Origin of the sequence: Chitinimonas viridis, from assembly GCF_030409555.1 — a bacterium.
Lineage (GTDB): Bacteria > Pseudomonadota > Gammaproteobacteria > Burkholderiales > Chitinimonadaceae > Chitinimonas > Chitinimonas viridis.
In genome coordinates, this window is record NZ_JAUFPU010000001.1 from 1 (window position 1) to 112,653 (window position 112,653).

The 112,653-nt window shown below is 61.6% G+C and carries 109 protein-coding genes, 2 tRNA genes and 1 pseudogene (1 of these 112 only partly in view); 49 read left to right on the top strand and 63 right to left on the bottom strand.

The features are described from left to right. The coding region (locus tag QWZ03_RS00005; protein WP_290330847.1) for a hypothetical protein at positions 1 to 275 on the top strand (275 nt) is incomplete at its 5' end. A gap of 43 nt (positions 276 to 318) precedes the next feature. Here QWZ03_RS00005 and QWZ03_RS00010 read toward each other — a convergent pair. Beyond that, positions 319 to 975 carry a DUF8198 family protein gene (locus QWZ03_RS00010; protein WP_290330848.1) on the bottom strand — a complete coding sequence of 219 codons (657 nt, stop codon included), beginning with the start codon at positions 973 to 975 and terminating at the stop codon, positions 319 to 321. A gap of 350 nt (positions 976 to 1,325) precedes the next feature. On the opposite strand from QWZ03_RS00010, the gene QWZ03_RS00015 reads away from it, so the two are divergent. Both QWZ03_RS00015 and QWZ03_RS00020 read left to right on the top strand, forming a co-directional pair. Further along, on the top strand, positions 1,326 to 1,766 hold the full coding sequence (locus QWZ03_RS00015; protein ID WP_284197654.1) for a phasin family protein: 441 nt from the start codon (positions 1,326 to 1,328) through the stop codon (positions 1,764 to 1,766). A 198-nt stretch (positions 1,767 to 1,964) separates the two neighbouring features. Then, positions 1,965 to 3,206: a patatin-like phospholipase family protein gene (locus QWZ03_RS00020; RefSeq protein ID WP_284197655.1), complete on the top strand. Its 1,242-nt coding sequence runs from the start codon at positions 1,965 to 1,967 to the stop codon at positions 3,204 to 3,206. 63 nt (positions 3,207 to 3,269) lie between these two features. Here the strand turns inward: QWZ03_RS00020 and QWZ03_RS00025 are convergent, their stop codons facing one another. Then, on the bottom strand, positions 3,270 to 3,905 hold the full coding sequence (locus QWZ03_RS00025) for a GntR family transcriptional regulator (protein WP_284197656.1): 636 nt from the start codon (positions 3,903 to 3,905) through the stop codon (positions 3,270 to 3,272). Between the two features lie 632 nt (positions 3,906 to 4,537). Here QWZ03_RS00025 and QWZ03_RS00030 point away from each other — a divergent pair. After that, entirely contained in the window at positions 4,538 to 4,846 is a 309-nt protein-coding gene (locus QWZ03_RS00030) for a helix-turn-helix domain-containing protein (RefSeq protein WP_290330849.1), read from the top strand. Between the two features lie 68 nt (positions 4,847 to 4,914). On the opposite strand, the gene QWZ03_RS00035 is transcribed toward QWZ03_RS00030, so the two are convergent. Further along, the gene (locus QWZ03_RS00035; RefSeq protein ID WP_290330850.1) at positions 4,915 to 5,787 is read right to left on the bottom strand and encodes a radical SAM protein; all 873 of its coding nucleotides are present in this window, start codon (positions 5,785 to 5,787) and stop codon (positions 4,915 to 4,917) included. Further along, on the bottom strand, positions 5,788 to 6,240 hold the full coding sequence (locus tag QWZ03_RS00040; protein ID WP_290330851.1) for a universal stress protein: 453 nt from the start codon (positions 6,238 to 6,240) through the stop codon (positions 5,788 to 5,790). It lies immediately after the preceding gene. Positions 6,241 to 6,362: 122 nt separating this feature from the next. On the opposite strand from QWZ03_RS00040, the gene QWZ03_RS00045 reads away from it, so the two are divergent. The 9 genes from QWZ03_RS00045 (at position 6,363) to QWZ03_RS00085 (ending at position 13,378) form a co-directional block, all read left to right on the top strand. Then, positions 6,363 to 6,803: an acyl-CoA thioesterase gene (locus QWZ03_RS00045; protein WP_290330852.1), complete on the top strand. Its 441-nt coding sequence runs from the start codon at positions 6,363 to 6,365 to the stop codon at positions 6,801 to 6,803. 39 nt (positions 6,804 to 6,842) lie between these two features. Continuing rightward, on the top strand, positions 6,843 to 7,259 hold the full coding sequence (locus QWZ03_RS00050) for a tellurite resistance TerB family protein (protein ID WP_284197661.1): 417 nt from the start codon (positions 6,843 to 6,845) through the stop codon (positions 7,257 to 7,259). 117 nt (positions 7,260 to 7,376) lie between these two features. Next, on the top strand, positions 7,377 to 8,228 hold the full coding sequence (locus QWZ03_RS00055; protein ID WP_290330853.1) for an AAA family ATPase: 852 nt from the start codon (positions 7,377 to 7,379) through the stop codon (positions 8,226 to 8,228). A 4-nt stretch (positions 8,229 to 8,232) separates the two neighbouring features. Then, positions 8,233 to 8,946 carry a substrate-binding periplasmic protein gene (locus QWZ03_RS00060; protein WP_290330854.1) on the top strand — a complete coding sequence of 238 codons (714 nt, stop codon included), beginning with the start codon at positions 8,233 to 8,235 and terminating at the stop codon, positions 8,944 to 8,946. Positions 8,947 to 9,071: 125 nt separating this feature from the next. After that, positions 9,072 to 10,145: a DNA polymerase IV gene (gene dinB, locus QWZ03_RS00065; RefSeq protein WP_290330855.1), complete on the top strand. Its 1,074-nt coding sequence runs from the start codon at positions 9,072 to 9,074 to the stop codon at positions 10,143 to 10,145. Continuing rightward, positions 10,142 to 10,660: a DNA-deoxyinosine glycosylase gene (locus tag QWZ03_RS00070; protein ID WP_290330856.1), complete on the top strand. Its 519-nt coding sequence runs from the start codon at positions 10,142 to 10,144 to the stop codon at positions 10,658 to 10,660. Before dinB ends, QWZ03_RS00070 begins: the two co-directional genes overlap by 4 nt. 2 nt (positions 10,661 to 10,662) lie before the next feature. After that, the gene (locus QWZ03_RS00075) at positions 10,663 to 11,316 is read left to right on the top strand and encodes a YdcF family protein (protein WP_290330857.1); all 654 of its coding nucleotides are present in this window, start codon (positions 10,663 to 10,665) and stop codon (positions 11,314 to 11,316) included. Between the two features lie 391 nt (positions 11,317 to 11,707). Then, complete coding sequence (locus tag QWZ03_RS00080; protein ID WP_290330858.1) at positions 11,708 to 13,144, top strand: aminotransferase-like domain-containing protein; 1,437 nt, start codon at positions 11,708 to 11,710, stop codon at positions 13,142 to 13,144. Between the two features lie 72 nt (positions 13,145 to 13,216). Beyond that, entirely contained in the window at positions 13,217 to 13,378 is a 162-nt protein-coding gene (locus QWZ03_RS00085; RefSeq protein ID WP_284197668.1) for a DUF3149 domain-containing protein, read from the top strand. 93 nt (positions 13,379 to 13,471) lie between these two features. Here the strand turns inward: QWZ03_RS00085 and ccoS are convergent, their stop codons facing one another. Together ccoS and QWZ03_RS00095 are read right to left on the bottom strand one after the other, a co-directional pair. After that, complete coding sequence (gene ccoS / locus QWZ03_RS00090) at positions 13,472 to 13,651, bottom strand: cbb3-type cytochrome oxidase assembly protein CcoS (RefSeq protein WP_284197669.1); 180 nt, start codon at positions 13,649 to 13,651, stop codon at positions 13,472 to 13,474. 3 nt (positions 13,652 to 13,654) lie between these two features. Beyond that, entirely contained in the window at positions 13,655 to 16,129 is a 2,475-nt protein-coding gene (locus QWZ03_RS00095; protein ID WP_290330859.1) for a heavy metal translocating P-type ATPase, read from the bottom strand. Positions 16,130 to 16,209: 80 nt separating this feature from the next. Between QWZ03_RS00095 and QWZ03_RS00100 the strand changes: the two genes are divergently transcribed. Further along, positions 16,210 to 17,379 (top strand): HD-GYP domain-containing protein, encoded by a 1,170-nt coding sequence (locus QWZ03_RS00100; RefSeq protein ID WP_290330860.1) that lies wholly within the window; start codon positions 16,210 to 16,212, stop codon positions 17,377 to 17,379. Between the two features lie 141 nt (positions 17,380 to 17,520). On the opposite strand, the gene lysA is transcribed toward QWZ03_RS00100, so the two are convergent. Next, the gene (gene lysA, locus QWZ03_RS00105; RefSeq protein ID WP_290330861.1) at positions 17,521 to 18,759 is read right to left on the bottom strand and encodes a diaminopimelate decarboxylase; all 1,239 of its coding nucleotides are present in this window, start codon (positions 18,757 to 18,759) and stop codon (positions 17,521 to 17,523) included. A 91-nt stretch (positions 18,760 to 18,850) separates the two neighbouring features. Between lysA and QWZ03_RS00110 the strand changes: the two genes are divergently transcribed. Beyond that, complete coding sequence (locus QWZ03_RS00110) at positions 18,851 to 19,780, top strand: LysR family transcriptional regulator (protein WP_290330862.1); 930 nt, start codon at positions 18,851 to 18,853, stop codon at positions 19,778 to 19,780. Positions 19,781 to 19,803: 23 nt separating this feature from the next. Here the strand turns inward: QWZ03_RS00110 and QWZ03_RS00115 are convergent, their stop codons facing one another. From QWZ03_RS00115 to mltF, 3 genes are all read right to left on the bottom strand, one after another. Then, positions 19,804 to 20,700 (bottom strand): transporter substrate-binding domain-containing protein, encoded by an 897-nt coding sequence (locus tag QWZ03_RS00115; RefSeq protein ID WP_290330863.1) that lies wholly within the window; start codon positions 20,698 to 20,700, stop codon positions 19,804 to 19,806. A gap of 329 nt (positions 20,701 to 21,029) precedes the next feature. After that, complete coding sequence (locus QWZ03_RS00120; protein ID WP_290330864.1) at positions 21,030 to 22,943, bottom strand: phosphoinositide-specific phospholipase C-related protein; 1,914 nt, start codon at positions 22,941 to 22,943, stop codon at positions 21,030 to 21,032. A 344-nt stretch (positions 22,944 to 23,287) separates the two neighbouring features. Then, the gene (gene mltF, locus QWZ03_RS00125) at positions 23,288 to 24,715 is read right to left on the bottom strand and encodes a membrane-bound lytic murein transglycosylase MltF (protein ID WP_290330865.1); all 1,428 of its coding nucleotides are present in this window, start codon (positions 24,713 to 24,715) and stop codon (positions 23,288 to 23,290) included. Between the two features lie 105 nt (positions 24,716 to 24,820). Between mltF and QWZ03_RS00130 the strand changes: the two genes are divergently transcribed. Then, a tRNA-Ser gene (locus tag QWZ03_RS00130) sits at positions 24,821 to 24,910 on the top strand. Positions 24,911 to 25,277: 367 nt separating this feature from the next. After that, positions 25,278 to 25,352: transfer RNA gene (locus tag QWZ03_RS00135), tRNA-Arg, on the top strand. Between the two features lie 306 nt (positions 25,353 to 25,658). Here the strand turns inward: QWZ03_RS00135 and QWZ03_RS00140 are convergent. Together QWZ03_RS00140 and QWZ03_RS00145 are read right to left on the bottom strand one after the other, a co-directional pair. Beyond that, on the bottom strand, positions 25,659 to 26,003 hold the full coding sequence (locus QWZ03_RS00140) for a hypothetical protein (RefSeq protein WP_290330866.1): 345 nt from the start codon (positions 26,001 to 26,003) through the stop codon (positions 25,659 to 25,661). A gap of 79 nt (positions 26,004 to 26,082) precedes the next feature. Further along, entirely contained in the window at positions 26,083 to 27,012 is a 930-nt protein-coding gene (locus QWZ03_RS00145) for a DUF808 domain-containing protein (protein WP_290330867.1), read from the bottom strand. A gap of 438 nt (positions 27,013 to 27,450) precedes the next feature. Here QWZ03_RS00145 and QWZ03_RS00150 point away from each other — a divergent pair, with 438 nt between their 5' ends. Continuing rightward, positions 27,451 to 29,547 carry an ATP-binding protein gene (locus QWZ03_RS00150; protein ID WP_290330868.1) on the top strand — a complete coding sequence of 699 codons (2,097 nt, stop codon included), beginning with the start codon at positions 27,451 to 27,453 and terminating at the stop codon, positions 29,545 to 29,547. 99 nt (positions 29,548 to 29,646) lie between these two features. After that, on the top strand, positions 29,647 to 30,324 hold the full coding sequence (locus QWZ03_RS00155; RefSeq protein WP_290330869.1) for a hypothetical protein: 678 nt from the start codon (positions 29,647 to 29,649) through the stop codon (positions 30,322 to 30,324). 55 nt (positions 30,325 to 30,379) lie between these two features. On the opposite strand, the gene QWZ03_RS00160 is transcribed toward QWZ03_RS00155, so the two are convergent. From QWZ03_RS00160 to QWZ03_RS00230, 15 genes and pseudogenes are all read right to left on the bottom strand, one after another. Further along, positions 30,380 to 31,393, bottom strand: a complete 1,014-nt coding sequence (locus QWZ03_RS00160) for an alpha/beta hydrolase family protein (protein WP_290330870.1) — start codon at positions 31,391 to 31,393, stop codon at positions 30,380 to 30,382. Positions 31,394 to 31,499: 106 nt separating this feature from the next. Beyond that, complete coding sequence (locus tag QWZ03_RS00165; RefSeq protein ID WP_290330871.1) at positions 31,500 to 32,342, bottom strand: hypothetical protein; 843 nt, start codon at positions 32,340 to 32,342, stop codon at positions 31,500 to 31,502. Positions 32,343 to 32,407: 65 nt separating this feature from the next. Next, complete coding sequence (locus QWZ03_RS00170; protein ID WP_290330872.1) at positions 32,408 to 33,583, bottom strand: vWA domain-containing protein; 1,176 nt, start codon at positions 33,581 to 33,583, stop codon at positions 32,408 to 32,410. After that, on the bottom strand, positions 33,580 to 35,817 hold the full coding sequence (locus QWZ03_RS00175; protein ID WP_290330874.1) for a DUF5682 family protein: 2,238 nt from the start codon (positions 35,815 to 35,817) through the stop codon (positions 33,580 to 33,582). The genes QWZ03_RS00170 and QWZ03_RS00175 overlap by 4 nt, the downstream gene beginning before the upstream one ends. Beyond that, positions 35,817 to 36,542, bottom strand: coding sequence for a DUF4241 domain-containing protein (locus QWZ03_RS00180; protein ID WP_290330875.1), 726 nt, complete (start codon positions 36,540 to 36,542; stop codon positions 35,817 to 35,819). The genes QWZ03_RS00175 and QWZ03_RS00180 overlap by 1 nt, the downstream gene beginning before the upstream one ends. Positions 36,543 to 36,552: 10 nt before the next feature. Next, entirely contained in the window at positions 36,553 to 37,656 is a 1,104-nt protein-coding gene (locus QWZ03_RS00185) for an ATP-binding protein (protein ID WP_308447494.1), read from the bottom strand. Then, positions 37,653 to 39,164: a DUF5691 domain-containing protein gene (locus QWZ03_RS00190; protein WP_290330876.1), complete on the bottom strand. Its 1,512-nt coding sequence runs from the start codon at positions 39,162 to 39,164 to the stop codon at positions 37,653 to 37,655. The genes QWZ03_RS00185 and QWZ03_RS00190 overlap by 4 nt, the downstream gene beginning before the upstream one ends. After that, positions 39,161 to 40,486, bottom strand: coding sequence for an SWIM zinc finger family protein (locus QWZ03_RS00195; protein ID WP_290330877.1), 1,326 nt, complete (start codon positions 40,484 to 40,486; stop codon positions 39,161 to 39,163). Before QWZ03_RS00195 ends, QWZ03_RS00190 begins: the two co-directional genes overlap by 4 nt. Positions 40,487 to 40,604: 118 nt before the next feature. Continuing rightward, a pseudogene (locus QWZ03_RS00200) lies at positions 40,605 to 41,330 on the bottom strand (YoaK family protein); the annotation flags it as partial. A 268-nt stretch (positions 41,331 to 41,598) separates the two neighbouring features. After that, a complete protein-coding gene (gene rtcA, locus QWZ03_RS00205; RefSeq protein WP_290330880.1) occupies positions 41,599 to 42,624 on the bottom strand; it encodes an RNA 3'-terminal phosphate cyclase in 1,026 nt (341 codons plus the stop codon). A 328-nt stretch (positions 42,625 to 42,952) separates the two neighbouring features. Continuing rightward, positions 42,953 to 43,744, bottom strand: a complete 792-nt coding sequence (locus QWZ03_RS00210) for a nucleotidyltransferase domain-containing protein (protein ID WP_290330881.1) — start codon at positions 43,742 to 43,744, stop codon at positions 42,953 to 42,955. A 71-nt stretch (positions 43,745 to 43,815) separates the two neighbouring features. Then, a complete protein-coding gene (locus QWZ03_RS00215; protein WP_290330882.1) occupies positions 43,816 to 45,027 on the bottom strand; it encodes an RtcB family protein in 1,212 nt (403 codons plus the stop codon). A gap of 91 nt (positions 45,028 to 45,118) precedes the next feature. Next, positions 45,119 to 45,466: a zinc-ribbon domain containing protein gene (locus QWZ03_RS00220; protein ID WP_284197692.1), complete on the bottom strand. Its 348-nt coding sequence runs from the start codon at positions 45,464 to 45,466 to the stop codon at positions 45,119 to 45,121. A gap of 11 nt (positions 45,467 to 45,477) precedes the next feature. After that, positions 45,478 to 45,909 carry a hypothetical protein gene (locus tag QWZ03_RS00225; protein WP_290330883.1) on the bottom strand — a complete coding sequence of 144 codons (432 nt, stop codon included), beginning with the start codon at positions 45,907 to 45,909 and terminating at the stop codon, positions 45,478 to 45,480. 849 nt (positions 45,910 to 46,758) lie between these two features. Then, positions 46,759 to 48,309, bottom strand: a complete 1,551-nt coding sequence (locus QWZ03_RS00230) for a vWA domain-containing protein (protein WP_290330884.1) — start codon at positions 48,307 to 48,309, stop codon at positions 46,759 to 46,761. A gap of 202 nt (positions 48,310 to 48,511) precedes the next feature. Between QWZ03_RS00230 and rtcR the strand changes: the two genes are divergently transcribed. Further along, the gene (gene rtcR / locus QWZ03_RS00235; RefSeq protein WP_290330885.1) at positions 48,512 to 50,104 is read left to right on the top strand and encodes an RNA repair transcriptional activator RtcR; all 1,593 of its coding nucleotides are present in this window, start codon (positions 48,512 to 48,514) and stop codon (positions 50,102 to 50,104) included. 102 nt (positions 50,105 to 50,206) lie between these two features. Next, the gene (locus tag QWZ03_RS00240; protein ID WP_290330886.1) at positions 50,207 to 51,091 is read left to right on the top strand and encodes a hypothetical protein; all 885 of its coding nucleotides are present in this window, start codon (positions 50,207 to 50,209) and stop codon (positions 51,089 to 51,091) included. Positions 51,092 to 51,280: 189 nt separating this feature from the next. Here QWZ03_RS00240 and QWZ03_RS00245 read toward each other — a convergent pair whose 3' ends face one another. The 4 genes from QWZ03_RS00245 to QWZ03_RS00260 are packed head-to-tail and all read right to left on the bottom strand — an operon-like array spanning position 51,281 to position 54,584. Continuing rightward, the gene (locus QWZ03_RS00245) at positions 51,281 to 52,333 is read right to left on the bottom strand and encodes an AAA family ATPase (RefSeq protein ID WP_290330887.1); all 1,053 of its coding nucleotides are present in this window, start codon (positions 52,331 to 52,333) and stop codon (positions 51,281 to 51,283) included. After that, positions 52,333 to 52,938, bottom strand: coding sequence for a nicotinamide riboside transporter PnuC (gene pnuC / locus QWZ03_RS00250; protein ID WP_290330888.1), 606 nt, complete (start codon positions 52,936 to 52,938; stop codon positions 52,333 to 52,335). The genes QWZ03_RS00245 and pnuC overlap by 1 nt, the downstream gene beginning before the upstream one ends. Continuing rightward, positions 52,935 to 53,891, bottom strand: coding sequence for an ADP-ribosylglycohydrolase family protein (locus QWZ03_RS00255; RefSeq protein WP_290330889.1), 957 nt, complete (start codon positions 53,889 to 53,891; stop codon positions 52,935 to 52,937). The genes pnuC and QWZ03_RS00255 overlap by 4 nt, the downstream gene beginning before the upstream one ends. Positions 53,892 to 53,900: 9 nt before the next feature. After that, complete coding sequence (locus QWZ03_RS00260; RefSeq protein WP_290330890.1) at positions 53,901 to 54,584, bottom strand: NUDIX hydrolase; 684 nt, start codon at positions 54,582 to 54,584, stop codon at positions 53,901 to 53,903. A gap of 181 nt (positions 54,585 to 54,765) precedes the next feature. Here QWZ03_RS00260 and QWZ03_RS00265 point away from each other — a divergent pair, with 181 nt between their 5' ends. The 7 genes from QWZ03_RS00265 to QWZ03_RS00295 all read left to right on the top strand — a co-directional run bounded on the left by QWZ03_RS00265 (position 54,766) and on the right by QWZ03_RS00295 (position 61,316). Then, positions 54,766 to 55,575 carry a cysteine hydrolase family protein gene (locus tag QWZ03_RS00265; protein WP_290330891.1) on the top strand — a complete coding sequence of 270 codons (810 nt, stop codon included), beginning with the start codon at positions 54,766 to 54,768 and terminating at the stop codon, positions 55,573 to 55,575. A gap of 115 nt (positions 55,576 to 55,690) precedes the next feature. Further along, a complete protein-coding gene (gene pncB, locus QWZ03_RS00270; protein WP_290331088.1) occupies positions 55,691 to 56,896 on the top strand; it encodes a nicotinate phosphoribosyltransferase in 1,206 nt (401 codons plus the stop codon). A 4-nt stretch (positions 56,897 to 56,900) separates the two neighbouring features. After that, on the top strand, positions 56,901 to 58,583 hold the full coding sequence (locus tag QWZ03_RS00275) for an NAD+ synthase (protein WP_290330892.1): 1,683 nt from the start codon (positions 56,901 to 56,903) through the stop codon (positions 58,581 to 58,583). Between the two features lie 21 nt (positions 58,584 to 58,604). After that, positions 58,605 to 59,117: an O-acetyl-ADP-ribose deacetylase gene (locus tag QWZ03_RS00280; protein WP_290330893.1), complete on the top strand. Its 513-nt coding sequence runs from the start codon at positions 58,605 to 58,607 to the stop codon at positions 59,115 to 59,117. Positions 59,118 to 59,125: 8 nt separating this feature from the next. Beyond that, the gene (locus QWZ03_RS00285) at positions 59,126 to 60,163 is read left to right on the top strand and encodes a bifunctional nicotinamide-nucleotide adenylyltransferase/Nudix hydroxylase (RefSeq protein WP_290330894.1); all 1,038 of its coding nucleotides are present in this window, start codon (positions 59,126 to 59,128) and stop codon (positions 60,161 to 60,163) included. A gap of 65 nt (positions 60,164 to 60,228) precedes the next feature. Next, entirely contained in the window at positions 60,229 to 60,774 is a 546-nt protein-coding gene (locus QWZ03_RS00290) for an RNA 2'-phosphotransferase (protein ID WP_290330895.1), read from the top strand. After that, on the top strand, positions 60,771 to 61,316 hold the full coding sequence (locus tag QWZ03_RS00295) for a protein-tyrosine phosphatase family protein (protein ID WP_290330896.1): 546 nt from the start codon (positions 60,771 to 60,773) through the stop codon (positions 61,314 to 61,316). The genes QWZ03_RS00290 and QWZ03_RS00295 overlap by 4 nt, the downstream gene beginning before the upstream one ends. Here QWZ03_RS00295 and QWZ03_RS00300 read toward each other — a convergent pair. Beyond that, positions 61,289 to 61,801 carry a hypothetical protein gene (locus tag QWZ03_RS00300; RefSeq protein WP_290330897.1) on the bottom strand — a complete coding sequence of 171 codons (513 nt, stop codon included), beginning with the start codon at positions 61,799 to 61,801 and terminating at the stop codon, positions 61,289 to 61,291. The genes QWZ03_RS00295 and QWZ03_RS00300 overlap by 28 nt on opposite strands. 233 nt (positions 61,802 to 62,034) lie before the next feature. Between QWZ03_RS00300 and aspS the strand changes: the two genes are divergently transcribed. After that, a complete protein-coding gene (aspS, locus tag QWZ03_RS00305; RefSeq protein WP_290330898.1) occupies positions 62,035 to 63,795 on the top strand; it encodes an aspartate--tRNA ligase in 1,761 nt (586 codons plus the stop codon). An 89-nt stretch (positions 63,796 to 63,884) separates the two neighbouring features. Here aspS and QWZ03_RS00310 read toward each other — a convergent pair whose 3' ends face one another. The 3 genes from QWZ03_RS00310 to QWZ03_RS00320 are packed head-to-tail and all read right to left on the bottom strand — an operon-like array spanning position 63,885 to position 67,790. Continuing rightward, entirely contained in the window at positions 63,885 to 64,415 is a 531-nt protein-coding gene (locus tag QWZ03_RS00310; RefSeq protein ID WP_290330899.1) for a c-type cytochrome, read from the bottom strand. Between the two features lie 11 nt (positions 64,416 to 64,426). Further along, on the bottom strand, positions 64,427 to 65,788 hold the full coding sequence (locus QWZ03_RS00315) for a DUF1501 domain-containing protein (RefSeq protein WP_290330900.1): 1,362 nt from the start codon (positions 65,786 to 65,788) through the stop codon (positions 64,427 to 64,429). A 1-nt stretch (position 65,789) separates the two neighbouring features. Next, positions 65,790 to 67,790: a DUF1800 domain-containing protein gene (locus QWZ03_RS00320; protein ID WP_290330901.1), complete on the bottom strand. Its 2,001-nt coding sequence runs from the start codon at positions 67,788 to 67,790 to the stop codon at positions 65,790 to 65,792. Between the two features lie 288 nt (positions 67,791 to 68,078). Here QWZ03_RS00320 and QWZ03_RS00325 point away from each other — a divergent pair, with 288 nt between their 5' ends. Continuing rightward, entirely contained in the window at positions 68,079 to 68,948 is an 870-nt protein-coding gene (locus tag QWZ03_RS00325; RefSeq protein ID WP_290330902.1) for a ParA family protein, read from the top strand. Positions 68,949 to 68,964: 16 nt separating this feature from the next. On the opposite strand, the gene QWZ03_RS00330 is transcribed toward QWZ03_RS00325, so the two are convergent. The 5 genes from QWZ03_RS00330 to QWZ03_RS00350 form a co-directional block, all read right to left on the bottom strand. Next, entirely contained in the window at positions 68,965 to 69,186 is a 222-nt protein-coding gene (locus QWZ03_RS00330) for a hypothetical protein (RefSeq protein ID WP_290330903.1), read from the bottom strand. A gap of 55 nt (positions 69,187 to 69,241) precedes the next feature. After that, a complete protein-coding gene (locus QWZ03_RS00335) occupies positions 69,242 to 69,967 on the bottom strand; it encodes a 3'-5' exonuclease (protein WP_290330904.1) in 726 nt (241 codons plus the stop codon). Between the two features lie 19 nt (positions 69,968 to 69,986). Further along, complete coding sequence (locus QWZ03_RS00340; protein WP_290330905.1) at positions 69,987 to 71,135, bottom strand: hypothetical protein; 1,149 nt, start codon at positions 71,133 to 71,135, stop codon at positions 69,987 to 69,989. 186 nt (positions 71,136 to 71,321) lie between these two features. Then, positions 71,322 to 72,530, bottom strand: a complete 1,209-nt coding sequence (locus tag QWZ03_RS00345) for a Yip1 family protein (RefSeq protein WP_290330906.1) — start codon at positions 72,528 to 72,530, stop codon at positions 71,322 to 71,324. 231 nt (positions 72,531 to 72,761) lie between these two features. Further along, positions 72,762 to 73,121 carry a hypothetical protein gene (locus tag QWZ03_RS00350; protein ID WP_290330907.1) on the bottom strand — a complete coding sequence of 120 codons (360 nt, stop codon included), beginning with the start codon at positions 73,119 to 73,121 and terminating at the stop codon, positions 72,762 to 72,764. A 297-nt stretch (positions 73,122 to 73,418) separates the two neighbouring features. Between QWZ03_RS00350 and QWZ03_RS00355 the strand changes: the two genes are divergently transcribed. The 8 genes from QWZ03_RS00355 (at position 73,419) to QWZ03_RS00390 (ending at position 80,703) form a co-directional block, all read left to right on the top strand. Beyond that, complete coding sequence (locus tag QWZ03_RS00355; RefSeq protein WP_505538572.1) at positions 73,419 to 73,724, top strand: HU family DNA-binding protein; 306 nt, start codon at positions 73,419 to 73,421, stop codon at positions 73,722 to 73,724. 12 nt (positions 73,725 to 73,736) lie between these two features. Next, positions 73,737 to 74,390, top strand: coding sequence for an SOS response-associated peptidase (locus tag QWZ03_RS00360; RefSeq protein ID WP_290330908.1), 654 nt, complete (start codon positions 73,737 to 73,739; stop codon positions 74,388 to 74,390). Between the two features lie 302 nt (positions 74,391 to 74,692). Beyond that, complete coding sequence (locus QWZ03_RS00365; RefSeq protein ID WP_290330909.1) at positions 74,693 to 75,430, top strand: DUF6585 family protein; 738 nt, start codon at positions 74,693 to 74,695, stop codon at positions 75,428 to 75,430. Between the two features lie 61 nt (positions 75,431 to 75,491). Next, positions 75,492 to 75,968, top strand: a complete 477-nt coding sequence (locus QWZ03_RS00370) for a GNAT family N-acetyltransferase (RefSeq protein ID WP_290330910.1) — start codon at positions 75,492 to 75,494, stop codon at positions 75,966 to 75,968. A gap of 564 nt (positions 75,969 to 76,532) precedes the next feature. Continuing rightward, positions 76,533 to 76,946, top strand: coding sequence for a Csu type fimbrial protein (locus tag QWZ03_RS00375; protein WP_290330911.1), 414 nt, complete (start codon positions 76,533 to 76,535; stop codon positions 76,944 to 76,946). 9 nt (positions 76,947 to 76,955) lie between these two features. After that, on the top strand, positions 76,956 to 77,747 hold the full coding sequence (locus QWZ03_RS00380) for a fimbrial biogenesis chaperone (protein ID WP_290330913.1): 792 nt from the start codon (positions 76,956 to 76,958) through the stop codon (positions 77,745 to 77,747). Between the two features lie 188 nt (positions 77,748 to 77,935). After that, positions 77,936 to 80,254 carry a fimbria/pilus outer membrane usher protein gene (locus tag QWZ03_RS00385; protein WP_290330915.1) on the top strand — a complete coding sequence of 773 codons (2,319 nt, stop codon included), beginning with the start codon at positions 77,936 to 77,938 and terminating at the stop codon, positions 80,252 to 80,254. Then, the gene (locus QWZ03_RS00390; protein ID WP_290330916.1) at positions 80,236 to 80,703 is read left to right on the top strand and encodes a Csu type fimbrial protein; all 468 of its coding nucleotides are present in this window, start codon (positions 80,236 to 80,238) and stop codon (positions 80,701 to 80,703) included. Before QWZ03_RS00385 ends, QWZ03_RS00390 begins: the two co-directional genes overlap by 19 nt. Positions 80,704 to 81,307: 604 nt before the next feature. Here QWZ03_RS00390 and QWZ03_RS00395 read toward each other — a convergent pair. The 7 genes from QWZ03_RS00395 to QWZ03_RS00425 form a co-directional block, all read right to left on the bottom strand. Beyond that, positions 81,308 to 81,916, bottom strand: a complete 609-nt coding sequence (locus QWZ03_RS00395; protein ID WP_290330918.1) for a tetratricopeptide repeat protein — start codon at positions 81,914 to 81,916, stop codon at positions 81,308 to 81,310. Further along, positions 81,913 to 82,695, bottom strand: coding sequence for an SDR family oxidoreductase (locus QWZ03_RS00400; protein ID WP_290330919.1), 783 nt, complete (start codon positions 82,693 to 82,695; stop codon positions 81,913 to 81,915). Before QWZ03_RS00400 ends, QWZ03_RS00395 begins: the two co-directional genes overlap by 4 nt. Beyond that, positions 82,692 to 83,381 (bottom strand): iron-containing redox enzyme family protein, encoded by a 690-nt coding sequence (locus tag QWZ03_RS00405; RefSeq protein ID WP_290330920.1) that lies wholly within the window; start codon positions 83,379 to 83,381, stop codon positions 82,692 to 82,694. The genes QWZ03_RS00400 and QWZ03_RS00405 overlap by 4 nt, the downstream gene beginning before the upstream one ends. Continuing rightward, positions 83,378 to 84,805 carry an AMP-binding protein gene (locus QWZ03_RS00410; protein ID WP_290330921.1) on the bottom strand — a complete coding sequence of 476 codons (1,428 nt, stop codon included), beginning with the start codon at positions 84,803 to 84,805 and terminating at the stop codon, positions 83,378 to 83,380. The genes QWZ03_RS00405 and QWZ03_RS00410 overlap by 4 nt, the downstream gene beginning before the upstream one ends. Then, positions 84,790 to 85,437, bottom strand: a complete 648-nt coding sequence (locus QWZ03_RS00415; RefSeq protein WP_290330922.1) for a thermostable hemolysin — start codon at positions 85,435 to 85,437, stop codon at positions 84,790 to 84,792. The genes QWZ03_RS00410 and QWZ03_RS00415 overlap by 16 nt, the downstream gene beginning before the upstream one ends. A gap of 228 nt (positions 85,438 to 85,665) precedes the next feature. After that, positions 85,666 to 86,148, bottom strand: a complete 483-nt coding sequence (locus QWZ03_RS00420) for an RDD family protein (RefSeq protein ID WP_290330923.1) — start codon at positions 86,146 to 86,148, stop codon at positions 85,666 to 85,668. Next, a complete protein-coding gene (locus QWZ03_RS00425) occupies positions 86,145 to 87,212 on the bottom strand; it encodes an RNA methyltransferase (RefSeq protein WP_284197729.1) in 1,068 nt (355 codons plus the stop codon). The genes QWZ03_RS00420 and QWZ03_RS00425 overlap by 4 nt, the downstream gene beginning before the upstream one ends. Before the next feature lie 223 nt (positions 87,213 to 87,435). Here QWZ03_RS00425 and QWZ03_RS00430 point away from each other — a divergent pair, with 223 nt between their 5' ends. Next, the gene (locus tag QWZ03_RS00430; protein ID WP_290330924.1) at positions 87,436 to 89,259 is read left to right on the top strand and encodes a TonB family protein; all 1,824 of its coding nucleotides are present in this window, start codon (positions 87,436 to 87,438) and stop codon (positions 89,257 to 89,259) included. 149 nt (positions 89,260 to 89,408) lie between these two features. Here QWZ03_RS00430 and QWZ03_RS00435 read toward each other — a convergent pair whose 3' ends face one another. From QWZ03_RS00435 to QWZ03_RS00465, 7 genes are all read right to left on the bottom strand, one after another. Beyond that, positions 89,409 to 90,077, bottom strand: a complete 669-nt coding sequence (locus tag QWZ03_RS00435; protein ID WP_290330925.1) for an OmpA family protein — start codon at positions 90,075 to 90,077, stop codon at positions 89,409 to 89,411. A gap of 218 nt (positions 90,078 to 90,295) precedes the next feature. Then, the gene (locus tag QWZ03_RS00440) at positions 90,296 to 90,577 is read right to left on the bottom strand and encodes a DUF167 domain-containing protein (RefSeq protein ID WP_284197732.1); all 282 of its coding nucleotides are present in this window, start codon (positions 90,575 to 90,577) and stop codon (positions 90,296 to 90,298) included. Continuing rightward, positions 90,574 to 91,161, bottom strand: coding sequence for a YggT family protein (locus QWZ03_RS00445; RefSeq protein ID WP_284197733.1), 588 nt, complete (start codon positions 91,159 to 91,161; stop codon positions 90,574 to 90,576). The genes QWZ03_RS00440 and QWZ03_RS00445 overlap by 4 nt, the downstream gene beginning before the upstream one ends. A gap of 3 nt (positions 91,162 to 91,164) precedes the next feature. Beyond that, entirely contained in the window at positions 91,165 to 91,722 is a 558-nt protein-coding gene (locus tag QWZ03_RS00450) for an AAA family ATPase (RefSeq protein WP_290330926.1), read from the bottom strand. Next, on the bottom strand, positions 91,722 to 92,531 hold the full coding sequence (gene proC, locus QWZ03_RS00455) for a pyrroline-5-carboxylate reductase (RefSeq protein ID WP_290330927.1): 810 nt from the start codon (positions 92,529 to 92,531) through the stop codon (positions 91,722 to 91,724). Before proC ends, QWZ03_RS00450 begins: the two co-directional genes overlap by 1 nt. Further along, on the bottom strand, positions 92,528 to 93,100 hold the full coding sequence (locus tag QWZ03_RS00460; RefSeq protein WP_290330928.1) for a hypothetical protein: 573 nt from the start codon (positions 93,098 to 93,100) through the stop codon (positions 92,528 to 92,530). The genes proC and QWZ03_RS00460 overlap by 4 nt, the downstream gene beginning before the upstream one ends. A gap of 1 nt (position 93,101) precedes the next feature. Continuing rightward, positions 93,102 to 93,812, bottom strand: coding sequence for a YggS family pyridoxal phosphate-dependent enzyme (locus QWZ03_RS00465; RefSeq protein ID WP_290330929.1), 711 nt, complete (start codon positions 93,810 to 93,812; stop codon positions 93,102 to 93,104). Between the two features lie 65 nt (positions 93,813 to 93,877). Between QWZ03_RS00465 and QWZ03_RS00470 the strand changes: the two genes are divergently transcribed. The 8 genes from QWZ03_RS00470 to QWZ03_RS00505 all read left to right on the top strand — a co-directional run bounded on the left by QWZ03_RS00470 (position 93,878) and on the right by QWZ03_RS00505 (position 99,926). After that, the gene (locus tag QWZ03_RS00470; RefSeq protein ID WP_290330930.1) at positions 93,878 to 94,918 is read left to right on the top strand and encodes a type IV pilus twitching motility protein PilT; all 1,041 of its coding nucleotides are present in this window, start codon (positions 93,878 to 93,880) and stop codon (positions 94,916 to 94,918) included. Between the two features lie 51 nt (positions 94,919 to 94,969). Continuing rightward, entirely contained in the window at positions 94,970 to 96,106 is a 1,137-nt protein-coding gene (locus QWZ03_RS00475) for a PilT/PilU family type 4a pilus ATPase (RefSeq protein WP_284197739.1), read from the top strand. A 152-nt stretch (positions 96,107 to 96,258) separates the two neighbouring features. Then, positions 96,259 to 96,627: a VOC family protein gene (locus QWZ03_RS00480; protein WP_290330931.1), complete on the top strand. Its 369-nt coding sequence runs from the start codon at positions 96,259 to 96,261 to the stop codon at positions 96,625 to 96,627. Positions 96,628 to 96,929: 302 nt separating this feature from the next. Further along, complete coding sequence (locus QWZ03_RS00485; protein WP_290330932.1) at positions 96,930 to 97,610, top strand: helix-turn-helix transcriptional regulator; 681 nt, start codon at positions 96,930 to 96,932, stop codon at positions 97,608 to 97,610. 224 nt (positions 97,611 to 97,834) lie between these two features. Further along, positions 97,835 to 98,542: a hypothetical protein gene (locus tag QWZ03_RS00490; protein WP_290330933.1), complete on the top strand. Its 708-nt coding sequence runs from the start codon at positions 97,835 to 97,837 to the stop codon at positions 98,540 to 98,542. 16 nt (positions 98,543 to 98,558) lie between these two features. Next, positions 98,559 to 98,972 carry a hypothetical protein gene (locus QWZ03_RS00495; RefSeq protein ID WP_290330934.1) on the top strand — a complete coding sequence of 138 codons (414 nt, stop codon included), beginning with the start codon at positions 98,559 to 98,561 and terminating at the stop codon, positions 98,970 to 98,972. A gap of 88 nt (positions 98,973 to 99,060) precedes the next feature. Further along, positions 99,061 to 99,426, top strand: a complete 366-nt coding sequence (locus tag QWZ03_RS00500; RefSeq protein ID WP_290330935.1) for a hypothetical protein — start codon at positions 99,061 to 99,063, stop codon at positions 99,424 to 99,426. Positions 99,427 to 99,437: 11 nt separating this feature from the next. Next, a complete protein-coding gene (locus QWZ03_RS00505) occupies positions 99,438 to 99,926 on the top strand; it encodes a type II secretion system protein GspG (protein ID WP_284197744.1) in 489 nt (162 codons plus the stop codon). Between the two features lie 36 nt (positions 99,927 to 99,962). Here QWZ03_RS00505 and QWZ03_RS00510 read toward each other — a convergent pair whose 3' ends face one another. Then, on the bottom strand, positions 99,963 to 100,535 hold the full coding sequence (locus QWZ03_RS00510; protein ID WP_290330936.1) for a TetR/AcrR family transcriptional regulator: 573 nt from the start codon (positions 100,533 to 100,535) through the stop codon (positions 99,963 to 99,965). A 272-nt stretch (positions 100,536 to 100,807) separates the two neighbouring features. On the opposite strand from QWZ03_RS00510, the gene QWZ03_RS00515 reads away from it, so the two are divergent. Further along, a complete protein-coding gene (locus QWZ03_RS00515) occupies positions 100,808 to 101,320 on the top strand; it encodes an isochorismatase family protein (RefSeq protein WP_290330937.1) in 513 nt (170 codons plus the stop codon). A gap of 40 nt (positions 101,321 to 101,360) precedes the next feature. Here QWZ03_RS00515 and QWZ03_RS00520 read toward each other — a convergent pair whose 3' ends face one another. The 8 genes from QWZ03_RS00520 to QWZ03_RS00555 all read right to left on the bottom strand — a co-directional run bounded on the left by QWZ03_RS00520 (position 101,361) and on the right by QWZ03_RS00555 (position 110,339). Further along, positions 101,361 to 101,903, bottom strand: coding sequence for an adenine phosphoribosyltransferase (locus QWZ03_RS00520; RefSeq protein WP_284197747.1), 543 nt, complete (start codon positions 101,901 to 101,903; stop codon positions 101,361 to 101,363). A gap of 11 nt (positions 101,904 to 101,914) precedes the next feature. Continuing rightward, positions 101,915 to 103,204 carry an NCS2 family permease gene (locus tag QWZ03_RS00525; protein ID WP_290330938.1) on the bottom strand — a complete coding sequence of 430 codons (1,290 nt, stop codon included), beginning with the start codon at positions 103,202 to 103,204 and terminating at the stop codon, positions 101,915 to 101,917. Between the two features lie 124 nt (positions 103,205 to 103,328). Then, positions 103,329 to 103,811 (bottom strand): low molecular weight protein-tyrosine-phosphatase, encoded by a 483-nt coding sequence (locus QWZ03_RS00530; protein ID WP_290330939.1) that lies wholly within the window; start codon positions 103,809 to 103,811, stop codon positions 103,329 to 103,331. Positions 103,812 to 104,038: 227 nt separating this feature from the next. After that, complete coding sequence (locus QWZ03_RS00535; RefSeq protein ID WP_290330941.1) at positions 104,039 to 104,623, bottom strand: hypothetical protein; 585 nt, start codon at positions 104,621 to 104,623, stop codon at positions 104,039 to 104,041. Positions 104,624 to 104,856: 233 nt separating this feature from the next. Next, positions 104,857 to 105,192, bottom strand: coding sequence for a hypothetical protein (locus QWZ03_RS00540; RefSeq protein WP_290330942.1), 336 nt, complete (start codon positions 105,190 to 105,192; stop codon positions 104,857 to 104,859). A gap of 170 nt (positions 105,193 to 105,362) precedes the next feature. Continuing rightward, positions 105,363 to 107,144: a diflavin oxidoreductase gene (locus tag QWZ03_RS00545; protein ID WP_290331089.1), complete on the bottom strand. Its 1,782-nt coding sequence runs from the start codon at positions 107,142 to 107,144 to the stop codon at positions 105,363 to 105,365. Between the two features lie 89 nt (positions 107,145 to 107,233). Continuing rightward, positions 107,234 to 107,914, bottom strand: coding sequence for a Fe2+-dependent dioxygenase (locus QWZ03_RS00550; protein WP_284197756.1), 681 nt, complete (start codon positions 107,912 to 107,914; stop codon positions 107,234 to 107,236). 136 nt (positions 107,915 to 108,050) lie between these two features. Beyond that, the gene (locus tag QWZ03_RS00555) at positions 108,051 to 110,339 is read right to left on the bottom strand and encodes a catecholate siderophore receptor Fiu (RefSeq protein WP_290330943.1); all 2,289 of its coding nucleotides are present in this window, start codon (positions 110,337 to 110,339) and stop codon (positions 108,051 to 108,053) included. A 496-nt stretch (positions 110,340 to 110,835) separates the two neighbouring features. On the opposite strand from QWZ03_RS00555, the gene QWZ03_RS00560 reads away from it, so the two are divergent. Then, positions 110,836 to 112,653 carry the 5' portion of a RelA/SpoT family protein gene (locus QWZ03_RS00560; protein WP_290330944.1) on the top strand. Its footprint extends 387 nt past the window's final position, so 1,818 of the gene's 2,205 nt are visible here — the first part of the coding sequence; it begins with the start codon at positions 110,836 to 110,838; its stop codon lies off the right edge, out of view.

Genomic DNA, 112,653 nt, shown 5'->3' on the forward strand with positions numbered 1-112,653 from the left:
ACCCGTCAACACCTCCTCCGCAAAATTCCGCTACTTTCCGCACCAACACGCCTAAGTCGCTGATCTGTAATATCTCCGCAACACCCTCTTTTTATCGCTTCCCAACCAAAACCCGCGCCAACTCGCGTGCGGCGGAACATCACGCCCTGCAAAAAAACCGAGAAAACCCAAAAAACCAGGCAAAACGCCCCGCAAGCGGGGCGTTCGAGCGTGTGGTGGTCGAAATTTGCTTATATAAGTTTAGTGAACGCGCAAATAGCATGAGCAAAGCGTAAATGGCAAATCTCAAGTCCTGCAATCATTCGCAACAGCACGCGTTCAACGGAATGGATCCTGCTCGCGCGCGGCAATCCGCTCCAGTATTCGCGTTTCGCGCTCACGGATGGTCGCCAGGAACTCATCTGCACCCTTCATATGCAGGAATGCCGCCACGCCACGCTCCAGGAAATCCTGCAGCTCACCCAAACCGGCGATATGCGCCGGCCCATGCGCCAACTTCAGCGCCAGTTGTACCAATGGCTTCTGCACCACCGCATCCAGCTCATGCCCCAGGTTGTCCACTAGGTCAATCTGCTCGCGCCTTGCCTCCAGGCCGCAGCGACGGTAAGCCTCGGCATAGCTGGAGGCATCAATGGCCAACAAGCCCATCTCGTCGAATAGCTGCACCGCCATAGCCGCATCCAACTCATGACTCAGTCGATTGAGGTGCAGCGCACTCTGAATCGCCGCCATCGCCCGGGCTGGCAGCAAGGCCCGCATCTTGCCAACGATGCGCTCGCCATCCTGGTCGCGCTTGGAGAAATCCTTAGGACCGTAGAGGTCACTCAGAAAAAAAGCCGTCGCCTGGGCATAGCGCTCGCTTTCCCTTAGGTCGGCATAGGTCACCGCCAGCCGATCTGCCTGCCAGCGTGCCAGCAGGTAACGAGGACGGCTCAGGCCACTTTGGACTATCTCTTCATCAGGTATGGCGGGCATGCTGTGGCAAAAAAGTGATTGGCAAAAATCCTACAGCGTGGCGCAAACGCATCTGCAGAAAGCCCGTTGCAGCAAGCGATTGCACCCCAAAGGGGCGGAACTACGACGTTGCGATGATACGACAGTGTGGTTTCGACACCAGACGACAAAAGAAAAAACCGATAAAAAACTGGCACTTAGCGCAACTACCTCGCGATAATTCATTCCAACACAGGTCGCCAAGCAAGCATTCTGGTGGTCGATTATAAGAGCCGCCAGCCAGAGCGGTGCTTGGGAGTAACGCAAGTTCGGCGCAACGCGCCCACCATTTCAAGTTTTTTGTTTTCCACTTTTAGAACTAGGAGTCCATCATGGCAAAGTCGCTGAAGAAAGCTACCGAAGAGAAACAATACGCCCACGTCATCCTTGAATCCGCCAACCAGATTTGGCTGGCCGGCCTGGGCGCTTTCGCCAAGGCCCAAGGTGAAGGCGTCAAGGCATTCGACGGCCTGGTCGAAGCCGGCAAGCAAGTTGAAGAAAAGAGCCGCAAGTCGGCTGAGGAGAAAGTTGTGGCCGTAACCAGCAAAGCTACCGAAACCTGGGACAAGCTGGAACAAGTGTTCCAAGACCGCGTTGCCCGCGCCCTGAACGCACTGGGCGTGCCCAGCAACAAGGATCTGGCCGACCTGAACAAGCGCATCGACGAACTGAACAAGAGCGTCAATGAGCTGCTGAAGAAGCAAGCCGCCAAGCCCGCCGCCAAGGCTGAAGAAGCCAAGCCGGAAGCCAAGGCCGCCGCTGCCAAGGCCTAATCAGGTCAATACAGCCTAGACGGGGCGGTGCGTTGAACGCCCGCCCCGTTTTGCTGGATTCTGCTGGAATGGATTTGTGCTCACCGCAGGGGCATTCCACCAGAACCTGGCATAGCGCAATAAGCGTTGGTATCTACCCATAGTGGTTAACCAAGCAATTGCTCTACAATCCACGCCCCGCCTCCCCGGAGTAGCACCATGCCACGCGCCACGCGTAAACCCATCAAGCCGCAGATCGGCCTCAACCTGGCCGCAGGCGGCCCCTTAGGCGCCATCTACGAGGTAGGCGCCCTATGCGCGCTGGATGAGGCCCTGGTAGGCATGGACTTCACCGACCTGGATGTCTATGTCGGCGTCAGCGCGGGGGGGTTTATCTCGGCAGCGCTGGCCAACGGCATCTCTCCAAGCGAGATGTACCGCATCTTCATCACTAATGACTCGCGCGATATTCCATTCGAGCCGGATCAGTTCCTGCGGCCCGCCTACCGCGAGTACTTCCGCCGGGCGATGGCCATACCCGAGCTGTTGCTGGATTCGTTCTGGGATTTCATCACCCATCCGCGAGAAGTTGGCCTGACCGGCGCATTCATGCAACTGTCTCACGCCATACCTACCGGCCTGTTCGACAATAGCGAAATTGACCACTTCCTCAATCGCGTCTTTACCAGCGGTGGCCGCACCAACGATTTTCGCGCACTCAAGACCAAGCTCTATATCGTCGCCACCGACCTCGATACGGGCCGCTCAGTCAAATTCGGCGGGCGTGGCCACGACCACGTACCCATCTCCAAGGCCGTACAAGCCTCAGCAGCCCTGCCCGGCCTGTTTCCGCCAGTAGAGATCGATGGCGATCATTATGTGGATGGCGCACTGAAGAAGACCTTGCACACATCCATCAGTCTTGATGAAGCCGCCCAGCTGGTCATCTGCATCAATCCCATCGTGCCGTTCGATGCCCGCCTGGCACCGCATGGGCACCCCAATACCCGTGATCGCCTGATGCGTGGCGGTTTGCCCGTCGTATTATCGCAAACCTTCCGATCCATCATCCATTCGCGCATGCGCGTTGGCATGCAGCGTTACGCCAATACTTACGAAGGTGCGGACGTCGTACTGTTCGAGCCCAGCCACGGCGATGAAGAAATCTTCTTCTCCAACGTATTCAGCTACTCCGATCGGGAGAATATGTGCGAGCACGCCTACCAGCACACCCGCGAGGATTTGCGCCGCCGTGCCGACGAGCTGGAACCCATCCTGGCCCGCCATGGCGTCAGCCTGAACAGGGAGGCTCTGGAAGAGGATCGCTGGCTATCGCGCAAGGCGCATGCTCGCTACTGGCGCAAGTTCGACGATAAGCCAGAACCCGACACCTCCATCGACAAACTCTACTACACACTAGATCAGCTTGATCACTGGCTCAATGCCGAGAACGAGCATTGATCGCCAAGTCCACAAATCAACAAAGCCGGCTATGCCGGCTTTGTTGATTTGTGGAGCAACCATTCAGTCTTCGAAGTTCGCCTCGATAAAACTGACATATGCCGCATGCAGGCGCTGCATGTGCTGCTCCAGCAAGCCCACATCCCCAGCCCTCAGCGCAGCGATATAGGTATGGCGCGATGGCGCATCTGCTGGGCGTTGGCCATCAGTAATGCGCACGACCTCCGCATAATAGCGGGTAGCGCGCTTGAGGTTGGTCTGTATCATGTCCAGCAGCAGCGGTCTATTGGACTTGGACAGCAACACCGCATAGTAGTGATGCAGGCGCTCCATGAAGAAACTGGCATCCAAACCACGTGGCGATTCCAGTTCATTGGTAATCGCTTCCAGGCTGGAAATCAGCGCCTCGTCCATCGTCGGCATGGCAATCTGGAAAGCCAGCGCCTCCAGCGCGTTGCGGATATCCGCGATGTCCGCGGCTTCGCCCTTGCGCATCCGCGCCACAATGGCACCACGGTAAGCGAAATACTCGACCAAGCCTTCCACCTGCAAGCGCTGCAAGGCCTCTCGCAGGGGAATGGGGCTGACACCATAGCGATTGGCCAGCTCCACCTGCTTCAAGGGCTCGCCCGGAGCCAGGCCACCCCGGAAGATATCATCGCGGATTTCCTGAACTATCTTGTCAACCAGTGTGCTCATACCTTGTCGCTTCTGGCCCGGCAGGCCCGTTGCTGATCCATCAAAACCGTCGAGTCTAACAAACACGCCGGTAGTTTCACCCCACAAAAACTAGGGGATAACCCTAACAAAGTCAGTCACTAAGAGAATATTAGATATATCATACCGTCGCGGAAAATTTTGCCCTCACAGGCTCAGTACTGCACGCCCAGCAGCAGCAGGAAAGGATCATCCTCGCCTCAGGCAACTTGCCTAGACAGGCCGTGTGATTAGTAACAAAAATCCGGGCTGGGCAATTTGCTGCCTAAATTTTGCTTTAAGACTACCGTTCGAAAAATTTATCGTCCAATACAAAATTCGCATGACGCTGATAAATTTTACAAATGCTGTTGTTTGTAAAGGACAAACAGGTGGTTTTGATGTCAAAATGGCTGGCATAAGCAGCGTCGCATTGCAACATGCCTCGCGCATAGCGCAGAGTCGCAGTAAAATTGCATTGCGCTAGACTAAGGATGTATGCCGACTGCAGGGGGGCATGAACCAAGCAGCTAGTTTGGCGTCAGACTGGCATTTACAGCCAGCACCGGCATTCGACATATCGGCCAATGTGGCCGGCATGACAGACCGATATAACAGGATTGCGGACGACCGCCATGAAATTATTCGACAAGATGTTCAACCCCCGCGATGTGCGTCGCAAATTGGGCCTGAACCAGCAAGAGTTCTGGACCAAGATCGGCGTGACACAAAGCGGTGGCTCCCGCTATGAGAGCGGCCGCAACATGCCCAAGCCCGTCAAGGAGCTGTTGCGTCTGGTACATGTGGAGCAAGTAGATTTGACCCGGGTACGCCGTGAGGACTTCGAAATTATCGAGTATCTCAAGGAGAACCACCCTGATCTGTACAAAAGCCTGCAAAAAGCCGTCAAAGCACGCCCAGAAGGTGAGCTCGAAGGCCAGTAAGCCGGACCTACCATCCGAAAAGTAGAACGCGCACCTTCCGGTGCGCGTTTTGCTTTTTCAGCCCCAAGCTAGAGGCTAAGTTTCACCGCCAGCCCCAAAGCCGCAATGCGGTCAGCGAAAGCCTGCATCCAGGCCTCTGGCAGGCGGCTCAAGCGGGGGGCTTCCGGCTGGGTAGAGGGCCTTGCCAATCCATACAGCAGCACCCCCTCAAGTTTTGCGCCTTCCGCACATGCTGCTTGCACCAGGTCCAGCCAAGCCCGCTGCTCCTCCTCTGAGGGTGGCAACCCATCCGTGGCAAACATGCATGTCTGCAACCAGGTCGGACAATGCGCCGTGGCGGCCTTCAAGTGACGCACGACCTGTGCCTCGCTCAAGGCAATCTGGTTGACCTCGCTATATCCCGCCACCGGTGCCCGGTCAAACTTGAACCACACCTCCCCCCCCAATGCCGCCAGACGGGCAAGTGCCGCTTGCACCGCAGGCTTGTACATTTGGCTGCCATTGGTAATCAGCACCAACTTGATCTGCCCCAGCAAACCAAAACGCCGCATGGCATCGCCGAGCAGATCCACCACCTCACCGAACTGCTTGCTGGAGGTCGGCTCACCATTGCCAGAGAGGGCCAGGTCATTCAGCCGGCGCGCCTCTTCCGGCACGCTACGCTGCATGAAATCGCCATGCACGATCTCCTCCAGCATCGCATCCAGCTCATCGGCCAGTTGCGCCAGATCCAACACCGGTGCATTGCCGCGTACCAACTCAGGTACCTGGCAATATACGCAGCGCCAGTTACAGGCATTATTGGGATTCAGGTTGATGCCCACCGAGACGCCACCCGCACGACGGGAAACCACTGGGTAGATGTACTTGAAGCCCAATATGTCACGGCGATGATCAGTCACCGCCAAGGGCACGAGTGGTTTGAGGGTAGATTCAGACACTTATTTCTGGCGCTTGATGGGAAAAAGAAGAATCGGCACGGGCGCATGCCTGATCACCCCTTCTGCGACACTGCCCATCAGCAGATGATCGAGACCGGTCCAGCCATGCGAACCCATGATGATGATATCAGCCTGCCAGCTCCTCGCGTCGCCGATCAGGGCAGTAGCAATCGACCCCCCCCAGATTTCTATCATCGCCGTCTCGGTTTCCACGCCATTTCCCTGCAGCAGGGCATGTGCGCTCTCCAGCACCTTACGGCCGTTTTCCCGCAGGTTGGTCTGCAATTCACCCACATCCACGAACTCAGCCCCTCCCCACGTGAACTGCGCCAGATCGATCACATGCACCAAGCGGGTCTTGCCATGCTGCTCGCAGCAAAAGCGGGTGGTCTCCACCAAGGCCTGTCTTGATGTCTCACTGTCGTCCACCGGTACCAGTATGCGTTGATACATGATGTCACCCCTCCCCTCAGATGCAGCACAGATACATCCACTCACTCACTATAGCCCTGCGGTTGCCGATAGACCGCAGCGAGGCTTACACTCGGCACAAGAACCTAGCAGATGATCGATAGATGGCCCGCGTAAAACTGGATCTGCCCGAGCATTTCCCCTACTCCACCCTGATCGAGATAGGCATAGGCCACATCAACTACGGTGGTCATCTGGGCAACGATTCAGCGCTCACCCTGGCCCATGAGGCAAGGCTGCGGTTTCTGCGATCGCTGGGCTTCAGCGAGTTGGACATCGCCGGTTACGGATTGATTCAAACCGATGCCGTACTGGTCTACAAGAACCAGGCATTCTGGGGCGAAACCCTGGTCGCCGAAGTCACTGCCGACGAGTTCAGCAAGTATGGCTGTGACCTCTACTACCGCTTCCGCCAGCAATCCGATGGCCGTGAAGTACTCCATGCCAAGACAGGCGTGGTATTTTTCGATTACCAGAACAAGAAGCTGGCCGCCGTACCGGCCGAATTCCTGAACGCCCTGGGGCATCCCGTCCCGGCTGTTTGATCGCTGTTACAAAACCGAGAACGAGCAGGAGCACATGCGATGATGAAGAAATACCCCGCCAACAGCCCCGAATCCATGGCTCGCCTGCTGGTGATGCTGATGATGAGTGACGGCAATCTCGACCCGCGCGAGATTGATAGCCTGGAAACCCTGCATATCTACGAAGCACTCGATATCAGCCGCACCCGCTTTATCGAAGTGCTGCATGCCTACTGCAACGACCTTAGCGATGAGGCTGACGACGAAGGCCGTATCCAGTTGGTCGACCGGCAACGGGTGGATGACCTGCTCGATACCGTGACCGAACCCAAGAAGCAGCTGCTGGTCGCCACCCTGGCACTGGATATGGCCAAGGCAGACCGCTCGATCTCTGAACCGGAACTGGCCATCTATGCCCATATGCTGGATCGCTGGCACTTGTCGCTGGACGATATCGAAGCCGCTTACGCCAAGTAAGCAGCGCTTTATAAGCGCTCCATGCAGGCAGAGTTGGCAGCCAGGCCAGCTCTGCCCGTAAAATCGCGGCATCTTACAGAACCTGCCCCATGGCAGGTGCCAACACAGGATGCACGCATGAGTTCTGCCCCACGCTTTACCGGTACCGACAGCTATATCGCCACGCCAGACCTGATGCTGGCTGTCAATGCCGCCATTACCCTGCAACGCCCCCTGTTGATCAAGGGAGAGCCGGGTACCGGCAAGACCCTGCTGGCCGAAGAAATCGCCCGCAGCCTGAACGCCCCGCTGATCAGCTGGCATATCAAGTCCACCACCAAGGCCCAGCAAGGCCTGTACGAATACGATGCGGTATCGCGCCTGCGCGACGGCCAACTGGGCGACCCACGGGTCAACGATATTGCCCACTACATCGTGCGCGGCAAACTGTGGGAAGCCTTCGAGAGCGGACAGCAGGCCGTGCTGCTGATAGACGAGATCGACAAAGCCGACATCGAATTCCCCAACGACCTGCTGCGCGAGCTGGATCGCATGGCCTTCGATGTCTATGAAACCCGCCAGACCATCACCGCCCAGCATCGCCCCATCATCATCATCACCAGCAACAATGAGAAGGAACTACCAGACGCCTTCCTGCGCCGCTGTTTCTTCCACTACATCCGCTTCCCTGACAAGGACACCATGCGGCAGATCGTGGATGTGCATTTCCCGCAGCTGCATCAGGAACTGCTGAGCGAAGCCATGGAACTGTTCTACGCCTTGCGCGACATGCCCGGCCTCAAGAAGAAGCCGTCGACCTCAGAGCTGATAGACTGGCTCAAGCTGCTATTGGCGGATCAGGTGCCACCCACGTCACTCCGCGCAGGCAATGGGCTGCCACCTCTCTCCGGTGCCTTGCTCAAGAACGAACAGGACATCGGCCTGTTCGAGCGCCTGGTCAAGATGGTCAAGGCACGCACACAGGCCTGATGCCATGCGTGCCTGGATAGCTGGCGCTACCTACCTGATGGCCTGCCAGGTCACCGCCGCCAGCTATACCATCGCCGTCGAGGATGTCGACTACTTCCCCATCTACAGTACGGCAGACGGACAGTACCGTGGCTACGCCCGCGAGCTACTGGACCTGTTTGCCCGACACAGCGGCCACCAGTTCACCTACCTGCCACTGCCGATCAAACGCATCACGCCCTACCATGTGCGTGATCGGGTCGATCTGGTGTACCCCGATCATCCGCGCTGGGGCAAGGCACAGAAGCAGGGCAGGCAGGTCCACTACTCGGCACCCACCCTGACCTTCCAGGACGTGATCCTGGTCCAACCTGCCCGCCTGGGGCTACCCATGCGCACGTTGGGCATGGTGCGCGGCTTTACGCCCTGGAAGTACCTGGCCGAAGTCGAAGCCGGCCAGATCAAGGTGGAAGAGGCACCAGGCCCGGCCAACCTGCTGCGCATGACCCTGCTGGGCCGCGTCGATGGCGCCAACATGGCCCTGCAGGTAGGGCGCTATCATCTGCTGCACATGGGCATCCAGCAGGCCCTGGTACCCGATCCCAAGCATATGCCCATTCAGGACAGCCAGTACTATCTCTCCAGCATCCGCCACCCTAAGCTGATTGCCGAGTTCGATCGTTTTATCAAGACCGAACACGCCACCATCGAGGCCCTGCAGCATAAGTATGGATTTTGAGGGCCGGTGATGACTTCAAGTCATCAATGAGCGCCTCAGCCTGCGCCATGGCCCTTGGCCGGCAGCGCAGGCTCAGCGAGAATACGAACGTTCTCCAATTCGTCCAGGCAACAGGCACGTCGGCCATGACAGGCACCCAGCGTAAAATCATCCATATCGATTGCGACTGCTTCTACGCATCGGTGGAAACGCGCGACGACCCCAGCCTACGGGGCAAGCCCGTCGCCGTTGGCGGCAGGGCCGAGACGCGTGGGGTGATCGCCACCTGCAATTACGAAGCGCGCCGCTTTGGCGTGCGCTCCGCCATGGCGACCAGCCAGGCAATCAAGCGCTGCCCAGGCTTGATCCTGTTGCCACCCCGATTCGATGCCTACCGCGCAGCCTCACGCCAGATCCATGCCATCTACCGCGATTTCACCGAGCTGATCGAGCCGCTATCGCTGGATGAAGCCTATCTTGATGTCACCCACGCCCCGCATTTCCAGAACAGCGCCACCCGCATGGCGCTTGCCATCCGTGATCGCATCCGTGCCGAGGTCGGCATCACCGCCTCCGCCGGCATTGCTGCCAACAAGTTCATTGCCAAGGTCGCCAGCGACTGGAACAAGCCGGACGGCCAGTTCGTCGTCCGCCCGCACGAGGCCGACGCCTTCGTCGCCGCACTGCCGGTCGGCAAGCTGTTCGGTGTCGGCAAGGTCACGGCGGCCAAACTCAATGAACTGGGCGCCCAAAGCTGTGCCGATCTGCGCGACTGGCCACTGGAAAAACTCACCCGCCATTTCGGGCGTTTTGGCCAACGCCTGTATGAACTCTGCCGCGGCCATGATGAGCGCCCCGTCAGCAACGACCAGCCTCGCAAATCCCTATCGGTCGAAACCACCTACGTCCAGGACTTACGCGACCTTGACGCCTGCCGCACCGAACTACAGGCCCTGATTGCCGATTTCCGCGAGCGACTGGCCCGGGCCAAGGATGCTCCCTTGCCCTACAAGGCCTTCGTCAAGATACGCTTTGACGACTTCAGTCACACCACTGTCGAATGCATATCCACCCACCCCGCCGATGAGGTGTGGCAGGCACTGCTTGCAGAGGGTTGGGCACGGCAACGTAGACCGGTACGGCTATTGGGCGTCGGGGTACGCTTTGAAGAAGAAAAAGCCCTGCTGCGCCAGTTGGAATTATTCCAGAGCACGCCATGAGCGAACGCAAACGCTGCCTGCCGCCAATAGTCGATAACCACACCCGCCTGCTGATACTGGGCAGCCTGCCTGGCGAGGCCTCACTCAAGGCCAGCCGCTACTATGCCCATCCGCAGAATCAATTCTGGCGCCTGATGGGCGCCGTGCTGGATGAGCCACTGGCCGCCATGCCGTATGATCAGCGCCTGGCGACCTTGCTGCAGCACGGTGTGGGCCTATGGGATGTGATAGCCGAGGCCGAGCGCACTGGCAGTCTGGATGCCGCCATACGCAAGCACGCCCAGAACGACCTGGCCCATCTGCTGACCAGCCTGCCAACCCTGGCCCAGATTGCCTTCAATGGCGGTACTGCTGCCAGGCTGGGGCAAAAACAGCTGGTCCAGCAAGGCATATCGCTACCCTGCCTGGCCCTGCCCTCCAGCAGTCCGGCCCACACCATGGCCTATGACCTCAAGCTGGCACAGTGGCGACAACTGGTCGGCTACCTGTCTCAGCCAGCCACCCACCCCTCCTAGCCATGCGCCCCTATCGCCAGCGATCCCGATTACGCCGCACCGCCTTGCTCATCCTGCTACTCCTGCTGGCTTGGCCCATCACGCTCGGCGTGATGATCGCGAGCTATGCGCGTGTCAGCGATACACACCCTGCCGACGCCGCCATCGTGCTGGGCGCCGCCACCTGGGGTATGCAGCCCTCGCCGGTGTTTCGCGAAAGGCTCAACCATGCCATCCACCTCTACCGGACTGGCCAGGTCCGCCTGATCGTCTTCACTGGCGGCCGTGGCAGCCGGGACGAGCCGCCCGAATCCATTGTTGGCAGCCGGTATGCGCTGGCACAAGGCGTGCCCCTGCACGCCATGGTCTGCGAGCAGCACTCCACCGTCACGCTGGAGAACCTGCAAGGCGTCAAGCCATGGGTAGCACAGCGCAAGCTCAACCGAGTACTGCTGGTCAGCGATCCGCTGCATATGCGCCGCGCCATCAGCATGGCACAAGACCTGGGGTTGCCGGCCTCCCCCTCACCGACACCCAGCACACGCTACACCGGTCTATCCAGCCAGGCGGGTTTCCTGGTGCGTGAAACCTATTACTACGGCGCCTACTTGCTCTACCGCCGGTTCACCCAGGCCGGCGAGCCACCAGCCATCACGGTGGACTCCTGCATTGTCTGATAGCGCGACAAGGGCCGCACAGTCGGGTTACAGCATGCCCAAGCCCAACTCGGCCCGACGACAGGCGAGCTGCTCTCCCATTACAGCCGGCGTGCGCTCATCCGCATCAAGTGGCCGAGTCTCATTCCTCTCAGCCGGCAATGCATCACCGTCCCTCAAACCGTCCCATTTATCGCTCATTCCACTTTGCTGCATGCTGCGCTCCTTGGCATGATCCAAGGCGCCAGTCTAGGAAGGCAGCTCTGTGCCGGTAAGATGCAGAGATTCTATTCTGAATAGATACAGAATACATATATCCAGGCCTGTGCCTACCCAGCTTCCCACTGGCTGTACCGATACCCAGCCGCGCATAGAATCTATGATGCGGACAGGCACAACGATGTAGACCTCGATGACCACACGCTACCAGAACCTGGCTGACGACCTGGCCAACCGCATCCACGCCGGTGTGCTGCAGCCGGGCAGCCGCGTGCCCTCGGTACGGCAGCTATGCACCCTGCACACAGTCAGCCCCGCCACTGTCACCCATGCCCTGCATCTGCTGGAAGACGCCGGTCTGATAGAAGCCCGCCCGCGCCTAGGGTTTTTCGTGCGCCAGCACAGCCGCCGCTTTGCCCCACCCAGCCAATGCGCCGAGCCCACGCTGGCTACTGCCATACAGCTCGAAGGGCACCGCAAGCTGGTGATCGAATTTACCGAAGAGGTCGCCCACCCCTGGCTGGGCATGTCGGCCATTGCAGATGAGCTGTTCCCCCTGGCACAGGTCAAGAAACTGCTGGTGCAGCAATTACAGCGCGATCCGCAACTTCTCAACCGTGCCAGCTATGGCGGCGAACCCAGCCTGCGCGAGCAGTTGGCCCGGCGCTCGCTGATACTCGGCTGCAACTTTCAACCCGACGAGATCATTGTCACCCATGGCGATACCGAGGCCACCGACCTCTGCCTGCGCCTGCTGTCCAGGCCTGGCGACCTCGTTGCCATACAGACGCCAGGCCCGCTACGGGTGCTGGAGATGCTGGAAGGCCTGGGACTGCACGCGCTCGAGATACCGGCCCACCCCTGCGACGGCCTGTCTGTCGACGCACTGGCCCACGCCCTGCAGCACAACAGGCCCGCAGCCTGCATCATCAACGCCAACTTTCCCAGCCCCACCGGCAGCCGCATGCCAGAGAGCGAGAAGGCCAGGCTGGTCGAGTTGGCCCAGCGCCATGGGATACCGCTGATCGAAGTCGATACCTTTGGTGACCTCAACCACGGCGAACAACGGCCCAGGCCCATCAAAGCCTACGATCGCCACGATAACGTACTGTACTGCGGTGAGCTCTCCACCCTGGTCAGCCCCGGCTTGGGCATAGGCTATATCGCCGCCGGCCGCCACCGGCTAACACTGGCCGCCAGCCAGGTAGTACATGGCGAGCCCGTGCCTGCGCTTATCCAACACACTATGGCAGCCCTGCTCTCCGGTGGGCAGTTCGAGCCCCATATGCGGCGCCTGCGCAGCCGGCTGGCCAGCCAGATGCAGGCCTATCGCAAGATGGTTATCGAGCACTTCCCGGTTGGTACGCGCATGGCCTGTGGGGACGGCGGCTTCATGCTGTGGCTGGAGTTGCCCGATAATCTCGATGCCGCCGAGCTGCAGCGCCGCGTGCTTGCCACCGGCCACACCTTTGCCCCGGGCGCCCTGTTCAGCCTAGGCAGCAGTTTTGCCAACTGCCTTCGGCTGAACGCCGGCTACCCGCTCAGCAACCAGATCGAGGAAGGCATACGCATCATCGGCCGACTGGCGCACGCCATGCAGGCAGAGCAGCACAAAGCCGTGCAAGCTTGAGTTAGGTCAAAGCGTCAATGGCTGCGGCAGCGCCTAATAGGGGTGTACTCACGACCCTTGGAGAGCTGCACCATGAGCAATGCCATCAAAGACCTACTGTCGAGCGACGTCGGCATCATGAGCGTGGCGGTGATTACGGCCATCATCGTCATGGGTAGCTATATCGCCTGGTTTGTCCGCAAACATGTGCGCGAAGAAGAAGCCGCCCAGGCAGCCAAGCAAAGACGGAACTGAGCGCCCGTCATAAGCTTAAGTCAGTGATAGGTGCTGACGGTCTGCGCCAGGGCAACCCTGGCGCCAGACATCAGCGCAGCCAAGCCAGCCCAGCTAGTCGACGGCATCGCCATCCTTGTCAGTCGCGGGCGGCTTGTCGTCATCATGCAAGATGCGATGGCCAGGCCCTTCGAGGTCATCGAACTGGCCAGAACGGCTGGCCCACCAGAACAACAGGCCGCCGCCAGCCGCTACCAAGACCGAGAGCGGAATAAGAAGATAAAGGCTATCCATGCCCTATTGTCTCCCCGCCTTGCCCTTGGCCGCCAGCCTCAGCGCATTGCACACCACCAGCAGCGAACTTCCCGCCATGCCCAGGCTAGCCAGCCACGGCGTTACCATGCCTGCCAATGCAAAAGGCAGCGCCACCAGGTTGTAGCCCAGCGCCCAGGCCAGGTTCTGGCGGATGATGCGGCGGGTCTGCCTGGCCACCTGCAGGCCCTCGCCCAGCGCCGTCAGCTTGCCCACCAGCACCAGGTCGCCCGCCGCCTGCGCAGCCTCGGCGCCGCCGCCCACCGCCACCGAAACATTGGCGGCGGCCAGCACCGGCGCATCATTGACCCCATCGCCCACCATGATCACCCGCCGGCCTTGCGCCTGTAGGGCCTGCACATAGGACAGCTTGTCGGCAGGCAGTGCCGCCGCCTTCAACTGCGCTATCCCCAGTGTCTGCGCCACGGCTTGCGTCGGCCCCAGTGCGTCGCCGCTGAGCACGTGGGTGGTCAGCCCCTCGCACTGCGCCAGCAAGGCCGCAGCCTCCGGCCGTATGGCATCGCCCAAGGCAAAGCCTGCCAGCCACTGCGTGGCACTTGCCAGCCAGACCACCGTATCTTTGTCGCGCCAGCCCTGCGCCTCCTCAGGCAGTGGCGCGCTGCAAAAGGTCGCCACAAAGTCGGCACGCCCCAGGCGATAGCGTTGGCCGCCCATGCTGGCTTCCACCCCACCACCAGGGTAATTGGTGTAATCGCTGGCCACCAACCCGGTGGTATCGATGCCCTCACGCAAGGCATGCGCAATGGGGTGTTCCGAAGCGGCCTCCAGTAGCGCAGCCAAGGCGCGCAAAGCCGTCTCATCGCCCGCGCCAGTGTCGGCCACCAGCAGTTTCACCGCCTGCAGCGTCGGCCGGCCATGGGTCAGGGTGCCAGTCTTGTCGAATACCACATCGGTCGCGCTGGCCAACGTCTCCAGCGCATGCCCGCGCGTAACCAGCAAACCTGCCTGCGCCAAACGCCCGGTGGCCGCCGTCAATGCCGCCGGCGTGGCCAGCGAAAGCGCACATGGGCAAGAGATCACCAGCACGGCCACCGTGATGGGCAGCGCATGCAGGGGGTCATGCACATGCCACCAGAACCAACCAGCCGCCGCCACCAGCAGCAGCACAGCCACAAACCAGCCCGCCACCCGGTCGGCCAGCAAGGCCAGCTGCGGCTTCTCGGCCAATGCGCGGTCCAGCAGCCGGACTATCCCTGCCAGCTGCGTCTCCTGGCCTATGCGCGCCACCCGCACCACCAGCGGCGTACCACCATTCACCGCACCGCCTATGACCGCTGCGCCCGGTTGCTTGGGCACTGCCCTGGCCTCGCCGGTCAGCAAGGCTTCGTCCGCCTCGCCCTCGCCCTCCAGTACCTGTGCATCAGCCGGGTAGCGCTCGCCGGGCTTCACCAGCAATACATCGCCTACCGCCAACCGGGCCACCGGCACTGCTTCCACATCGCGCCCTGCGGGCCAGCCGGCCAACCTATGGGCAAAGGCCGGCAATAGCTTGATCAACGACTCCGCCGCCTCCCCCGCCTTGCGCCGGGCCATGCCCTCCAGAAAGCGGCCGCCCAGCAGCAGGAAGACAAACATCGACACCGAATCGAAATAGACCTCTCCCTGCCGCGTGACCGTGGCCCAGCAACTGGCGATAAACGCCGCCCAGACACCCAGCACCACCGGCGCATCCATACCCAGCCGGCCCCGCTTCAGATCGCGCCAGGCGCCCTGGTGAAACGTCTGGCAGGCATACAGCACCACCGGCAGTGTCAGTAGCAGGCTGGCCCATTGCATCAGGTTCAGCCAGGTCGGACCTATTTCACCTGGCTCCGCCAGATAGACCGGCACGGCGTACATCATCACCTGCATCATCGACAGCCCGGCTATCCACAGCCTGGCTATCGCCCCCTTGCGCTCCTTCTGCCGCAGTGCCTCCTGCCGGCCAGGGTCATAGGGATGGGCGCGGTAACCGATATCGGCCACCGCCAGCAATATTTGCGACAGCTGCACCCGGCTGTTATCCCAGCAGACACGGGCACGATGGGTGGTGTAGTTGACATTGGCTTCCAGCACACCCGGCAGGCTCAGCAGATGGCGCTCATTCAGCCAGATGCAAGCAGAACAGGTAATGCCCTCCAGTATCAGCGCCGCCTCGCGCCTGTCGCCCGGTTCCAGCTTCACAAAGCTGGCCTGCAGCTCAGGGCTATCGTATAGCCGTAGCTGCGCCAGCAGTTCTTCGGGTAGGGGCGCTGCCCTGTCGGCTGGCTTCTCACGCTGCTCGTAATAGCTGGCCAGGCCGCTTTGCAATATGGTCTGCGCCACCGCCTGGCAACCTGTGCAGCAGGTCGCGCGCTTGGACTGCCCATAGGTCACGGGGTAGCGTGGCGGCAACCGGTCGGCCTCGGCCACGGTTTCGCCACAGTGAAAACAGAATTCAGGCTGGTTATCTTGCTGCATAGGTCGATATTCTACCGGCAGGCAGCCACTCGCCCGGCCTATGATTGGTTGAGGCAGCTCAAATAAAACAGGGATCATCGATGGAATTCGAGCGGGTAACCTCCAACGACCTCGTCGCTGGCGACCGAACGCTATGGAATATGTATGAGGAATCAGGCAAGTTGCTGATCCCCAAGGGCAAGATCATCAGCAACGAAAGCCTGCTGAACCGCCTGATCGCCATGGGCCTGTTCGCCGACCGCGAAGAGCTGCTCAAGAGCCGCGAGGAGTGGCGCGCCGCCAAGATGCGCCAGGTACAGCAGTCGAACAAGCCGCCCTCCACCGTGGGTACGCTCATGGCAGCCCGCCGCAAGCTCGACGCCATGGTGGCACAGCTGGATCGCAGCATTCAGGGCAAATGGCTAAGCGACAAAGTAGGCGAGCTGGCCGACGAGATAGTCGCCGCCTGCGACGCCGACGGTGATGTTGCCATCGCCATGATCCTGCTCCGGCAGGAGGGCAAGTACGCCATACGCCATATGGTCAATGTCGCCATCGTCACTGCCCTGGTCTGCCGCTCGCTGGAGAAACCCGCCCCCGCCACGCGCTCCATCGTGGCCGGCGCCTTGACCATGAACATAGGCATGATCGAATTCCAGGATCAGCTCAAGGAACAAACCACCCCGCTCAGCCCAGCACAGCGTGGCCGGCTGGAACGCCACCCGATGATGGGGGCCGACATGCTGCGAGAGGGCGGCGTCAGCGACACGATCTGGCTCGCCGTGGTGGAGCAGCATCACGAATCCATCGACGGCAGCGGCTACCCCGGCGGCCTGTGGGAGGACCAAGTCAGCGAAGGCGCCCGTATCGTGGCCCTGGCCGACCTGTTTTGCGCCCGGGTCACCCCCCGCTCCTATCGCCCTGCAGTGGCCTCTAACGTCGCCCTCAAAGGCATTTTGCTGGAGCGCGGCAAGTCACTGGATCAGACCATCGCCTCCCACTTCATCAAAACTCTGGGCATCTTCCCCCCTGGCATGCTGGTGCGCCTGGCCAACGGCGAGATCGGCGTCGTGACCCGCGCCGGCGGCAAGGTCAATACGCCGCAGGTAAAAAGCATACTGAGCGCCGACGGCCATAAGCTGGGGCTGGCCGTCGCCCGCGATACCGGGGTAGACCAGTTTGCCATCAAGGAAACGGTCGACCCCAAGCAGTTATCGGCCTATGTGAATATGGAAGCCATCTGGGGCAGTGCGGCGGCCTATCGCGGTTGAGAGCCTGTTATTACTTGCATGCATGTGTGGGTGTATCAGGTATGGCTCAGGCACCCGGGCAACCCGGGTGCTTACCATCGCGGCATCCCAAACGCCGGCTCTCCCCTGATTGATCCCCACCCCTACCCCCGCCCGCGCTGTTTACACCGCTTCCAGTGCCAGTAATTCGTCCACTGTCTGCCGCCGCCGTATCAGGCGGTCGGTATCGCCGTCCACAAGCACCTCGGCAATCAGGGGCCGTGAGTTGTAGTTGGACGACATGCTGGCGCCGTAAGCACCGGTATCGTGTATGACCAACAGGTCGCCCACCTTGGCCCGCGGCAGCAAGCGTGGCAGTACCACCCCGCCATCGCCCTGGGTAAACACATCGCCCGATTCGCATAGCGGCCCGGCTACCACGCACTCGCCCAAGGGCCGCTCAGCCGCATCTGCCGCGATCACGCTCATGCCGTGATAGCTGCCATACATGGCCGGTCGCATCAGTTCGTTGAAGCCCGCATCCACCAACACAAAATGGTTGGCCCCCGCCTGCTTGGTGGCGCGCACCTCGGTCAACAGACAACCCGACTCTGCCACTAGGTAACGGCCGGGCTCGATTTCCAGTACCAAGGCATGACCCATGATGCGTTCGGCCTCGCGCCGGGCTGCATCCCACAGGCCAAAGTAATGCCCGGTATCCACCCTGGGCTCGCCATCCTGATAAGGAATGGACAGGCCACCGCCGGTAGAGATGGCATGCAGATCGTACCCGGCGGCCTGTGTTTGCTGCACCAACCCCACCATGGCCCCGCACACCTCGCTCAGGTGGGCATAATCCACGCCCGAGCCGATATGCATGTGCAAGCCCACCAGTTGCAGGCCGTTGCTGCGCACCGCCGCCAGCGCCGTCAGCAGTTCGGTATGCCAAATACCGTGCTTGCTCTGCTCGCCGCCGGTATTGGTCTTATTGCTGTGACCATGGCCAAAACCAGGATTGATGCGCAGCCAGACCTTGTGCCCTGGCGAGGCGGCGCCCAGTTGGTGCAGCATGTCGATGGAACCGGCATTCACGGTCACGCCATGCTCCACCACCGTAGCCAGGGTCGCGCGGTCCAGCAGATCGGCGGTAAACACCACACCCGGCGTATCGCCATCGGTGCTGTAGCCCGCTGCCAGCGCCCGCAATATCTCGCCGCGCGACACCGCATCCACCTGCACCCCCTGCTCGCGCATCAGCCGCAGGATATGCGTGTTGGAGCAGGCCTTCTGGGCAAACCGCACCACATCAAAGCACTTCAGTTCAGCGATGCGCTGGCGTATCAGGGCCGCGTCATAGACCCACAACGGGGCGCCATAGTTTTGGGCTAGTGTGGCAAGGCGCTGGGTAGGCAAAGTGGGCATGGCAGGTTACCGGTAAGGGATTGCTGCCATGGTGCGCGCGCGCTAGCATGCCGTCCAATGCATATTTTTGCCGCAATCATTCATTCTGGATATGCCTGAGCCCATCTCCCACCGGCTGATCGAGATATTCCGCACCGTCATGAGCACCGGCAATGTGACCGAGGCGGCACGGCTCATGCATAGCTCCCAGCCCACGCTCAGCCGCGAGCTGGCCAGGCTGGAGGACATCCTGGGCTATGCCCTGTTCAGCCGCAGCAAAGGCCGCCTGCAAGCCACCGCCCAGGCACTGGCCCTGTATGCCGAGATACAGCGCAGCTACCAGGGCCTGGATCAGGTCATCAGCACGGCCCGGCAACTGGGCCGGGGCGAGCAAGGTCACTTCAGCATATTGAGCCTGCCGGCACTCACCCATGCCTTGCTACCTGCCGCCTGTGCCCGGTTCCTGGCATCGCATCCTGGCGTGCAGCTCTCCATCACCCCGCAAGAGTCGCCTTTGCTGGAAGCCTGGCTCAGCGGCCAGCGCTTCGACCTGGGCCTGACCGAGCACCACGACACCCCGCCGGGCACACACGCCCAGCCCTTGCTGCAGGCTGATGAGGTCTGCGTCCTGCCTGCCGGCCATCCATTGCTACACAAGCCCGTCCTGACACCAGCCGACTTCGCTGGGCAGGCCTATATCAGTCTGTCGGCCCAGGATCCCTATCGCATATTGCTGGACCAGGTTTTTGCAGACCAGGGCATTGCTCGCCAGCAAAGGGTGGAAACCCACAGCGCCGTCGCCATCTGCGCCATGGTGAGCGAAGGCATAGGCCTCTCCATCATCAACCCACTCACCGCCCTGGCCTTTGCCAGCGAACGCCTGCAATTGCGCCGCTTCAGCATCTCCATTCCCTACCGGCTGGGCCTGGTCCTGCCAGAACACAGGCCAGCCACCCCGCTGCTGCCCCGCTTTGTCGCCGCGTTGGCGCACAGCGCAGACGATATCCAGACCAGGCTGGCCAAGGCGGTGTGCCCACCCTAGGCAACAAAACCCTGTTCAGGCGCTTACGGCCGCTCCCGCAGCTCCACCGCCAGATCATCCCACCACCCCGCCACACCCAAGGGTGTCTCCGGCGACAAGGTGGGGTTGGGTATGCGCAATACCCGCCGCCCATGCAAAGGCAGGTCACGCAGCACCAGGCGCTTGTAGTCCTGATAGCGGCGCTCAAACTGGCCACTCCGTATCAGGCGCTCCAGGCCATGTTCTATCCGCCTCGCCACTTTCTCTCCCTCTGGCGTACGGGGCACAAAGAAGTAACGCGGTAGCGGGTAATACAGCATCAACTCCCGCTCTATCGCCAGGTTGGGCAAGACTTTGCGCTGCACCGCCAGCTCATCGGCAATCTCGTTCACCCCGCGTGAGAACAGATCAAAGCGGCCCACATCGAGCATGCGAAACAAGCCCGCATAACCCTCGCCTTCCACCACCTGCAGGCCAGCTGCACGCAGTATCCGCACATCCACCCAAGTGCGGTCCTGCCCTATCCCAAAGCGCGCCAGATCATTCAGGCTGCGCACCCCCGTCAGCCGCGCCTGGCTGTCGCTGCGTATCAGGAACAAACGATAACCGGTCAAACCCTTGTCCAGCGGCACGCGTATGGGCCTGAGCTGGCCCTCCAGCTCGGGCGAGGTGGTACGGACAATGATGTTGACCAGACCATCGGGCGTCGCCACCTCTCGGGCAGCCCGCGAGGCATTCATGTTCTCGCCCGCACTGGTAATCACATAAGGGCCATATTGGCCCGCATTGGTCGCCAACACAGCGGCCAGCAGCTCCCAATAGTATTCATAGCGCTTATCGCCCGGCGTCTGCCCGGGCGGGTAGACCAGGCGCAAGGGGGCGGCCATCGCATTCATGGCATCAAGACACAGCAGAGCAATCAGGAGAACACGCCAAAGCATGGAGAAATTCCAACCGGTTTCCACCCGTGTGGCCAGAAGTCAGCGGCAGTATCGCTACCGCCCGGAGGCGCATTCCAGCAGCCTCTGTACCAGCCAAAGCACAGCGGAAATACCAACTACAACGCAGCATGCAAGGAGAAATGCTTCACGAACGAGGTTACCGGAAGGGCCCACGCGTGACGCTGCAATAAAAGACAGCACCCACATCATAGCTGCTGAAAACAGCATGCTGCAGGCCACAGGTGACAACCGTGCCAGAGCCGCCCAAAAAAATGGCGGGAGGCCGCTGCACACGGCCTCCCGCCCACCTCACCGATCGCGGCGCAGGTTTACTTGTAGATCACGCCCAATCTGTCCACGAACTTGCCAGACCGGCCATAAAAGCCCGCAATGTCTTCCACCCGTACTTCCTGGCAGCTGCCTTTGCGCTCACCGCCCTCTATGCTGCGACCCTTGCTGCTGGTGAACTTGACGTAGTCCACATGCTTGCCCTCCGAGCACAGCGTAGCCTGGGTCAAGCGCTCGCCAGCGCGGATATCCAGCCACAGCGTCTTGCTGCTTCCGCCATCGCCACCGTAGCTCACCATATCGCCGTTGTTGTAGACCACGCTGATCTGGTCCAGCCGGCGGCCGGTACGGATGAAGATCTGGTTAAGCTGCTTGGGTACATGCACCTCCATATCGAAAGAGGCACCGCCATCACCGCCCACCGCACTGGCGTATAGCCCACCACGGCTACGCCAATTGCCCTCCTCCCGCGCATCGTTGTAAGCCACCCATGCGGTTCCCCTACCGGCTGCAGCCTTGGCGGCCAGCAAGCGCTGGTAGTCGCGCAAGCTGCCGGGATAAGCAAACACATAGCTGCTATTCATCGCCTGGCAAGCCTCCTGGCCTTGCGTCCACGGCCCGGTGGCCTGCGTCACAAACCACTCACCCGCGCTGTTCTTGCAGGCAAAGGCCTGGTTCTCGGCGCAGCTGGCATCATTAAGCCTGCCGCTGCCCCAAGAGGCAGCACAGTGCTCGGTGCCGCCCATATTGTCCGGCTGGCGCTCATCCCACAGGTACAGATCGCGGCTCCACTGCCCTTCCTTGGCCAGATCGCTATAGCCTATCCAGACCTCCGCCGCGCCCTTGGCCGCGTTCAAGGCCTTGTTCTCGGTAGCATTGGCAGGCGTGCCAAACTTGAAGCCATCACCGAACTCACGGGCACAGGTTTCCGGCCCATGGCGCCAGGCACCTGCGGCCTGCGTGATCTTCCAGTTCTTGCTGTCGTCGCGGCAGGCATAGCGCGCCGATGCAGTGCACACATAATCATTCCACCGGCCACTGGCGGCACTGATGGCGCAATGCTCGTTATTGCCGGCATTGTTCGGCTCCCCTTCGGCCCAGCTCCATACCGCAGTCCGTAAACGGCCATCGCTTGGGCTGAGGTAGTCAAGATTCACCGTATTGATGCCCTCGGCCAGATACCGGGCAATGTCGCTACCCGAGTAGTACACCCGCTTACCCGCCGCCAGCGACGCCTTGGTCATGTCCTCCGCCCTGCGGCCTATGCCACCCAGGCCCTTGAAGGCAAACGTATCGTAGCCATAGTCATCACAATCGCGGCGCTGGTCGTCGTAAACAATCACCTGCTTGCCCGCCGCCAGCACCTGCGCCTTTGTCAGATCGTCCGGAATATTCATGCAACTCTTGGGCCGGTAAAGATACCCCCCGATGTAGCGCTTCACCATATCGCGCAATTCGTCTTGGTGCGTATTCAAATACCCCTCTATATACAGTATCAATACCTGGTCTTTTGCCTCATCGCTCTTGAGCCACTTCTCAATATCCTGCAAATCTTCCGACAGATATTTATCAAACATACTGCAGCCCGCATGGTTCGATTCGCCATGGCAAAGCAACAGTTCATCACGATAGGTCGTGGTATTGACCATCTTGGTGGTCCAGTGCACATCCAGCTCAATATAACGTGCGCCCAGGCGCAATTGATCGTAAACCGAATAAGACTGCTGCGGATCCAGATAGCGATATGCCGTGGTGTCTACGCTGGAGTTAAAACTGTTGTGGGTGCCTATCATGCTGTTTTCTGACAGCGGCGTATCCAGATCCAGCAAACGCTGCTGCTTCCAGGCCTTGCCCTCAAAGCTGTTCTGAAAGTCATCCACCGCCCCAGCCTGCGCCGCAAGCGGTGCCAGACAAGCAGCGGCCAATGCCATGGCATTGATTTTCCAATTCCTCATATTTCCTTCTCCCTATTGTGAGCAAAGACAAACCCAGGCAAACCCTTGGTTAATACCCCTTCAAGGCCGCCGGTTTATCAAAATGCACAATCGATTTCCTGATAAGCGCACGCAACACCGCCTTGCAACAAAAGCGAGGTGTCTGGAAGTGCCCTAAAGATGAATGATTCGTGCAGCCACCACTATAAGGATCGGCAACCATAGGCTGAATACGCAAAATTGCGTATTTGGAAGGGCACCATGCAACCCCACCCAGCAAGCTATCGTCCCGTCAAAACACAAGGGGCCAGCCATACGGCCAGCCCCTGTCATGCCACACCAAGCCCCCACAAAACGCAGCCCGGTTATTTCGCCGCCGCATCTATCCCCAGCCGCACCCCTTCCGGGTTGGCCACCGTCACCTGGTCGTCAAACGGCGGAAACATCGTTTGTACCGGTTTCTCGAAGCGCACCAAGATATCGTAATAGCTGCGCACGTTCTCGACGAAGATGACGGTTTCACCGCCTCGGGCAAAGCCATACTTCAGCGTGCTGAAATACTCATAGTTGCGCAGCAGCGGTATCACCGTTTTCAGGTCTGTCCAGCTGTTCGGGTTCTTGCCCAAGCGCTGCGCCAGCACCCGGGCATCCTCTAGGTGCGCCACCCCGATGTTGTAGCTGGCCAGCGCCAGCCAGGCCCGGTCGGGTTCCGCTATCCGTGGCGACAAGCGCTCGCGCAGCATATTGATGTATTTGGCCCCCCCCATGATGCTCTGCTTGGCATCCAGCCGGTTTTCCACCCCCAGCCGGTCGGCCGTATCCGTGGTCAGCATCATCATGCCCCGTACGCCATAGGCACTGGTCGCAAACGGGTCCCAGTGCGATTCCTGGTAGCTCAGTGCCGCCAGCATCCGCCAATCCAGCCCATAGCGCGCTTCCGCCTCGATAAACAGAGAGCGGAACTTGGGCAGCACGGTATTACGCCGGCTCAGAAAAGTGGTCGCATCAATCGGCTGCAAACGGTTCGCATGGCCGTAATAGCGGTCTATCAGGCGCGCCAGCGTGCCATCCTTCTGTATCCGGGCAAAATACACTTTCAGGCGATCCACAAAGGGTTTCGGCGCATCCGCAGGCCAAGCCCAAGCCACCGGCAAGGCATCGCCCACCTCGAACGCCACCCCCACCCCAGGGTGAAAGTTCTGCGCCACCTCCGCCCCCTTGCCATCCACGATGGCGTAATCGATCAGGCCGTTCTCCACCTTCTCGATCAACTCCTCCGTATCCTGATACTGCGCCTCGTTCCAGGCCAGTTGCGGATACTTGGGCTGCAGCTCGCGCATGGTGGGTGCAAACAGACTGGCCACCATCAAAATACCCTTGCCCAGATCGCCCAGGCCACGGGGCTTGCGCTCCTCGGTGCGGTACACCAGCACCGGCCGGTGGCCAAAATAGGCTGGGCCAAACTGCACCCCCTCCGCCTGGTGCCGTGCCATCCCCACCCCAAGGTGCGCCTCGTGCGCCGCCACCCGCATGGGCATCTCGGCCACCCGGGGCGACACCACGAACTTCACCTTCACCCCCAGCTCACCCGCCAACCCCGTCACAAGGTCGTAATCCAACCCGGCATACTTGCCCTCGGCATCCACATAAAAGCTGGTCGCCCCGTTACGTATCAGCACCACCATCTCGCCCGTCTCGCTCAAGGGCGCCACAGGCTTGATCTCGGTCTCGACCGGCGCAGGCGTACACCCCACCAGCAAGCCCAGTGCTATCCACCACAGTTGGCGCAGCATGCGCATGTCATCCCCTTGTCCATCCCGCGATTGTGCCACGACCACGCAAAAAACATATGGGTTGACAAGCCGCCAACGAATAGACACAATGCGCGCCTTCGAGCCGGAGAGGTGGCAGAGTGGTCGAATGTACCTGACTCGAAATCAGGCGATGCGGCAACGTATCCGTGGGTTCGAATCCCACCCTCTCCGCCAAGCACAGCAAGGCCCAGCATGTTCTACATGCTGGGCCTTTTGCTTGTTATATTCGCTCCGCAAACAGGGCGTTGCTTCGCAGATAACCATTCTGCGACCCGTTTACCCTGCTTAGCCGCAGGGCACCGAGCTTGCTCAGCGTCGCTCACTAGCCCCAGCCTAGCAGTGCTGGCTAGGCGTGTGAAAAAGCGCGCAAGGCAAGCAGTGCGCGGGTACGGCAAGCTTGCACAACAACATCCGAGTGGATTTTTTAGCCGCTCCTGGCTGCCATCACGGTGCCGCGGAGCCCCCAGTGCTGCCATCCCCAGCCCGCCTCGCACATGCTAGCTGCACCTGACCTTACTTTCCGCTAGAATGCCGCCCGCGCGCTCTTGTAGTTAAATGGATATAACGGCCCCCTCCTAAGGGGCAGTTACAGGTTCGATTCCTGTCGAGAGCGCCAGTCTCCGCAGCATCCCTCTCAGCACTCCCCGCAATCACACTCGCCATCGTTGCCAAGTACCAGAACCCGCTGCATCAGCGCAATAGCGCCCCATAGGTTGGCAAGGGCGTTGCTCTCTTGACCGGTCGGTTCTCTTGCAGGTGCGGGAAACACCCCAACACCCACTGCCTGGGTAGCCTGCCCTCCATGCCGCCCGCGCACGCGGGGATGACCCGCACCGGCGGGGCGACTCCGGCTTGAGCCCATCAGAAAAAAACCCCGCCACAAACGGCGGGGTTTTTATCAGGTCAAATAACAGCGGCGCTGTTAGCTGTCTTCAGACTGCTTGCTGGCCTCAGCCAGCAAATCGGCCAGGTCCATGCCATAGCGTGCTGCCACTTTTTCTGCGGCCTCCATCAATTCACGCTTCTCCCGCAATCGGTCCAGCTTCGAATGGGTTTCTGCCTCGCGTTCGCGCTGCAATGAGCGCCAGCCATCGCCGCTGTCAAACAAGGCCTCGGCCGCAGCACGGGCCTGGGTGACGGTGGTTTCCGCCTCTCGCTCACGGTTGCTGCTGCGTGTACCTTCCAGCGGCGCGAACAGCGCCTCGGCCGCAGCGCGGAGATCCTCTACGGGGGCGGAATTACGAGGGTTATTGGGACGGTTAGACATCCTGCTATGACCAATCAAGTCCGATTAAACGAATAAAGATGATGGTAATCGGCCCCAGGCCCAAGCCTGGAGCGCCGCACTACGATTGTTTCTTGGGCCAAACACGCTGGATCAGGGTTACACCCGCCAAAACCACGGCACCCGCAATAACACCTACCAGGCCATCCAGCAGCGTGGGCAATATAAATGCCAGGGGGCCGGCGCTTAATGCCAGATTCTGGATAGCCACATGCAGGGCATGCACGCCATGCGTCAGAATACCGCCACCTACCAGGAACATGGCCGCTGTACCCACGATGGCCAGCGTCTTCATCAAATACGGGGCGGCTATCAGTATCCATTCGCCGAACTTGCGCTGAGCGCTGGCGAAACCACCGGTGCCTTCCTTGCGGCTCAGGTAGAGGCCACCATCGTCCAGTTTCACGATGCCGGCTACCAAGCCATATACCCCTATAGTCATGATGATGGCGATGCCTGTCAAGACCGCCGCTTGTGTAACAAAGGGTTTGTCTGCAACTGTACCCAGTGTGATGGCGATAATTTCTGCCGACAGCACGAAATCGGTACGCACCGCGCCCTTGATCTTTTCCTGCTCCAGCGCCACCAGATCGACATTCTCGTCGGCTACGGCCTTGATCAGTTCGGCATGGTGAGCCTCGTCCTCTTCCTTGCTGTGCAGGAACTTGTGCGCCACCTTCTCAAAGCCTTCAAAGCAAAGAAAGGCGCCGCCTATCATCAGCAAGGGGGTAACCAGCCACGGCACGAAGGCGCTGATGGCCAAGGCGGCCGGCACCAGTATCACCTTGTTGAGCGTGGAGCCCTTGGCAACCGCCCAGACCACCGGTAGTTCGCGGTCCGCGGCCACCCCAGCCACCTGCTGTGCGTTCAGGGCAAGGTCGTCACCCAGCACCCCCGAGGTTTTCTTGGCAGCGACTTTGGTCAATATCGCCACATCGTCCAGTATGGTGGCGACATCATCTATCAGGGCAAGCAGGCTGGAACCGGCCATAGCGTACAACTCCTTGTTTTATCTTGAATCTCTATTGCGAAAATCGTTCGCACCATCTGGTCTGCCAAGCTATCCGGGCGGCCCGCAAGCACATCCAGGGTGCGTATCGCCGCGCATCGTAGCAAGGAGTGGCACACTGTTGTTGTACTTGTCGTATATGAAATATCCCGAACCGATATCAAGCGCAGGTTTCGGGCATAATCCTCGCGCGTTTCACCCTAGCGGGTGTGACCAAAAACCCCGCTCATGCAACGCAACGTGCAAATGGCCAGTATTGACGAAGCATATACATAATATGTGAGGAAATATTCTCCACCCGCAACGACACAGCAGTTGGCGAGGTTTCCTTGAGTGCCCGTCTACACACGGGCTTGCTCCTTGCCTAGCCATGGCCAAGCAGCCCCCTGTCGATTTGGCAGCGATCCGAGGTAAGCCGCTTTGAAACGACTGTTCCACTGGCTCAAGCCCCGCACAGCCAGAACCAAGATACTGTGGTTGTTCATGGTCATCAATCTGGTGACCACGGCCGCCTACACCTTCTACATCTGGGATCTGCAAGTCTCCAACATCCGCGCCGCGATTGATGCCCGGCTGGTTGCCGGCGTCAGCGCCGCACCCAAGATGATAGGCCAGGACTACCTGCGCCGCGCCACCCACCCAGAGGCCATAGACCCCCGCAGTTACCTGGATCTGGTGCGCCTGCTGCACGACTACTGCCAGAAGACCGGCCTGCGCTACCTCTATGTATTCACCGAGCACAAGGGCCAGCTGGTGTATGTGGCCGATGCCGCCAACGAAGCCGAGATACGCGCCAACAACTATGGCCGCTACTTCCAGCTATACGAGATCACCCCGCACCCCGCCATACTCGATACCTTGCGCACCGGGCGCAGCAATATCGCCGAATACAAGGATCGCTTCGGTTACTTCCGCTCGGTCTTCCAGCCCATAGAGCGGGCGGACGGTACGCGCCTGGTGGTTGGCGCCGATGTCGATATCTCCTATGTGCAGGCAGAGCTGAACAAGGCCATGTGGCAATCGCTGGCCATAGGCCTGACCATCTTCGTGGTTGGCATGCTGGCGTGCTTCTGGCTGGCGCGTGTCCTGTCGCGCCCAGTGGTGCGCCTGGCCAGCGCGGTCGATCAGGTCGCCCAGGGCGACTACCAGGCCAGGGTCAAGGTAACGGGGCAGGATGAGTTTGCCCATCTGGCAGAGGCATTCAACGCCATGGCCAATGCAGTGGCCGAGCGGGCTGCCGACAAGGCCCGCCTGCTGGCCGAGCTGGAGCATAACGAGGCCGTGCTGGAAGCCAGGGTAAAGGAACGCACGCGTGAGCTGGCCGATGCCAATGCCAACCTGCTGGCCCATGAACAGGAACTGGAGCGCGCCAGGGCACAGGCCGAACAGGCGTCGGAGATGAAATCGCTGTTCCTGGCCAATATGAGCCACGAGATACGCACGCCCATGAACGCCATCATCGGCATGTCCCACCTGGCCTTGATCAGCGATCTCAACCCCAAGCAGCGTGACTATGTGGAGAAGATCCAGCGTTCTGCCCACCACCTGCTGGGCATCATCAACGACATACTGGATTTTTCCAAGGTGGAAGCCGGTAAGCTGACCCTGGAGCGCACCGACTTCGAACTGCAGGCCGTACTCGACAATGTCCGCAACCTGGTTGGCGAAGCCTGTACCCGCAAAGGACTGGACTTGCAGTTCGAGATCGACCCCGCCCTGCCCAAGCAGATGCAGGGGGATGCCTTGCGGCTGGGCCAGGTGCTGATCAACTTCGCCAACAATGCAGTCAAGTTCACCGACCATGGCACCGTTACCGTGCACGCCCGCCTGCAAGAACGCGCACAGGATCAAGCCACTGTCTACTTCGAGGTGCAGGATAGCGGCATAGGCATGACACCAGAGCAGCAGGCCTTGCTGTTCCAGTCGTTCCAGCAGGCTGACGCCACCACCACCCGCAAGTATGGCGGCACGGGCCTGGGGCTGGCCATTGCCAAGGAACTGGCCACGCTGATGGGCGGCGAAGTCGGCGTGCGCAGCCAACCCGGCCAGGGCAGTACATTCTGGTTTACCGCCGTTTTGGGCGTAGCAGCTCCCAAGGCCGCAAAGCCAGGCATGCCCATTGCCCTCGATTTCTCCCCCATCAGGGGGCGCCGGGTGCTGCTGGTGGAAGACAACGAGATCAATCAGGAAATCACCGTCCACCTGCTGGAACGCACCGGCGTGATCGTTACCGTGGTCGAACATGGTGAGGCAGCCATCGAGCAGCTGGGCAAGGCCGAGTACGACCTGGTGCTGATGGACATGCAGATGCCCGTCATGGATGGCTACACCGCCACCCGCCTGGTACGCCGCCTGCCCGGCATGGATCGGCTGCCCATCGTGGCGCTGACCGCCAACGCCACGCATGATGACCGCAGCGCCTGTTTGGCGGCCGGGGTGAACGACCACCTGACCAAGCCCATAGAGCCGCAGGAACTGTTCGAGATGCTGCTGCGCTGGATACCGGCTCACGCCTGACCGTACGTCGCACAAAACCGCCGTACCATCGGTGTAGGATGAATTTCCCGCGTCAATACGTGTTCCAATCACAGGACGGCGTAAAGACCGGGGAAGGTCATGGACTATGCAGCGTTACAGCGGCGGCCAGGCAAACGACTCCTGAACTTTGGGTTGGCCGTGTTGCTGCATGTCGTACTGCTGTATGGCCTGATGCATGGTCTGGCAAGGGATGTCGTCAGGTTCATCCAGCCCCCTGTCGAGGCTGAGATCATCGAGGCACCCAAGACGCCGCCGCCCGAGGTCGAACCGGTACCCCTGCCTGACATCCAGGCGCCACCACCGCCAAGCGCCTTTATTCCACCGCCAGAGGTGCGCCTGCCTGCCCCAGTGGACCCACCGGCGAGCATCACCGCTTTCACCACCACACCCCCGCCTGAGCAGGTGGCGCCTATCCGCCCCACCCCGCCTGTCGTCACCCCACCAGCACCGCCGCCTCCCGTAGCGCGCGAAGCCACGGTCAGTGCTCAGGTGGCCTGCAGCAACTTTACAGCGGTCAAGGAAGGGCTGGGAGACAAGTTCGCCGTCATCGCCGATGCGGAAGGCATACAGCAGGCAGAGGTCATGCTGAAGGTGACCGCCCACGGCAACGGCCAGATCGGTGAGGTCGTCGTACAGTCATCCAGCAACCAATCGGTCGCCAAACTGGCCCGCAGCGCTGTGCGCAGGCTGCAGTGCAATACCGGCGGGCAGACCGTACAGGTGCTGGTGCCGTTTTCTTTCAAGCTGGAAGACTAGCGGGCGCGGGGCACAAGAAACTGGCAGCGCCGTGCCCATTGATCACACATAGCGATCAGGATTTATCCGGCACAAATCGCGCCAGCAAGGGCGCAAAACGCTCGGGCCAGCTTTGCAACTGGCTGGCATCGCCGTTGATCAAGCGCCGCAGAAAAGCCAGCGATAGCGCCTGTGTGGCTTCCTTGATCCTGGGGTTGAGGAAGATGCCACCGGCCTCCTTCCGATCGGTAAAGATGTTGTGGGAGCCCCCTTCAAATACCGCCAGCAGCTTCTGGCCACCACCCGTGGCATCGAACAGGGCGACCCTGTCTTCGGCATCGGAGTAATAACCCGGAATGCGTATCACATCTTCGGTATTGGTGATGTGCAAGGTCGGTATCTCTATGCCGCCCACGATACCGGCGGCGTCCTTCTCGCCATGAAATGGCGGGGCCGACAGCAGTATGGCCGCCTTGATGCGTGGCTCACGCAGATTCAGCTTCTTGCCACCACGCTCCACCTTGGCACCCGCCAGCAGCAGCGAGGTATTGGCGCCGTAGGAATGGCCGGCCGCCACGATATGCTGCGGGTTGATCAACGGGCCCAATTCGCCATCGGCCAACACACTATCTAGCGCAAAGCGCACATCGGCCACCCTGGCCAAGGCTTCGCTTTCATTGGCCGCCTCATGCAGGCGGGACAACAGGGTAAAGGTGTTGCCAAACCAGATTTCCCTGTCGCTGCCCACATGCTGTACATGCAGGCTGGCATAGCCCTGGCTTGCCCAGTAACGCCCCAGGTAGCTATACCCCCGGCGCGAGCCCCCCATGCCGTGCGAGAACAACACCAGCGGCACCGGTTGCTCGGCACTGGCCTGCCGGGGCAGATAGAGCCGCACCGGCACGGCACGCTGGCGCGCGTCATCTTGCCAGTCCATGTCCAGTACCTGATAGGGCAGCTCCTCTGCCTGTACGGTGGGCGGCACCGATACGGATGCAGGTTCGCCCGCCTGCACGGGCGCCACCCCTACCAGCAACAAGGCCGCCAGGGCCAGGCCCCGAGCTTGGATCAGACAGGTATCAATCGACATGGTGTGTTTCCATAAACAAGGCCAGCTCACCTACGGCCAGGGCACTGCCCTGGGTCGCCTCCGCCTGCATGGCAGGCCTCAATAGACGGCCTAGGTGGCGCAGGGTTCAACTTGCCACACCCAATAGCACGGCGCACAGGCCATACCCCTCGCGCAAGGTGGCCATGCGCAGGTTTTCGGTCAAGGCCAGCAGATCGGTGGCCAGGCTGCCCAGCGCATCGTCATCCGGCGCCAATACCAGGTTGGCGCCGGCATCCAGGCATTGCTCCAGCACCAGCGAGGTCTCGTCGCGCAATACCGCAACCGCCTCATCCGGCTCCAGTTCGCCCGCCCTATGGCGCTCCAGCACTTGTCCGGCAGCCTGCACAATCGGTTCCAGCTGGTGGAACCAGCCATCAAACTCAGCCAGGCAGGCCACCCCCAGTACCAGCGGCCGATAGTGCCCCAGCGTAGTCTCGAATCTTCGCAATGCCGTCAGGTGACCTTGCAAGGCCGACGGCAAGGTAGCGATATCAAAGCCGTCCAGGATGGATCCCCCGTCCTCGTCATCGCCTTCCGAGTCCGCCTCCCGCGTTATCTGCACACCGGCCTTCATGGCTACCGGGCTGAGGCGGAAATCCTGCGCCACGCCGCTCTCCTCCCAGACACCGGTGAAATAATGGCTACCATCCTTGCGCGATTTGATCTGGCCGGTCAGGGTGAAGATCACCACCTGGGTAAACTTCTCGCCACTACCCTTGGGCGAAAACACCGTGTATTCGCCCCCCACCGATTGCACGCCCTCGCGCAGGGCAATCTCGAACGATCCGGCATAGCGGCCACCCTCCTCCGTCTCACCAGAGTAGTTGACCACCATGGTGTCGCCCTTGTAGCTGACCTTGTCTGCCACGCTGCGGACGTCGTCCCATTCGGGGCTGTTCGCCACCCACAATAATTCATGTTGCTTCATGGTTCTCTTTCATAACAGGCACCAGGCCCCGACGGTTGCAAAGGCAAGCCCTGTAACCAGTTTAATCAAGCGACTGTATCTGTCGCAGCCCGATTGGTGACAAAACCCTGTTTTGCCGCCCAAAGGCCGACATCCTGCTTTTGTATGGCCGCAGCCATCAAGGCCGGAAACTGATCCGGCGTGCAGGCAAAACTGGGGATATCCAGCGCAGCAAAGCGCGCGGCATTCTGGTGGTCGTAACCTGGTGCACCGTCATCGCTCAGGGCCAGCAGGCAGATAACATTCACGCCAGCCGCCTTGAGCGCAGCGGCACGCTGCAGCATCTGCGCCTGGTTGCCGCCCTCGTACAGATCGGTTATCAGTACCAGTATGGTTTTCTCCGGCCGGTCTATCACCTGCTGGCAGTAGCCCAGCGCCAGATTGATATCGGTACCGCCACCCAGTTGCACGCCAAACAGCAGTTCCACCGGGTCTTCTGCCGTATCGGTCAGATCCACCACCTGGGTGTCGAACACCACCATGCGGGTACGCACAGACTTGAGCGAGGCCATCACCGCAGCAAAAATACCGGCATAGACCAGCGATGCCGCCATGGAACCACTCTGATCCACGCACAGCACCACATCTCGCAACGCACTGCGCTTGCGGCCGTAGCCTATCAACTTCTCGGCTACCACCGTGCACTGCGCTGGCAGATAGCGGCTGAGGTTGGCCTGTATGGTGCGATGCCAGTCGATTTCGCTGAGCCGTGGCCTAGTGTTGCGCTCTGCCTTGTTAAGGCTGCCGGCGATGGCCTGCCGCATGGGCTCCTTCAAGCGCTTTTCCAGTTCGTCCACCACCCGGCGAACAACCTGGCGAGCGGTATCCCGCGTCCTGGCCGGCAGTACCCGCGACAGCGAAACCAGGCTGGCCACCAGGTGCACATCGGGCTCCACGGCTTCCAGCAGCTCTGGCTCCAGCAGCATCTTCTGCAGGTTCAGCCGGGTCAGGGCGTCCTGCTGCATCACCTGCACTACGGCGGTGGGGAAGAAATCACGGATATCACCCAACCAGCGTGCCACATTCGGGCAGGATGCTCCCAGGCCACCCGCACGCGGTGCATCGTACAGCGCCTCCAGCGCGGCATCGGCACGCAGCAGCTCAGGCGAGAGCGCCGCAGCACAGCTATCCTGTGCCGCATCGCCCAGCACCAGGCGCCAGCGCTGCATGCGGTCGGTGGCCAGCAAGCTATTCTGTGTCATTGTGTCGTCTCCTTGGCAGTGCCCAGCACGGCAGCCAGCACGGGCAACACCATGGCCGCCCGCTCTCCATCCAGCTCGGCGCTGGCCGCAACCCTGGCCTGCGGCCCGCCCAGATGCTTCAGCTTGTCACCCATTTGCCGGCGTTCAGCCAGGGTGAAGCCCGAGAATGCCCGCCTGAGCAAGGGCAGCCGTTCAATGAATACCTCGTCGCCCAGACCCGTCAGCCAACTGTCCATGGCCTGCCATAGCGCATCATGCTGCAGCAACAACAGCCCGCTGCCGCGCAACACCCCCGCCAGCCACCCGGTAGACTGCGCCGGCGGCATGCTGGGCGCCAGCGCCAGCCTGGCCTGCTGGGCCAGTTGCGCCGCATCAATGCGCTGCCGATCAAACGCCAGCCGCAAGGCATAGCCCTGCACGGCAGGTGCCGCACTATCCTGCCCGGCCAGTACCTGCAGGCAATCCAGCCAGTCATCGCGCAGCAGGGGGTCGTCCAGTGTGTCGATGGCGGCCTGCATCATCCCCATACGCTCCACCAGCACCTCGGCCGCCGCCTCATCCAGCTGGGTCGCTGCGGCGCCCAGGCCTACCGTTACCCGTTCCACCAGCGTGGTAATGATGGGCAGCACACTGGCGGCTTCGGTCCCCCGCACATCGCCATAGCGCGCCACCCGCACCAGGGGTGGCAAGGCATCCATCAGGTGCCCCAGGTCAGCAGCCACAGCCGCCTGGTTCTGCACCGCTGCAAGCAGTACCGATGCCGCCACGGGCAGCTTGGCCAGCATTGCCACGTCCAGCATACCGGTCAGCTCGGGCAGGTGCCGGCTCTGTCCTGCCCGCTCAGACAACTGACGGCTGGCGGCCAGCGCCAGCGTGTTGCCATAGCGGCTGGCCGCAATCAATGCCACCACCATGTCGGGCGACCAGCGCAAGTCCCAGGATTCCCGGAAGGTACCCGTGCGGTTGCTGTCTGCCAGTGGCTTGCCCCAGCCCACATCCAGCACGTTCAATCGGTGCAGCAGGCAACTGCGGTGCCGGCCGCTTTCCTCGCGCAGATCCAGCTCCAGCCGCTTGTTTTCGGTGCTAGGCTTCAGCCGCAAACGCTTCTGTTCGGCTTCCAGGTCGCGCAGCAGCGGCGCATCGATGCAGCCCTCCGGTACGCTGCCCAGATGGTCGCCCACTTCCAGCTGCTGCCGTATCAACGCCATGGGCAGGGGGTCGCCATGACACAGTACCGTCAGCATGGCCTCCTGTTGTTCGGCCAAGCCCGGCAAAGGCAGGTCGCGCAGGGCGGCCAGCGCCTCACTCAGCCGTACCGTCTCTATCACACTGGCCGAAGAGGCATCGAGCCCGGCCTCGCGCAGCAGGCGTGCAGCCCGTGTCACCCAACGCTCGCTCGTGCCTTCAGCACACTGCCACAGATGGCGATACCACCCCGGCGAACTCACCCCGGCGCCATAGCCGCTGGCATAGGCCAGCCTGTCGTCGCTCCAGGGAACCCAGGTCGCCGCAGTACGGGTCTTGGGTAAACCCTTCAACAACGCCATATCGGCCTTGGCGGTGGCCACCTGGCACAGCGCCGGTACGTGCCAGGCCCCGCATACCACGGCAATCCGCTGGTAGCCGGCCTTTTGCGCCTCCCGCACCCGGCCGCGCATATGGGCCTCACGGCGCGCCTCGCGCAGGTCAGGCGCCGGTGCATGTTCGCGCAACGCAGTCATGGCCTCGGCAATGGCGGCAAACATTTGGCTGGCATCACGCCGTTGCTCTATCTCCACTTCCCACCACAGCTCGTGGTCCTCATAGCCGGCCGCGCGCGACAGCTCGCCTATCGGGTCCATGCGCCACGCGGCCAGGGTCTCGTCTGGTGCGTCCCCCTCCTCGTCGGTGTCGGCCGCCTGCTCTGCCGCCATGGCCTGGGCAAAGCCGTGGGTTGCCGGCAGATCAATGAACCACAGCGGTACACCGGCCTGTTGGGCATGCTGTATGGCCTGCCACTCGGGCGAGAACAGCGAAAATGGGTAGAACACCCCATGCTGGGGCGCTTCAGTGGGGTAGATCAGCAATGCCACCGGCGGTTGCATGGCCGGGTCAGCCGACAGGCCGACTATGCCATCGGCCTCGGGCGGCCCTTCCAGCAGGATGATGTCAGGAGCAAGCGCCACCAGGGCCTGCTGCAAGGCGCGGGCGCAACCCGGGCCATGGTGGCGGATGCCGAAATAGCTGACGCTCATCAGTCCCACTCCGGCAAGGGTGCCAGCGGCAACACGGCCAGGTCGATATGTACCCCTGTCAGCGCACCGCTTGCGTCATAGCTGCCCACCACGGCATAGGTGCCATCGCCCCAGCCCGAATGGGCCAGTATCAGGTTCTCGCCATCCGTGGCACCAGGCAGAATGATATTGGCCAGGCCGGCCTGCAAATGGCTCGGCTCGTCCATGCGGGCAAACCAGGCATCGGCTTGGCCGTTATCGAACAGCTCGTCCTGCCAATCCATTTCGTCCGGGTCTGGCATCAGCCTGGCCACCGCATCGGCATCGACAAAGCCCACTTTGCCCGAATCCACCGGAACCCCGACAAATTCATGCCCGCCCAGCAAGGGCGCCGTGACACCGGGCGCCACGGGCGTCAGAAAACGCCAGCCCACAGCAGGCTGCGCGCTGAGCAGCAGCGACAAATAGCATTCACGCAGATGGGAGCCATCCTGCGCCTCGCTGATATCAGCCACGGTAGCCACTACCGGGTAGCAGCCCGGCGGCAGTTGCAGCTCCGGATTACCCTGCCATTGCAGCGTCACGAAGGGGTCGCACGGCACCAGCCTGCCCTGTTTGAGCCACAGCTCGCCGCAGGGCACAGTGTGCAGGCGATAGCGTATGGGCTTGTCGTCCACGGTCCAGGCAAAGTCGCCTTCGGCCAAGGCCATCCAGCGATCCGGATAGATGGGGTGCAGATAGCTCATCCAACTACCCCTACACCACGTCCATACAGGCGCGGTAGAGATCCTTCCAGCCATCGCGCTCGCGCGCCACTGTTTTGAGGTACTCCAGCCAGACCAGCTTGTCCTGTACCGGGTCCTTGACGATGGCCCCCGTCAGGCTGGCGGCCAGATCAGCGGCTCGCAATACGCCGTCGCTGTAATAGCCTGCCACCGCCATGCCATGGCCCAGTACCGAGATCGCTTCGGCGGTCGAGAGACTGCCGCTGGGCGACTTCAGCTTGGTCTTGCCATCCTCGGTCAGGCCGCTGCGTAGCTCGCGGAACACCGCAACCACCCGGCGCACCTCCTCAAGCGCGGGCTTCTCCGCAGGCAGCTCCAATGCGCGTCCCAATTCGGCTACCCGGCGGCTGACGATGGCCACCTCTTCGTCAAAGGTCTCCGGGGTCGGCAAGATCACGGTATTGAAACGCCGCATCAAGGCCGAGGACATTTCGTTCACTCCCTTGTCGCGGTTATTGGCGGTGGCGATCACATTGAAGCCACGGCGTGCCTGTACCTCTATACCCAGCTCAGGCACGGGCAAGGTTTTTTCCGACAACAGGGTAATCAGGGTGTCCTGCACTTCGCTGGGCACCCGTGTCATTTCCTCCAGCCGCGCCAGCTTGCCGTCACGCATGGCCTTGAGCATGGGGCTGGCTACCAGGGCACCTTCCGACGGGCCTTCGGCCAGCAGGCGGGCGTAGTTCCAGCCATAACGCAGTGCCGACTCATCAGTGCCTGCCGTACCTTGTATCAGCAGGCTGGAATCACCACTGATGGCCGCCGCCAGATGCTCCGATACCCAGCTCTTGGCCGTACCCGGAACGCCATATAGCAATAGCGCACGGTCGGTTGCCAGGGTGGCCACGGCAATCTCGATCAACCGTGGACTGCCGATGTACTTGGGGCTGACCTGGAAGCCATTTTCCAGCGTACCCCCCAGCAGGTAGGTCTTAACCGCCCAGGGCGACAGCAGCCAATTGCCTGGGCGCGGTTTCTTGTCCTGGCTGGCCAGCTCGGCCAGCTCCTCGGCAAACTGTTGCTCGGCGTGCTGGCGCAGCACGGCATTCAGGCTATTGGACGCAGGTGCGTTCATAGCGGCATCTCCTTGATAAAGGTCTGTTTGGCTTGCAGCAGCAGGACAATACGGTCCAGCTGCTCGAGATGGTATGGGTGGAAGGAGGTAGTCCCTTCCAACCCTTTTTGCTGCAGGTGCTGGCAGTAGGCCAGCAACGCTGGCATTGAGGCGTCCTCGGCGGAGAGCGCCATCCAGTCGAACATGGACAAGCGGTATGCCAGGCCAGAGCGCGCCTCCGTCTCAACGAAGACATCAAGCACCTGGTTCAGGCGAGCCGATGTCATGGGCACGGACCGTTGCCGCCACACGGCCACGATATCGTCCAGCCCCTGCGTGCCATTGAGTACAGGCAACAGTTCATCAAGGCGTTCAGTCGGAATGACTGCCACCAGGCGTTCGTGCCATTGCATGAACAAGGGGTACATTTTGCGCCTGTCCTGGAACAGCAGAAGCTCGGCCCACTCGGCATCCTTGAATCGCAGTGCTGCCTCCATCAGGCTACACAGCAGCTCACGTCCCCACTCATGCGCTTCAATCTGCGGCAGCAATGCGGCTGCCGGCAGACCGGCCTGCTGGCACCAGCGCGACGGCGGCACCCGCATCAGCAGCTGCGTCAACCACCAGCTGCGTTTCGCCTTGAGCAGCTCGGTTTCCTTCAGGCCATCACGTTCCCATGCCTTGTCAAATTCAGGCGGCAACGACACCTGCAACACCGTTTCGCCCTGTCCGCCATCCACAGGCACCCATTGCATATAGGGCGCTATGCGCTGCCACTGCCGCTCACAGTAGGCGCTGTCCGGCAGCCGTGACAGCAATTCACCTATACCCTGGCGCACCGTGGCGCTCTTATCCGCCAGCAAGCTTTCCAGGGTATCGGCGTCATCCAGACTCAAGCCCTGCTCCAAGGCCTGTATCAACGCCAGCCTGGCATCGGCCTTCTCCTTGGGCAGCGCTGCCAGCAGCAGGCTGCGGGCAGCAACGGGGTCGCGCCGCCGTTGCTCGGCCAGCACCCGGCAGCGCAGCTTGAGATCGCCCTCCTCCCACAGCCGCAGCAATGCGGCATCGCCCAGTGTGTCCAGTGCCAGCACCTCGGGCGCAGCCCAATCCGGGTTGTGCGCCGCCAGCCAGCGGCCTCGCTCGCCTATTACTGGCCACCACAGCTGGCGCTGCTTTGCCTGCGACAGCACAGCCGGCAACAGGGCTTCCGGCAGGCGGTAGCCTGTCTGCTGCATACGCTGCACCACCCACGGGGCCAACTCGTGCTGGGTCTTGTCCAGCAGACTGCTGAGCGACGACCACAGTACTGCCGGTAGTACCGGCTGCGCGTCCAGCGGCGCCTGCCGTGGCAGTGTAGCCCGCGCTGGCTGATAACCCGCCGTGGCCATCACGGCCTCGCCACCAGCCTGCCAGAGCAGCCTTTGCTCGCGACTGCCAGCAGGCAGCAGCGCCGTTACGGCATCATTGGAGGCCACGTCCATCGGCAGGTTGGCCGTACCCACCAGGGCAAGCCGGGTCAGTTCATTCATCGCAAGGCTCCCGTCAGCGCGTGGTAGCGCCCATCCATCTGCAGGCTCAGCGCTCGTGCTGCTTCGCCATCCCACTCCACGGCAAGGTCACATGCCTGGCCGCCAGCCAAGGCCAGCCACAGCCAGGGCGCCGGCGGATGCAATGGCAGCGCCTGGCCCTGCTGGTCCACCAGGCACCAATGCTCGCCCTGCTGTATGGGTGTGACTGCAGTCAATACGGCGGGCAGGCGTTCGTGCCAAGGGTTGGCTGCCAGCGCCTGGGCCGCCCGCAGCAATAGCTGAGGTATGGATTCTGCCTGCCACAAGGCCGTGGGCAAGGCCGCCGGCTGCGCCACTCCTTTGAGCATGGCGCGCAGGCCCTGGCCGGGCCAGAAAGCCAGCTCGGCCTCAAAGGCGGTGCCCGGCATCCAGGTGGCCGCAAAAGCCTGGTTGCCGACCGCAAACTGCAACAGCAAGCCACGCCTGCCACTGTGCCGCCCCTGCACCCAGGTGCGCTGCACTCGCACCCGCTCAGCGTCTTCCGCCACTTGGCCCAATATCTGCCACTCGTCATGCTGCGTATCCCCATGCGCCAGCACCTCCTCCTCGCGCACCGGGTAACCCAGGTATTGCAGCAGTATCTGCTGCAGTGCAGGCGTCAAGCTTGCCAGCCATTCATAGGCACGCAGTGCCAGCGCCATGCGCCCCAGTTCGGCCAGCAGTTTCTCGGGCCAATCCGGCCGGCTGCCAGGCAGGTCGGCCAAGGCCTGCAAGCGGTTGGCCAGGCCGGGCAGTTGGGCATCCACCATGCGGGCAGCCTGCTGCTCCCACAGTGCTGCACCCTCGGCCGGCAGGCGGGCCAGACCATTGCGCACCAGGTCTTCCAGCCATACCTGCAAGGCCGCCATCCCGTCGCGAGCACGGCCATCGCGTTTCTCTGCTCGCTTTTGCTGGGCGGCGTCATCGACCGGTGCCTCAGCCTTGGCTGCCGCCTTGGCTTCCTTCCTGGCGGCCGTATCGGATCGCTTGTCCAGCCACTCGGCCACCCAGGCAGGCTCGCTGCCATCCGCCACCAGTTGCGGCTGGTTGGCAGTCAGAACCAGCAAGCCCAGAGCGTGCTTGCACGGAAACTTGAAACTGGGGCAGGAGCATTTGCTGGCGAAGTCGGCCATGTCCAGCCGCACCTGGTACGGCTTGGCGCCACTACCCTGGCACTCACCCCAGAGGGCGCGCTGGCTACGGCCCAGCAAGGGCCAGTTCTTGGCTTGCGCAAGCTTCTTGCCATTGCTGGCAGAGCCCGCATCAGGCGCCAATGCCAGCACCTGTTGTTCAGTCAATTGCATGAGGGGGAGGATGGCGAGGAAAAACGCGGAAATTAGCACAATCGCGCTACCGCATGGGCAATGCCCTGCGGCAAGCCAACGCGCCGCGATGACTTGTGCTCACCAGGCGTGTTCAGTGACGCAAATCGTCCCATACGGGTACGGCAGCCAACAGCAAGAGCAAGCCAGCCAACGGCACCGACGCCACAAAGCCCAGGCTATTGAACCCCCAGGCTCCCAACAGCCCGCCCAGGAAGAACATCCCCAGCAAGGCCGACAGCAATTGCAGGCGCTCGCGGTTGGCGGCCACCGGCGGCAGATGCCCGGCCTGGTTCCAGTAACACAATCGCCCTAACTCGATGCCTATGTCGGTCACCAGGCCGGTGACATGGGTGGTGCGTATCTCGGCCCGCGATATCTTGGTGATCATGGCATTCTGCAAACCCATGATGTAGCAGAGCAAGGCCACGGTGGCCGGGACCAGCACCACATCATGGCGCGACATGGCCGCCCCCATCAGGCCGAACCCCAGCAGGAGGACGGCTTCCAGCACCAGGGGCAAGGCAAACTCGCTATGCGCCTGCCGCCGACGCCCCCAGTTGATCAGGATGGCCGACGTCGCCGCACCAGAAAGGAACGCCAGCAAGGCCCCTAGCCCGGCCCCCACCAGCGTCCAGCGGCTCAGCACAATATCGTCGGCCATGGCCGAGACGATGCCCGACATATGCGAGGTGTACTGCCCCACAGCCAGAAACCCGCCCGCATTGGCAGCCCCCGCCACCAGGGCGAGCGACAAGCCCAGTTGCCGGTTGGCCGCATCGGTGCGATCACGGCTGGTCAGTTTGCGCAGGTAGTGTATGGGCATGGCGGTCGAGGTAGGGTCAGGTCACCAGTTTAGCTGACCCTCAGTTTCTAAGAGCCTCAGATTCCAAACGTGTACGCCGTGTTGCAAGGGCATTGAAACTACCAGGCATCCCCGCCATGGCGTCGCCAATCTACATCTGCCTCATGCACCAGCATGAGTCGGAGAGACCGGCGCAATACAGCAAACAATCAGTTACTAGCAAAGACTGGCACCCGACGTAGCAGGACCGTGGGATGAATGTCGCGTAACCGAATGCATCCGTGCATCCCTAGCTGACAGATACCTGCACTCCCCCATCAGCCAGCGCAGTTTGCTCGAATGCCACCGGCAGGAACTTCTCGATCACGGCCATATTGGTCAGCAGGTGCGACGACGCCGTAACGGCAGTAAAGCTACCACCGCCCGCCAGTGCCATCGGCAGCAGCAATTGGTCCGCCAGGTACTCGCCAACGGCTGCCGTGCTCTGCAGGTAGTGGCGTGCCTCGCGCGCCGCCTGGTCTGCCACCGCCTCTGCCGATACACCTTTTTCACCAAAGCCGCTGAACAGCTCGGTCAGGTTGTCATGGCGCACGGTCAGCAGCAGCACATTGCCAGGGCCCTCCTTGGCCGACAACTCACGCACCCGCCCATCCACATAGGCGATCTGGCCGCTCACCCGCTCCACCTCACGGCGCGCCACCTGACCCGGCACGCCCGCCACCCTGGCCTCGGCCAGCATGCCTTGCAAGGCGCCACGCTCAATCAGGCTGATGGGCTGCAACATGGCGATGGGTGTCACGCTGGCCGTCATCTCGCCGCCGCCTGCCGGGTAAAAGCCATGGCGCTGCAAGGCCAGCGCCTGCTGCACCCCCATGCGCGCCAGCAATGGCTGCCAGACTTCGGTCAGGAAATCAGCCGGCGGCGCAGCCCGGTTATGGGTACCACCGCTCACCGCCACGGTACTGGCGCCATCGGCAAACCAGAGTGCCGGCAGCACCGTCTGCAACACCAGGGTGCAGCTCCCGGCCGTGCCTATGGCAAAGCGGTATTCGCCACCGCGTATGGCACCTGGCGCAAAGCTCAGTTCGGCCGAGCCCACCACGTCCCCCACCACGCTGGCGCCCGAAATCGCCTTGGCCGCCTGCACAGCCGTCAAATGCTGGCGCAACAACCCCGGCTTGCTGCGCTTGGCACGTATCCGCTCCATGCGGAACGGTATCCCGGTAATCATGGACAAGGTCAACGCTGTACGCAGCACCTGCCCACCGCCTTCACCTTCGGCGCCGTCGAGTTCTATCCAATCATCTTGTTGCATATGCTGTATTGCTTTGTTTCTCATTGTTTAATCTATGGATTCATATCTGCATGAATACCCCCCGCCCCGGTACCACAAGGCGGGGGAAGCTTACCGAAAAAACGGGTGCATCCGTGCTCAAACGCCAACCGGTCAACAACCCGGCCATGGCTGCCGGCCAGTCTGCCCCCAGCCATTACGCGGCGGCGGGGGCAGTAAGGCAATCAACACAACTGCGTTGATCTTGCTTGCTGTCGGTGCTTGGGCATCAGGCACGGACTTGCCCCAGACTGCCTTAGAGCCTGTTCACGATCTTTTCGTCCTGGGGTGAAATAATCGTGAACAGGCGCTAGCTCATCAAGCTCTGCCGCAGCAGGGCATCCAGCGCCGCATCCGTCCCGGCTGGCCGCTTGTAATCGGCAGGCGGCACCTCTGCCGCCAGGCCACGCTCGATAAAATCGTGTATCAGCGGGAAACGCGCGCCGTACTCAGCTTCGCCCGATGCCATCTTGATCAGCAACAGTTGGTTGATCTCGGCACGTAGCGCCGGGTCGGTCACCATCACATCGGCCAATTCCGCAAAGCGCATGGGCGGTATGCCACGGCCGGATGCTATCCACTGGGCCGCCAGCAGCGGCCGCAGCACATATAGATACTTCTTCAGGCGTACCTGCTCGCCCTGCAGATAGCCACGGAAGTTCTTCCTGGCCATGGCCAGGTAGTGATAGCGGCCCTTGAGCCCGGAGAAAAACGCCGGTGCCAGTGCGCGCAGTTGCGCCGCCAGCACCGCCTCCTCCCGGTAGATCACAGGCGAATCCAGCCACTCGAACAGGGTAGGATTGGAGCGACGCAGCAATTGCAAAGCTTTGCGCAACTCCCAGCCACACACATCGAGTTCATCGCTGATGGGCACCTCGATCACATCGCGCTGGGGCTCGACCTGCAGGTACCAGTCCAGCTTATGCACATAGACAAAGCGCACGTCGTAATCACTATCGGGCGAGGCAAAACCCCAGCCACGGCTGCCCGACTCGCAGGCGAACAGTACTCGCACGTCGTGGCGCTGCTCTATGGCCTGCAGTTCTGCCATCACACGGGCATGGATGGCCGGCGCTATCGGGTGTTCGTAAAGCAGTTTCATCACACTTCAATCTTTCGGTTAGGCCTTGCCATGCAGTCAGCGATGCCAGCGATGGCCAAGGCACACCGGGCTTATCCCTTCACGCACACCACCTGGCGCAGGGTATGCACCACTTCCACCAGTTCGGACTGCGCTGCCATCACGGCATCGATGTCCTTGTAGGCCATCGGAATTTCATCAATCACGTCCGAATCCTTACGGCATTCGACGTGGGCGGTAGCGCGCACCTGGTCATCCACGGTAAAGCGCTTCTTGGCCTGGGTACGGCTCATGGTTCGTCCGGCACCGTGGCTACAGGAGCAGAACGACTCTTCGTTACCCAGCCCGCGCACAATAAAGCTCTTGGCACCCATGGACCCCGGGATGATCCCCAGTTGCCCCTTCTGTGCCGATACTGCCCCCTTACGGGTTACCAGCACTTCCTGGCCGAAGTGCGTTTCCTTCTGCACATAGTTGTGGTGGCAGTTCACCGCTTCCACATCGGCAGCAAATGGTTTGCTGATCACCTTGCGGGCGGCGGCAATCACGTTCTGCATCATCACGGCGCGGTTACGGCGGGCAAAATCCTGCGCCCAACCCACGGCTTCCACATAGTCATCAAAGTGCTGGCTACCTTCCTCGAAGTAAGCCAGGTCACGGTGTGGCAGGTTGGCGATATGCTGGCGCATATCGGCCTGTGCCAGTTCGATGAACAGGTTACCGATGGCATTACCAACACCACGCGACCCCGAGTGCAGCATGAACCAGACGCGGTTGGATTCATCCAGGCAAACCTCGATAAAGTGGTTACCGGTACCTAGCGTTCCCAGGTGCTTATGGTTGTTGGTGCGTTCCAGCGCCGGGTATTTCTCGGTGATGCGCTTGAACCCGCCGTGCAGTTCCGACCACATGCTATCCACGGTTTCGGGTGGGGTATCCCAGGCGCCCTTATCGCGCTTACCCATGGTCTTACCATGCGGCACGGCGGCCTCAATGGCGCTACGCAGTCCGGCCAGGTTATCGGGCAGGTCAGCGGCCGTCAGCGTGGTACGGGCGGCCATCATGCCGCAGCCGATATCCACTCCTACCGCGGCAGGGATAATGGCGCCCAGGGTAGGAATCACGCTACCAATGGTGGAACCCTTACCCAGATGCACATCAGGCATCACCGCCAGATGCTTGTAGATAAAAGGCATCTTGGCCGTGTTCTTCAGCTGCTCGCGGGCTTCGTCTTCCACGGGTACCCCTTCGGTCCACAGCTTGATGGGCTTACCGTTGGCTACTTCCAGTAGTTGGTGCTTCATATTGCTTGCTTTCATCCTTGCTTGATCTTGATCGGGCTTGCGCCTGGCGCAAACCCATCCTGCTTGTACGGGCCGCTCAACTGGCCACCCGCTAGATACCTATACGCATCTGGCCGCTATGGGCCAGGCGCCGCTCCCGCCTGCAGGTCAGGCAGCGCACGGCAGTAGAGTACACATAGCCCTTGGCTGTCTCGTACCACCATTGCTGCTGCTCTGCTGTCCATACCTGGCGCGCACCGCAGTCGCGGCAGATAAAGCGCCGATCCTGGTAATAACCGTCATGCACGAACTGGGGCTCGCCGTAGCTATTGCAGGGCGCCAATCTGGCGCGGTTTACCGGCACCCGGGGAACCGCCTCCAGGGCCAGCGCAGCTGCCCTGGTTTTCCTTGCATCGCGCCGGGCCATGATGGCGGCGCGTTTCTGTTTTCCGCTTTGCATTTCCATACACCTCAAGCTGCCTGATTCCTGTTTTCCCACAAGGCCACACCGCCCTCATGGTTACAGAGCAGGACCAACTTTCCCGGCACGATGCAGATGAATCCTTCCATCAATGCCAACCGTACATCGTGCTGTCCTGCCTTGCCCGGCATGGCGACAAGCTGCAGCACCGCATCAAGCCTGGCGCGATAGCACTCGCCAGCGTGGCTGTTCAGCACCACCACATCCCGTGCCGCCATGGGCGAGGCCAGCATCGCCTGCAAGCGATTCACCAGGTCATCCGGGAACATGCATGCCACATCGCGGCTGGGCCATACCATCATGGGGCTGACCTTCTGCCAGCGCTTGGCATCATGGGCCAGCAGGTATAACCAGCGGCGGGCATGCTCTGGCGCCAGGTGCCGCAGCGTGAGGCGCCATGTTTCGTACAGCGTTGCTTCCATGATTCCCGTCCTGTCTCTGGCACCAGAAAACCCGCCTGACGGGGTATCTGGAAGCGTGGTGAAAAGGGCGGCGACAATATTGATGAAACATCCTGCTCTACCAACTGAGCTACAGGGCCGATACGCTGGCACTGGCGAGCATCGAACTCGCGACACGGTCATTAAATGTAGTTCCATCGGCATTCGCCGCATAAAGGGTGCATGTCTCAGGGCAACAAGATAGGCCAGAGCGACAAACCGGCATGGCCGGCGCGGGGTATCAAGCCCGCAGTCAGGTGGATGTACTCCCGACCTGCATTTGCCCCAAGGCATGCAATAAAGCTGGCGACAACATTGGCGAAACGTCTTTCGTGCTCTGACCACTGAGCTACCGTGCCCTGTTACAGGCACGGGTGGGAATCGAACCCACGACCTCGACCGTGATAGGGTGTAGTTCCGCCGGCATTCGCCATAAAAAATCAGGTACGACAAGATCGGTGAGTGATCACACGCTTGCGCGTGGGCCGGGTTTGAACCGGCTAATATCCAGATGTACACCCACCCGCATTCGTACCTTCGGTCAGTCAGGACAAGTTTGGCGAGACCCGGCGGTTACCCGCCTCCGGGATTTGAACCCGTACCCCCGAAGGGATATCAACCAAAAGATGTAGTCCCGACCGGCATTCCTGACCGACCGAAATCCTTAACCTATGCTGCAAACTATTCCTCAGTTATTTCAATGCATACCCAAATTGGCCGGCCCCGCAGGGCAAGGAACCGAGTGGAGGCATCGCCTCCCAAGGCATCCCTGCGTGGCCGATTGAACCTGCCGGCAGCACTCAGCTTGCTCGGCACGCCTGAATCAGCTTGTTACAAGGCCGTTGCCTCAATCGCCTCAACCCAGTGTCCCGCACCAAAACTGCCGGCCGCGAACTGGGCCATCACATCAAACACGGCATCGCCAAAGCCCCCTACATTCAGGATGTCGGCACGCTCTACAGCCTGGGTCGTTCCGTAGGGCTGCAGATCAATACACACCAGCCTGGCCTGCGGGTTACGCTGCTTCAGCAGTGTCCATTGCTTCATGGTCTCGGTAGCACCACGGCGCGATGCATCGACCCAGGATTCGTTATCCGATACCAGGATCACCACATCGACCTTGGCGCCTTCTGCCACCAGCTTGGCCAGCGGCGCCGAGCACGCCGTCCCGCCACCACCGATTGCCGCCAGCTTCTGGGCATTGGTCATGACCGAATCGCGGGGATTCAGCGCCAGATCCACCACCTTCACCTCAAACGGCAGTACACGGGCATCCGGATGAGTACGCAGGATGGCTGCTGATACCAGTGCAGCAACATCGATACAGCGTACCTTGGTACTTGCCCCCTGGCGCACCCCGGTTACCGGGCTGGACATGGAGCCGGATACATCCGGGCAGATCACCACCTGCCCCTCCAGCTTGGGCACATTCACCAGCGAGATATCCAGTGCGTCCTGCAAGGCATTGCGTACCACGGCCGGCACATCGTCACCCGCCATACGGTAAGCAGCGAGCAACTGGTAGGGGTACACCCGTGCCTTGGCCACAGCGGCCGGGTCTGCCAGCCGCGCTGCCACCTGCTCGGGCACACCGGGCAGGGCAAACGCCCCCTGGCGGGCCAGGGTGTTCAAGTTCATGCGCAGGGCTTGCCAACCCATGCGCTGCGCCAGCACCGCCCATTCCGCCGCAGTCAATGCCTCGTTGCTCAAGAGCTGGAAGGGCACGGTTGGCAACTCAGTCAACTCACCTGCACGGTAGGCCAGCAGGCTACGGGTAGCCGGCGGCAGCTTGTCTGCCTGATAAGGCTTACCTATCAACCAGGCAAAGAAGGCTTCGCGCCATGCTTCTGCAGGCTTGGGGTGCACCATCTTCACCACATCGGCCAGTGACGGCGCATTGCCCACGGCAGCCTGTAACAGTTGCTGCTCGCTGGCCGTATTCAACCAGGCCTGCACCAGCTTCTTGGGCCGGCTACCCAGCGATTTGCGACCCGTCACACCGCTACGCAGTATCTGTACAAAGTTGCGCAGCATCTTGCCGTTATTGATCACCCGAGCGAACACGGCTGGCAATTGGGGGGCGCGCTGGGCAGCCAGCAGGGCAGTCAGCAGCGCCGGCATATCCTTCATCAGGCCGCGTTCGCGGCAGTACACCGCCGTCTTGGCGACATAGTCCGCATCCAGTTCCTGCACCAGCGCCAGCACATCGGCCAGTTGTGCCTGTGCATCGGCGTAGTAGGTCTGGTTCAGGCAGCCCGTCATGGCCAGCTGGGCCAGCTTATGCTTGGGGGTATAGGCATATGCCGGGGCTTGTGCCTGGTTCACTGCGTTGCTGGAGGGCAATTGGGCGAGCAAGGTATTGAACAGTTGCTGGTTGGCCATTTGGCATCTCGCTTTCGTCGTTGTATGCCTAAGCTATTGCAACCAGCGTGCCAGCCTTGTTCAACGACATTGAAATTTCCACTAAATCATTGTTTTTATTAAAAATAAAAACAAAACCAGCATGCCACCAAGCCATACCAAGCCAACCAGAAATCAGAAAACTTGATAGTATTAGATACTGATTTATCGATTGGTATAAGACATGCGCAAGACTGTGGTGATGGGCTTCATCGGTACCGTACTGGACTACGCCGGGCGTGGCAGTCAACGCTGGGAGAAATGGCGGCCCACCGTAGGCCTGTGCCAGCAGCCCGATCTCCTCGTGCACAGGCTGGAGCTGCTGCACGATAGTCGCAGCCGTGGGCTGTTCGAGCGCATACGCAACGATGTCGCCACCATCTCCCCCGGCACCGAGGTCGTCAGTGTCGAGGTCAACCTGCAAAACCCCTGGGATTTCGAGGAGGTCTACGGCGCACTGCATGACTATGCCCATGGCTACGCTGTCGACACCGAGAACGAGGACTATCTGGTCCATATCACCACCGGCACCCACGTCGCCCAGATATGCTGGTTCCTGCTGGCCGAGTCGCGCTACCTGCCCGCCCGCCTGCTGCAAACCTCACCACCCAAGAAGCGCGAAGGCGAGGATGTAGCCGGCAGCTACACCCTGATAGACCTCGACCTCTCGCGCTACGACAAGATCGCCACCCGCTTCGCCCAGGAGCGCGACGAATCCGTTTCTTTCCTCAAGTCGGGTATTGCCACCCGCAACGCCCGCTTCAATCGCATGATAGAGCAGATAGAACGGGTAGCCGTGCGCTCCAAGGCGCCCATGCTGTTCTGCGGCCCCACCGGCGCCGGCAAATCCTTCCTGGCCCGGCGGGTGTACGAGATGCGCCGCAGCCGTCATCAGCTGGCGGGCCGGTTTGTGGAAGTCAATTGCGCCACCCTGCGTGGCGATAGCGCCATGTCAGCGCTGTTTGGCCACGTCAAGGGCGCCTTCACCGGCGCACAGACCGAGCGCGCCGGCCTGCTGCGCAGTGCCGACGGCGGCTTGCTGTTTCTGGACGAAATCGGCGAACTGGGCCTGGACGAGCAGGCCATGCTGCTCAAGGCCATCGAGGAGAAGCGCTTCTTCCCCCTGGGTGGCGACCGCGAAGTGGAAAGCGACTTCCAGCTGATTGCCGGCACGGTGCGCGACTTGCGCCAGTGGGTGGCAGAAGGCCGCTTTCGCGAAGACCTGTATGCCCGCATCAATCTGTGGACCTACACCCTGCCCGGCCTGGCCGAACGGCCTGAGGATATTGAGCCCAACCTGGAGTTCGAACTGGCCCGCTACGCTCGCGAACAGGGCGAGCAGGTACGCTTCAATGTCGAAGCACGGCGCGCCTACCTGAAGTTCGCCACGTCGGCCGACGCCCGCTGGAGCGGCAATTTCCGCGAGTTGTCTGCCTCCGTCACCCGTCTGGCCACCCTGGCTGAAGCCGGCCGCATCAGCGTGGCCGAGGTGGAAGAGGAAACCACCCGACTGCGGCAGGGTTGGCAGGACACCAGCACCTCCGAACTCGATACGTTGCTGGGCGAGGCGGTAGACCAGCTGGACCTGTTCGACAAGCTGCAACTGGAAAGCGTGCTGCGCGTCTGCCGCCATGCCAATTCGCTATCGGAAGCCGGCCGTCGCCTCTTTGGCGCTTCGCGGCTGGAGAAAGCCAGCAGCAACGATGCCGACCGCCTGCGCAAATACCTGGCCCGATTTGGGTTGGATTGGCGACAGATACAATCTGCTCATACTTGATTGAACGGCGGTGTGCGAAACTAATTGGATCAAGACCACTCACAAAGCCGGCCCAGCCCGCAAGGCCAATCCGGTTTCAGATAGCCACCTACCCGTCAGCCCATGAGCAGCACACCCGCAATCGCCCTGCCCACCCTGAGCCGGCAATGGCCACACTGGCAGAGCACGGACGTCGAGCTTTCAATCAAGCGGCGCACGGTCTTGGCCATAGGCGTGACCGCGCTGGTCCACATCCTGATGCTATATGCGCTGACACGCGCCAACATGCAGGTGCTGGTCAGCCCCGAGGGGCAGATGAGTACCCTGCCCCTGGTGTTGCGCCTGCTGCCCGACCGCAGCGCCAATAGCAGCACCACGTCGCCGACGCCTGCCAAAGCAGAGGATGAACCTAAGCCGCAAAAGGAAAAACCCGCCGAGCCACCGCCACCCATGACGCCGCCACCGCCCCCTAAGCGCTTGGCCATGCCCCAGCCCGAACCCGCCCCCCCGCCCGTGCAAGCTGCACCGCAGGCGGTGGACATGGAAGACTATGTCAGGGCGCAGCGCGAAAAACGCCGCGCCATCGACGAAGCGCTGGGCATCGCCCCCGAGCCTGAAGCAGAGGCCCCGCCACCGTCAGCCGAAGCCCTGCGTGACGCCACCATACGCCGCAATCTGCAGATGCCAGGCACCAATGGCATCTTCACCATCGTCAACAAGGGCAGCCGCACCGCCCAGTTTGCCTTCCGTGGCTGGCAAGGCAGCTACAGCAGCGGCCGACGCGAGCTGATAGAAGTCGAGGTCGAACGCGGCGGCGATCTGGAACTGGCCATCATACGGCGGATGATCGAAGTGATACGTCGACACTACCAGGGCAATTTCAACTGGGAATCCCATCGGCTGGGACGCACCGTGGTGCTGTCGGCCCGGCTGCAACATAGTGCAGAGCTGGAGGCCTTCATGCTGCGCGAGTTCTTTGGCAGCGACTATGTCGGGCAGACCCCCTGATCGCTGGCGCCCGGACAGTTTCATCCGCCAGGTGTTGAGGTATTGCTTTTCACCACAAGGGAGACTGGAGCGCCCCGCTTGTTTTTTCTGGAGCACTACTATGCAGACAGCCAGGCTGGTACGTCCCATCACCCTCCATCCACCATGCCAACGACAAACCCCATGTAGGTCCCGGTGATGCCCCAGCTGTTATTTCCCAAAGCGGTCTGACAGCAGCTTGGCCGTGCGGGCCACCCGCTCGGTCACGCTGCCTTGCACCAGGCTGTAGGCGATGCCTCGTGCCGCCAGCTCAGCCTGGTACCAGGCATGTTGCATGGCCTGAAACGCCACGCCCTGGCGCGTGCCATCCTGCACAAAAGGGAAATCCGGTGCACACAGCAGGGTCAGGTCGTAGGGCTGGTCGGCCAGTGTCTGCAGCTCAGGCTCGGCGCGGCCAAACAGGTGCTGGCAGTAGAACAGCGTGGTCAGCGGCGAGGTATCGCAGATCAGGTAGTGCCGCGCCGACTCGGCCGCCAGCCTCTCCCGCCGCACCTGCTCGCGGCCTATGTCCAGCAGATCGGGGTAGGCCAACTGGCCCTGCTGGCGCTCCCACAACTCACGGCCGTATTCGGCCACGCTGACGGTATCCAGGGCGGCTGCCAGCGCTACCGCCAGCGTGCTCTTGCCGGTGGATTCCCCCCCCAGCAGGCAGATCCGCCTGGCAAAATCCGCATAGACACCAGGGGCCAGGTAGCCACGCAGGCCGTGGATGTCGGCACGCAGGCGGGTGGCCGATATCGGTACGGTCAGGCGGGCCCGGTCCACCTGCACATGCTGCACCGGCCCCGCGCCCACTGCGGCGAATTCCTGGCTCAGTACGGCGGCAAAGCCATTGCCGTAATCCTCGCTGGTAAACACCGCGTCCACCGTGGTTTCCAGCACGGCCAGGCAAAGCTGGCCCACAAAATGCCGATGCGCGGCATCGGGTGCGGCATTATCCGGCAAGTCTGCCAGAGCACGGCCCTCGGCCTGCCAGGCTGCCACCCGGGCCGGTGTCACCACCAGCCTATGCGCCTGTGGAAACGCATCGGCCAACCAGCGCTCGCGCAACTCGGCGCCGCAACCGGGCAGCTCAGGCAGGGAGTAGCTGATAAGGTAGACCTGCTGGCATTGCTCCAGTGCGGTCTTGATCAGGAACACATGCCCCTGGTGCAGCGGCGAGAACTTGCCGACCACCAGGCCGGCCCGGAAACGCTTGTCCATCAGGCACCTGCACCATGCACCAGCAAGGTAGCCGCTGGCTTGGACTGGGCGGCAAATTCCCGCCGCCAGCGGTACATGCCATACCAGGCATTGAACCAGCAGATCAGATACAAGCCACCGGTCAGGTACAGCTCGCGCGAGAAATACAGCGGCACCGACAGGGTGTTGACAATCAGCCAGGCGTACCAGCACTCCAGCCGCCGCGACATCAGCAGGAACTGCCCCAGCACACTGAAAGTCAGCACCAGCGAATCTACAAACGGCGCATAAGCATCGGTGTAGTAATGCAGTATGGCGCCATAGCCCACCGCCACCACAATGGCCCCTATGACATACAGCACCAGGCTTAGGCCTGGGGTGCGGCTGATGGGCAGCGTGGTGCCCGCCTTGCCGTGCAGCCATTGCCACCAGCCCACCAGGCTGGTGATGACAAAGAACACCTGCAGGGTCACATCGGCATACAGTTTGGCCTGGAAGAACACCACGCCATACAGCACGCAGGCCACGATGCCGGTAGACCAGGTATGCGGGTTGTTGCGCGCAGCCAGCCAGATGGCCAGCGCCGTCGTCAGCGCCGCAGCAATCTCAAGATAGGAGGGCATCATGGCTGGGCTCCCAAAGGTGCGACCGGCTCACGCTCGGCCAGCAAACGGTCAGCCAGTTGTACGATATCGTCGTGCATCACCAGCTTGGCCAGCCAGTTCGGCGGTATACCTGCCACGCCGTAGTGGGCACCAGCCAGCTGGCCGCAGATGGCCGCCGTGGTATCGGCATCATCGCCCAGATTGGCCGCCTTCAAGACCGCCGCTTCGTAGCTGTCGGTATGCCAGAAGCACCACAACGCCGCCTCCAGCGATTCGACCACGTAGCCGCTGCCGCGGATATCGCGCTCGCCCTTGCGCTGCCAGCCCCCTGCCGCCAGCGCAGCCACCATGGGCACGCCAGTATGAAAGCCATGCTCCAGCACGATCTGCTGTTTGCCAGCCCCCATGAGCGCCAGATGCAGCTGGGTGGCAAACAGCCTGGTACAGGCAATGGCCTCTTCGGCGCCATGAGTGGTACGGGCGCTCTCACCCGCATAGTGCACCGTACGCGCCAGACTATTGCCATAGAACATCGGCACCGGCGCCAACCGCATCAGCGAGCCATTACCAGCAGTGTGCGGGTCGGTATCGCCGGCATAGGGGTCGCCCGTCTTGCGATAGCGCTCCAACGCCCTCGCTACCGTCATGCCGATATCAAAGCAGCTACCGGTGCTACTCATATAGCCATGGTCTGCCCAGTTGGTATAGCGGTTCATCTGGTCGGCCGCATTGAAGCCCTGGCAGTACAGCAGGCTTTGCGCCAGGCACAACGCCATGGCGCAATCATCAGTCCAGGCACCAGCCGGCAGTTTGAAAGGCCCGCCCCCGACCATGTCGGTGATCGGCGCAAAACTGCCGCGCACGCTGAATTCCTCGGTCGTACCCACCGCATCGCCACAGGCCAGGCCCAGCAGGCAGCCACGGTAACGCTCTTGTTCTGTCATCACACCACCTCGTTGGGGAGTCTTGTTCATAACAGGCCCTCAAACCGGCTTGTCGAATATGGTCAAGCGCCGGTCGGGTCGTAGCCGGTACAGCTGCGCCGGCCTGTGCTTGCCCTGGCGGATGGCATCGGGTACCGCCTCCAGAAAATCCAGCTCAGGCAGCTTGCGCCTGAAGACGCTCTTGTCCAGCGCCACCCCCAGAATGTGCTCATAGGTCTGCTGCAGCTCGGTCAGGGTAAACAGCTCGGGCAGCAGGTGGCAGGGCAAGGACGTATAGGTGGACTTATCCCGCAAGCGCTTGGCCGCATGGTCGACTATACGGTTATGGTCGAAAGGCAGGTCCGGCACCGCCGCCACCGGCCATAGCTCGAAACGCAGCTCAGCATCGGGCACCAGCAGACTCTCATGCACCAATGCATAGTAGGCCACGCTCAACGACCAGCCACGGGGATCGCGCACCCCGCCGCTGAAGGTATACAACTGCTCCAGATAGGGCGATACCAGCCCCGTCTTGTTCAATAGCACCCGCTCTGCCGATGCCAGGCTGTCGCGATCCTTGTCCGCATGGATATACCCCCCAGGCAGGGCCAGTTGCCCGGCATAGGGGTCGCGCTCGCGCCGCAGCAATACGATCTTGAGTTGTCCTTCGCTCAACGTGAACAGCACCACATCCACACTGACGATAATGTTCTGCTCCATGGCCACCTCGTTTGTTAGTTTCATATTACCACTAACAAAACAGAGTGCAAGCCGACACCAACATGGCTGATGATTTTCAGTGTGCAAGACACATAGACATCAATCCTTGTGTGTCCAAGCTGCTTGGTAATTTTGTTAGTTGCAATATGAGAATATGTTTGCCAGAATAGTCTCAACCCAACCGCCAACAGCGAAGGATGGCAGCATGAATACCCTGGGAAAGACACAACTCCTGATCATTGATCCGCAGAACGACTTCTGCGATATCCCCGGCGCCGCCCTGCCGGTGCCGGGCGCCCAGGCCGACATGCAAAGGCTGGCCGGCCTGGTCGCCCGCATCGGCCAGCAGCTCGATGCCATCCATGTCACCCTGGATACCCACAACCCGCTGGATATCGCCCACCCCGGCTGGTGGCAGGATGCAGCGGGCGCATCGCCTGCTCCGTTTACCGTCATCAGTGTCGACGACGTGCGCCAGGGCCGCTGGCAGGCACGCGATGCCAGCCAGGCCGCACGCAGCCTGGCCTATGTCCAGACATTGGCCGAGCGCGGTCGCTATCAGCTCATCATCTGGCCCGAGCATTGCCTGCTGGGTAGCTGGGGCCACAATGTGGAAGCCACCCTGTTCGAGGCCCTGCTGCAGTGGGGACGCACGCAGCTGCGCACCGTGAACTACGTGACCAAGGGCATCAACCCGACCACCGAGCACTATTCCGCCATCCAGGCCGAAGTGCCCGACGACGCCGACCCACACACCCTGGTCAACCAGGCGCTGCTGGCCCAGCTACGCCAGGCCGACACCATCCTGATCGCCGGCGAGGCACTCTCGCACTGCGTCGCCAGCACGGTCCGCGACCTGGCCGAGCAACTGGGCCCCGACCATATCGGCAAGCTGATGCTGCTGACCGACTGTGCCAGCCCGGTAAGTGGGTTTGAGTCCTTGGGTGTCGCCTTTGTCGAAGAGATGACTCGCGGGGGAATGCGGCAGGCGCAGAGCTGTGACTTTGCTGCCTAGCACCTGCAAATCGCTTCTTGGTCAATACCGACGACACAGCACCATGCCAGGCTTGACCCTATAACTATCGAGCGGGGCATCCCAACCACCCCGCAAGGACACCACCATGGCCCGTATGCCAACCGAGCCCGTTATCCAGAGTCTGCTGGATACCGATCTCTACAAGTTCACCATGATGCAGGAGATACTGCATCACCAGCCTGAGACCCAGGCCGAGTACGCGTTCAAGTGCCGCAACCTGCCCACTCTGCCGCTGGCGGGCCTGCTGGACGAAGTCAACGCCCAGCTGGACCACCTGTGCAGCCTGCACTTCAGCGAAGACGAGCTGGCGTATCTGGCCGGCCTGCGTTTCATCAAGTCGGACTTTGTCGATTTCCTGCGCCTGTTCCAGCTGCAGCGCCGGCTCATCGAGGTCAGCGTTCCGGCTGCACAGCCGCACGAGCTGGCCATACGGGTCAAAGGACCCATGCTGCATTGCATGCTGTATGAGATCTACGTCCTGGCTATCGTCAACGAAGTGTATTTCCGCCAGTTCCCATGGGAGCCCGCCTGGGCCGAGGGCGAGCAAAGGTTGGCGAGCAAGCTGGCCCAGCTGCGCGCGTTTGCCGGCGAACCGGCACGGCGCACCCCCTTTGTGTTTTTCGATTTCGGCACCCGTCGCCGCTACTCGCGCGAGTGGCATGAGCGGGTCGTCGCCACCCTGGCCCGCGAAGGCGAGCCCTTCATGCGCGGAACCAGCAATGTATTGCTGGCCAAGCGCTACGGCCTTACGCCCATAGGCACCATGGCGCACGAGTACCTGCAGGCCTTCCAGTCTTTTGGCTCGCGCCTGCGCGATTTCCAGAAGAACGCGCTGGAACACTGGGTGCGGGAATACCGTGGCGACCTGGGCATCGCCCTGACCGATGTGGTGGGCATGGATGCCTTCCTGCGCGATTTCGACCTGTATTTCTGCAAGCTGTTCGACGGCCTGCGCCACGATTCGGGCGACCCATTCGAGTGGGGTGAGAAAGCCTTGGCCCATTACAGCGATATGCGCATCGACCCCAGCAGCAAGATGCTGGTATTCAGCGACGGGCTCAACCTGGAGAAATCCTTCGCCCTGTACCGGCGCTTTGCCGACCGCGCCCGCACCGGCTTTGGCATAGGTACCGATCTATCCAACGACTGCGGCCAGGTGCCGCTGCAGATAGTAATGAAGCTGGTGCAGTGCAATGGCCAGCCCGTCGCCAAGGTCAGCGACAGTCCGGGCAAGGGCATGTGCGAGGACCTGAACTTCCTCAACTATCTGCGCGATGTCTTTCAGATCACCAAGGAGTAGACCCATGCGTATCCAGATCGCCATGGCCCAGCTCGATTACAAGCTGTGCGACTTCGACGGCAACCTGGCCCGCATGCGCGCCGCCATTGCCCAGGCCCATGGGGCTGACCTGATCGTTTTTTCCGAGCTATGCCTGTCGGGCTACTATCCGCAGGACATGGTGGAAGAACCGGACTTCCTGGCCCGCCAACAGCAGGCACTGGACGCCATGCTGGCCGAATCGCGCCACACCAGCGCTACACTGGTCATTGGCGCCGCCACCGCCAACACCGGTGTGGGCAAGCCCCTGCACAACAGCCTGCTGGTACTGCAACAAGGCCAGATCGTGCTGCAGTATCACAAGCAACTGCTGCCTACCTACAATATCTTCGACGAACGTCGGCATTTTGAGCCCGGCCCGAACAGGGCCGCCATCCTCACCGTGGCAGGCCAGCGGCTGGGCTTTGTCATCTGCGAGGATGCCTGGAACCAGCAAGGCACCGACTACGCCATCGACCCGGTGCAGACCCTGGCGCAGACCGGGGTAGACCTGATCGTCAGCATCAATGCCAGCCCCAGCAATGTGGGCAAGCCCGAGCAGCGGCACGCCCTGTTTGCCGGCGTGGCACAGCACTGGAAGCTGCCCCTGGTCTACATCAACCAGGTGGGTGGCAACGACCAGATTGTTTTCGATGGCGGCTCGTTTGCCGTCCACCCCCGCCATGGCGTGGTACACCAGTTGCCGCTGTTCGAAGAAGCCGTGCAGACCCTGGGATTTGATGGCGACTTCCACCACGATGGCCATATGCTGGATCAAGCCGTCAGCGCAGCCATGGCCGACAGCGAGTTCTACTATCGGCAGATCGTCCTGGGCCTGCAGGACTACGCCCGCAAGATAGGCTTCAAGCAGGTGGTCATCGGCAGCTCCGGCGGCATAGACAGCGCCCTCACCCTGGCACTGGCTGCCGACGCCCTGGGGCCGGACAACGTCACCGCCATCACCATGCCCTCGCAATATTCCAGCAGCGGTAGTGTCAGCGACTCGGCCCAGCTGTGCCAGAACCTGGGGGTCAAGCTGCTCACCCATCCTATAGCCGAGCTGGTAGGCGGCTATCGTGGCCAGTTCGAGGCGGCTTTCGGCCCTGCCCCATCGCGCCTGACAGTTGAGAACCTGCAAGCGCGCATACGCGGCACCATCCTGATGGAATACTCCAACCATTTCGGCCACCTGCTGCTGACCACCGGCAACAAGTCCGAGATATCGGTGGGCTACTGCACCCTGTATGGCGATACCAATGGCGGCCTCAACATCATAGGCGACCTCTACAAGACCGAGGTATTCGCCCTAGCTCGCCACTACAACACCCGCCACGGTCGCGAATTGATCCCGCAGGCCATCATCGACAAGGAGCCCTCAGCCGAGTTGTCCGAAGGCCAGAAGGACAGCGACTCGCTGCCCCCTTACCCGGTGCTGGACGAAATCCTCAAGCTACATATCGAAGGCCATCGCCTGCGTCCCGAGGAATACACCTCCGCCCGCAACTTTGTGGCCGGCATGCAGGCTCTGGGCGGTGGCGACACCATAGCCAGGGTGCTGGGGCTGATCGCCAAATCCGAATTCAAGCGCCGCCAAGCCCCACCCATCATCCGGGTGCGCAACCGTGCCTTTGGCAATGGGCGGCAGATGCCTATTGCGGCGCAGTATTGACCATCTCAAGCTGGCAAATCCATGAGCCACCACCCCATCGCCATACAAGCAGATATCACCAAGCTACCCTTGGATGCCATCGTCAATGCCGCGAATTCGTCGCTGCTGGGCGGCGGGGGCGTAGACGGTGCCATCCACCGGGCTGCCGGGCCGGAGTTGGTACATGCCTGCCGCTTGCTCGGCGGATGCAAGACAGGCGATGCAAAGGTCACCGAGGGTTTTCGGTTGCCCGCACGCCATATCATCCACACGGTGGGGCCGGTATGGCGTGGAGGAGCGCATGGCGAAGCCGAACTGTTGGCGAGTTGCTATTGGAAGTCGCTGGATTTGGCTACCCGGCATGGCTGCACCAGCATTGCCTTCCCCTGTATCAGCACCGGTATCTATGGGTATCCCCCGGCGCTCGCGGCCGATATAGCCGTCCGAACGGTGATGGCACACCCTGCCTTGAAAGAAGAACTGCAGGTCACCTTCTGCTGCTACTCAGCCAGTGATCTCGCCCTCTATCAATCGCTGCTAGCACCGGCGCAATAGGTAACCTCATGCCATTCGACACCCTGGTCTACATAGGCCGCTTCCAACCCCTGCACAACAGCCATCTGGCCCTGATACGGCAAGCCCTGGCACTAGCACCTTCGCTGATACTGGTACTGGGGTCGGCCTTTCGGCCGCGCAGCGTGCGCAACCCCTTCAATGTGGCCGAGCGCGAGGCCATGATACGGGCCAGCCTGGGCGCCGATGCCGACAGGGTGCGCTTTGTACCCATGCGCGACTACTACAACAGCCCACGCTGGGCCGAGGCCGTGCGCCAAGGTGTGGCGGCAGTGACACGGCCCGGTGAAAAGCTGGGGCTGTTCGGCCACGTCAAGGATCATAGCTCGCGCTACCTGCATGATTTCCCCGACTGGCCACTGGTACATACCGACAATGTGGCTGGCCTCAACGCCACCGATCTGCGGCGCCAGTGGTTTGAGGCAGACGGTGATACCCAGGCCATTGCCGCGCAGTTGCCGGCAGCAGTCAGCCGTGCCTTGCAGGCCTTTGCCGCCAGCCCGGCCTTTGCCGGCCTGCTGGCCGAGTACCGCTACCTGCAGGACTACCAGCAAGCCTGGGCCAAGGCCCCGTTTCCACCCGTGTTTGTCACCGTCGACACCGTGGTGCGCTGCGACAACAAGGTGCTGCTGATACAGCGTGGCGGCCAGCCTGGCAAAGGCAGCTGGGCGCTGCCCGGCGGCTTTCTGGATCAGCACGAACGGGTAGGTAGCGCTGCCCTGCGCGAACTGCGCGAAGAAACCGGCTTGACGCTAGCCGATGCCGAGCTGCAAGCCAGCCTGCAAGGCCAAGCGCTGTTCGATCACCCCGAGCGCAGCCTGCGCGGCCGTACCCTCACCCACGCCTACTACTACGCCTTGCCCCAGACCGAAGTACCCGCCATGCAGGCGGCGGACGATGCCTCGGCCGCCCGCTGGGTGGCGATAGACCAGCTGGCCAGCATGGAAGACCAACTGTTCGAGGACCATTTCATCATCCTCGACCATTTCCTGAAACTGATAGAACCCAACCGGCCGTCACCGGGCTAGGCATGCCCGCAAACAGCCTCTCTCTCGCCTGAGTGAGATACCCCCCGACACAGAACAATAAAACCATGAAGAACGATCTGAAACACACCAGCAAATTCCTGAGCTTTGTGCTCCGCCACCAACCCGATGCCATCGGCCTGACGCTGGATGCGAACGGCTGGGCCGATCTGGACGAATTGATCGCCTGCGCCGCCCAAGATGGCAGGAAACTGGACCTGCCGCTGCTGCGCGAAGTGGTCACCAGCAACGACAAGCAGCGCTTTACCCTGGATGAGGCACAAGGGCGGATACGCGCCAACCAGGGCCATTCAGTCGACATAGACCTGGGGCTGCAGCCTGTCACGCCGCCCGAGGTGCTGTACCACGGCACCGCCACCCGCTTTGTCGAGCAGATACGCCAGGACGGCCTCAAGCCTGGCTCCCGCCAGCATGTGCATCTATCCACCCAGCCGGAAACCGCCACCAACGTCGGCGAACGGCACGGAAAACCTACCATATTGCGCATCAAGGCCCTGGCTTTGCACAACACCGGCCATGCCTTCTACTGCTCGGCCAACGGCGTCTGGCTGACCCACAACGTGCCTGTTGCCTTCATCGAGTTCGCCGCATGAACACCCCGGCGCGCCCCAATGCCAACAGCTATTGGGTGCTGCCCGGCAGCTTGCTGGCTGGCGAGTACCCCAGGGATAAAGACGACGGCAGCTCCACGGCCAAGCTGGCCGCCTACCTGGCGGCAGGCATCAATCACTTCATCGACCTGACCGAAGACGGCGAACTGGCTCCCTACCAGCCCTTGCTGCCCGCCGGTGCCGATATCATCCACCAACGCTTTGCCATTGCCGACAAGTCAGTCCCTGCCTCAGCCGGCCAAATGCGCGCCATACTCGATGCCATCACCGCCGCCCTGGTGCAGGGCCGACGGGTCTATGTGCATTGCTGGGGTGGCGTAGGCCGTACGGGCACCGTGGTGGGCTGCTACCTGATAGAACAAGGCATGAGCCCGGCCGCAGCCCTGCAGACCCTGCAGGCGCACTGGCTCACGGTGGCCAAATCCACACGGCTGCCGCATTCCCCCGAGACACCGGCACAGCAGGAATGGGTGGCCAGTTGGCCCGGCAGGGAAACTCAGCCCTCCCGCCTGATGGATTGGTAGATCACCGCCTCGTAGTCGGCCAACGCATCAGCAGCCGGTGTCGCCCCCTGTTTCAGCAGGTAGTAATCCTGCAGCAGACGTCCTTGCTGTTCGTAGCGGTAGTCGCACAAGGCCTTGCCCGGCACCAGCCTGTAGTCGTAAACCCCTTGCCGGCCGTACCGCAGATGCTCCCAGGCAGCCTTCAGTGGCGTGGTATAGCCCGTCTGCCTGCGCTGCTGGTACTGCCACACATGGGTGGCCTCATGTACCAACAGGGCCTGCAAGGCCAGATCCGCCAGGGCAAAATCCGGCCTGTACCAGGCGGGTGCATAGCTGATATGGCAACCTAGCACGGTCGCAGCGGCACCCGGCATGGCCCCCAGAGAGCAGATGCGTATCCGGTCGTAGTCCAGTGCACGGCCAAACACGCCTTCCAGCAAGTGGCGCTCTCCGGCAGTCAGGCTACGGCGTAAGAGCCTGCCGCCCCTGGATTTGATCCGCCTCATCTCACCCCCCTTGCGCACTACGCCGGTTTAGGCCACGATAAAAAGCATGTACTCCCACTTCGCCCTCCTTGCTGCCAATAATAATATCAACGACAACGGTCCTCTGGCCCTTGTCGCGATGGCGTTTGGTGTAGCGAAGTACCGACCCGGCTAACACACAGCCGACACCAGATTCCAGCGAGGGGGCCGAAAGGCCCCCTCGCTTTTTTTCGTCCTTCATCAGGAGCCATACCATGCAAAGCCATACCCCCTACCCACCCTATCGTAGCCACGCCGCCGGCAGCCTGCGTCTTGCCAACCTGGATCAACAGGTGCGGCTGGCCGGCTTTCTCAATGGCAAGCGCTCGCATGGCCGAGTACTGTTCCTCGATCTGCGCGACAGCAGTGGCCGGGTACAGGTGGTGGTCGATGCCCAGCACCCGCAGTTCGATGAACTGGAGCACCTGCCGATGGAGAGCACGCTATACCTCGTCGGCACCCTGGTCGCGCGCAGCCCCGCCACCCGCAACAACAGCCTGCCTACGGGCGAGGTGGAGGTCGTCCTGCAAAGCGCCCATATCGTCAGCCGTGCCGCACCGCTGCCCACGCCGCTCAGCGACTTCGCCCGTGCCGACGAGCGACTGCGCCTCAGCTACCGCTACCTGGACCTGCGCCGACCCGACATGCTGGAACGCCTACGGGTACGCACTGCCGTCATCGATGCCTGCCGCAGCGCCATGAAGGCCGAGGGCTTTCTTGAAATCCAGACCCCCTTGCTCACTGCATCCAGCCCCGAGGGCGCCCGCGACTTCCTGGTGCCGTCGCGCGTGCACCCCGGCAAGTTCTACGCCCTGCCCCAGGCCCCCCAGCAGTTCAAGCAGCTGCTGATGGCTGCCGGGGTGGATCGCTACTTCCAGGTTGCACCCTGCTTTCGCGATGAAGCCTCCCGCGCCGACCGATCGCCAGGCGAGTTCTACCAGCTCGACTTCGAAATGGCCTGGACCCACCAGGAAGAAGTTTTCAGCGTCATGGAGCGGGTGCTGCCCCAGGTCTTCCTGGCTGGCGACGCAGCGGCCCGCATCACCCCCGGCCCCTGGCCGCGCATCCCCTACCGCGAGGCTATGGCCCGCTATGGCTGCGACAAGCCCGACCTGCGCTACCCATGGACAGCCGAGACCGCCGAGGACTGGCTGCAGCAGCACGCCCCACAACTCCTGCCGGCAGGCAGTGTAGCCCGCGTCCTTGCCGTCGCAGAAAGCGCCAGCCAGACGCGTGGCTGGGGCCAGCGCATCGCCAGCGAAGCCGCTTGTGATGGTGTGACGGTGATACATGGCGTACGCAAGGAGGACGGTTGGGGCGGCGGGCTATGGAAGCAACTGCCCGCCACCGCCCCCATGCAACTGGCGGGCGCGGCCACACTGCCCGATGGCGCCCAGCTGTGGCTGCTGATCGGCCAAGAGGCAGCCGTCGCCCAGGCCGTTCGCGTCCTGCGCCAGGCCTTGATGCCGCTGCTGCCTGTAGACCCGCACGACTACCGCTTCGCCTGGGTGGTGGACTTCCCCATGTACGAGCTGGATGAACACGGCAAGGTGGGCTTTTGCCACAACCCCTTCTCCATGCCCCATGGCGGCATGGCAGCCCTGCGCGGGCAAGACCCGCTCAGCATCACGGCCCAGCAATACGATATCGTGGTCAACGGCATAGAACTCTGCTCAGGCGCCATCCGCAACCATGAGCCCGAGACCCTGATCGAGGCCTTCAGGCTGGCCGGCTATCAGCGTGCACAGGTAGAACAGGAATTCGGCGGCATGCTGGCTGCCTTCCGCCACGGTGTACCGCCGCACGGCGGTGCCGCACCAGGCATAGACCGCATGGTGATGCTGCTGACGCAGAGCAGCACCCTGCGCGAAGTCGTGGCCTTCCCGCTGGCAGCCAACGGCGAAGACCTGCTGATGCATGCGCCGGCTGCCATACCCGCAGCCCGGTGGCGCGAGCTGGGCCTGCGCCCTGGCTAGGCGCCTACTCACGATTTTTTCACCCCAGCGCTGGGGCGAAAAAATCGTGAACTGGCTCTACCCGGTAGCCTGCTACAGCAGGCTACCGCTCAAAAACCGGCCGCCTCGGCTTGGCCCAGATAGTAGTCCGCCGGTGCCAGATCCAGCGGCTCGCCAGGGACATTGCCATCCAGGAAATACAGACGGCCATTCTTGATGCCGATGTAGACGTTGGTGGTCGAGTAATAGCGGTAGTAGTAGCCGTCATACACGGCTGACTTGGCCTTGGCGGGTGCCAGCAGTTCCGGGTAGGCCGTTTCGCCCCAATCAAAGGTGCGGTCGGCATCGGTGGTCGACGGCTTGCCCAGGAAGGTGGCGATATTGGCCAGGTCGGTATCGGTCAACGGTGCCAAATGGCGCATCTGCACCTGGCTGTTGATGGCATGGCGGATATTGGCCGGCGCGTCGGTGCCGGCCAATACCGAGGGATTGCTCAACTGATCGGGTGGCATGCCGTGGCAAACCAGGCAGTTGTTCAGGTAGAGCGAGCGCCCTTTGTCCACGCTGCCTGCGACGGCAGGCAGCGCCAGGCCGGCCAGCACACCGGCCAGCAAGGCCGTACTCAGCAGGGGTGTCGTCATGCGCTGCTGTTTCACAGAAAGCCCATATGGGTTTGGTTGAAGCGCGACAGATAAGGCAATACCGTGGTCAACTCACTATCGGCCACACCAAACCATCTGGCAAAGGTGGCAGCGTACTGGTCTATCGAGGTGGTGGGCAGCCAGCGGCCGGCACCATCGATATCATCCGGCCCCTTGAGTGCCAGGGTAGGGAAGGCACCATAGAAGTCGCCGCCCTTGACCGCACCACCGAGCACCATGTGATGGTTGCCCCAGGCGTGATCGCTGCCTGCGCCGGAAGCGGGTCGCAGCGTGCGGGAGAAGTCTGAGCTGGTGAAGGCAGTCACCTGGTTGGCCAGGCCCAAACCCTCCATGGCCTTGTAAAAGGCCGCCAGGCTGTTGCCCAGCTGCGCAAACAAGCCTTCCTGCGCGCTGATCTGGTTGCTATGGGTATCGAAGCCGCCCAGTTGCACAAAGAATATCTGCCGCGACAGCCCTATGGTTGCCCTCGCCTCGATCAGCTTGGCCACCGCCAGCAGCTGCGCATTGAAGTTGCCGGTGAGGCCAGTGAAATGGGTGGCCACCCCGGCCGCGGCGTTGTTGATGATCGGACTGATGATGGCGGCGCTATTGAGTGCCGTACCCAGGGCATTGTTGGCGGCAGCGGCCAGGATATTGTTGCGGTCCATGCCCAGCAGTGCAGCAATCCCCTCGGTACGGGCCTTGGCCGAAGCCGACGTGCCGGTGCCGCTGAGGCCAAAGTTCCCGCTGGCAGGCGAAACCAGAGGCGAAGTCCGCCGGCCCACACCAAACAGGGTGGAGCCCGACAGCGATATCAGCGAAGGAATAGTCACCCCGCCGTTCAGGCCCAGCGCGGCATCGGCCAGACGGCCGCCCCAGCCGGTACGCCCGACTTCTTCTGATTCTGCGGTCTGCCACTGCGCCTGTTGATCGGAATGGGAGAACAGGCTGTAGGGGCGATTGCGGTTGGCCTTGTATTCGGCCATGGTCAGCGGCGCCACCAGTGAGCCGACATTGCACTGTACCGCCAGCTTGCCCTGCTGCCACATCGGCAGCAAGGCCGAGAGTGCCGGGTGCAGGCCAAACTCGCGGCCGGGCTGGGACTTGGGCGCGCCCAGAGACAGCAGAGCGGCATTTGGCGTGTCGCTGGTCTTGGGCAAGGCCAGGCCGCCGCGCACGGTGGCATAGGCAGTGTACTCATCGGTATTTAGCGGGACGATCAGGTTGTTACCGTCGTTGCCACCATTGAGAAAGACGCAAACCAAGGCCTTGTAGTCGCTGGCCGGGGCGGCCAGCGCCTTCATCCAGCCAAATCCACTGGCCGAGGCCGCCAGCATGGCAGCGCGCATCAGGTCACGGCGGGTCATATTCATGTCAGCGCTCCACTTGGAAAGCAGTTGAGGCGGCCGTCAGATAGATAGCCGTGCGGGTGCGTACCAGCGGGTCGGTGCCGGCAGCCGTCACCTGCTTGACCAGCAGGTCGCGCATGGTGGGCTGCATGGTGCCGTGCAACAGCAGCACATTGAGCCTGTCCACCAGCTTGGCGGGGTCGCCCGCCAGCGCAACCAGCGGGCTCAGGTCGAACGAGGTGCCGGTGGCGCCCACCACCGTCGTGTCGGGCTTGCCGGGGGTGATCACATTGCCGGTGGCGGTGGCAGAGACCACCATGCTGTACAGATGGTTTACCCGGGCAATGGCGGTGTTGGTGTTGTAGATGCCGAACTGGGGGGCTTCGGTCCCATCCACCAGCGCATAATCAGCCGGGTAGTAGTTGAATACCGAGGGGGAGTTGAACACGTTCTGTTCCAGGCTACGGTTCTGGCCTATCAGCCAGACACCGTCACTCTGCCCGCCCAGTGCCCGCAACAGCTGGGTACCCACCAGTACCGGCTCCCGCAGATGGCCGTAGTTGACCTCGCTACGCATGCCGCCACGGGCTTCCGGGTCCAGCAGGATGGCACGCACGACGGCCTTCAGATCACCGCGCACCCCCTGGCCATTGTTGGCGAAGGCATCAGACACGCGGGCGACATAGGCCGGGCTGGGGTTGCTGGTCACCAGGTGCTGTATCAGCTGCTTGCCGATAAAGGGACCAACATTGGGATGCAGGAACAGATTGTCCAAGGCATCGGCCAGGTCTTTCTCCGGCGTTTGCCCGGCCGGCAATACATAGCCATTGAACAGGGCCTTGCTGCTGTTCTCGTGATTGGTGGCCACGGCCACCATGGGGCCCAGGTAATAGCTGGGGTTGTACTTGGCCGGCGCCGCACCGGGTTTTACCGGGTAGGTCCAGCCAGTCAGGATCAGGGCAAACTTGCGTACCATCTCCTCATCGTAGCTGGGGACGGGCAGGCCGTTGCCGTCCCGCACCACTGTGCCATCCTGATTCAACTGGTACAGGCCGATGGTGAACAACTGCAGCAGTTCGCGGGCGTAGTTCTCATTGGCCTGTTGCGATGCTGACGATGGTTTGCCGTTGTTGACCATGTCCAGGTAACGCCCCATGGCCGGGCTCAGCGTCACCTGAGTCATGATGTCCCGGAAGTTGCCAAAGGCATTGTCCACCAAGATGTTCTGATAGGGCGCATAGCTGTACGCCATGTTGATCTCGTTACCCGAGACCACCAATATCTGCGACAACGCAAACGCTACCCGCTGGCGCAGTTGATCCGGCGCAGTCAGGGCGTTTTTGTAGAACGTGGTCTGCAGCGGGAACAGGCTGTATTTATCGCGGCCACAGATGTTGTCGCACTCCGCCGGGCGCGAGGACGGGGTTTCCGGCAGATTGGGATAGCGGCTTGCCGGCAGTGCAAACTGGGCATTGATCCAGGCCGCCAGGCCCAGCTGCTTGACGTTGGCGATTTCTGCCTCGGTCGCGCCAAACGTAGCCTGCTTGAGAAAACGCGCTGCATCGGCGTCTGCCATGCTGCTGCAGGGCAGCGGAGTGGTACGGGGCCATAGTGCCGGTACCTGGTAGATGGACCGGTAGGTCATCTCGCCCACCATGGCATCCAGGGTGCGGCCATAGCCGGCAAATACCTGGGCACACTCGATAGCGGCCACATCCAGATTGCTCAGTACCGGGACGGCGGTATTCGCCAACGGGCCAGTGCGGTAGGCAGGAAAGCCCATGGTGGAGGGCACCCAACCGGTAGGCCCCAGTACCAGCCAGTCGTTCTGCACCAGGGCAGCGACGTAGATGCCCCCAGCAGCGCCTTTGTCCTGCGGCGCCGGCTCGACAGTTGCCGACAGCGTCAGGTTGGCCGGCGAGCCGGTATAGCTACCCTTGGCTTCAAACTGGCCCAGCTTACCCGCAGCATGGCAAGTACCCAACAGTATCAATGCCACACCGCATCGTATCCATCCTGTATTCATTGCTGCCTCCACTGCGCCTTACGCAAGGTCCAATCCGAAACCACAGCCAATTTATGCCCCATTGGGGCGATGGCGACAGCGGAGATTGGTAAAAGTTTATGACAATGTGTTGATAATGCCTTCCAAGGCGCACTTATGACAAATGATTCTGTCGTTTCCAGACCACCGTCTGTCACCTGCCAGGCAGGCGTTTTTGGGCAGCCTTTATAGCGATGCATTAAATAAACTTGCTAAGTGTTTGATTTATACAGATAACTAAAGGCCCAGTTAGCCAAACGGGATAACGCCATGGCTTGCCTTGCGGTTTTCAATCAGAAAGGTGGTGTGGCAAAGACCACCACAGCCCTCAACCTGGCAGCGGCCCTGGCGCGTGCCGGCCACGCCACCTTGGCCATCGACCTGGACCCGCAAGGCCATCTGACCGCCCTGTCAGGTATCACGCCTACCGATTCCTCCAGCAGCATCTACGCCTTCTATCGCGACCACAGGCAGTTGGCTGATCTGCAGTTCGCCGTCGCGGGCAGGGGCAGCATCATTGCCGCGCACCTGGAGCTGGCCAAGGTCGATACCCAGTTCGGCAAGGGCCCCAATATCCTCAACCGCCTGCGGCTGGGCCTGCAGCGCGAGCATCTGCTCCATGGCAGCCAGCCGGTGGTGATCGATTGCTCGCCCATGCTGGGGGTATTGTCGCTATCGGCGATATTTGCGGCAGACCGGGTGCTGGTTCCGGTATCAGCCGACTACCTGGCCATGAAGAGCGCCATGCAGGTGGAAAAAACCCTTAATGCCCTGGCGCCTGTTCTGAAGCAGCGGATTGCCCGCTGCTATGTCATTACCCGGTTTGATGGCCGCCGCCGCATGTCCTGGGATATAGACCGTGCCATGCGCGAACACTTTGGCGCAGAAGTGTGCACCACCCGCATACACGAGAATGTGGCGCTGGCCGAGAGCCCCTATGCCAACCGCGATGTGTTTGCCCATGCACCGAATAGCCGGGGTGCCCAGGATTACCAGGGGCTGTACGAGGAATTGCAGCTGCTGGGCTTTCTGCCAGCCCAGGCCACACCCAGCCTGGCGGTGCAAGACCCGCAGGCCCAGGCACTGCTAAGCCGGCTGCTGACCAAACCGGCCAAGGCCGTCAAGATAGCGGGGGCATGAGGGCAGCAGCAGGCTGCTAGCGTGTATCGTCGCGCCCGATGATCAGCGAGATGGCGCTTTCCAGATCCACCCCTTCACCGCGCGGCGTGTCATCCAGGGGCTTGGCTTCCAGTACCGTGGCGTGGTGATACATCTGCAGCAGCTTGGCCTCGGCATGGGTCAGGTCATGGGCCTGTATCACCAGGTTGTCCACCACGGCCCCGGTTTTGGTTCTGATGCGGAATCCAAATTTGAGCATGCCCGCCCCCTGGCAGATTGAAAAGCCTACCGCCGAAACCCGCAGCATCGCTGCCCTAGCGGCGCTGTGCCTTCTCACGCAAGGCCTGGTACACCCGCAATGCCACATAGGCATCGTTAGCTGCGTAGCGCTGCTGGCTGTCGTTCAGCTGGGGCGCCGCCCAGTTGGACATCTTGGCACTCTTGGACTTGCGATAGTGCTGGCCGAACAGGATGGCCACTGCCTGCACCGCACCGATGGTATTGCGATACCCCTGCTTGCGGAACACGCTCACCAGATCATCTATCCCCTGGCAGTGTAGCTTGAGATTGGCCGCCATCTGAGCCTTGTCGGAGCGTAAATCAAAACCCACCTTGATGACCTTGGGCGACATCAGCAGCTCACGCAGGGCGGTCGGCACCTGGTTGTTGCGCACCGGGAAAAGATACGCACACTCTGCCGTGGACAGCTGTATCAGGTGCGGGCCTTGCGATTGTTCGCCCTTGTTGAAGGTCGGCTTGGACTCGGTATCAAATCCCACCACACCGGCAGCCTGCAACGCAGCGCAGGCGCTCGCAGCGCTGGCTTCGTCTTCCACCACTACGATAGCCTCCCGCTGCAGGCCGAGAAATTCGGGCATGGCCTGTATGGCAGCCTTGTCATAGGTGCGCAAGGGCGCTTGCGGCTTGTGCCTGGGTGGCTTGGCCACGGCAGCCGGCGCGGCCGTGGTGTAAGTTGTCGCTGGTGTCGGCAAGCCCAGCCAGCGTCGCAGGGTCTTGATCAGGGTACGGGGAGATCGCATATTCAGTTTCAAGGATAAATCAGGGTAACAAGGTCGCGCTATGCAGGGTGAAGCGTAGGTTGGAGACATTCGGCACCAGCTTCATCACCACGTTATAGCGCTGTGGGCTATCGTTGATGGTCAGGTTGTTCATGGTCAGCGTGCCGCTCGAACTATCGAAGCTGGCCTCGCTCTCGGCGCGGTTGCTCAGGCTGGTGTTGACCAGGTCGAACTCGTAACCTTGCGTATCCACCCGCTGTAGGCGCGCACCATACATCACGCCTTCCAGCCTCACCGCCGTACTCAGGACACCGCTATCGGCAAAGAACACCGAGCGTACCGGGTAGCCCATGTCGGCAATCAGCCCCAGGTCATACGGCGTCAGCTTCAGACGGCTGCCATCAACGGGCACGCTGCAGCCATTCATCAGGGTAGTCCGGTATGGCAAGGCATCGCTGCAATCGCCGATATGCGAAAAGTTCTGACTGAACTCCCGGTTGCCTGGCGACACGTAGGTCAGCTTCAGCGGTCCACCATTGGTCATCACGGTTTCAGGGCCAAAGAACTCCAATTGGTTGTAGACGCCATTCTCCGAGGGCAGCCCGTTGCCGGCAAAACGGGTCAGCAAGTCATAGGGGATGCGTACATTGTCGTAATACTGCCCCAGCGTCGCTGTATCGAAGCTGCGTCGTGCCGACACGCCAAGACCATGCACCAGCTCATGCATGACGATGGAGATCAGGTCTGTCTTGCCCTGCGGCACCACGCCGCCGCGCGTCTCCGGCTGTGTGTCCGGCCAGTACCATTGCTCCGAGAATGCCGCATTGACGGTGACAACAATGTCTGGCGTATTGGTGCGCACGCCCCCCAGCACGCGGGTCAGCGCACCAGGCTCCAGCACATGCAGGCCCTGTTGCAGGCCACGGTCCAGGCCAAAATTCAGCCCGCCGCCAAAGTGTGCCGTATTGGCGTCCGCCCGCACCTCCACGGTAATGGTCTGATCCGATGCAATAGCCGCACCCAGTAAGACGCCTGCCGCCCGGAAATTGCGCTGAAACAAGGAGCTGCTGTCCATCCAGCCACGCTGGGCGAAGGTGCTCTCCGCATCCACAAACTGAAAGTCAAAATTGGCGGCAGCCACAGAAGCCGAGCAGAGCGATCCCAGCAGGATAAGAGCAAGACGGCGCATGTGCATTCCTTCAGGCGCGTCCAGCAAACCGGATTTCCACGAAAACCAAGTTGCTGCGGACGTATATTGATACGGCGCGGATCAGTGACCATCCGCAATTTTCTGTCCAGCATAAGCCGGAACCGCCAACAAACAAAAAGCCAGTTACGGGGCTAGCCGCAACTGGCTTGGATACAGGCTGTCTGCTTACTGCTTGGCAGGGCGCTGCAGCGCCTCGATCTTGTCGGGGTTCACACTGACTATCGCCTGCTTGAGCAAGGCGATGTCCACCTGGTTGCCTTCGGCCTCCAGCATCACGCCATTGGCCAGCACCACGCTGAACTGCCCACGGCTACCATCCTTCTGGTAATCCTCACGCAGGGTGCGCTTACCATCCTTGTAGATCTTCTCGATGGCCGTATCGGTTTCCTTGTCGGATGTGACATTGGCCCAGGCTGCCAGGCTCATCAGGCCGCCAGCACCACCCAAGTCGGTAATCGACAGACGCAGACTACGGGTATCGTCACCGTAGGCCGCCTTGGCGGTCGATACCGAAAAGCCCATGGCCGAATTGCTTTCGGCTTCCACCGAATTGCGCTTGAGGCCCGCGATATTCTCCGGCAGGAAGGCCTTCAATTCCTGGCTGGCAATTGGCGTGCCGCCACCGCTGACCATGGCGCCCAATGCGGCACCCGCCGCCGCCGTATCACCCGAAGCCTGCGCTTCTTCCAGTTTCTTGCCGGCTTCTTCCATCTGCTTGGCCATGGCTTCCAGCTTGGAAGTATCAATGGCCACCTTGCCGTCAGGCGAATCCACCGAGATGGAACTGGCCGCGCCCATCAGCATGAAGGGCGCAGTCACCGCGCCTGCGATGACACCAATGATGATGGAGGCCACAAAGCCGATGACGGCTACCACAGCGGTGTAACCTATGGCCTTGTCTTCCGAGCACTTCATCAGCACCGGCAGGCCCAGGTAGAGCAGATAGAAACCGTAGAGGGCACCGAGGATACCCAGCATGCCCAGCATGGGAACAATGCTGAGGATGCCGACCACATAGCTGGCCGTCATGCTGAAGGCCACCACCTTGAAGGCATTGAGCGGGTTCTTGGTACCGCCAAAGCTGGGCGCCAGCGCATCGACTATCAAGCTCAACACATACACCATCAGCAGCGACAGGCCGTAGGTCAGCGCGGCCTGCACCAGGCCAGCCACGATGGGCGTGCGTATGCTGATACCAAAGCCCCCTACCCCGATCAAGGACATGCCGATGAAGCTGGCGATCACCGGTATAGCGGCCAGGATCAGCAGGTATTCCTTGTAGATGGACGCGACGGTGGCCGACTCGGCATCGATGACCGGCCAAGTCTCCTTGGGTTTGAGCAATATGCCCTGTACACGTTGAACCAGGTTCATCAGCGATTCCTATGGAATGAAAGTTAAGCGAACTCGTGAGTGTTAGCCCATCTGCCCGCAGGATACAAACTGCAATATTGCCGAGACCACCAAAGCGGCGACGAGAACGGGAGTGTGGACTCAATCAGGGTAACGCTACCGGTTCAGGCTAACCCGACATCCCGCGCCAGGGCTCTCTCACGCCTGCGCCATCCTTCTCCACCGCGCCTTGGCTTGTGTCCGTAACCGGCTCTAAGCGCTTGCGCGCAGCACCGCGCCAAAAAGCACCAGACCGCCCATAAAGCCCGCTATCCCAGCCATGCTCATCTCGACCAGCATGCGCCAACTACGCCAAGCGGGCGGCGGCGACACGGTCGGTACAGCTGCGGCTAGCGCGGGAGCCTCCTCCTGCCGCTTCAGCGTCGGGTGCAAGGGCGCAATCGGTGCATGGCTTGGCTTGACCAGTGGCCGCTCCGGCCAGCGCCGGGTAAACTCCGCCACCAGTGCCGCACGGGCCTGGGTACGGGTGTAGTGGTGCGAAAAGCGCTCGGCATCAGTCGGATGCGCACTGCTGGCAGGCGTCCTTGCCTGCTGCTGCAAAGGGTTGTTCATTGCTACGGTTCCTCCTCAGGAACAGGGAATCCAGGCCGTGCCTGCCGCAGCTGATGCCGGCAGCAGGATGGGCTGGATTTCAATTTGACTAGCATTGTGCCAAGGTCTATGACATTCGCAAATGCCTGCCGCAAATATTGCCCAAACCGGCCCCAGGTGTGTCGAAAGCGCTGCAAGCCAGCACTGATGCGCTTTTACGCATGAAGTGATAGGCACAAACGCAAATCTTCCACTAGACTGTCCCTGGGCCGTGGCAGGCACGGCCGGCATTTACCCACAGCAGACAGAGGCATAAGCATGAACAAGCAAGCACTGATTGATGTCATCGCAGACAAGGCCAACCTGAGCAAGGCAGCCGCCGGTAACAGCCTGGATGCGTTCATTGAAGCCGTTAGCCAAGCAGTCGCCGAAGGCGACACCGTGACGCTGGTGGGCTTCGGTACCTTCAAATCCCTGCCCCGCGCCGCACGCGAAGGCAAGAACCCACGTACTGGCGAGAAGCTGAAGATCGCCGCCACCGTTGTGCCCAAGTTCACCCCTGGTGCCACCTTCAAGGCTGCTGTTGCCGCCCAGGCCACCAAGAAGCCCGCCAAGAAGAAGTAATAGCCGCTTAGCGTGTGTACCAACTTCCGCCCTGTTGCGCCCAAGCGGCTTACCGACGAGTTCGAGGTAATCCCGCCCGACGAGGACTGGGTGGAAGAGGTCTACCCCAGCTATGCTGCACCCATCATCCGGCTCAGCCAGGCCAGCGCGCGCTCGCGTGAATGCCTGGCTGCCAGCTTTGGATTGATACCTGCGTGGGCCAGCGACCGTCACATCGGTCGCCATACCTATAACGCCAGAACCGAAACCGTGGGCGAGAAGCCTAGTTTCCGGCATGCCTGGCACAAGCGCCAATTCTGCCTGGTGCCCATGCAATGCTTCTATGAGCCGGGCTACCACAGCGGCAGGGCACAGCGCTGGCGCCTGCAGCAGCGCAATGGCAACAGCTTCGCCGTCGCCGGCATCTGGGACAGATGGCGCCGCGATGGCCAGGATCTGCTCTCCTTTTCGCTAATCACCATCAACGCTGACGGCCATCCATTGATGGGCCAGTTCCATCGCCCCAGCGACGAAAAACGCGCCCTGGTGGTCGTCCCCCCCGCGCAATACGACACCTGGCTGCAAGCCGACAGCGAAACCGCCCGCAGTTTCCTCAGCCTGATGCCCTTGGCCGGCTTTGAGGCCGAGGCAGCACCGTTGCAACCGCAGACCCTCAGCCTGTTCTAACCCTCTTTGCTTGCATGGCTGGCAAGCAAGCGCTGGGCGCTGTTGCCTGGAGTACACAAGCCGTCACGGCTGTCGCTGCTGGCTGAAGCATCCCATCAAGGTGGCCAGCGCCCGCTGTTGCAGGACTATCGAGCCGTGCACGGCTGCAACTGGGCCCCGCACCACGGCAAGCCAACCACCCTCGCCGCCCACAACCGTTGCGCACTGGCCCCACAAGCGATTAACGTCCCCGTCAGCCAGCCCGAACCGGGTTGGCGGCATACACAGACGTCCATATCCACTCCTATCCTTGTTCCCATCTCATGCAAACTACCTATTCGATGACCTATATGGCCCGCGCCATGGCCACCCTGGTGCTCGGCACCATCTTCATGTTCTGCTTCGGCGACCTCTATGCCAGGATCAATCTCGGCCAACCCTGGTCAGAACAGGGCGTAAGCATCACGCTAGGCAGTCTCAGCCTGGCCTTGCTGGCATTCATCTGGGTGTTTCATCACAGCAAGCGCGTCACCTACCATGGTGATCGCATCAGCGTTTCCTCCTTGCTGGGCGAAAAATCCATTAAGCTCGACGAGCACACCAAGATACGCCACCAGTTGATCCATATGACGGGCCACGACAGCACCATCGCACTCCATCGCCTGCTGGAAATCGCGCCGCAGGATAGGGTCAATGCGGATTCGATGCATATCAACATTCATCTGAGTGATGGCCAGAACCAGGGCCAACTCAAACTCAACAGCAATGTCCGCGGCATCATAGAGCTGCACCAACGTCTGGTTGCCTTTGAGCGCAACACCATTACCCCTACGGCGCTGAAACACCTGAGTGAAGGCCGGGCGATGCACTTCGGCCCCCTCACTCTGCAGCGTGACACCCTGGTATATAAAGACCTGTCCTTACCCCGCGATCAGATAGAGAAAATCACGATTGCAGGCGGCAAGCTGCTGATCAAGCAGAAAGGCAAGCTCCTCAGCGCCGTACGCTTACCGGTGCACAAGATACCCAATGCCTTTGCCCTGCTTGCCGCCTTGGCATAGCCAGTACAGCAGGCCACAGCCCATCGTGGCCTGCCCCATTTGAACAACAGAATCGAACAACGTGCCTTACAAATCCATGACTGCCACGCAGGTATCACTGCGCCCGTTGACGCACGCCAACTTCGACACGGTGCTGGCGCTCAAGGTCAAGCCCGAGCAAACCACCTTTGTCGCCAGCAACGAAAACACCATCGCCAAGGCCTACCTGGAGCCGGACAAGGTACAGCTGAGGGTGATCTATGCCGACGAGAGCCCGGTGGGCTTCATGGCCTATTGGTGCGACCCGGCAGCGGCGGCATTCCACCTGCTGCGCTTTATGCTGGGTAGCCAGCATCAGAGCCAGGGATATGGGCAGCGCGCCGTCGCAATCTGGCTGGATGAACTGAGCGCCACCCACGGCGATATCCGCGTCACGCTCTATTACACCGCTGGCCCAGGCAACCCACAGCCCTTCTATGCCAAGGCCGGCTTTTGCGATACCGGCGAGAAAGACGGCGACGAACACATCATGGCGCTGCAGTTGTCGGCACCCGCCTGAGCAACTGACGGGGTATCTGCGCCAATAATACCCTTCTGGCCTTGTCGTTCGAGCTTGCCATACCCACGTACTGTCCGCTGCACACGCCTGCTGCACGGCACCCGCTCCCGTGCGTCACCACCTATTCGCAAACGCAGGGTTTTGGTAGCGCCTCCAAGCAGCAGAATGTCACGCAGTGGCCGCCCTGCCCTGATCGACCGAAGTTCATCCTGCAAGGCCCCACGACCTACCCTGCCACACCCTGTATCAGGCTGCGTTGATGCAAGCGCCAGGGTTTCCCTGGCGCTTGCATAGCCCGACATAAACCATCAATGACTTAAATTCATAACCGCCTCTAAGTGCCTCACCGCACAGATTGGCAGGGATAGCCATCGTACATTGGCCTCAAGGACAGCCATGTCGCTGCCCCCAAACTGGCTCTAACAGGCCGTAGAGAGGTATGAGATGGATACGAATCGGCAATTCCCCGGAAACTTGCGCCCTACCTTGCGTCCGCAGTGGCCACTGTGGATATTCGCCCTCGGTCTCTGTCAGGCCGCGTATGCCGCCACCGCTACCGGCCCTATGCTGGTTACTGCCACGGTAGCCGCCACATGTGCGGTGGGTACATCTACCCTGGCCTTTGCCAGTGCCACCAGTGCCGCCATCACTGCCGGCAATATTGATGCTATCGGTACCGTCACTGTCAGTTGCACAACCGGGTCAGCTTACGCGGTTGCACTGGATGTGGGTGGCGGATCTGGAGCCACACTGGCATCCCGCAGGATGACGGCCGGCCTGCAGTCATTGGCCTATTCGGTCTACACCTCTGCTGCCCGCACCACGGTCTGGGGCGATGGCACAGGGGGTAGCGGCACCGTCATGGGTACGGGTACGGGGATCGATCAAGTGATTCCTGCGTATGGCCGTATTTTTGCTGGGCAGATCGTGCCGGCAGCCAGCTATTCGGATACGGTCAATGTGACCGTCACCTACTGAGTGCGCGCCATGCTGGCCAAGCACAACCCAAGCCCCTACCTGTTGCCCGGCCTGCTACTGCTGCAGGCCGGGCTATGCCAGGCAGGCTCGATAGAGCTGAGCCCGGTGCGTATCAACCTGTCCGCCAGCGCCAAGGTCGCGGTTCTGACCGTGCGTAACATCGGTGCTGAGTCGTCCGTCATGCAAGTAAGCCTGAATCGCTGGAAACCAGAGGGTATACGTTACACCTACGAGCCATCTCAGGATCTGGTCATCACACCGACGACCTTCCGCTTGCTTCCAGGCAGGCAGCAAATCGTCCGCATCGGCACCCGAAGTAATCTACAAGTCTCCAGGGAGGCGGCATATCGCCTGTTCGTTGAAGAGGTGCCGCCCCCGCCGTCACCCAACAACACCGAGACTCGCTTGGTCATACGTCACGACCTGCCGGTTTTCGTTGCACCCGCAGAGTCTGCCAGGCCCAAGCTAGTGGCTGCGCTGGAATGCGCCAGCAATGGCACCAGCCTGCGCATGGGCAATATCGGCAACGCCCATGTGCAACTACGTCATATCGCCTTGAAAGCCTTGCCTGGCCCTCATGTACTGGGGAGCTGGGACGCCTTCGACTATCTTCTCCCCGATGCGCAAAAAAGCTGGGATCTCGCCAAAGCGGCACCCGCAGCGCTCGGCAAAGCTTTTGTGGTGGTGGTTCAGACCGAACTGAACAGCTACACGGTAGAAGTCAGGAATAACTGCCCCATGGGTGTACTCCGCCGCAGTCGCATGGTGGCTGCCCCCGCCAGGCTGGCGAGCGTGCTATGAGACACGCAGCCCAAACAGCTAAACCGCGACGGGTGATCAGGCAGACAGCCTGCCAGGGGCCGCGACACCCCAGAGCCCGGCCATGCCACATGGGTGGCTGCCTGAAATCGCCACTAACTATCGTCTAAGGGGGTGTTTCGCCAGGTACGGTCTGCGCTACCCAAAGTCCTGACGGAACATGATGCCCCATGCTTGCCACCTCGCTTACCCATGCTGCCACCCTGCTTGCGCTGAGCCCGCTATTTGTGGTGGCAGCAAACGCCGCAGAAACGATGCCGCTTGCTCCCGCTTATCGCCCAGTGATACTGGCCGTGACCATCAACGACCTGGTTAGCGAGGGGGGCACAGTGTTTTGGGAGGGTAAAGCAGGTGAGTTATGGGTACCGGTTGAATTCCTGCGCAGCTGGAACATCGATATCGAGCAGCAACAGGTCATCGGCATCGCAGGCGTACAGCATGCCAACCTCGCTCTCATCAAAGGACTCCATTATCAACGCGACCATACCAGGGAGGAGCTGGCCATCACCGCAAGCGCCGAGGCGTTCACCCGCACCCGTATCGATCTCACGACCCTCGACCCACTAGAGGTGGCACCCTATGCGCCGGGTGCGGCGCTCGGCTACGACCTGTCATCCAGTCGCAGTGGCGGCATCGACGCTCACCAGGCTTTGCTAGAGGTTGGGCTGTTTCAGGGCAGTGGCATGCTGAGCAGCAGCTTTCTGGGCGGCTCTGAGCGTAATGTCAGGCTGCTGACCACCTATCAGACCGACCAGACCGACACACTGAAAACCTTGCGCCTGGGCGACAGCTACAGTGGCACTGGTGCCTGGGGCTACGGGGTCTTGTTCGGCGGACTGCAATATGGCACCAACTTTTCGATCCGGCCGGATCTGGTCACCATGCCCATGCCGGGTGCGTCCGGCAGTACACGACTACCGTCTACCGTCGATGTCTATGTCAACGACGTGCTGCGCGCCCGCCAGGCTGTACGGGCCGGCCCGTTTACCGTACAAGGCCTGCCCGTGATCAGCGGCGCCGGTGAAGTGCAGGTGATAGTGACCGATATGCTGGGACGTGAGCAACGGATCACCCAGTCCTTTTTTGCCAATCCCAATCTGTTGCGTCCGGGGCTGGTACAGGAAAACTATGAATTCGGCTGGCTCCGCCAGGACTATGGCCTACGCAGCAACGCCTATCACAATCCGTTTGCCAGCCTGACCTATCGCAAAGGCTTGAGCGACAGCCTGACCGGCGAACTACGTGGCGAAATACAGAAAAACCATACTGCGATCGGACTGTCAGCCGCCACACTGTCGCCCGCCCTGTCGAGCACGCTGGAATCCACCATTGTGGCTAGCCGCACCCGTGGCGAGAACAGCGGCTTGATGGGTAGCGTCGCCTACCGCTATCTGGGTCAACGCTGGTCCGCCAGCGCACGCATGCAGCTGAATAGCCAAGGGTTCCGCCAGTTGGGAAGCGATCCGGACAATCTCCCGCGGCAGTTGGCTACCGCCCAGGTCAGTGCGCCTATCGGCCAAGGTGCAATGGCCCTCAACTACCTGCACCGCAAAGATCAAGGCAATCACCTTACGCGCATCATCAACCTCAGTTACTCGCAAAGGCTGTCGCCCAATACCTTTGCCTCATTTACCCTGCTCAAGCCGGTATCACCCAAAGCAGACTTGGCCGCCGCACTCATGCTGACCATGGTGTTCGACAGCCAGCACGTGGCCAGTGCCAGTTTGAAGCACGATGGCTCAAATACAACCGGCCAGATGGTTTTCCAGAAAACCATCCCCGCAGATAGCGGTACCGGCTATCGCCTTATCACCGAACGGGGAAGCAGCTACTCCCGCCAGGACATCTCGGTCATGCAACAAGCGTCGTTTGGACGCTTCCGACTCGATCTGGTTCGGCTGCAGGGCAAGACCAGCACCCGGCTGGGTGCCCAGGGCGGGATTGAATTCATCGGCGGCAGACTGTATTTTTCGCGCGATCTGGATCAGGGCTTTGCGCTGGTGCAAGTCCCTGGCACCGCCGGCATACCGGTTTACCTGGAAAACCGGCTAGTCGGCCATACCGACCAAGAGGGTCGCGTAGTCGTGGGCAATCTGCAGGCTTATCAGGCCAACCACATCAGCATCGACCCCCTGTATCTGCCCCTGGAATCATCGGTTGGCGAAATCCGGCGTGCTGTCATACCCCGCCGACAGGGTGGTGTCGTGGTCGACTTCAATATCCATCGACTGCGCGGTGCTACGTTGAGCCTGGTCTTGTCCGACGGCACGCCGCTCCCTGCCTGGACCCCGGTTGAGGTGCTGGGAATGCAGCAGTCGTATGTGACGGGCAAGCGTGGCGAGGTATTTGTCGATCTGCCCGCAAGCAAGGGCAACAAGCTGTTTGCCAGGCCAGTAGGCCTGCCCGCATGTGAACTGACGGTAGACCTGCCCGAAGCAGGCCTGACCATACCCAAACTGGGGCCATTGATATGTCTGCCCATACCCTGAACATGCTGGCGATCTGTGCCCTGCTGGTCCTAGGTGCCAACAGCAAGGCCTATGCCCTGACATGCAGCATCACTAGCAGCGGCATGGCCTTTGGCACCTATAACACCCTCTCGGCGAGCAGCCTGGATACGACTGGCGCCTTGACCGTGGAGTGTGACGACAGCTTCACCGCCACACTCAGCGCCGACCTGGGCACCGGGCTGGGCGCCAGCCATGCCACCGGCCGTAAAATGACAGGCGCCAATCCCGCAGCCTTGCTGACTTACCACCTTTACGCAGATGCCGCCCGCAGCCAAGTATTGGGAGACGGTACGGGCGGCAGTGTGACCATCCAGCTCAATGGTACGGCCACCTACAACCTACCCCTCTACGGACGTATCACAGGAGGCCAGCACAGCATACCGGCCGGTAGCTATCTAGATAGCGTCATGGTGACCGTCTCGTACTAGTTGCCGTCCGACACAATGCCCTCACCCCCCCGGGCCTGGCAGCTAGTGCAGGGCCGGGGGCTGACGACATCTGCAAGCATCAGCAGCTCAATAGGATATCGTAAGCACCGACACACCGCCCGTCGGCCCTGGCTGTGTTGACAACTGCTCCAGAGCAATACGGTGGCTACCAACAAAGATCATGCCCGCGTCATCAGCCAAAGGCTTGGCAGCAGGGTTATAGCTGGCACGGACGGGATACGACGCCGGGCAAGCTACTGTATAAGCCGCATCACTCGCCCGTGGGCCGGCGAGCGGATGGGGCGAAGCTGGCTGGCTGCCAGCACGAAACTCACATGACGGCAGTACTGTCATGGAGACGCCCAGCGTACCGCGAGCAACATCTGCGAGAGAAGGGGCAGGTGCAAGAGACGCCAACAGACAAGCCCCCAGCGCCAGCCGCAGGGAGGTCACACAAGCATTTCGAGACATCGGTCCATACTCCCAAGGGTGATATCGGGATGACACACGCCGACCTCCGTCACTATATGCCTGAAAACCCGGCAGGGGTATCAGAAATCCGTCACGCTCCATCTGACCTGCAACTATCGACAAGATCGCCTTGCTACCCCCCGAGCTTGCTCAACAAACTGGCGATCTCGCCCTGCCGGCCTCGGTCGGCACTTTCGCGGCCGGGTCGGGGTACAGCCATGCGTGCCTTGGTCAGATATTGCCTGGCACCCGCTTTGTCCCCCTGCTCCAGCAGGTACTCGGCGTAGAAGTAATTGCTGTCTATCCCGTCGGGGTTGGCAGCCAGGCCGCGTTTCAGCAGCGCCAGCGCTTTCTGGTCATCGCCGAAGGCGATGGGCCAGCCGGGCACCTTGTAGTACAGCACACCCAGCGAGGTTAGTGCCGAGCCATTGAGCGTGGCAGGGTCACGGGCAATCACTGCTTCGAATGCCGCCTTGGCCTCCTTGGCATACTTCAATGCCCCCAATCCCCCCTTGGCCCCTGCATAGCTGGAGTTGATGATGCCTTTCCAGGTCAGCATGGGGAGATCCTGAGTACCCACGGTCTCGGTCTCTTGCACCAGTCTGGCAAAGGCCTGCTCCTGCGCCTCGCCACTCAGGCTGTACTGCGCTTCTGCCCAGCGGGTCTGCAGCGTGGCGAGATCGGCAGCATAGGTGTAGGCAGACAGCAGCATGCTGGCAAACACGACAAACAGCGTCTTCATGAAAAATCTCCTTGGGCAAACTTGCGAATTAGCGGTAGTTGCTTGGCAATGGCACTGTCGACCGCGCCAGGCAGCAACTGATTGAGGCGGAAGAACAACTTCTCTGGCCAGCCGATGACAGCCTCGCGCACCCGCTTGCGCCGCAATAGCTCCATCAGCGCCGCCGCGACGACCTCGGGTTCATCCACCTGGGTATGCAGGGCGGCATTGAGTGCCTGTACCCTGGGGCTATTGAGAGGGGTGTTCACGGCCCGCGGAGCCAGGTGCACAAACCGGGGGCCGGTGCCACCGCTTTCGCGCGCCAGTGCTTCGGTAAACACCCGCAGGCCGCCCTTGCTGGCACAGTAGCCGGCATAGCCGGGAAACCCGATGCTGCCGAATACCGAGCCCACATTCACCACCATGGCATCGGGGCAAAAACCAGCCCACAAGGCTTGGATCAGCTTGATGGGCGCAGCCAGATTCAGCGCCAGCATGGCGTCCAGCTGCGCCGGCGGTTGCTCTGCGAACAAGCCGAAGTGCTGTGCGCCCGCCGCGTTCACCAGCAGCCCCAAGGGCAAGGGCTGGGCGCGCAGGGCATCGGCCAGCAAGGCGGGGCTGTCTGCATCGGTCAGGTCCAGCGGCAAGCTGCGGGCTTGGGGCCCCAGCTTGCGTGCCAGCGCCTCCAGCCTTGCTGCATCCCTCGCCACCAGCCACACCACCCAGCCCGCCTCAACCAGCGCGGTGGCAATCGCGGCGCCGATACCGCCGCTGGCCCCCGTCACCACGGCGATCTTCATGTCAGTACTCCGGCTGATGGCTGCACCTGTGTGGTCTGCTGTTCGGTCAGCGCACGGAACACATCGCCATACAGCACAAACATGCGCCGCGCCATATGCAGCACGGCGGCCTGATCTGCCGGCGCTTCCAGCTGCAGCATGAGTTTCTCGAAGAAACCGATATGCGATTGGTCCAGCGCGCCATGCGAGGTCAGGTAAGTCATGGCCTGGGGTGGTAATCCCAGGGTTTGCTGGATGATGTCCGCCATGGGCGTGGCCAGGTTCACGCTGGTGCCCTCCAGCACATAGACCATGCCGAAGAAGCTGACCGGATTAAGCCGGCAGACGCTATCCCAGGCGTAGCTCACCATCAGCTCGGTACACCGGTGCGGCGCCCCATGCCTGACCGCATCGGCGTCGGCGCCACAGGCGGCGATATCGCTCAATATCCATTCATCATGGCCCTGCTCCTCATCGATGTATTCCACCACGGCATCGAACAGCCAGCGCTGATCGGCACGCAATCGGCTGCCCACGGCCATCAGCAAGGGCACGGTATGCTTGACGTGGTGATAGGCCTCGGTCAGGAAGGCAACATAGCGCTCGCGCGGGACTACCGCCCGCTGGCAGTCCAGTATGGCCGGCGCAGCCAGCAGATAGCTGCGCTCGGCCGTGGTTTCAGATTGCAGTCGTTGAAAGAATGTCATGGTGTCTCTCCATACAAGGCAGGCAGCCGATTGGCCAGAATACGGTCACGGCAAAGCCGTCCATTGGGGGTGATCTCGCCCTGCGCGGGGCTCAAGGGGGTAGTCAGCAGCGTCCAGCCATCGAGCCGGGCATAGCTGGGCAACTGCGCATTGCATTGCGCCAGCGCCTGGTTGGCAGCCATGGGCTCGGTGCTATAGAACATCCCGTGCAGCCCCTGTGCCTCGTCGCCATAGACCAGGGCCTGCCGTATGCCAGGCACGGCCACGAACTCGGCCTCCAGCCACTCCGGTGAGACATTGCGGCCCATGCCCGTCACGATGGTGTTTTTCTTGCGGCCCAGCAGGGTTAAAAAGCCATCGGCATCGATTTCACCCAGGTCGCCTGTGGCAATGAGTGCTGGTGCGGGGCCCTGGCCCAGGTAGCCCAGCATGGTGTTACCACCCACCAGTACTTCGCCATCCGCAGCGAGCTGAACCACTACATGGGGCAATGGCCGGCCTACCGTCCCAGGTCTATGGGCACCCGGCCTGTTGAGTGCCACCACAGAGCCAGCCTCTGACAGGCCATAACCCTCGAACACCGGCAGTGCCAGTGCTGCGGCCTGTGCCAAGGTGCGACTGCCGCTACGACCGCCGCCGACGGCCAGAAACCGCCAAGGTTTGGACAACTGCCCGGCCTGGGTCGCCGCCACCAGCCATTGCAGCGTACTAGGCAAGAGGATGACGCTATCCGCCTGTGATGCCTGCAAGGCGGCGATAAAGCGCGGCACATCAGGCGGAAAAACCGCCATGCCAAGGTCGGCCAGCGGCAGCAGCTCCACAGGCACACCCCGCAGCAAGGGCAGGTACAGTCCGGCCAGATTCTCCAGTAGTACCGCCAGGGGCATCACGCACAGGTGCTGGGTCACGGCCAGCGGCCCAACTACCTCATGCAGGGCGCTCACCGTCGCGTCCAGCTGCGCACCTGACAGGCAGACGCCCTTGGGCGCCCCCGTCGTACCCGAGGTGTAAGTGAGCTTGACCGTACCGCTGGGCAAGGCCGCGGCCCTGGTGTTGGCAGGCAGGCGTTGCAGGCTCAGCCCGGTGCCCGGCAACGACATGCCGCCCGCAGCCGGGGTGACCAGGCAGGCAGCACCACTATCAGCCAGCACATGTTGGCGCTGGGCTTCGCTAAAGAAAGGCGGCAAGGGCACGCCGGCAATATTGGCCCTGGCCAAGGCGAGGTCCAGCACCACCCAGTCCGCATCGTTGTCAGCCAGCCACGCCACCGGCCCCGGCATAGCCTCCGCTTGCAGATGGTTAGCCAAGCGGCTCACCCTGTGTTCAAGCTCCGCGTAGCTGATGTGCGCCGCTGGGGTCAGCAGGGCCGTGGCGTCCGGCTGCAAGCAGGCATGCTGCGCCAGGGCGTTCAGGACAAGTTGCATGGCAGCCCCTCCAACGTAGGTTGGGCTGCCAATGCCTGCGCCAGTGCCGGGTTGGCATCCAGCGCTGCCAATCCAGCGGCGATATCCCCCACCATCACCAGGGGCTGCTTGTCGTAATACGCACCCCAGGTCTCGGGCTGGGGCACCCTGTCCGGGCTGGCCTCGGTCAACGCTATCAAGGGCAGACCCATGCGGCGGAAGGTGGCGCGCACCTGTGCCGTCAGCGTAAACACCACATAGCGGCTAGAGCTGGCCGCCAGGTAGCGCATCATCGCCAGTATCAAGGTAGGGGTATGGCCACCGACCGCTGCAAGATTGCCCAGCTCGACGATGTCGGCACGCGATACAGGCCGAAGCAACTGCCTGGCCACGGCTTTGTGTACCGGTTCATCCAGGTAATGCTCGAGAAACAGGGCATTGCCATGGGCGGTTTGAAAGCCAGCCACCGCCAGCAACCGGCCTTCGGCACCGCGCAAGGTGAACTGATTGGGCAGCAGTCGTATGACCCGCGCATCGTGCACCGCGCGGAAACGGGCATAGACAAAGGGCAGGATGTCTTCTGCATCAGCCGTCTCAAGACCGCAGGCAAGCGTTCTCTGGCTGGAGTAGGCAAGTTTCTTCAAGGGCTGCATCACACTCTCTCCGTTAGGATGAGTGACATGCTGCCGGGCAAAACTTAACGCTAACTTAAGCGCCGCCAACAAAACCCAGCGTAGCGGTCCTGCCTAGGCGCGCGCATCTCACCGTACGGGTACGGCAAGGGCTGGGTGGGCAGCGCTAAGCCGGCCTCCGACGGATACTGTGCTGGTTGGTAACGGTGGCCAAGGCGCTATCGCCCCATCGGCGGTGCGCAGCCGATGCTAAGGCTTCGCCGGCCACTTGCCGCGTATCACCACCGTGTTGGCGATCTTGTCATGCCAGCCTTGCTTGCGGGCATCGAACGCCACCCAGAGCAGCCCCAGGAACAGGGGGATGGTGGAAACGTAATAGCCCAGGTAGCGCAGGATGGCCTGACCAGGCTTCAGTGGCAAGCCGGTGGTGGCATCCACCACTTTGGCGCCTATCGCCATCTTGCCCGGCGTGGCTTGCCGCGCCAGCCAGAAGGCGATCACCGCCACCGCGGGCAACAGCCACTCGACCAGAAAGCCCACGCCGCCATTGAAGTAGCGCTGGTCATCCCAATAGGCATCGCCCATATACAGCAGCATGATGGGCACGGTGACGCACATGGTCAGCAGGGTATCGATCACCGAGGCCAGCAGGCGGGCGCCAAAGCCCACGTACTCCAGTCCGGTTTCAACTGGCTCGGGAATCACGCTGGAAGGCTGATAGGGATTGCTCATGTTGTTACCTTGTTGGCAGGGACGCGGCCGACAGCACGCCGCAAGCGGCTGGTATCCACCTGTTGTGTTGCACGGGCGCGCAACTGGCCGCAACCACCGTCGATATCCTGGCCTGCCGAATTACGCACCTTGGTCAGCACGCCACGGTCATGTAGATAGCGGGTCATGTACTGGATATGCGCAGCGTCCGGCCGCTGGAAGGCATCGCCCTCCAGGCTGTTGTAGGGGATCAGGTTAAGCACTGCGAACTTGCCCTTGAACAAGCGCAGGATGGCGTCCATTTCTTCCTGGCTGTCGTTGATGCCCTTCAGCAGCGTCCATTGGTACTGGATGGGGTAGCCCACACGGCGCGCATAAGCCTCGCCCAGCTCCATCAGCTCCTCAGGATCTATCCTGGGTGCGCGGGGCAGCAGTTGCTGGCGCAGATCGGCGCGGCTGGTATGCAGTGACAGCGCCAAAGCAGGCTTGACCCGCTGCTGCGGCAGCCGTTCGAACACCCGCATATCGCCCACTGTCGAGAAAACCAGGTTTTTGTGGCCGATATTACCCTCCAGCCCCAGCAGATCTATGGCCTCGAGCACATTGTCGAGGTTATGGGCGGGCTCGCCCATGCCCATGAAAACCACCTTCTTGACCGGGCGGAAGCGGCGCGCCAGCGCTACCTGAGCCACGATCTCGGCACTGCCGACCTGGCGCAGCAAGCCGCTTTTGCCGGTCATGCAGAACACGCAGCCAACGGCACAGCCAACCTGGGTTGAAACGCACAGTCCATCACGGGGCAGCAGCACGCTTTCTACCATCTGGCCGTCGGCCAGGGCCACCAGCAAGCGTGCCGAGCCATCGGCCGCCGGATGCTCGGAGGTCAGGCTGACCAGCCCTTCTATCTGCTCGGCCAGTGCCGGCAAGCCTTCGCGTACCGCCAATGGCAGGTAGTCCTCGGTCTTGCGGTACTTAGTACCGGTATCCAGGGGTTTGCCGGCCAGCCAGGCGCGGCTTATCCGGCCTATATGGCAGGGCTTGGCGCCAAGATCGGCAAGCGATTGGTGGAAGTCTTGAATACGCATGGGGTGCGCATCCTACCACCGGCCGTACACCTTGGCTGAACCGGCCGCCATGCGGCAAGGCCATACCGGCCTGCGCCCAATCTTCAGCGGTGCGAAGGCGACAGTATCGCCACAGCGATGGACGGCAGCGCCGTGGCATCGCATAGTTGAGGTTGAGCCCAGGATCTGCAGCTGAGTCACCGTGGTTGCCGCCGGCCAGCTATCGCCTTTCCAGAAACCACCCATGGCAGACACCCCTCACCGCCGCAAATTCGTAGAACCAATAGATTGGGCCGTGCTGGCGAGCGTGCTGGTGCACTGCCTGATACTGGCCCTGCGCTTTGGCCTGCCAGGCGAGAACAGCCAGCCTGGCCCGCTCCCGCTGGAGCCGCTGAGCGTCACGCTCGATGACTCTGTCCTTGCACCAGAACCCCTGTCCATTCCGCTGCCTCCAACGGCCGCGGCCAGCACCGGTATTGCGGCAGAGGCACCCGAGGGGCTGAACGCAGCGGCTAGTTTCAACATCACCGTACTGCGCGCACCCGATGAGGCCACTCGGCCCGACAAAACCCCATCTGACGCCACCGTAGAGCGCAAGGCCGGCAGCAACCGGGTGCGCAAACCCGTGATGACCGCCGACCAGGGTAGCTGGCGCACCGCCACCGGTGCCGAAACGCCGGAGGCCGTGCCCAATACCCTGGCCGAGGCTGCCCCAGGCAAATCCACCATCATGGTGCCGGAAGACGAACTGACGCCCGCTGCACCACAACCTGAACTGGGCGCGCCGGAGCTGATGAACAACACGCCGGTTACCGACACGCCCCCAGAGCCAGCCCCTGCGACCCGCGCCGACACGGCAGCCCTGGCACAGGCAGAAATCGCGCGGCAAGCGGCGGAGAACGCCGCAGCGGAGGCCGCAGCAGAGGCTGCCAAGCAGGCCGAGCAAACCCGCCTGGCCGCCGAGGCCGCCGAGGCCGCCGCGAAGCGTGCGGAAGAACAAACCAAGGCTGAGCAGGCACGCAAAATCGCCGAGCAGCAGGCTGCCGAGCGACAAAAGGCCGATGCCCAAGCCAGGCAGCTGGCCGAAGCTGCCGCACAGCAGCAGGCAGAAGCGGCGGCCCAGGCCAGACAGGCACAGCAGGCGGTGGCCGAGAAGCTGCGCGTTGAAGAGCAGGCCCGCCAGGCACAGATCCGGCTTACGGCGGAGCAGCTCGCCCGCAAGCAGGCAGAAGAGGCAGCCAAGGCCGAACAGACCAGGCAGGCACTGCAAGCGGCGGCAGAACAACAGAAAGCAGAGGCCTTGGCGCGGCAGAAGGCCGAAGCCCTGGCCAGAGCAGAGCAGCAGCGGCAACTGGCCGAACAGCAGGCGGCCGCCGAGCAACGGCGGGCAGAAGCGGCAGCGGCGCAGCGCAGGCAGGAAGAAGCCGCCAGGGCAGCCCAGGCAGCAGCGGCACAGCGGCAAGCCGAAGCAGCCGCCGAGCAGGCACGCCGACAGGCCAGCGCTGCCACCCGTAGTCCGACAGGGAATGGCACCGGCACCGGTACTGGCCGGCAGGCCGACAAAGGCGGCGATGGCAGCGGCACCCCGTCTGGCCTGGGCATTACCCTGCCCATCGAACCGCCGGTTGGCCTATCGCTGACCGAACGCGCCCTGCAGCAGGCACGCCAGGGCAATCTGCGCGCCGAGAAACCACCGTCTTCCGGGCGTGGCCGCATCGCCAACTACTCGCAAGCGGCAGCGGCGGCCGAGCCGGAACTACGCTTCTACGCCGAGAGCCTGAATATCAAGCTGAACCGCATAGGCGCTCTCAATGCGCCCAGGCTGTCAGCCGACCGTTTCTATCGGCCCGTGCAGCTCACCATCATCGTCAATAGTGACGGCAGCCTGGCCGATATCCTGGTCAGGCACAGCAGCGGCGACAGCAAGCTGGATGACGCCGCCCGGCGTATCGTGCAGATGAGCCTGCCATTCGCGCCCTTCCCTGCTGGCATGCAGGAGCGCTACGATCGGATAGAAATAGGCCGGAACTGGGACTTTGGCGCTGGCACCGCAGGCTTGCTCAATTAAGGGAACGTCCAGCAACCCCGGTTTCCAAGCGCCACCAAGCAAATAAGCGCCTGCGCGACAAACCGGGCGCGGCATACATCTGCAGTGCCAGGAGAAATCTTTCGCAAACGAAGCCGTACTGCACCGAAAGTACGGCTTCTGGGCGCACCTCACATGGCGAGCCGCGTACCGATGACCTCGATATGGACGCGACGATCCGGCTGTAAGCAGCTGATCATGTCAGACCGCGTCATACCTTCGCAGCTGCCAGGTACTGTCGCAGGCTCAGATTCGCCCTTGCCTTCCGTGTTGATGCGGTACTGCCCTATCCCCTTGCTAACCAGATAATCCTTCACCGCCGCCACGCGCCGCTCCGACAGCCGCTGGTTGTAGTCATCCGAGCCGATACGGTCGGTATGCCCCACCGTCATGATGATCTCCGGCCGTATGTCTTTGAGCTCCGCCAGGAATCCGTCCAGTGCGGCCATACCTGCGGGGCGCAGGTCTGACTTGTCAAAATCGAACAGCGCGTCGGCGTCCAGCGTTACCTTGGCGGCCAGTATGCTGGGCGGTGGAATCGGCACAATCGCAGCCACTGGCGCCATTACAGGAGGCGGGCTGACCACAGGCGCGGCCACAACAGACGCCCCGCACTCCACACGCGCCGGACTCGGCCCGGTGCCGCTATGCCAGCACAAGCCAAAACCACTGCGAACCACAACACCGCGCTGATCAACCAGGTAGCCCGTGGTCAGCGGTTCCAGTTCTGCAGCCCAGACGCCTTGAACCAACAAGCCCGCCATCGCCATAGCAATATGGATAGTACGCACGCGCCTCATGATCTTCCCCCAGCCCATGGCTTGAAAGAATGTGCGCCTGATAGGGATATGTACCAAGGGCGGCAAGCAAGGCGACGAAATACCTGCGCTCAGTCAACGCCTTATCATCCACCCGATATTGGGCCGAATCTGTGCGGTGACGAACGTTACGAGGCAGCGCAGGCGCTGGCACGGGTTTTCATCTCTACCCGCAATGGCGGCAGAGGTGTGCCAAGAGCCTAGGGCAGCAAGCCCGCAGGATCACGGCCGGTACCAACCACCCGCACGCGCTTGTGACGCGAAAGCTCGCCGCTTTCCAGCACCACGCCCTGCTTGGGCACACCAAACCAATCGGCCAGCCAGGCGATCAGCGCCTTGTTGGCCTTGCCCTCTACCGGTGGTGCGTTCAACCGCAGCTTGAGCGCGCCATCATGCAAGCCGGCCACCTCGGTCTTCCTGGCGCCCGGCTGCAGGTATAGCGACAACACCCAATCGCTACCGTCCTGGCGCAACCAGCTCATTGCCCGGTCAGCATGAACTGCCATAGCCTTTGCTCTACCGGTGTCACGGCAAAGATAAAGATCATCTGCAGCAACAGCAGCAGCACCAGCGGGCTCAGGTCTATGCCGCCCACCGTGGGTATCAGCCGGCGTATGGGGTTGAGCAGGGGCCGGGTGACCGCCTCCAGTACCGGTGCCAGGGGGTTGTACGGGCTGACCCAGCTCAGGATGGCCTGTACCAGCACCGCACCGAAAACCAGGTATAGGGTCAGCCGTATCAGCTCCAGCATGGCCAGCATGACCAGGCCCAGCCCCACGGCAGGCGAGAACAGGCTGAAGGGGTACGGCGACAGTGCCAGCAACAGCAGGTGCATCAACAAGGCCCCGACGCCGGCCAGCAGCATGCTGGCCGTATCGTACCCGCCCACGCTGGGCAAGAGCCGGCGCGCCGGCAGCACCATGAAATTGGTTAGCTTGACCGTGAACTGTGCCAGCGGATGACCAAACGGTGCCCGTGCTACCTGTAGATAGAAACGCAGCAGCAGATTCAGTATGAAAAAGCTGGCGATATTGCGTATGAGGAAGCTCAGAGCGTCGTTCAACATGGTCTATTCCGCAGCTTGGCTGCTTGTTTGCACCAGCCCAAGCTGGTGAATGATGGTCAAGGCACTTTCAGCCACGGTCAGTTGCTGGGTATCCAGCATCAGACTGTGCCTATGTGGCAAGGGTTCACGCCAGCGCCGCTGCACCAGGCAATCCGCCAGTGTGGCGGCAGACGTCAGTTTATGGAACCGGCTACGTTCCGGCGCTGCCACCCTCTGCAGCAGCTCGGTGTCGGGGCAGTCGAGTTTTACCAGATCCACCTTGCCGCCGCTTTCCTCCACCTGGGCGATCAGGCGAGCAATGAAATCCTCGTCTGCGCCATGATCGTAGACGAAGGTCATGACCACCCCGGCAATGCCTGCTGCCGCCGCCGTGCGCAAGGCGTCGAGCCGTATCTGACCGTTGTAGTCCAGATAGGCAGGCGACATGAACTCGAACAGCGCACGCGCCAGATCAGCGCTCAGGTGGTTGTGCAGCAGCTTGAAGCCAGTAAGGCGACAAAGCTCTGTGGCCACCGTCAGCTTGCCCGATGCCGGTGGACCATACAGAAACACCAGCCGCATCAGCCTTGGCCCAGTTCGTCCGCCAACTCCACCGCCCTGGCCTGGGCCGCCGCTGCCCCCGCCTGTATCGCTGCCTGCACGCCCAGTTCGGCCATGCGATTCAGCGCTGCGGCCGTGGTCCCGCCCTTGGACGTCACCTTCGCGCGCAGCGTGGCCGCGTCGTCCGTGCTGCCCAGTGCCAGCTTGATGGCACCATCAAATGTCGCATACGCCAGCTGCCTGGCGGTAGCGGCATCCAAGCCCAGTTGCTCGCCAGCCTGGGTCAGCGATTCCATGAAATAGAACACATAGGCCGGGCCTGACCCGGAGATTGCCGTTACGGCATCAATCTGGTCTTCTTCGGCCACCCAGACCACCTGGCCGGTGCTCTGCAGAATGCGGTCAGCCATCGCCTTGTCGGCTTCGCTTGCCTTGGGCCCCAGCCAGGCACCGCTGATACCGGCGCGCACCAGCGCAGGCGTATTGGGCATCACCCTCACCAGCCGCGCAGCGCCGCCCAGCCAGCGATCCAGATCAGCCATGCGTATGCCAGCGGCGATGCTGATCACCAGCCGGCCTGCCAGTTCAGCGGCCCGGGCACGGGCCACTTCGGCAAGCTGCTGCGGCTTGACCGCCAGCACCACCACGTCAGACTCGGGCAGGGCATCTTCCAGCGCTACCGTCTGTACGCCAAACTCGGCTTGCAACTGCGCCCGCTTGTCGGCGGCAGGCTCCACCACATAGACCGCCTGGGCAGAAAACCCTTGCTGCACCAGGCCACCTATCATGGCCGTGGCCATATTGCCGCCACCGATAAAGGCTATTTTCATTGTTTGTCACTCCCCATGCCAAAGCCGATACCCGGCTGGCGTTTCTGCAGCAGATGCTTGAGCAGATTGCAATACAGCCGGTCCAGCTCGCGCTGGCCACTGAATGGTACGGCCAGTTGCCCACCCTGGTGCACCAGGGTCAACGCAACCAGGCGGCCTTCATCCATGCGGTAGAGCAGCTCGCTGATCTGGTCCAGCAGCAGGCTGGCCTGCCTGGGCGTGCCCCAGCCACGGTAGGCCAGTAGCACGCGCTCGGCATCCACCTCCACCACCGTGCGCCAGAACAAGGCACGCAACACCCAGGCCATCCAGCCCGCCAGCGCCAGGCCCACCAAGGCAATGCCCAGCACGATGCCGGAGTCCGTCAAGGCAGCCTGCACCAACAGCAAGCCTATGATCAGCGCGGCCATGCCGCCCCCGGCCTTGACCACCATCCTGTCGGTGGAGCCTTCTGGCAGCCGTTGCCAGGCCGACGCCAACTCCAGGCGATCGCGGGTATCGCCCTCGTCCACCCTGAGCCAGCGTGAGAGATCGGCCAAGCTGACCTGGGGAGTAGTGGTTGCAGTCACGTTATTCCTTCACAGGGGCCGGTGCGGCCACGGTATGGCGGGCGCCAAACAAGGCAGTCCCCACCCTGACCAGGGTCGACCCCTGGGCAATGGCGGTTTCCAGGTCGGCAGACATGCCCATGGACAAGGTATCCAGCGCCAGCCCTGTGCTCCGCAGTGTGTCAGACAAGCTGCGCAGCAATGCAAACTGTGCCGCCAGATCCACGGCTCCCGGTTCGGGCAGGCACATCAGGCCACGCAGGCGCAGCCTGGGCAGGCCCGCTACCGCCTGCGCCAGGGCCACCGCCTCAGCCGGGGTGCAGCCCGATTTGCTGGCCTCGCCAGAGACATTCACCTGCACGCAGACATTGAGCAGGGGCAGGTTCGCCGGTCGCTGGGCCGACAGGCGTTCGGCGATCTTAAGCCTGTCTATGCCATGCACCCAATGCGCCAGCTCAGCCACGGTTCGGCTTTTATTGCTCTGCAAGGGGCCGATGAAATGCCACTCGATATCGGCCAGGTCGGCCAATGCGACCACCTTCTCCTGCAGTTCCTGCACATAATTCTCGCCAAAGGCACGCTGGCCGGTGGCATAGCATTGCCGCACCGCCTCTGCCGGAAAGGTCTTGCTGACCGCCAGCAACTGGCAGGCATCGGGCTGCCGCCCGGCGGCAGAAAGGGCCACAGCAATGCGCGCCAGCACGGCCTGTCTGGATTTATCTAGGTCAGCCATCCATAATGCTTTCGGAATAATGTCGCAAACCCAATCGCTTTGCGGCTTTGAACGAGGAATTATAAATGGAAATCTCTGAACTCCTGGCCTTCTCGGTCAAGAACAAGGCATCGGACTTGCACCTGTCGGCAGGCCTGCCGCCTTGTATTCGCGTTCATGGCGATGTGCGCCGCATCAACCTGCCGCCCATGGAACACAAGGACGTCCATGACATGGTGTACGACATCATGAACGACGGCCAACGCAAGACCTACGAAGAAACGCTGGAGTGCGACTTCTCCTTCGAGATTCCCGGCCTTGCCCGCTTCCGTGTCAACGCCTTCGTGCAGAACCGTGGCGCCGGCGCCGTGTTCCGTACCATTCCGTCCAAGGTACTGTCGCTGGAAGACCTGAACGCCCCCAAGGTATTCAAGGAAATCGCCGAAACACCTCGCGGCATCGTGCTGGTCACCGGGCCGACCGGTTCGGGCAAGTCCACCACCCTGGCCGCCATGATCAACTACATCAACGAAAACGAATACGGTCATATCCTGACGGTGGAAGACCCGATCGAATTCGTGCATGAATCCAAGAAGTGCCTGATCAACCAGCGTGAAATCGGCCCGCACACCATGAGTTTCGCCAACTCGCTGCGCGCCGCACTGCGGGAAGACCCGGACGTCATCCTGGTGGGTGAAATGCGTGACCTCGAGACCATCCGGCTGGCCCTCTCCGCCGCCGAAACCGGTCACCTGGTATTCGGCACCCTGCACACCTCCTCCGCCGCCAAGACCATCGACCGTATCGTCGATGTGTTCCCAGCAGCCGAAAAGGAGATGGTCCGCTCCATGCTGTCCGAATCCTTGCGTGCAGTGATTTCACAGACCCTGCTCAAGACCAAGGACGGCAACGGCCGGGTTGCTGCGCACGAGATCATGATAGGCATACCCGCCATCCGTAACCTGATACGCGAGAACAAGATCGCGCAGATGTACTCCACCATCCAGACCGGCCAGCAGCACGGCATGCAGACACTGGATCAATGCCTGACCGAATTGGTAAGGCGCAATTTGATTACCAATGTCGAGGCACGTGGCAAAGCCATGAACCCCGACAATTTCAGATAAACAAGGTCAGTGGCGGGGGCCTTGCTGCCAGCCGCCACCCTGGAGCAAGACATGGAAAAGGAACAAGCCACCAAGTTCATGCACGATCTGCTGCGATTGATGCGGCAGAAAAATGCATCGGACTTGTTCATCACCGCCGATTTCCCCCCGGCAATGAAGATAGACGGCAAGCTGACGCCGGTCTCCAGCCAGGCGCTCACCAGCCAGCACACCAAGGAGTTGTGCCGCGCCGTGATGAACGACAGGCAGGCCGAAGAGTTCGAAGCCACCAAGGAATGTAACTTTGCCATCAGCCCTGGCGGCATAGGCCGCTTCCGCTGCAACGCCTTCCAGCAACAGGGCCGCATCGGCTTGGTGCTGCGGACCATTACCACCGAGATTCCCAAGTTTGACGAGCTGGGCCTGCCGCCCGTGCTCAAGGACGTGGCGCTGGCCAAGCGCGGCCTGGTGATCTTCGTGGGTGGTACCGGTTCGGGTAAGTCCACCTCGCTGGCCGCCATGATCGGCTTCCGCAACGAGAACAGCTACGGCCACATCATCACCATCGAAGACCCGGTGGAATATGTGCACGAACACCGCAACTGCATCGTGACCCAGCGCGAGATCGGCGTTGATACCGACAACTGGCAGAACGCCCTGAAGAACACCCTGCGGCAGGCGCCCGATGTCATCCTGATCGGTGAAATCCGCGACCGCGAAACCATGGACTATGCCGTGGCCTTCGCCGAAACCGGTCACCTGTGCATGGCCACCCTGCACGCCAACTCGGCCAACCAGGCGCTGGACCGTATCATCAACTTCTTCCCGGAAGAGCGCCGCGCCCAGCTGCTGATGGACTTGAGCCTCAACCTCAAGGCCTTTATCTCGCAACGGCTGATACCGCTACGCGTGGGCAAGGGTCGTGCAGCGGCGGTCGAAGTCATGCTCAATTCGCCGCTGATCTCCGACCTGATCTTCAAGGGCGATGTGCACGAGATCAAGGAAATCATGGCCAAGAGCCGCGAGCTGGGCATGCAGACCTTTGACCAGGCCCTGTTCGACCTGTACGAGGACGGCAAGATCAGCTACGAAGACGCCCTGCGCAACGCCGACTCGGTCAACGACCTGCGCCTGCGTATCAAGCTACAGTCCAAGGAATCCAAGAACCGCGATGCACTGGCGGGCCTGGACCACCTCGACATCGTTTGATCGCGCAGCCCACGCCCTATCCACAACGGCCGCCCTGTGCGGCCGTTGTCCATTCCCAGCCCCTGCCAGGCTACTGACAGTACGCTGTCAGTAGCCCCCCTGCACACTGGTCTCCATCGGGCACCCGCCCGTACTTAATGAGGAGACCCAACATGAATGCACTGAACTGGTTTGAGATTCCCGCCAACGACCTCCAACGCGCCATCGGCTTCTATCAGAGCGTGCTGGGCCTGAGCTTCACCCCAGATACCTGTTTCGACGATGTCGAGATAGCGGTCTTCCCCCATAGCGAAACCGGTGTAGGCGGCGCCCTGGTCAAAGCGGCCCATCTGCAGCCCAATGCCCAAGGCACCATTGCCTATCTGGGCACCAGCGAGCTGGATGCCGTGCTGGCCAGGGTGCCGACTGCGGGCGGCGCAGTACTCAAGCCCAAGACTTTTCTGCATGAGGACATCGGCCATATCGCTGTCATCCGCGATAGCGAAGGAAATACGGTAGGCCTGCACATGCCCATGCAGTAAGCGCCTACTCAAGGAATGTTCGCTGCCTTGCCAGGGCAAGGCAGCGAACCCAAGAGAGGCCGGCCATCGCCACCAGCAGGGATGGACACTACCCTGGCCTTGCGCTATACGAGACAAAGAGCCTGGGCAGACCGCCCCAAGAGCGTCTAACAAAACCCTTCTGTCGTTGTTGTGTGAGCTTGCCGTACCCACGTACTGTCTGCTGCGCGCGCCTGCGCTCACACGCCTAGCCAGAACCGTCAGGCAGGGTTTTGTTAGCCGCTCTAACCATCCTAGATACCAGGCCGCCCTGGAGGAAAACCATGCGCCGTGCCGACCGCCTGTTCCAGATCGTGCAGTTGCTCCGTGGCCGCAGATTGACCACGGCACGCTGGCTGGCCGAGCAACTGGAAATCTCCGAGCGCACCGTCTACCGCGATATCCGCGATCTGATGCTCAGCGGCGTGCCCATCGAGGGCGAAGCCGGGGTGGGATACACCCTGCGGCACAAGCTCGACCTGCCACCGCTGATGTTTGACCGGGAGGAGCTGACAGCCTTGCGCCTGGGCGCCGAGATGGCCGGCGCCTGGAGCGACCCGCAACTGGCCCGTGCCGCCCAGACGGCACTGGCCAAGATCAACAGCGCCCTGCCCAGCGACCTACGACGCCCGACGGCTGCCATGTATGCGCCCTGTTACAACAACCATGATGCCGCCTTTGGCCCCTTGCGCAACGCCATCGACAATCAGCTCGAAGTCGAGCTGCAGTATCGCAAGCCTGACGGCCCGATAGAATCCCGCAAGGTCTTGCCTCTGGCGCTGTTTTTCTGGGGGAAACACTGGACCCTGGCCGCCTGGTGCGAACTCCGCCAGGATCATCGGCATTTCAGGCTGGAACGTATCCTTTCGCTCAAGGTGCTGGAACAGCGCTTTGTCTCTACCCCAGAGCGTAGCCTCAGAGCCTGGATGAAGGCTGCAGGCGCACCTGCCGATGCACTGGACTGAGTCGCAGGCCCGTTGCCGCCATTGATCGACAAGCGATCGAACGCGACAAGCCAGCTCCGGAGGGCTGTTCACTGCTTTGTGGTGCTTGGCGGGCTCAAGCCACAATGAACCTGGCGACTGCGATGGCCATAGCCCCATCCAAGACTCGAACGGGCGCTGACGGACTCCCATACTTGGCTTCACCGCTGGCACCGCCAATAATGGTTGCAGCCCAGGAGCCTGCCATGCGTCTCATCCTTACCATTCTCTTGCTTGTCGCCTTGCCCACGGTTGCAAGCCCCACCATACAGCCCGGTGAATACCTCACCGAGGGTGGCTGGGGCACACTCAAGATCAAGCCAGGCAAGAACAAGCAGCTGACCTTTGTGCTGGACGCCATCGGTGCCAATGCCCATAGCTGCAACCTGGAGGGCGAAATCATCAATGGCCGCGCGACACTGGAGGCGGAAGAGGAAGGCAAGGCCTGCGTGGTCGGTTTCAAGCCCAAGGGCGACGACCTGGAAGTCGCCGATCGCAGCGAAGGCTACTGCCGCTACTATTGCGGCATGCGCGCCAGTTTTGAGGGGCTCTATATCATGCCAGCTGCCGGCTGCACGCTGGCGGGTGTGCGCAAGGCGCGCAAGGCATTCAAGCAGGCTTACGACAAAAAAGCCTACGCCGATGCCGAGGCCCATCTCTCGCCACTGCTCAACAACTGCAACAAGACCTTGAACTGGCTGGAAGAAGGCTGGATACGCAACGATCTGGCACTGGCCCAATACAAGTCCAGAAACCTGCTCGCCTGCCGCGAGACCCTGCAAGCGCTGGCCGACGACGCCGCCAAGACCGACGCAGAGCTACGCGAGGACTACCCGCCCACCGACGCCGAGAGCTACCTGCCCATCATGCGTGCCACCCGTACCAATCTGAAGCTGTGCAAGGGCAATCAATGAGGGCCCGTTTTCCCCCATGAGCAATTTCAATTATTCGCTGGACGATGTATGCACCAAGATGCTCGGCAATGCCGACATGACCATCGATCTCAGCTGTTTCCCGCGCGTTCAGCTTTATTTTACTGTTTCTGGCAAAGTCGACGCGCGGTATTGGCGAGTCAGGTTTACGCTGAGAACTGTGCTCTATTTTCAGGCGTATTCAGAAGAAGCCAACCAACCTGGCGACCTGTTTTTAGTGCTTGGGGTCAACGTCGAGCAAAAACCGGTACAGCCAGATGAAATGGAGTTGAGAGCCCAGTTGGCCAGCGATGACGAACTAGTGTGGCGCCTCACGCTGCACGGTGATATCACTCTGCAGATCGTCAGCAGAGAACTGGAATGGCAAGTGTCTGAGCTGAGCCCCCAGGAATATGAGGCGCGCTATAACTAGCCATGCGGCGACACCCCTTACCTCGCTGCAGCGATAATCGTCAGTTAGGCGTATGCTCTCAGCATTTTGGTGAACCAGGGGTCCAGCCATGGCCACAGCCGACTTCCCTACTGTCTACACTGCCCTGCGTGGGCTGTTGGCGCCTTATGCGGATCAGCTGGTGGTTAAACACGACGACGAGGGGCACTACTACCTGGATACCCGCCATACCCGGCCCAATGGTGAGCCCTTGTTCTTCGCCGCGACCCAGGTCAAGCGCACTTACGTCTCGTTCTACCTGATGCCGGTCTATGTATTCCCTGAGCTGCTCGACACGCTATCCGCCGACTTGCGCAAACGTATGCAAGGCAAATCCTGCTTTAATTTCAAGCAGCTGGAATCAAACTTGCTTGAGGAATTGGCAGGTCTGGTAGGCCGTGGCTACACACGCTACCAGGAAGCTGGTTATATATAGAGGTGGGAAAGATGGGCGCAAGTTACTTCCTGTGGGGCGACCCGCTGCCCCTGGGCAAGCTGCTACGCTGGCTGTGCGGCCTGCTGGCCTGCTGGCTGCTAGCCTACGCCGGCTTGTTCCTGTTCTTTGCCCTGAGCGAGCAGAAGGCTGCTGCCTACAGCAGCCTGTATCGAGCCCGTACCGAGCTGGAAGTACTGTCTGATGCCGTGCTGCAGTTCCGCCAACAGCAGGGCCGGCTGCCGGTACAGCTGGCCGAATTGAACGCGCAGTTCCAGAACAGACTGCCCATCGACCCCTGGGGACGAAACTATGTCTACGAGCCCCAGCCCAGCGGCCATTTCAAGCTCTATACCCTGGGTGCCGACGCAAGCAAGGGTGGTACCGGCAGCTGTACCGATTTCTACCTGCATACCGACATCAATAGGGTGATCCGCCAGGTAGACCAGGACGATTGCCTGTCCCTGCTGGGATCCCTGACGCTGGACGGTAGCGCAGCCTGAATCGGTGGGCGCTAACGCAACCTGAATCGGAGGGCGCTAACGCGCTAGGCCGGTAAAGGTGGTGCGTAGCAGCAAGGCGATGATCTCCTCGTCGCTGTGCGCCCCCGATACCTTGAGGAAGTGCAGCACCGGATCGCAGGCGCGGGCAAACAGGTTGTAGAGTATCAATTGCGGCGGCAGATCGGCCGCCAGCAAACCTTGCTCCTGCGCCTGCACTATCCACTCGCCCATGCGATCGCTGAGCCGGAAAACACGCTCCAGATAAACCTGATGGCGCGACAACGCCCCCACCAGAGCTGAATTGGCATGGGGCAAGGCCGGCATCTGCCCGGCCAACTGTGTCTGCATGGCCCAACGGGCCAGCGCCTGCAATTTCTCCACAGGCCCAGCCTGCTCCGGCAGGCTGTCGGCCAGCGCCAGCGCCTGATCCAGCATGCGCACCATGGCCGCCGCAGCCAGCTCCTCCTTGGAGGCAAAGTGGCGATACAGGCTGGCCTTGGCAATACCCGCCTCGGCAGCCACCTCGTCCACCGTCATCAGCTCGAAGCCCTTGCTAGCCAGCAGATGGTTGACGGCCTCGAGTATTACGTCCTCGCGGGCCAGTTGCATTTTCTGTTTAAAGCTCACCGCTTCCATCACGCCCGCCCTTGTTCCCATGACCAGCCCGACCGGGCATGGCTACACCTCATTCTATCTGCATACCGGCAAATTTGTAACTTGACAGTCCATTATGGACTGATTAGTCTCACATCAATACTAATCAGTATCAAATCGTACCAAACGGTTCATCCTCAACAGGCATGCGAGCCAACTCGTTATCAAGGCGAGCCGCTTGGCACCCTGCTGAGGCATGCTCACCCGCCAGGCAAAGGAGCACGAAAATGACTTGGGCACTCTTGGTAGTCGATGGACAGCACGCCGCAATCAGCCAGCCGGTACTGGGCCGCATACAGCAGCTGGAAAGGGCGTTTCGCCAAACCGGCGAGCGGGTTTACCAGGTGGAAAGCATGGCCGTAGACCAGTTGGCCCCACTCAGCCCGGTGGGCGGCACCCTGTACCGTTGCGGTACCGATGCGTTCTCTGGCAGTGGGCTGCAGCGCCATCTGCAGGATGCCGGTATCAGTTGCCTGGTGATCTGTGGCAGCGGCAGCGACAGCGCCATTGATGCCAGCGTGCGCAGTGCGCTATATCGGGGTTTTGACGTGATTGTGGCCAGCGATGCCCACCAGGCCTACCCGCGCGGTAGCCTGTCGGCCCAGGTCATTGCTGAGCATCACAACCAGCTCTTGGCCGAACTGGTCATCCCTGGCCGTGTGCTGGAAGTACTGCCCAGCGACGAGATCATCGATATCGTCCGCGACGAACCCGTCCTGGCCCAGGCCGTAGGCTGGTAAGCCATCATCGCAACGATGGCAATGGTGGCCCCCTAGCGGGTCAATGCCCGGCAAAATCACATACCGTAAACAACGGTATGCCTTGCTCCTGCACCAGGCGCGAGCCGCCCAGCTCGGGCAGATCCACGATCGCGGCAGCCTCTATCACCTCGCCGCCCAGGCGGCGTATCAATCGTGCTGCAGCAATCATGGTGCCGCCGGTGGCGACCAGATCGTCGATCAGCAGCACGCGCTGGCCCGGTGTGATCGCATCGGAATGCAGCTCTACCGTGGCCGAGCCGTACTCCAGCTCATATTCCTCGGCCACCGTGGTGAAGGGCAGCTTGCCTTTCTTGCGCACCGGCACAAAGCCCCGGTTCAACTCATAGGCAATCACCGCCCCCAGGATAAAGCCGCGGGCGTCCACGCCGGCCACCACGTCGATATCGTGGTCCATATAGCGATGCACAAAGCAGTCCACCAGGACACGGAAGGTCTTGGGGTCTTGCAGCAAGGGGGTGATATCACGGAACTGCACACCTGCCTGGGGCCAATCCGGCACAGTGCGGATACGGTCACGGATATAGCTAGGGTCGATCAACATGAAAACTCCAATCAGAACAGGGCGAACTTCACCACCCACAGGATGGCAATGATCACCACGGCCGGCGACAGATCACGTACCCGGCCAGACAGCAGCTTGAGGCCGGTGTAGCTGATAAAGCCAAAGGCGATGCCGTCGGCAATCGAAAAAGTAAAGGGCATGGCCAACGCCGTAATCACTGCTGGCGCGCACTCGGTCAGATCGTCCCAGTTGATTTCGGCCAGACCACGAGCCATCAGCACCGCCACATAGCACAGGGCCGGCGCGGTCGCGTAGGCCGGCACCACGCTTGCCAGCGGCGAGAGGAACAGCGCCGCCAGGAACAGCAGCGCCACCACCACCGCAGTCAGGCCGGTACGGCCGCCCACGGCGGTACCGGCAGCCGATTCGATATAGGCGGTACAACTGGAAGTACCCAGGGCAGCGCCCGCCACGATGGCCGTGGAGTCGGCCATCAGCGCCCGTTTCAGGCGGGGCAGCTTGCCCTGGCTATCGAGCAGGCCGGCCCGGTGCGACACCCCCACCAGGGTGCCGGTGGTATCAAACAGGTCGACAAAGAAAAACACAAACACCACACCCAGCAAACCAGCCGTCAAGGCGCCTTCCAGGTCCATCTGCATAAAGGTGGGGGCAATGCTGGGCGGTGCCGAGAACACGCCATCGAACTGCTGGTAACCCAGGCCTATGGCCAACAGCGTCACCACCATGATGCCGATGATCACCCCACCGGTGACCTTGCGGTACTCCAGCGCCAGTATCAGCAAGAAGCCCAGTATGGCCAGCAAGGCCTTGGGATCATGCATATTGCCCAGGGTGACCAGCGTGGCCGGATGCCCCACCACGATGCCGGCATTCTTCAGCGCAATAATGGCCAGGAACAAACCCACCCCGGCCGAGATGGAGAGCTTGAGCGAATGCGGTATGGCGTTGACGACGGCCTCGCGGACCTTGAACAGGCTGACGAACATGAAGATGACGCCCGACAGGAACACCGCCCCCAGCGCCACCTGCCAGCTGACCCCCATGCCCTTCACCACGCTGAAGGTGAAATAGGCATTCAGGCCCATGCCAGGCGCCAGGGCAATCGGGTAGTTGGCGACCAGACCCATCACGGCCGACCCCAGCGCCGCCGCAATACAGGTGGCCACGAACACGGCCTTGAAATCCATGCCGGTCTCGGACAGGATGGCCGGGTTGACGAAGATGATGTAAGCCATCGTCAGGAAAGTGGTAAAGCCGGCAATAACCTCGGTTTTCACGTTGGTGCCGTGCTCACGCAGCTTGAACAGCGTTTCGAGCATTGAAATCCCCTGGGGAAGTATGGGAGTTGGAGTAAAACCAGGCGACCCACCAGCCAGGCAGGCACACCATCAATCTGCATCATGCCGCACGGCTTCCAACCCTCCGTGCCGGCATAGGTATTCGCTAGTGCTGCCGCGCTATCACCGCAATCAAGCCCTCGCTGGCATCCTCTATCAGGTCCAGCACCCGCTCGAAACCTGCATCACCACCATAGTAGGGATCAGGCACTTCGCCATCGCGATCCAGCGTGCCATACGACAGGAACAACTGGACCTTATGCCGCAATGGCGCAGGGCAAAGGGCGTGCAGGTTGGCCAGATTGTCGCCATCCATGGCCAGCACCAGATCGAAGCGCTCGAAGTCTGCCGCCACTACCTGCCGCGCACGCTGGCCGGACAAGTCATAGCCACGCCGCAAGGCATGTTGTTGGGAGCGGCGGTCCGGTTGCTCGCCCACATGGTAGGCATGGGTGCCGGCCGAATCGATCAACAAGCCGAGACCGGCCGCCTCGCTGCGGCTACGGAAAACGCCCTCGGCCGTGGGCGAGCGGCAGATATTGCCCATGCAGACCATCAAGACAGAACCTATCTTGCTGTTTTTATTCATTAATTAGTCAAATAACGAATACAGAAAGGCGCGATTTTACGGTGAAACGGGTATGACTGTGTATAAATAAAACAGAGACTTAGTGGCTCATCTGAGGCCTGCATAGTGCGCAACCACCAAGACCCGCTACTGGTATCGACCTACATAAATTCAAGCTCACAGGACCGGAACCCACCCCATTGTGGTCATTGCACTCCCGCATAAAGGCCGGAACGCTTTGCGGCTCATCACTTTGGCTCGGTTTCCACCGGCTTGCCCCCGCCCCCCATCAATGCCGCCAAGCTCTCGCTATCCGCGGTCAGACCGGCCAGCGCACATTGTCTGACCATGTCGATGGAAAGCTCGACGCGCATATTGTTGCTTGTCCCCTCCTGCGCAGACATCGCAAGATAGGTCGCCGAAGCCGCGTTGGCCACCTTGGCGACCTGTGCCTGCCGGCGTACCTGCACGGCGGCGGAGAAGGCCGAGTTAATGTCTGAGCGCAGGGTATTGGCCGCGCCGGAAAGGCCGGACCAACTGTCCTTGTATTTGCTGACCGAAGGGGCAATCACCGCGCCCGCGATGGCACCCACCCAGCCTATGGCAATGCTGGCGTAGCCTGCCTCATTGCCGGTTTTCTCGTAGAAATTGGCCACTTCGCGGCAGAACTTGTTGGCCGCAACATTGGCCTTGCGCGCCTCCACAGCGGTGCAGTTCTCGCCCAAGCAGGGCGAATCCGCAGTAGTCTCGCCACCGTTCCACGGGTAGACGGCGGTGGACGCACAGCCGGCCAGGGATACGCCCAGGCAGGCAATGATGGCTTTCTGGAACATGATGCTTCCTCCTTGTCGTTATGAGCGGTACGGGAACCCGCCAGCAGCCGGCCAATTAGGCATAGCACCCGCCCACCACAAACCAAAGGAAACACCCCGACGCGCCTTTAGAGCGGCTAACAAAACCCAGCGTAGCGTTTCTGGCAAGGTGTGCGAGCGCTGGCGCGTGCAGCAAACAGTACGGGGTACGGCAAGCTCGCACAGCAACGCCAGAAGGATTTTGTTAGCCTCGCTTATTCCTGCCGCGTCAGCACCACCCCATCTACCGTCATCTGCCACCTGCCTTCCACCTCGCGCGGTGGGACGGACACGACAAAGGTGGCCGACATAGGCCCGATGCCCACCTCGAAGTTATCGCCCTGGAAGCCCTGGAGCGGGCCATTGACGGATTTGGAGGTACTGCCATCCACCCGCTTGTAGGCCACACTGCCGTCCTGGCTGATGGACAGGTACATATTGGCGGCCTGCCACTCTCCCACATAAGCGGCCTTGGCCGCCGGAACGGGCTCGCCACAGGCGGCCAGCAGGGCCACCAGGCCCAGCAGCAATATGGATTTGCGTATCAACATACGGGTGCTCCCAGGCGTTGAAAAGTGATCCAGTCCAGTATCGCCAACGGCCTGCCATGAACTCAAGTCATTGCTGGGTACTGACGGACTGAGCTGGCGCCAGGCGTCGGCGCGGACTGCACCAGCAGGCACTGCAGGTTCTGGCTGGCTGCGCCTGCTGGCAATGTCACTCAATACACATCGCGCCGGTATCGGCCAGCCTGCGCCAATGACGCCAGCGCCGCCTCGCCCAACAACTCGGTGAGTACCGCATGCACCGTGGGTGCCATGCCGGCTGCGCTGCCGCAGATATAGAGGGCTGCACCGCGCTCCACCCAGGCGATCACCTCATCGCCCGCCTCGCGCAGCAGGTCTTGCACATAGATGCGTGCCGCCTGGTCGCGCGAGAAGGCGGTATCCAACCGGGCCAGCGTACCGTCTGCCTGCCAGGCAGCCAGTTCGTCGCGGTAGTAGTAATCGTGTGCTGCCTGCCGTTCGCCAAAGATCAGCCAGTGCTCGCCGCCAGAGGCCGCCTTGAGGTGCGCCCGCAGACTGGCAAGGCCGGTGCCATTGCCGATGAGTATCATGGGTACGAGCTGGACAGGCAGATGAAAGCCTGGATTGCTGCGTATATGCAGCCGCACCTTCCCCTCCAGCGGGGCATGCTCGGTCAGCCAGCCAGAGCCCAGGCTCAGCTCGTCTCCCAGCTTGATCTGCCGCACCAACAGTTCCAGCCGGCCATCGTCCGGCACCGACGCGATAGAGTATTCACGCGGCCGCAGGGGCTTGAGCTGTGCCAGCAAGGAGGGGATATCCGCCGCTGGCGCCTCCGGCCATACGCTGTTGGCCAAGGCGGTTTGCAGGCTGCAGGTGCTACCTTCGTAGGCCACGGCCTGTTCGCCGTCCCAACCTTGCTGGGCCAGCCATGCCTGCACCCTGGCTGGTGGATGCTGCGGCAGTATCTCCACGATATCGCCCGATTGCCAGACCAGGAGGTCATCAGCCGGCGGCGCCAGCGCAATATGAAAGGCGCCTGCGCCCAGACTGCCAGGATTGAGCCGCCTGCGGTGAACCAGCCGCCATTCATCGAACCTTGGGCCTTGCCATGCAGGCGCCATCTGGCCGGTCAGCTCGGTCAGCCGGGTTTGCCAGGCAGCGACGGCGGACGGGTCGCCCTGGTCTACTTCGATGCGCTCAAACAAGGCCGTTGCCCCCTGCCCCGCCAGCCAGGCATCCAACTGGCGGCCAAAGCCGCAGAAGTGCGGGTAGTGGCTATCTCCCAGGGCCAGCAGGCCATAGTGGAGACCCGCCAGCTTGGCGCTGCGGCCCAATTGACGGGCAAACGCCTGAGCACCATCGGGTGCCTCGCCCTCGCCGAAGGTGCTGACCACCAGCAAGGCGCGCTGGTAGTCCGCCAGATCGGCCACAGTCAGCGTCCCCAGCGGCTTGATGACCACATGCAAGCCTGCAGCCTGCAGCGCCGCAGCGGTTTTTTCGGCCAGCTCCTCGGCGTGGCCGGTCTGGCTGGCGTGGGCAACCAGCACGGCCTGGTTGGCGGTCACATCGCGGCGCGGCGCACGCTGCAAGGCATAGCAGGCCAGTGCGGCCAGTACCGCACCCAGCAGGCTCCCACCATAACCGCCCCATGCCTGATGCTGGCGCACCAGTGCGGCAAACGCGTGCCGGCCACGCGGCCGTGGCAATGCTTTGCCGTTGTAGGGGTTGAGATAGCGCAGCTCTGGCCCCGCTACACCGGCCAGCAGCACCACGGCAGCATGGCCGGCAGCAGTGGGCGGCTGCACGGCCACGACCTGCCCCGGCCCAAACGCCTCGTGGGCGTGAGCGCGCAGTTGCACCGCACTCAAGGGCTGGCCTGCTGCGTCAACCTGGGTCGCTACCGGATCCAGCAGGCGCTGCAGGCTAGGCTGCCACCAGCGGGCCGCGCTGCTCAGCAAGGCCAGCAGCAGGACCACTGCCGCCAAAGTTGCCAGGCCGTAGCGCAATCCCGCCGGCAACTTCGCGATATCTGCCCCGCCCCGCCGTAAAACCGCGACGCCAGCTTTCACAGTTCGGCCCACATGCGCAGCAGGTTGTGATAGTGGCCTGTCAGCGCCAGGGTTTCTTCGTTGTCACCCACACGGCTGCGCAAACGCTGCAGGGTCTGGTCCAGATCAAACAGCATGCTGCGGCGGGCATCGTCGCGCACCATGCTCTGAGTCCAGAAGAACGAGCAGATACGGGCACCTCGCGTCACCGGCTCTACCTTGTGCAGGCTGGTGGAGGGGTAAAGAATCAGGTCGCCGGCCGGCAGCTTGACCTCATGGCTGCCATAGGTGTCCACCACCACCAGCTCGCCGCCTTCGTACTCGTCCGGGTCGCACAAGAACAAGGTGGAAGACAGGTCGGTACGCAGGCTGAGATGGCTGCCATGTACCCCCCGGATGGCGCCATCCACATGCAGGCCATAGTGCTCGCCGCCTTCGTAGCAGTTGAACAGGGGCGGAACCGTGCGCAAGGGCAAAGCCGCCGAGACGAACAGGGGGTGGGCATACAGTGCCCGCAGCACCGCTTCGCCCAATTGCTTTGCCAACGGGCCATCAACGGGCAGTTGCCGGTTGCGTTTTACCTGGGCACCCTGCTCACCCACGGTGGCACGGCCATCTGCCCAATCCGCCTCATCCAGCAAGCGGCGGAATTCAGCCACCTGTTCTCGGCTCAGCACTTCGGGGATATGCAGCATCATGGCGGTGGCTCCTCAACAAGATCGCCTGAAACGGGTTGGGTCATGTCAGTGCATGGCATGGCTCACCCGGTAGTGCGGGAAGTAGAACAGCCCCTCCCTTGCGGGAGGGGCTGCCAGTGCGCTTGCTATCCTGCGATCAGAACAGGAAGTTGGCGGTCAGGCGAGCCGAGCGCGGCGTGCCAGGGCGATAGCGGGCACCGCTGTTGTTCACCGTGGACACATATTCCTTGTCGGCCAGGTTGTACACGTTCAGCTGCAGATTCATGTTCTTGCTGACGTCGTACACTGCCATGGCGTCAAACACCCAGTAATCCGGCACCTGCACCAGCGGGTTGGTAGCCGTATTGATATTGGTGCTGCTCGAACGTGCCACCGAATCCATATAGCGTGCGCCACCACCAATGGTCAGGCCGAAGGGCAGCTTATAGGTGGTCCAGCTGGTGAAGGTCAGCTTGGGCGACCACTGGATCACGCCACCATCGGTCAGGTTGGTGCCCGAACGATTGCCACGGGTGATCTTGGGGTCCATATAGGCCAGGCCGGCACTGATCTGCCAGTTCTGGGTCAGGATGCCTGCAGCACCCAGTTCCACGCCCTGCACCCGGCGCTTGCCCACAGGCAAGGTGCTGCCGTCGGTGTTGGTCACGAACTCGTTGTCGTTCTCGCTGCGGTAGATCGCGGCGGTCAGCGCCAGCTTGTCGCCCAGCACATCCCACTTGGTGCCCAGCTCGATGTTGCTACCCTTTTGCGGATCGGCATTGGGGTTGTTGGCACCATTGGTGGTCACCAGCGAGAAGTTGGCGCTACCGGGTGGCAGTTGCGAAGTAGCGTAGGAGAAGTAGACGCTGCCCTTCTCGGCCGGCTTGTACAGTGCCCCTATCTTCCAGCTCACCAGATTGTCAGAACCACTGACCGAGCCGGCCACCGGCGTACCTACCGGCAAGGTCGGATGGCTGGTTGCCGTCGACAGGCTGATGCTGTTGGTCTCGGTCTTGTAATGCTCTACGCGCACGCCGCCATTGATCTGGAAGGCGTCGGACAGCTTGATGGTGTCGAAGGCATACAGCGCAGCCGTGGTGGTCTCGCCCTTGGTGCGGGCACCAGTCGGCGCCATTGCGGCAAAGCGTGCGTTCGGGTTGGGATGGTACAGATTGGCAGCATCGGTAGTCTGGCCAGCAACTGCGCCCAGGGTGTTGTTACGCTGCGATTCGTAGATCACCTCGGCACCGGCACTGATGCTGTGCTTCACGGCACCGGTCGCCAGTTCGGCGGTCAGGTTGGTCTGGTTGGTCAGGATGACGTTTTCCTGATCCTTGCCCTGGCGGCTACGGTTCACCGTCCAGTTGGCAGGGTTGGCATCGGCCACATTGGCCGCAGCCAAGGCGCTTACACCGGTCAGCACATAGTCCTGGCTGGACTTACCGTAGCGCGAGGTATTGCGCAGAGTGACGCCAGGGGCGAAATCATGCTCGAAACGGGCGGTGAACATATCGGCCACCACATCGTCCTTGTCGCTCAGGGCGCCGTAGAAGTTCTCGCTGTCCACCTTGGCCTGCGGCTTGCCCACCAGGGCGGCGTTGTAGTAACCCTGCAGGCCTATGGTTGGCACCGCGCCATCAGGGCGGTTTTCCTGGTCTACATGCAGCAGGTAGAAGTAGGCGCGGGTAGGCGTATTCAGGCCGAATGCCAGCGAAGGCGCCACGCCCCAGCTGTTGTTCTCCACCTGGTCGCGGCCGGTCACGCCGCTGTCCTGCAGCATCAGGTTCAGGCGGAAGGCTGCGCCTTCGATGTCCAGCTTGCGGTTCATGTCCAGCGTGGCGCGCTTGTAACTGCCGCTACCCAGGCCCACGGTGCCGGAGGTGGCGCTATCCAGGGTGGGCAGCTTGGTGCCCATGTTGACATAGCCCGAGGCGGCGCCACGGCCGTTGTCGGCACCGGCTGGGCCCTTGGCAATCTCTACCTGGTCGGTATTGAAGGTATCGCGGCTGATGGTGCCCAGGTCGCGGATGTTATCGACAAAGATGCTGCCCTGGGTATCAAAGCCGCGCATGAAGATGGAATCGCCGGTGGCGGTATTGCCGTTCTCGCCCAGCAGCAGGGTGATACCGGGGGTGTTGCGCAGGGCTTCGGACAGCGTCGTCGCGGCTTGCTCCAGCAGCAGTTCCTTCTTGATCACGGTAATGGTCTGGGGTGTATCCAGCAGCGGCTGGGTCAGCTTGGGCGAGCTGGCCTTATCAGCCTTGTAAGCGGGCGCATCTGTAGTGGCGCTGGCCTTCACATTCACGGTGGGCAGCGTGGCGTCGCTCTTCTTTTCTGCAGCCACTTCGGCTGCCATAGCCGGCACAGCCAGCATCAGGGCCGATGCCAGGGCTGTGGTCTTGAGCAGCGTGGTATCGCCATGCTTCTTGCTGATGATGTAAGCCATCGGTACTACTCCCTCTTTGTATGGTCTGAATCTGAAAACCTGGACCAAAGCCGGACTGCCGACCTTGGCAGGGCAACACGCAGCTGCCTGGTGCTTGCTGGCCGGCAATCCGGTGCCGTAGCCAGTACACGCAGCCAGCGCACTACCCGAAATCCATAAACCCCCAGCAGGCAAAAAAATCCGGCGCCTTCCCGGGCGCCGGTTAATCCATACTGGGTGGTGACGCGAGAGCCGCTAGGCTCCCTAGCCGCGGCACAACACTTGATGTGTGCAGCCGCTTGGTCTGATTTGCAGCCCCAACAACTCGCTTCCCGATCGCAACCGCCGAGACCCGCAGCACCAGATGCACTGTATATTACCGATAACCATTCTCATTTGCAAATATTGTTAAGAACGATTTCTATTTATCAAATAGCCATTTGTAATGGCTATCAACCATGCAAGGTGCGCCCGCCAAAGGGCAGGCAAGGCCAGAACGCATGGCATAATCCTGCCCATGGTTGCTCCCACCCGCCCCCTTGCTGTCTCTGTTGCCGATGCTGCCGACCCACAGGGCTGGCTGGCGCGCCTGGGCGACCGCTTTGCCGCCGACGAGCTGCAGCAGATCGGCATCGCCATGGAATGGGCGCAGGCGCTTTATGCGGGCCAGTATTACGCCCCCATCAATGCGCCCGTGTTTCCCCACGCGGTCGCCGCCGCCAGCATCGTGGCCGACTTGCGGCTCTCGGCCGACACGGTCATTGCCACCCTACTGTTCTGCGCGCCCGATCACCTACCCGACGCGCAGGAGCAGATAGAAGCGCGCTTCAGTCCCACCGTGGCCAAGCTGGTGGACGGCATCAGCAAGGTCCGCAAAATGGCCGCCCTGAGCCGGGTTGAAGCAGGCCGCAAGGAGGACGCCCAGCAGCAGATAGAAACCGTGCGCAAGATGCTGCTGGCCATGGTGGAAGACATACGCGTGGTGCTGGTAAAACTGGCTTGGCGTACCCAGACCATGCACTACCTGGCCAAGTGTGACGAAAGCGTACGGGTGCCCATCGCCCGCGAGACCCTGGACATTTTCGCGCCCCTGGCCAACCGACTTGGTGTGTGGCAGATCAAGTGGGAGCTGGAAGACCTGGGGTTCCGCTTTCTGGAGCCTACGGTCTACAAGCGGATCGCCAGCCTGCTGGACGAAAAACGGGTAGACCGCGAAACCTTTATCGCCGAATCCATCGCCAGCCTGCGCGAGGAGCTGCTGAAGCAGGGCATCAAAGCCGACCTGATGGGCCGCCCCAAGCATATCTTCAGCATCTACAAGAAGATGAAGCAGAAGCGGCTGGATTTCAGCGAGATGTATGACATCCGCGCCATACGCGTGCTGGTCAACGATATTTCGGACTGTTATAGCGCCCTGGGCGTGGTACACCATATCTGGCAGCCCATACCCGGCGAGTTCGACGACTATATCAGCCACCCCAAGGGCAATTTCTACCGCAGCCTGCATACCGTGGTGGTGGGGCCGCAGGACAAGGCGCTGGAGGTACAGATACGCACCTTCGACATGCACGAGCATGCCGAGTATGGCGTCGCGGCCCACTGGCGCTACAAGGAAGGCGGTTCGGGCGACGCCCGTTACGAAGAAAAGATCGCCTGGCTGAGGCAGCTGCTCGACTGGCGCGATGACATGAGCCAGCAGAGCACCGTGGCCGAAGCCTTTCAGGCAGAGCAGTTCGATGACTCCGTCTACGCGCTCACGCCGGCCGGCCGGGTGATTGCCATGCCACGGGGCAGCACCCCGGTGGATTTTGCCTACCATCTGCATACCGACCTGGGCCACCGCTGCCGGGGCGCCAAGGTGGATGGCCATATCGTGCCACTGGACACCCCACTGCAGACGGGCCAGCGGGTGGAGATACTGGCGGCCAAGGAAGGCGGGCCCAGCATAGACTGGCTGCACCAGGGCTATCTCAAGAGCCACCGCGCCATCACCAAGGTACGGCACTGGTTGCGCCAGCAGAACCTCGATATCGCCATCGAAACCGGGCGCGGCATACTGGAGCGGGAGCTGACCCGCGCCGGCAGCCACCCCAACCTGGAAGAACTGGCCGACAAGCTGGGCTACAAACAGCTGAACGAACTACTTGCTGCGGTCGGCCAGAACGAAGTCACCTCGCGGGATCTGGCCATCGCCCTGGCGCCCGCCCCGGTGGAGGTACCGGTAGAGGCCGGCGACATCATCAAGCGGGCCCGCGCCGACACCCATGGCGAAGGCATATTGATAGAGGGTGTGGACAAGCTGATGACCATGCTGGCCCGCTGCTGCAAGCCCGTG

Excerpts from the sequence above, each read along its gene's own strand:
- proC (WP_290330927.1), bottom strand. The coding sequence starts at position 92,531 with ATGAAAATAGCCTTTATCGGTGGCGGCAATATGGCCACGGCCATGATA.
- QWZ03_RS00075 (WP_290330857.1), top strand. The coding sequence starts at position 10,663 with ATGCGCCCCTATCGCCAGCGATCCCGATTACGCCGCACCGCCTTGCTC.
- QWZ03_RS00430 (WP_290330924.1), top strand. The coding sequence starts at position 87,436 with ATGGCAGACACCCCTCACCGCCGCAAATTCGTAGAACCAATAGATTGG.
- QWZ03_RS00500 (WP_290330935.1), top strand. The coding sequence starts at position 99,061 with ATGGCCACAGCCGACTTCCCTACTGTCTACACTGCCCTGCGTGGGCTG.
- QWZ03_RS00030 (WP_290330849.1), top strand. The coding sequence starts at position 4,538 with ATGAAATTATTCGACAAGATGTTCAACCCCCGCGATGTGCGTCGCAAA.
- QWZ03_RS00310 (WP_290330899.1), bottom strand. The coding sequence starts at position 64,415 with ATGACGACACCCCTGCTGAGTACGGCCTTGCTGGCCGGTGTGCTGGCC.
- QWZ03_RS00330 (WP_290330903.1), bottom strand. The coding sequence starts at position 69,186 with ATGCTCAAATTTGGATTCCGCATCAGAACCAAAACCGGGGCCGTGGTG.
- QWZ03_RS00230 (WP_290330884.1), bottom strand. The coding sequence starts at position 48,309 with ATGGCCAACCAGCAACTGTTCAATACCTTGCTCGCCCAATTGCCCTCC.
- rtcR (WP_290330885.1), top strand. The coding sequence starts at position 48,512 with ATGCGCAAGACTGTGGTGATGGGCTTCATCGGTACCGTACTGGACTAC.
- QWZ03_RS00485 (WP_290330932.1), top strand. The coding sequence starts at position 96,930 with ATGCGCCGTGCCGACCGCCTGTTCCAGATCGTGCAGTTGCTCCGTGGC.
- QWZ03_RS00180 (WP_290330875.1), bottom strand. The coding sequence starts at position 36,542 with ATGAGCTATCTGCACCCCATCTATCCGGATCGCTGGATGGCCTTGGCC.
- QWZ03_RS00255 (WP_290330889.1), bottom strand. The coding sequence starts at position 53,891 with ATGAACAAGACTCCCCAACGAGGTGGTGTGATGACAGAACAAGAGCGT.
- QWZ03_RS00145 (WP_290330867.1), bottom strand. The coding sequence starts at position 27,012 with ATGGCCGGTTCCAGCCTGCTTGCCCTGATAGATGATGTCGCCACCATA.
- QWZ03_RS00410 (WP_290330921.1), bottom strand. The coding sequence starts at position 84,805 with ATGCAACTTGTCCTGAACGCCCTGGCGCAGCATGCCTGCTTGCAGCCG.
- QWZ03_RS00550 (WP_284197756.1), bottom strand. The coding sequence starts at position 107,914 with ATGATGCTGCATATCCCCGAAGTGCTGAGCCGAGAACAGGTGGCTGAA.
- QWZ03_RS00040 (WP_290330851.1), bottom strand. The coding sequence starts at position 6,240 with ATGTATCAACGCATACTGGTACCGGTGGACGACAGTGAGACATCAAGA.
- QWZ03_RS00345 (WP_290330906.1), bottom strand. The coding sequence starts at position 72,530 with ATGAACCTGGTTCAACGTGTACAGGGCATATTGCTCAAACCCAAGGAG.
- QWZ03_RS00260 (WP_290330890.1), bottom strand. The coding sequence starts at position 54,584 with ATGAAACTAACAAACGAGGTGGCCATGGAGCAGAACATTATCGTCAGT.
- dinB (WP_290330855.1), top strand. The coding sequence starts at position 9,072 with ATGACAGGCACCCAGCGTAAAATCATCCATATCGATTGCGACTGCTTC.
- QWZ03_RS00190 (WP_290330876.1), bottom strand. The coding sequence starts at position 39,164 with ATGAATGAACTGACCCGGCTTGCCCTGGTGGGTACGGCCAACCTGCCG.
- QWZ03_RS00335 (WP_290330904.1), bottom strand. The coding sequence starts at position 69,967 with ATGCGATCTCCCCGTACCCTGATCAAGACCCTGCGACGCTGGCTGGGC.
- QWZ03_RS00220 (WP_284197692.1), bottom strand. The coding sequence starts at position 45,466 with ATGCAAAGCGGAAAACAGAAACGCGCCGCCATCATGGCCCGGCGCGAT.
- QWZ03_RS00280 (WP_290330893.1), top strand. The coding sequence starts at position 58,605 with ATGAGCCACCACCCCATCGCCATACAAGCAGATATCACCAAGCTACCC.
- QWZ03_RS00385 (WP_290330915.1), top strand. The coding sequence starts at position 77,936 with ATGCTTGCCACCTCGCTTACCCATGCTGCCACCCTGCTTGCGCTGAGC.
- QWZ03_RS00445 (WP_284197733.1), bottom strand. The coding sequence starts at position 91,161 with ATGTTGAACGACGCTCTGAGCTTCCTCATACGCAATATCGCCAGCTTT.
- QWZ03_RS00155 (WP_290330869.1), top strand. The coding sequence starts at position 29,647 with ATGGACTATGCAGCGTTACAGCGGCGGCCAGGCAAACGACTCCTGAAC.
- QWZ03_RS00475 (WP_284197739.1), top strand. The coding sequence starts at position 94,970 with ATGGAAAAGGAACAAGCCACCAAGTTCATGCACGATCTGCTGCGATTG.
- QWZ03_RS00025 (WP_284197656.1), bottom strand. The coding sequence starts at position 3,905 with ATGAGCACACTGGTTGACAAGATAGTTCAGGAAATCCGCGATGATATC.
- QWZ03_RS00525 (WP_290330938.1), bottom strand. The coding sequence starts at position 103,204 with ATGCTCGAAACGCTGTTCAAGCTGCGTGAGCACGGCACCAACGTGAAA.
- QWZ03_RS00520 (WP_284197747.1), bottom strand. The coding sequence starts at position 101,903 with ATGTTGATCGACCCTAGCTATATCCGTGACCGTATCCGCACTGTGCCG.
- QWZ03_RS00110 (WP_290330862.1), top strand. The coding sequence starts at position 18,851 with ATGCCTGAGCCCATCTCCCACCGGCTGATCGAGATATTCCGCACCGTC.
- QWZ03_RS00290 (WP_290330895.1), top strand. The coding sequence starts at position 60,229 with ATGAAGAACGATCTGAAACACACCAGCAAATTCCTGAGCTTTGTGCTC.
- QWZ03_RS00380 (WP_290330913.1), top strand. The coding sequence starts at position 76,956 with ATGCTGGCCAAGCACAACCCAAGCCCCTACCTGTTGCCCGGCCTGCTA.
- QWZ03_RS00055 (WP_290330853.1), top strand. The coding sequence starts at position 7,377 with ATGAGTTCTGCCCCACGCTTTACCGGTACCGACAGCTATATCGCCACG.
- QWZ03_RS00395 (WP_290330918.1), bottom strand. The coding sequence starts at position 81,916 with ATGAAGACGCTGTTTGTCGTGTTTGCCAGCATGCTGCTGTCTGCCTAC.
- QWZ03_RS00265 (WP_290330891.1), top strand. The coding sequence starts at position 54,766 with ATGAATACCCTGGGAAAGACACAACTCCTGATCATTGATCCGCAGAAC.
- QWZ03_RS00140 (WP_290330866.1), bottom strand. The coding sequence starts at position 26,003 with ATGTCTAACCGTCCCAATAACCCTCGTAATTCCGCCCCCGTAGAGGAT.
- QWZ03_RS00195 (WP_290330877.1), bottom strand. The coding sequence starts at position 40,486 with ATGCAATTGACTGAACAACAGGTGCTGGCATTGGCGCCTGATGCGGGC.
- QWZ03_RS00240 (WP_290330886.1), top strand. The coding sequence starts at position 50,207 with ATGAGCAGCACACCCGCAATCGCCCTGCCCACCCTGAGCCGGCAATGG.
- QWZ03_RS00515 (WP_290330937.1), top strand. The coding sequence starts at position 100,808 with ATGACTTGGGCACTCTTGGTAGTCGATGGACAGCACGCCGCAATCAGC.
- QWZ03_RS00115 (WP_290330863.1), bottom strand. The coding sequence starts at position 20,700 with ATGCTTTGGCGTGTTCTCCTGATTGCTCTGCTGTGTCTTGATGCCATG.
- QWZ03_RS00175 (WP_290330874.1), bottom strand. The coding sequence starts at position 35,817 with ATGAGCGTCAGCTATTTCGGCATCCGCCACCATGGCCCGGGTTGCGCC.
- QWZ03_RS00215 (WP_290330882.1), bottom strand. The coding sequence starts at position 45,027 with ATGAAGCACCAACTACTGGAAGTAGCCAACGGTAAGCCCATCAAGCTG.
- QWZ03_RS00160 (WP_290330870.1), bottom strand. The coding sequence starts at position 31,393 with ATGTCGATTGATACCTGTCTGATCCAAGCTCGGGGCCTGGCCCTGGCG.
- QWZ03_RS00070 (WP_290330856.1), top strand. The coding sequence starts at position 10,142 with ATGAGCGAACGCAAACGCTGCCTGCCGCCAATAGTCGATAACCACACC.
- QWZ03_RS00045 (WP_290330852.1), top strand. The coding sequence starts at position 6,363 with ATGGCCCGCGTAAAACTGGATCTGCCCGAGCATTTCCCCTACTCCACC.
- QWZ03_RS00350 (WP_290330907.1), bottom strand. The coding sequence starts at position 73,121 with ATGAACAACCCTTTGCAGCAGCAGGCAAGGACGCCTGCCAGCAGTGCG.
- QWZ03_RS00375 (WP_290330911.1), top strand. The coding sequence starts at position 76,533 with ATGCTGGTTACTGCCACGGTAGCCGCCACATGTGCGGTGGGTACATCT.
- pncB (WP_290331088.1), top strand. The coding sequence starts at position 55,691 with ATGCCAACCGAGCCCGTTATCCAGAGTCTGCTGGATACCGATCTCTAC.
- QWZ03_RS00315 (WP_290330900.1), bottom strand. The coding sequence starts at position 65,788 with ATGAATATGACCCGCCGTGACCTGATGCGCGCTGCCATGCTGGCGGCC.
- QWZ03_RS00510 (WP_290330936.1), bottom strand. The coding sequence starts at position 100,535 with ATGCAACTGGCCCGCGAGGACGTAATACTCGAGGCCGTCAACCATCTG.
- QWZ03_RS00320 (WP_290330901.1), bottom strand. The coding sequence starts at position 67,790 with ATGAATACAGGATGGATACGATGCGGTGTGGCATTGATACTGTTGGGT.
- QWZ03_RS00450 (WP_290330926.1), bottom strand. The coding sequence starts at position 91,722 with ATGCGGCTGGTGTTTCTGTATGGTCCACCGGCATCGGGCAAGCTGACG.
- QWZ03_RS00325 (WP_290330902.1), top strand. The coding sequence starts at position 68,079 with ATGGCTTGCCTTGCGGTTTTCAATCAGAAAGGTGGTGTGGCAAAGACC.
- QWZ03_RS00285 (WP_290330894.1), top strand. The coding sequence starts at position 59,126 with ATGCCATTCGACACCCTGGTCTACATAGGCCGCTTCCAACCCCTGCAC.
- QWZ03_RS00015 (WP_284197654.1), top strand. The coding sequence starts at position 1,326 with ATGGCAAAGTCGCTGAAGAAAGCTACCGAAGAGAAACAATACGCCCAC.
- QWZ03_RS00225 (WP_290330883.1), bottom strand. The coding sequence starts at position 45,909 with ATGGAAGCAACGCTGTACGAAACATGGCGCCTCACGCTGCGGCACCTG.
- QWZ03_RS00535 (WP_290330941.1), bottom strand. The coding sequence starts at position 104,623 with ATGTTCCAGAAAGCCATCATTGCCTGCCTGGGCGTATCCCTGGCCGGC.
- mltF (WP_290330865.1), bottom strand. The coding sequence starts at position 24,715 with ATGCTGCGCCAACTGTGGTGGATAGCACTGGGCTTGCTGGTGGGGTGT.
- QWZ03_RS00440 (WP_284197732.1), bottom strand. The coding sequence starts at position 90,577 with ATGAGCTGGTTGCGCCAGGACGGTAGCGATTGGGTGTTGTCGCTATAC.
- QWZ03_RS00340 (WP_290330905.1), bottom strand. The coding sequence starts at position 71,135 with ATGCGCCGTCTTGCTCTTATCCTGCTGGGATCGCTCTGCTCGGCTTCT.
- QWZ03_RS00185 (WP_308447494.1), bottom strand. The coding sequence starts at position 37,656 with ATGAACGCACCTGCGTCCAATAGCCTGAATGCCGTGCTGCGCCAGCAC.
- QWZ03_RS00275 (WP_290330892.1), top strand. The coding sequence starts at position 56,901 with ATGCGTATCCAGATCGCCATGGCCCAGCTCGATTACAAGCTGTGCGAC.
- QWZ03_RS00470 (WP_290330930.1), top strand. The coding sequence starts at position 93,878 with ATGGAAATCTCTGAACTCCTGGCCTTCTCGGTCAAGAACAAGGCATCG.
- QWZ03_RS00540 (WP_290330942.1), bottom strand. The coding sequence starts at position 105,192 with ATGTTGATACGCAAATCCATATTGCTGCTGGGCCTGGTGGCCCTGCTG.
- QWZ03_RS00080 (WP_290330858.1), top strand. The coding sequence starts at position 11,708 with ATGACCACACGCTACCAGAACCTGGCTGACGACCTGGCCAACCGCATC.
- QWZ03_RS00295 (WP_290330896.1), top strand. The coding sequence starts at position 60,771 with ATGAACACCCCGGCGCGCCCCAATGCCAACAGCTATTGGGTGCTGCCC.
- QWZ03_RS00170 (WP_290330872.1), bottom strand. The coding sequence starts at position 33,583 with ATGACACAGAATAGCTTGCTGGCCACCGACCGCATGCAGCGCTGGCGC.
- lysA (WP_290330861.1), bottom strand. The coding sequence starts at position 18,759 with ATGCCCACTTTGCCTACCCAGCGCCTTGCCACACTAGCCCAAAACTAT.
- QWZ03_RS00420 (WP_290330923.1), bottom strand. The coding sequence starts at position 86,148 with ATGAGCAATCCCTATCAGCCTTCCAGCGTGATTCCCGAGCCAGTTGAA.
- QWZ03_RS00100 (WP_290330860.1), top strand. The coding sequence starts at position 16,210 with ATGGAATTCGAGCGGGTAACCTCCAACGACCTCGTCGCTGGCGACCGA.
- aspS (WP_290330898.1), top strand. The coding sequence starts at position 62,035 with ATGCAAAGCCATACCCCCTACCCACCCTATCGTAGCCACGCCGCCGGC.
- ccoS (WP_284197669.1), bottom strand. The coding sequence starts at position 13,651 with ATGGATAGCCTTTATCTTCTTATTCCGCTCTCGGTCTTGGTAGCGGCT.
- QWZ03_RS00210 (WP_290330881.1), bottom strand. The coding sequence starts at position 43,744 with ATGAAACTGCTTTACGAACACCCGATAGCGCCGGCCATCCATGCCCGT.
- QWZ03_RS00355 (WP_505538572.1), top strand. The coding sequence starts at position 73,419 with ATGAACAAGCAAGCACTGATTGATGTCATCGCAGACAAGGCCAACCTG.
- QWZ03_RS00050 (WP_284197661.1), top strand. The coding sequence starts at position 6,843 with ATGATGAAGAAATACCCCGCCAACAGCCCCGAATCCATGGCTCGCCTG.
- QWZ03_RS00300 (WP_290330897.1), bottom strand. The coding sequence starts at position 61,801 with ATGAGGCGGATCAAATCCAGGGGCGGCAGGCTCTTACGCCGTAGCCTG.
- QWZ03_RS00465 (WP_290330929.1), bottom strand. The coding sequence starts at position 93,812 with ATGGCTGACCTAGATAAATCCAGACAGGCCGTGCTGGCGCGCATTGCT.
- QWZ03_RS00555 (WP_290330943.1), bottom strand. The coding sequence starts at position 110,339 with ATGGCTTACATCATCAGCAAGAAGCATGGCGATACCACGCTGCTCAAG.
- QWZ03_RS00490 (WP_290330933.1), top strand. The coding sequence starts at position 97,835 with ATGCGTCTCATCCTTACCATTCTCTTGCTTGTCGCCTTGCCCACGGTT.
- QWZ03_RS00165 (WP_290330871.1), bottom strand. The coding sequence starts at position 32,342 with ATGAAGCAACATGAATTATTGTGGGTGGCGAACAGCCCCGAATGGGAC.
- QWZ03_RS00400 (WP_290330919.1), bottom strand. The coding sequence starts at position 82,695 with ATGAAGATCGCCGTGGTGACGGGGGCCAGCGGCGGTATCGGCGCCGCG.
- QWZ03_RS00060 (WP_290330854.1), top strand. The coding sequence starts at position 8,233 with ATGCGTGCCTGGATAGCTGGCGCTACCTACCTGATGGCCTGCCAGGTC.
- rtcA (WP_290330880.1), bottom strand. The coding sequence starts at position 42,624 with ATGCAACAAGATGATTGGATAGAACTCGACGGCGCCGAAGGTGAAGGC.
- QWZ03_RS00085 (WP_284197668.1), top strand. The coding sequence starts at position 13,217 with ATGAGCAATGCCATCAAAGACCTACTGTCGAGCGACGTCGGCATCATG.
- QWZ03_RS00020 (WP_284197655.1), top strand. The coding sequence starts at position 1,965 with ATGCCACGCGCCACGCGTAAACCCATCAAGCCGCAGATCGGCCTCAAC.
- QWZ03_RS00495 (WP_290330934.1), top strand. The coding sequence starts at position 98,559 with ATGAGCAATTTCAATTATTCGCTGGACGATGTATGCACCAAGATGCTC.
- QWZ03_RS00415 (WP_290330922.1), bottom strand. The coding sequence starts at position 85,437 with ATGCAGCCCTTGAAGAAACTTGCCTACTCCAGCCAGAGAACGCTTGCC.
- QWZ03_RS00010 (WP_290330848.1), bottom strand. The coding sequence starts at position 975 with ATGCCCGCCATACCTGATGAAGAGATAGTCCAAAGTGGCCTGAGCCGT.
- QWZ03_RS00425 (WP_284197729.1), bottom strand. The coding sequence starts at position 87,212 with ATGCGTATTCAAGACTTCCACCAATCGCTTGCCGATCTTGGCGCCAAG.
- pnuC (WP_290330888.1), bottom strand. The coding sequence starts at position 52,938 with ATGATGCCCTCCTATCTTGAGATTGCTGCGGCGCTGACGACGGCGCTG.
- QWZ03_RS00530 (WP_290330939.1), bottom strand. The coding sequence starts at position 103,811 with ATGAATAAAAACAGCAAGATAGGTTCTGTCTTGATGGTCTGCATGGGC.
- QWZ03_RS00505 (WP_284197744.1), top strand. The coding sequence starts at position 99,438 with ATGGGCGCAAGTTACTTCCTGTGGGGCGACCCGCTGCCCCTGGGCAAG.
- QWZ03_RS00405 (WP_290330920.1), bottom strand. The coding sequence starts at position 83,381 with ATGACATTCTTTCAACGACTGCAATCTGAAACCACGGCCGAGCGCAGC.
- QWZ03_RS00480 (WP_290330931.1), top strand. The coding sequence starts at position 96,259 with ATGAATGCACTGAACTGGTTTGAGATTCCCGCCAACGACCTCCAACGC.
- QWZ03_RS00120 (WP_290330864.1), bottom strand. The coding sequence starts at position 22,943 with ATGAGGAATTGGAAAATCAATGCCATGGCATTGGCCGCTGCTTGTCTG.
- QWZ03_RS00390 (WP_290330916.1), top strand. The coding sequence starts at position 80,236 with ATGTCTGCCCATACCCTGAACATGCTGGCGATCTGTGCCCTGCTGGTC.
- QWZ03_RS00095 (WP_290330859.1), bottom strand. The coding sequence starts at position 16,129 with ATGCAGCAAGATAACCAGCCTGAATTCTGTTTTCACTGTGGCGAAACC.
- QWZ03_RS00245 (WP_290330887.1), bottom strand. The coding sequence starts at position 52,333 with ATGGACAAGCGTTTCCGGGCCGGCCTGGTGGTCGGCAAGTTCTCGCCG.
- QWZ03_RS00435 (WP_290330925.1), bottom strand. The coding sequence starts at position 90,077 with ATGAGGCGCGTGCGTACTATCCATATTGCTATGGCGATGGCGGGCTTG.
- QWZ03_RS00365 (WP_290330909.1), top strand. The coding sequence starts at position 74,693 with ATGCAAACTACCTATTCGATGACCTATATGGCCCGCGCCATGGCCACC.